Source organism: Microbacterium sp. K24 (assembly GCF_004794465.1).
In the GTDB taxonomy this organism is placed as follows: Bacteria; Actinomycetota; Actinomycetes; order Actinomycetales; family Microbacteriaceae; genus Microbacterium.
Genome location: NZ_SSDJ01000126.1, coordinates 1 through 109,272 on the forward strand (window position 1 = coordinate 1; position 109,272 = coordinate 109,272).

Below are 109,272 nucleotides of genomic sequence, written 5' to 3' on the forward strand. Positions count from 1 at the left end.
ACTCACGCCCGCATCGCGCGCCGACCTGCTGGCGCGGCAGGCCGAGCGGCCGAAGGGTGCCACGACGCACCCGCAGACCGGCGAATGACAGCGCGCCCCTCGCGTGCGCCGGCACGCACGAGCGTGTACGTGTCGGCGTTCGACCTGTTCTCGATCGGCATCGGACCCTCGTCGTCGCACACGGTGGGGCCGATGCGGGCAGGAAGCGACTTCGCGCGCCGCGTGCTCGCCGCGCATCCGGAGGGTCCGCGGCGTATCGAGGCGGTGCTGTTCGGGTCGCTCGCGGCGACCGGACTCGGTCACGGCACGCCCGACGCACTGGTCGCCGGTCTCGCCGGGATGGAGCCGGAGACCTGCGACCCGGCATCCGTCCGCGGAGCGTGGTCGGGGCACCCCACCGGTTCGACGTTGCTGTTCGGCGGCCTCGTGCCGGTGCCCTTCGACAGCGCGGATGTCGTGCTCGATCCGTTCACCCGGCCGGAGGGGCATCCGAACACCCTCGTGATCCGGGCTTTCGCCGATGCGGCGGAGCCGATCGCGGAGGAGACGTACCTGTCGGTCGGGGGCGGCTTCATCCAGCGGGTGGGGGCGGATGCCGCGGCGCCCGAGCTTGCGGTCGGTTCTCCGCTCTTCGGCACCGCTGCCGAGCTGCTCGCGCTGTGCGGCGACGGGCGATCGATCGCCGACGTCGCCCGAGACGGCGAGCTCGCCTGTCGCAGCGCCTCAGAGGTCGAGGCCGGGCTCGATGCGATCTGGCAGGCCATGCGCTCCTGTGTGGAGGCAGGGCTGGAGGCCGAGGGCACGCTCCCCGGCGGACTCGGCGTACCGCGGCGTGCGCGGGCGATGCGGGACAGCATCCTGCGGGCGGAGGCGGCCGGTCGCCCGGTCGGCACGGACTGGCTGCAGGCGTTCGCGCTCGCGGTGAACGAGGAGAACGCCGGCGGCGGTCGAGTGGTCACCGCTCCGACGAACGGCGCCGCCGGCATCCTGCCCGCCGTGCTCATGCACTACTCGCGGTTCGAGCCCGGCGCGAGCAGCGAGGGCGTGCGCACGTTCCTGCTGACGGCTGCCGCGATCGGCTCACTCATCAAGGCCAACGCCTCGATCTCGGGGGCGGAGGGCGGATGCCAGGCCGAGGTCGGGTCCGCCTGTGCGATGGCGGCCGCGGGCCTGTGCGCCGTGCTCGGCGGAACCCCGCTGCAGGTCGAGAACGCGGCCGAGATCGCGATGGAGCATCACCTCGGGCTGACGTGCGACCCGATCGCCGGGCTCGTGCAGATCCCGTGCATCGAACGCAACGCGATCGCCGCGACGACGGCCGTCACCGCGGCTCGCCTCGCGCTGCACGGCGACGGCACGCACTTCGTGTCGCTGGATGCCGTGATCGAGACGATGCGCCAGACCGGCGCCGACATGAGCGACAAGTACAAGGAGACCAGTCGCGGCGGGCTCGCCGTGAACGTCGTGGAGTGCTGACCTACCGCGTCACCGGATGCCGCCGTCGATCGCGAACCGCACCGGGCCGCCGGTGGTCTGCACCGGGAACTCGTCTTCGTACGCGGGGATGCGGACGAGGATGATGCCGACACCGGTGGTGCCGGCGGTCGGCAGGTCGATCTCGAGGAAGTGCGGGCGATCCCCGGCCGGGACCGGCAGTCCGGACGCGTCGGTCGCGTGCACCGGGCAGGCGCCGGGGACGAGGTCGTGGCGGCTGCCGTCGTCGACGATGACGGTGGTCCCGGTCGGGATCGTCACGGTGGCGGTCACTGTGCGATCCTCTCAGGGTTTCCGGGCTCCGTCGTCTATGCGTCGGGTCAGCGACGCGACGGAGAGCGCCGCCGCCGTCATCGCGGCGGCGATCCAGACCGGTCCGAGCAGGCCGACGTCGGTCGTCAGCGCGAGCCCGCCGAGCACCGGCCCGACGGCCGCGCCGATGTTGAGCGCGGCCGTCGCATATGCCCCGCCCATCGTCGGTGCAGCGGATGCCGCGTACAGGACTCGTGCGATGAGGCTGCTGCCGACGCCGAACGACAGCATCCCTTGGACGAACACGAGCGCCAGCAGCGGCACCGGATGAGACGCGACGAGCGCCACCGCGATCCACCCCATCAGCAGCAGCGGTCCGCCGATTCCGAGCACGAGGCCCGGGTGGTGGTCCGACAGTCGGCCGGCGATCGTGACGCCGAGGAACGACCCGACGCCGAACAGCACCAGCGCGACCGAGACCCAGCCGGCATCCAGTCCGGCGGTCTCGGTGACGATCGGCGCCAGGAAGGTGAACGCGGCGAAGGTTCCGCCGTTGACCAGGGCGCCGAGCAGCATGGCGAGGAGGAGACGCGGTGAGGTCAGCTCTCGCAGCTCCTGCCGGAGAGTCGGCGCCGCAGCATCCGGGCCTGCGTGAACGGACGCGCGAGGGATGCCGCGCACCACCCCGACCACCGCGGGCAGGCAGAGGACAGCGATCGCCCAGAAGGTCGACCGCCATCCGAGCGCCTCGCCGAACAATGCCCCCGCGGGAACGCCGGCGACGGTGGCGATCGTCGTGCCCGAGAGCAGCACCGCCAAGGCGCGTCCTTTCCGATCGGCGGGCGCGAGTGCCGTCGCCGTGGTCAGTGCGACGGCGAGGAATCCCGCGTTCGCGAGCGCGCTGAGCACGCGGGTGGCCAGCAGAACCGAGAACGCGGGAGTGAGGGCTCCGACGATGTGGCATCCGGCGAACAGGAGCAGGCAGGCGATCAGCGTGATCCGTGGCGGCCAGCGACGGGCGACGGACGCCATGAGGGGCGCGCCGACGACCATGCCGATGGCGAAGGCCGAGGTCAGCAGGCCGGCGGTGCCGACCGAGACGTCGAGGTCTCTCGCGATGGCGGGCAGCAGTCCCGCGAGCATGAATTCCGAGGTGCCCATGACGAAGACCGCCAGGGCGAGCAGATAGAGAGAGAAAGGCATCGAGTACTCCGAGGTGAGAGATCAAGAAAGGGAGCTTCTTGTCACCACGGCCATCGCCCGGAGACGACGGATCGGCGCCCGCGCAGGAGGCGGGCGCCGGGTTCAGCGGATCCGGGGGCTGGCGGTGTGACCGGCAGCCCCTGACCTGTCTGATTCAGGACTCGACATGCGGACGACTCTACCCCGAGGCCGTCCGGTGGTTGCCCGGAAGGAGGCTCCACCAGGATATCGGTGGTGTCCTCATATGTGTGCTTCTATGGCTCTCATGAAGACCGCAGAGGACGGCTTCCGCGCCACCGGGGAGTCAGAGAAGGAGACGCATCCGGCCGCGTGGTTCCGCGTGCTGACCCGGCCGGTAGGTCATCTGCTCGGCACGATCTCGGTCACGGTGTGGGTCATCGTCTGTGCGGCCTTCGCGCATCTCCATCCGGAATGGCAGCCTCCGCTCGTCGTGGTCGGCGCGACCCCGTTCATCATCTGGACCTCGGTGCTGTCCTGGAAGTTCGAACGAGAGCGGGCCGAGTCGCGGGACAGGCTCGAGTGAATGAGCGGATGCTGCGCGGCCGGCGGTTCGCCCAGCGCGCTGCGGACCGGCGCGTGGGAGCACGCAGCCTCTCGAAAAGGGGTGAACGGTGATGAACGTCAGACCCGGCCGGTCGTGGTTCCGTACGACGACGAGGCCGACCTCTCGGCTTGTCGCCACCGTGCTCGTGATCGGCGGGTTCGTCGGTTGCCTGGTTCTCAGCATCCTCTTTCCCGAGCTTCGCCTCTGGTTTCAGGTACCGGCCGTTGTCGGCATCATGAGCTGGTACCTAGTGATGATGCGGCTCTACCAGCGCCCGGAATGACAGAGAGTCCTCGGGTCGTGGAGCGACGAGCGCAGCGAGGAGACGCGCGGGGCCGTCTCTCGGGCCTTCCCTCCGCTGCGTCGAGTGAGCACAAACGTCGACAGCACGGTGGCGGCGACCAGCACACCGAGCGCGCGCCGCGACATAATCGGTGCGTGCGAGATCCCGAACCGAAGCGCGCCTTCCTGTCGATCGAGTTGCTCCTCGATCCGTCGACGGAGGCAGCCGTCCGAGGCGAGTGGGACGCGCTCGCCGCCGACGGGATGTCGAGCCTCGGCCATCACACGTCGGCGAGCAACCGCCCCCACGTGACTCTCGTGGCGCGTACTGATCTGGCTGCGATCGACGCGCATGCCCTCGTCGAGCGCCCGGCATTCGCGGTCACGCTGAGCGCCCCTCTGCTGTTCGGCGCGGGCGAGCGCCGCGTGCTGGCGCGCAGCATCGTGCCGACCGCAGAGCTGCTCGATCTCCACGCGGACGTGCACGCCGCTGCCGGACCCGGCGACGACGCCCCGCACACCACGCCGGGCGAGTGGACCCCGCACGTCACGCTCGCTCGCCGGATCCGCGTCGACGATCTCGAGCGAGCCCTCGGTCACGTGGGTGGTGAGATCCATGGGCGCGCCGTGGGCCTGCGACTCTGGGATCCGACGACCACGTCCGTCACCGACCTCGGGATGTTCAGATGACGCAGACCGGCCCTCACCTGGCAGTTCCGACCCGCCCGAAGTCGCTCGTCAACCAACCCTCGATCGAGTCGAACGGGAACTCCCGTTCGGCATGCACGCCGGGGAGTATCCGCGCCTCCCGCATCCGGTCGAGTCGGAACAGTCTCCAGTCCTCGCGGTCGATGTCGTAGGCGACGACGTACCACTGCCCTTGTCGCAGGACGTGCCGGTACGGCTCGACCGTGCGGTGCGTTTCGTGCCCGTGCTGGTCGGTGTAGTCGAAGGCGACGCGCGAGCCGTGGGCGACGGCATCCGACAGCGTTCCGACGAGCGTGAAGTCGACCGGGGCCGGGTCGGTCTGCAGGATCTGCGTCGAGAGCGCGGTCGCGGCGGCACGCCGGCGCAGGGCCGGGGGAAGGGTCTGCTCGAGTTTCGCGCGGGCGACGGATGCGGAGGGATCGCCGGGACTCCAGGTCTCGAGCACCAGCAGGCCGTTGATGATGGTCGCGACTTCGTCGGCGTCGAGCAGCAGCGGCGGGATCTTCGCGCTCGGATGCAGCCGGTACGCGGCTCCGGGACCAGGGCGGGATCGCAGGTCGTACCCGAGATCGCGGAGTCGTTGCGCGTCACGACGGATCGTGCGGCGACTGGCGTCGAGGCGTTCGGCGAGGTCGTCGACCGTCCATTCGCCGCCGGTCTGGAGCAGCGACAGCAGGTGCAGGGTGCGGTTCGATGGCGATTCCACAGCTCCATGATCGCGCAGGATGCGGCCAGAATCCGGCCGCATCTGCGCCTAGCGTGTTCGGACACGCGACGAAAGGATCATCATGCGCATCGCCCTCACCACCCCGAACGGCAACGTGGGCCATCACCTGACGCGGATGCTGGTGCGCGCCGGCATCCGTCCGCTGCTACTGACCAGGAACCACGACTCGATCGATGCCGAGCTGCGCGAGTACGTCGATGTCGCGCAGGCGGATTCGCAGGATGCCGCGCAGGTCGTCGCGGCGACGCGCGGAGTCGACGCGTTGTACTGGGTGGATCCGTCGGTGATGTCGGAAGATCCGCTGGCCGACTATGCGCGCGCGACCGACGGGCTCGTCGCGGCAGTCACGGAGAACGGCATCGAACGGGTGGTGTTCCAGAGCAGCATCGGTGCCGAGAAGCGCCACGGCGTCGGCGAGATCGACGGGCTCGCGGCGACCGAGGTTGCGCTGGATGCTCTCGGAATCGACGTCACGCATCTGCGGTGCGGGTACTTCTTCTCGAACCTGCTCCTCGGTGTGGACGCGCTACGGGCCGGGAGGCTGACGACGGTTCTGCCGCTGGACGCGCCGATGGCGTGGGTCGCTCCGCGCGACATCGCCGAGGTCGCTGCGCTGACGCTGTTGAATCGCGAGTGGAGTGGACGGCGGGTGCAGGCCGTGCACGGGCCTGAGGACCTGACGTGGTCCGAGGTCGGGGAGATCCTGACTTCGGAATTGGGGCGTGAGGTTGTCGTCGACCGGGTGTCGGATGCGTCGATGCTCGAGGGCCTGCGGGCGGCGGGGATGCCGGGGGCGATGGCGGATGCCGTGCTCGGGATGTCGACCGGGATGCGTGAGGGGTTCGTGCCGGAGCAGGAGCGGACGGTCGTGACGACCACGGAGACCCGGCTGCGCGGGTGGGTGTGGGAGGAAGTCGTGGGAGCGGTGCTCGGTCGTTGAGCGAGCGAAGCGAGACGAAAGGTCTCACAGGTCCCGATCTCGCCTAGGGAGTTGGCAAGGGTGCGTTCCGTTCAGCTCTCTGAAGATCCACGGCGTCGAAGAACGAGGAATGAGGGAAGGAGCGTGACGACGAGCGTCACGGGCGCCTGCTACGGCCCCAGGATCCGGCGACTATGACCGCGTTCGTGCCGCCCGCGTCGCGAGAGCCTTCGAACGTCGCCACGAACGCGAGTGCGATACGCCTCCGCGCAGAATCCGACATCTCTCTGACGTAGTCATATGTGTGCTTATATAGCTTGCATGAAGCGATCGCGTTGCATCTCTCGCACACTGGCGAGCGCCGTGCCGAGGGTCGACGTTGCGTTCGACAGCGGAGCACCTCGGAGCGCGGCATGTTCGTCTATGTTCTGACTGCAGCTCTCGGACTCAGCGCGGGCGTGATGTTCGGGGTGAAGATCAGCCCTCCATTCCGGCTCGCTGGCGTGATGGCGGGAGTGCTCGTCGTAGGGGCGGTCGTCGGGTTTGGATTGAGCCTCGGAGATGAGGCGCCATGGATCGGACCGCTGTTCGCGGCCATCGCCATAATCACGTCCGTGCTGGTCGCCGCTGAAGCCCGTCGAGACGAACCGTTGTTTCTGGTCGAGCCGTACTGGCGAAGAGTCATCCTGGTTCTTTCACCGCGGTCAGCCACCAAAGCTGAACGGTCGTAAGTCGAACGGGCTCTCCCGAGAAGCAAAATGCTCACCTCATCGTTCGCATTTCGTCGTTGCTCGGTGGCCCCCACTTGACCTGCACCGCACTTCAGGTCGCAAGCTGTACCCATGGACGGAATCACCCTTCCCCCGCTCGACGTCGATGTGCCGCCGCAGGGCCTCACGATCGGCGACGTAGCGCATGCCACAGGGCTGAAGATCTCGACGCTCCGCTTCTACGAGCGCGAGGGGCTGATGCTCGACCCGACGCCTCGCGACGTCTCCGGACACCGGCGCTACGACGAGCACGACCTGGCCTGGATCGGCGGGCTGCTGATGCTCCGCGCCACCGGCATGTCGGTCGCCGACATGCGAGCGCTCGCCGACCTGTCGCGCGAGCAGGGCACGGAGGGCGAAAGGCTCAGCATCCTGCAGTCGCATCGTGAGCGCGTGCTCGAGGAGATGGAGCGCACGCGCCGGCATCTCGAAGCACTGGACACCAAGATCGACGCGTACCGCGAGGTGATCGCGTCGCGCGGGCAGAAGGCTCGCACAGAAGGAGAGGACTCATGAAGCAATCGGCACTCGGCGACGGGCTCACCGTCTCATCGATCGGACTCGGAGCGATGGGCATGAGCGCCTTCTACGGTCCGACCGACGAGGCGGAGGCCATCGCCACCCTGCAGCACGCCGTCGACATCGGCGTGACGTTCATCGACACCGCAGAGGCGTACGGTCCGTTCGAGAACGAGAAGCTCATCGGACGAGCGCTCGGTTCTCGGCGCGACGAGATCACGATCGCGACGAAGGCGTCGTCGGAGACGGATGACGACGGCACGGTCCACGGACGCAACGGCACCCCGGAGTACATCCGGCGGGCGTGCGAGCGGTCGCTTCGACACCTCGGGATGGACGTGATCGACCTCTACTACCTGCACCGGGTCGATCCGAAGGTGCCGATCGAGGAGAGCGTCGGCGCGCTGGCCGACCTCGTGCGCGAAGGCAAGGTGCGGCATATCGGGCTATCTGAGGCTTCGGCTCCCACGCTGCGGCGGGCGCATGCGGTGCATCCAATCGCGGCCGTGCAGTCGGAGTTCTCGCTCTTCGCCCGGGACATGCTGCACAACGACGAGAAGGCGACCGCCGACGAGCTCGGCATCGGGGTAGTGGCGTTCTCTCCGCTCGGGCGCGGGACGCTGACCTCGGGAATCCGTTCGCTCGACGAGCTGGCGCCCGAAGATGCTAGGCGTGGACTGCCGCGCTTCCAACCCGAGGCCTTCGCGGCGAATCGCCGGCTGGTTGAAAGGGTGGAATCGGTGGCGCGCGAGAGGGGAGCGACGGTCGCGCAGGTGGCGCTCGCGTGGGTGCTGTCGGAAGGCGTGGTGCCGATTCCCGGGACGCGGAAGAGGGCGCGGTTGGACGAGAACGCGGGGGCGGCGGAGATCGCGCTCAGCTACGAGGAGAGGATGCGGTTAGCGGATGCTGTGCCGGTGGCGGAGGTTGTGGGATCGCGGGATGGGATCGATGCGGAGGTGGGGGTGGACCGGTGACGTGATGGTAGGGTCCGAAAATTGTGACCTCCGGACTCGCTCCAACAACTCTCTTAGTCGTCGAACAGTGTCGAAGCGACTCCATCGCTTGCTGGCAGCGGCATCACCGACAATTCAATTGCCGTACCGCGGTACTCTACGAACACATTGACGCCATTACTGACGGCATGGAATGAGTGTCGCTCGCCGAAAAGTGGGGGGACACACTGCAGTCGGATCTTGTCGCCGTCGTTCTTCACTTGCCAAGTAGACCGCCACGAGGGATCTTCATCGAAAAGAGTCGAAGTCTTCGCGCCTTTGGCATCGGCAGGTGCACCTGTTCGCAGAAGTACTGCACCCTCCCGGAAACCACCGCGTTGTTCACGTTTTTTGTTCTGAACGTCAAGAATCTCCTCTGGGCTCACTCCCAGGGACGACCGGAGGCCATCTAAAACCTCCAACAAGTCTGCCATCTCTTCGACAGTGTCTTTCGCGCTCTGAGCTTGGAGCAATTCAATTGCCTCCTCGACCGCCTTGCGACGCAAACGTTGTGCGAGGTCAGCGCCCGTTGCGGTATAGGCAGTTGCTGATTCGCCCCCTGCAAGAATCTTTTCGACGATCCCGTCGCGAACCAACTTATTGAATTGTATCGACTTCTCTTCCAATGTGTCGATGCAGCTCACAGTCACGCCCGCCCGCCGCAGCACATAATAGGGATGCGCCAGTGAACTCCCGACCAATTCGACAGTCGCGTTGATGTCGTTGGCTTTTTCAGCCAAAACATCTACAAATCGATTGTCCCGAACAAATTCAGGAAGGGGGCGTACTCGCAGCACGACGGGGCTGCCTGAAAGCTCGGACGCCACGATTCGCTGAAGATCCTCGATCGACCTGATGTCAATTCGAGTACTCTGAGGAGAGACGGTTGGGGGTACGTCATCGAGGTCCACTGGAGCGGGCATGTGGAACCATGGTAGGTAGTAAGACGCTCGCCCGCGAACACCGATAAACCACATCACAAGGACTGATTCGCCGAGTTCATCTGCTAGTTGCCTGGATCCTTGGGCGACTGTTCGAAGCTCATCCTTGCTCATACTGGCCCGCCAGATCCACTCCGTTGGTGAATCACGGTAAGTCCAACCCCGGTTCGCGTCCACATCGAGGAACGACGTCTTGGCGCTGACGCTGCGCCTAACGTCATCCGTATCTACGTTTACCCATCCTCGGTCATGAGGAAGCCAGGCAAGCCCATCAGCCAGGCCCCAGATACTGGCAACCGTAACCATCGGATCGTCGGGGCGGGCATGGACCCATGCCGCGGCGCGCGAGGCAAGGAATCGGTGTGCCAGGAATGAGATGTCTTGGGGTCGATGCCCGTCCCTCATCAGGCCCGCGGTTGTGGACCTCAACCAGTCGAATACCTCCGACGCGCTGATCGTCGTGCCAGTCTTCGGTAACATAACCAAATCTTGGCCGCCGCGGATATCCGTGCGCACCACGACGTGCCCTGAGCAAATTCTGCTGAGGTCCTCCTCCATGCCGGCAATGTCATCGCCGTCGGCGAGTGCCTGCATCACAGATCTGCCCTCTAGCCTCCACAAATCGGCCACTGGGAGTCCGGAACGGGCGAATTCATCGAGAGCACTAGCCTTCGGCCATGAACTTAGCGGCGGACCCCCTTCACTCGGAGGTGTGCAGAGAGACCACACCGTGAGGGCACCGGCGGGTACGTCGTCACCGATAGTAGGTGTCCAGGCGTCCCCTGGAGCCGGCCCCACTTGCGGCTCGACGGCGTCTGATTGGACGATCCACACCCGCGCGCCGTCCCAAATCCATTCCAAGTGATATCGCACCTGATGTTTGCTGAGACGCTTCGCTACCGAGCGCAGTATCGATTCGACCTGCTTTCCGTTGGAGCAGAGGAGCGGTCCGTTGGGTGCCGGGTCAGCGCCATCGACCCTCCAACGGCCGGCGGCGGTGGCCCCCGTCCAACCGTCGTACTCTGAAATCCAGAGATTCGCCTCGCGGCTGACTCGGTGCTCATTAGACAGGTGCCCTGAGGCACGGACCTCGATGAGTGGCTGTAAGAGAAAACCGAGGTCTATGTGGGCCTCGACGACTTCGCCCCAAAGACGTTCAATCGTCGTTTCGAGATCTGTTACATCGTTGTCAATCGATACTGATTCGAAGCGCCCTCGCTCATAGAGGTTTTCTGTTCGCGCGTTGCTTCGCACGTAGACGCGGCCGCTCGGCGAGGTGCTGGCGACCCGATTCAGAACTACCGCCGCGCCGGGGAGGTCAATCAGGAATCCCTTGGCGATCTTGCCGGCCTTCTGCGAGGCATGAGCGGCCGGTAGGACAATGATTGTCTCCGGGTACCACTGTGGGCTCAGTTGGAGAAGTCCGCTAGCCTTACCGCCTGCGCTCCGCGGCTCAGCTAATGGTACGCCAATAGGCTGCAGCGACGGTGTTGCGGCAAGAATGTCTGACGAATTAGCTTGATCCGTCACGATTAACCTCTGGGGCGCCCTGGCTGCTGCCGCCACTAGCGCCGCCGGTTTTGGCGGTATTGGGCGACGTTGCTCCAGTCGCGGGTTTCGTCTTCTTTTCCATTCCAAGGCCTGACATTACGTTTTCGAGTGTGCTAAATGCGCGATCTGAAAAATAGCCGAAAACAATAGACAGGCCGAGGGCGCCAGCGGGGCTGCGCACAAGTTCGGGGCCGAAGAAGGGAAGCACGCCCGACGCGCACAGCAGGATGATAGTCAACGCGGCCCCCGCAGCGAGCAACGGCGTCGAGACGCGCCAAAGCCTACGATCTCGATTCCAGATGTTGCGAGCGACGGTGTGGTAGAGCCATTTCATGCTGAAGAGCGTGCCACCGAGAAAGCCGCCGAGGAAGGCCAAGAAATAGGGTGCGAGTGCCGCAGTGGCATGCCGCGGAAGGGGGATAAAATGGAGGTGGGTTTGAGTCACTACAGCCACGATGAGCGCCAAGGCTAGAACTAGATACGTCCAGATCAAGAAACCTTCGAATTGAATCGACTTTCTCGCGGCCGGTTCATATTTCGTCTGCCAGTCGCCCTCCGAACGTCCGTCCGTCGGCGCGGCCGGCGCGAAGGACGTTGCTTCTTCGCCAACCCGGACGTCTTCGTTGTCTTCAGGGATAGGGACCATGTTACGCTGCCGATTTTAGGGCGCGCCGAGTGGCCTCGACGATTTCCTCGTTCCCAGATTCTTTCCAATCCCAAATTGTCAAGCCGAGATGTGAGGCGATTGCTTTGCGTGCCACCTGGCTTGGTAGCCAGCGGTCGTGGATTACCCATCGGCCGCTCTCGTCTTCGACGTAGATGTAGTCCATCTCAGCGATCGGCTCGACTCGATCGTTAACCGGGGACCAGGGCGCCTCCGGCGATGCCAATTGATCGGTGATTGCGGTCCTCAGTGACATACGGACGGGAACCACGTGCATATGTGCGTGATCAACACCGCAAGCGGCCGGGCGTCCAGTCCCAGCGGAACCATGCTCGAACAGCACGGCGCGTCCGTAGCGCGATTCGACACGAGCCCGAACAGAAGCCAGAAGGAGATCAAAGGCGAGCCAATCATCGGTCCGCAAGTCGGCTAGCGCCAGAACATGCTGCCGCGGAAAAACTATTGACCAACCCTCCACGAGCGCACCGAATGATGGAACCGCGAAACCCGCTTTCGACTCGACGATCGTGGTTTCGAACTTGTCGAGTTGGCAGTATCGGCACTGTGCGTCCGCCGAATGCATTGCTTGATGCTGCACTGTGATCCCCTCAGTCCTGTTTGCGCGCAGGCAGCGAGTGGTGGCATCGGCTTGCGCTTTTCCAGCATAGAGGCTAGGGAGAGCGTCGTCGCGCTTCCTCGCGTGCTCTAGCTCGTTCGATCAGGCGCCGCGCGCACCGGGTCGCCGCGAGACCCGACGGTCGCCTCATGCCCATAGTCCCTTCCTCGGAGTCCGCCCTTCAGCAAACCGAGCCTGCGCCCGGTCTTGCCGCTTCCCGACCTCGACCAACTCCGTCGCCTTCGGCAGTCCCATCGACTTGGTCGACACGTACACGCTCTCCGCGCGGTCGACGAGGAAGGTCTCGTGCCAGATGCCGACCGCTCCCGGAGCTTTGCGCGCCATCTTGTTGAAGCGGGTCCAGGCGGGGCGGTGCTCCTGCGAGGGGCTGGACGCGTACGCGTAGAGCTTGTCAACTGATGACCAGTACTGCACGACGTAAGGTCCGCCGGATCCGAACAGCAGCTGGTAGCCGAGCATGCCCGAGTCGGGGTCGGTGGAGAGTTCGCGCAGCATCGGCGGCATCGAGAAGAAAGTGGGCAGCCACAGGTCGGGTCGCCGCCAGCGGTTGATCTGCATCCCGATGTGGAACACGACGAGCTCGCCCTCGTGACGGTGGGTCATGCGGCCCGTGATGACCTTCGGCATGATGACTCCTCTTGATTGGATAGTCTCACTATCCATAATGGATAGCGCTACTATCTAAGTCAAGAGGTGGCCATGAGAATTTCCGAACTGTCAGCCCAGACGGGCGTGACCGTGCCAACGATCAAGTACTACCTGCGCGAGGGGCTGCTGCCCGAGGGTGAGCGCAGCGCGCCCACCCAGGCCGCGTACGGCGAGAAGCACGTAGAGCGGCTTCGAGTGATCCGGGCGCTGCTCGATGCGGGCGTGAGCATCGCCGAGACGCGGCGGGTGCTGGCGGCACTGGATGATCCGCCGGAGAGTCCGCACGACCTGCTGGGAACCGCGCATGCGGCGATCACTCCGCCGCTGGACGAAGCGCTGGATCTGACCGAGGCCGAGCGGCTAGCTGAAGGGCTCGGCTGGAAGCCCGGGATGTGTGACCCGGCGGTCCTGAGCGCGGTGGCCCGGGCGCTGGAGGGACTAGAGAACGCGGGGTTCGTCGTGCCGGATGCGGCGATGGCGGAGTACCTCGCGAGCACGCGACGGATCGCGAATGCCGAGATCGCCGGGGTGCCGAAGGAGTCCGCGGAGGCTGCGGTGCGGTACGTCGTGCTGGGGTCGGTGCTGGTGGAGCCGTTGTTGCTGGCGTTGCGGCGGGTGGCGCAGCAGGTGAGCTCGGGGGAGAGATTTGGCGGGGGCGGAACTAGCGCTTGAGCGCCGCGGCCAGACGCTCTCTCAGCCCTGGGGCATACACGTAGACGAACGTTCCACGCATCTCACGCGACAACAGCACGCCGTAGATGTCCTGATGAACGTCAACAGATCATCGTCCCCGAACGCATCCTTCAGGTGCCCGGTGTTCTCCTTGCCTTCTTGTCGCGATAGCTCTCGCGATCCGCGCCGGTCGCCGGTCGCCGGTTGCTAGGTGGAGGCGGAGGTCCGGTCCGATGATGACCCCGGTATAGTTCAGGTCGTAGCCCTGCACGGTGTGGCTGCATCTTGTCAGGTCGCCGCGAGCTGGAGCAGCGAGTCGTAGCTGTCGATGACGTCGTACCGCACAGCATCCATGGCGCTATTGCGATTGAGGGATTCGAAGAACTTCCTGGCGCACTCGATCTTGGCGTCTTCGACGCCCTTGAGCTGGAGGGTGGACATCGACCCTTTGGTTTCCGCGACGAAGTACACGTGCTTGACGCTGCCCTCGCGGAAAGCGATCGCCCAGTCCGGATTGTAGTCGCCGACCGGCGTGGGGATGAAGAACCCACGAGGCAGCTTCGAGTACACGACGACCTCGTCGCTGGTGTCGAGTTCGGTGACGAATGAGCGCTCCACCTTGGAGTCGGTGACCACATACTCGTAGACGCTCTTGCTCAGCTTGTCACCCGCCTTCGACAGGTCCTGGGCGGTCTGATTCTCAGTGAAGATCGACGAGTCGTAGCGGTCATCGAGGGCGTCGTATGTGAGGTGCTCAATGATGACGGCCGCCTTCTGCTCGTTGATGAGTCGCGCCGCCTCGGTGATGAACTGTTCGGGGTTCTGCTTAAACTTTGCGAACGTCCCCGGGTTGATGCCGGTGAGGATCGCCGCACAGGTTCGCCGAGTGAGCTGGGTCTTCTCTGCGATCTCACCGAGCAAGTCGTATTTCACTGTCGAACCGGCGGAGAGCGCGGACTCTTCGACTTTGGTGGTCGCGACCTTGAATCCCTCGCCGGCCTCGAGCTGTTCGGCTTCAAGTGAGGCGAGTTGAATGCCCTTTTGTACGACGTACTGCATGACGGTCACGTTGAGCGCCTTGTCGAGCGTCTGGATGCAGTTGCTGATCAGCTCGGTCGAGTCGAACTCCACCTGGTACACGGCTTTGTGGTTGATCCGCGCCCAGAGCTCCTGGAACTCACGCTTGTGGAAGTTCGATTCGTTGAGGGGCACCTTCTTCGGCTTCCTCCCATCAGTCGGTGCGGGGATGTTGAGGTGAAGGGAATCGATCAGCTCAGCGACCTGGTAATGGTACTGGTCGAGCCCTGCGGGCATCGGCGGCATATCGATGTCTCCTCGGCTGATCCACTTGTCGGTGAGATTCTGTTCGTAGTCGATGAAGCCGTTCGTCGTCAGCCAGAACTGCAGCTGCTTGGCTTGGTCATCCGTGATGGCGAGCTTCTCGCCCGTTGTCGCGTTTTCAACGATCTTGCCGGCGAAGAACTCTGGGCTCGCCTTGCGAGGCCTGGCGCTGAGAGAGTCGACGATCTCTCTCTGCAGCGCGGTCACGAACTCGGTGTAAGACTCATCCGTGACGACGGTCAGTTCATTGATGTCGTGCACTGTGATCGGATTGTCCATCCGCTCGCCGTGCTGGTCGACCGACAGGCGCAGGCCGCGTCCGATCTCTTGCCGCCGCGTGGTGGTGTTGTCGCTCTTCTTGAGCATGCCCATAACAAAGACGTTCGGGTTGTCCCAGCCCTCGCGGAGGGCGGAGTGCGACCAGATGAACCGCACGGGCTCCTCGAACGACAGAAGTCGCTCCTTGTCCTTCAAGATCAGGTCGTAGGCCGCGACGTCGTCGGACTGGCCGGCGGTCTCGCCCGTCTTCTTCACAGACCCGTCGACCTGGTGCCCGGACTTCTTGTCGATTGAGAAGTAGCCCTGGTGAGTCTTTCCCACAGGGATGGACTCCAAGTGGGCGCGGTACTGCACCGTTGCCTCATCGAGGTCCATCTGGCCGAGGAAGTCGGCGACGATCGCGTCGTATTCCTCCTCGAAGACGCGCGCGTAGTCGCCAAGGGTGTCCTCCCGGGTGTAGTCGCGATACTTGGCGACCTCGTCGATGAAGAACAGCGATAGCGCTTTGATGCCCTGTGCAAACAGCTCGCGCTCTTTGTCGAGGTGTGCCCGGATGACCTCGCGAATCTGGATGCGACGCGTCGCATCGTCGGTGAGATCGTTGGTGACTTGCCCGGCAAAGATGCGTTCACCATTCGACAGCTCGATGTAGTCCTGGTTCGCGTCGACATCAACGACGACGAGATCCTTGTAGGCTTCGATGCCGTTCGAGATGTCATGAAGTCGAGAACCCTTCGAAAGTCGTACCGACTTCGGCCTAGGGTTCGAGCTTCCCGCAGGCTGCACATAGAGCTCGACGCGAGCCTTCGGGAAGTCAGCCCCCTTGCCGACCTCGAGCCCGTCGACGTAGAGGTAGGCAGTGCTGCCAGGCAGACCCTTCACAGTGATACCGCGAACTGCGATTCTCTTCACGAGCTTCTTGTTGTAGGCATCCAGTGCATCGAGCCGGTGCACCTTCGTGCGTAAGATCTTGTGCGTCGCCGAGTACCGCAGCGCGAACAGGGCGTTGAACAGACCCAAGGCTGTCAGTGACTTGGATGCCCTCTTGCCATCACCTTCGATCTTCTGGGGCTCGTCGATGATGAGGATCGGCCGGTTCGCGGCGATCACGTCGATGGGCTTCCGTGACTGGAAGTCATCGAGCACCTCGTAGATGCGGCGGGCGTCCTTGCCCGTTGCGTTGAAAGCTTGAGTGTTGATGATCATCACCTGTACACCGGCGTCGGACGAGAACCGCTCGAGCTCGTGCAGCCGTGAGGAGCTGTAGACGAACGTGCGGGGCTTCGTTCCGTAGAGCTGCTGGAAGTGCTCAGCGGTGATGTCGAACGACTTCTTAACGCCTTCACGGATCGCGATGCTCGGAACGACCACGATGTACTTCGACCAGCCGTAGCGCTTGTGCAGCTCCATGATCGTCTTGATGTAGACATACGTCTTGCCGGTGCCGGTCTCCATCTCGATGTCAAGGTTGATCGGCGCGGCCGGCGACGTCACCAGGCTCTTCGACAGTGGCAGACCACGGACCTTCTGGATGCCGTGGACGTTCTCCAAGAGCTGCGGCATCGAGACGCTGATCGCGGAGTTGCGCAGACCCGCATCATCGAGAAGCGTCGGGGCGGTGTCCTTGCCTGGGTCGATACGGTACTTCACCCCGTCGGCGAAGGGCTGACCTGCGAACACGTCGACCACGGCGTCGACGGCCTCGGTCTGGTACTGCTGGACCTTGAACTGGAGTTTCATACTGTGCCTACCTGCTGATCTTGTCTACTTCGGCGCCTGCGTATGCAAGAAGTCGCCCGTGTTTCCGGGCGCCCACGGCCCATCCGATGCATACGGCTTGTGTAGTTCATCGCTCCTAGAGACATAGCTAAACAAGCTCCCATCGCGGCTTTTGCTGGCTGCCGGCGTTGCGGATCCTTCCGTCCCGACGCATCTTGCTGAGCAGGTTCGTCACCTTGGATCGCTGCTGGGCGGCGTCCAGTACGTCTGGCAGATACTTTCCCAGGAGTCCGTCGATCTCCTTTCGGGACGCTCCACCGTACTGGCTGAGGTAGTCGATGATGAGCTGGGAGAAGTGTGCGTCGTCTTGCGCACGCGTGCGGATGTAGTCGGCCTTGCGTCCGGTCACAGCAGCAACCGTCGCACTCACATGAAGATTGGGGCGTCGTCCTTCGATGAGCTTCGCTTTGCGTAGCCGCTTGATTGCCTCGTCGGTGATCGGTAAGCGCTTCTGCACACGGTCGAGTGCGAGCACATCGTCCAGCGGCAGGTCGGTACGAACCATGAGCAGCTGAGAGTACGACTCATCGATGACAGCACCGGGGATCGTCAACTTGACCTCGGCCGATTGTGTGAGGTCATAGTCCGGCAGCGGAAGGAACCGGCGCACCTGATCCTGCACCATGCGATGGATACCGTAGCCCATCTGGTCGATGAGATTGAGCTCTGTCATCGCCTCGACGAGGAACGGGTTCCGGTACTTCCGTGGGATGCGCTCGTCGAGCGCATAGTCGCCAGGCGTGCCGTCGTAGAACTCGCCGACACTCTCGAAGACGAGCTTGTCGACGTGCTCAGTCACGATGACCCGGGAAGCCGTGGTGTAGTCCTGATGAGCGATGCAGTTGTACAGCGCCTCGAGGATGCTTCGCTCGTCGTATTTGCTGATCTCGCGGTAGATGAGCTCGTTCGGCGGCAGCAGGCGCAGCTGCACATTGCGGATCTGGTTGGCCAGTTCGGTCGCGTTGAGGAGGAACGGGAGCCGGAAATGTCGATACGCGGACTCCTGGCCGACGAGCTTCCAAGTCAGTTGCGCGGGATGGGGACTCAGAAGATGCGTCGAGGTGTCGGCGCCGAGCAGAAGGAGGGCTGCCCGGGTGATGCCGCCGTCGCGCGTCAGCCGCGCCTTGGCGAGGAACTTCGCATCACCCCAAGAGGCGATGTCAGCAGCCGGGAGGCGGGGCCCGTTCCGCTCGGCGAATCCCTGGCGAGCACGGGCGATTGCGGCAGGGTCGAGGTGCTTCATCGTTGCGGAAGGGACGACCACTGCGGTCCAGTCAGTGGCCAGCGTCTGAGCACGGATCTCATCGAGCTTCGACAGATGCAGCGAGTCCAGGCTCTCACCGCTGCGCGCGTAGTAGTGCCCCTTCCACGCGATGGGGATGCCGCGAGGTGCAGGGGGGACCTTCAGCAGCAGGACCCGTCCGTCGGGGTGCGCGAGCTCGAGGATCTCGCTGAAGGTTGCGCTCGGCTCGGCGTTCTCAGCGATCTGCATCTTCAGACTCTGCAATCGCCCGGGCTCTGGGCGGTAGGGAGTGCCGACGACATTGCGAGTCGTGTTCTTCACCCCAAACACCAGCCACCCCGATTCCGCGCCCCGGAGGTTGGCTTCGTTCGACAGCGCCGAGAAGTACGCACCGATCTTGTCCGTTGAGTAGCCGTCGCCGGCTTCCTTGAACTCGACAATCTCGTTCTCCCAGCCGGCGAGAAGGCGGTCGAGGAGGAGGTCAGTCATTTCGGCGGGGGTCATTGATGCGGGCCTCAGATCGTTCGGACTTCAGTCTCGGGCGATACCTCGCGGAAGATCTGCTCGGCGTTGATTCGCGCAGCGTCGGTGGCGAAGCCCGCGTCCAAGAAAACAGCTCGCAACGGATGCCGCTCTGCGATCGTCCTCACGAGATCGTCGGAAACGTCGTTGGCGAAGCAAGCGATCAGAGCGTCATCGTCGACAGACAGCACTCGTCGGGAGCCCGCCTCGTTGACCGCGATCGGCGCGGCGAGGTCGAGCCCCCAGTCGAGTAGCACCTGGAAGAGCAGATCCTCGTCGGTCCGGCCCGACTTCACGCTGTCGACAGACTCCGCGAGGGCGATCTGCACCAGGTCGTCTGCCGTTGCAAGCGTGTCGGCCAGGTTTGAGGAGTCTATTTTCAACACGCGAAAACCTCTGTCCAGCATCGGGTCGTCCACCAGGTGCTCGTACACGAGTCGCATTCGCTGCTTCGTGATCTCAGCGACAGTCGCGGGCCGATCCAGGCGCGCGAGGAGACTGATTGCGTTGGTCGTGATCTGTTTCGCCGCGCCTCTCGCCGTCTTGAGCGTCTCGGTCAAATCCTCGGCGATCTGGATGCCAATGAAACGGCAGGAGGAGGTCGCCGCGCCGCGGTTCAGTTCGAGCACAGCCTGCATGGCCGAACCCGACCCCGCGAACATATCGAGGACGGTGTCGTCGCCCGTCACGCCCACGGCACGGTAGATGTCCCGAAGGAGGAACTCATCCTTCGGGTTTGTGAACACCTTCTCGCCGAACAGCGTCGCGAGTCGCTTCGAGGCCGCGCGTCCATCGACATAGCGGATGCTCGTAAGGCTCTGAAACTCGGTGTTCGCGAGGTAAGTCTTGTTGTTCGGGACAGTCGTTTCGTCAGGGCCGAAATGCACCCGTTCCTCGGAAATCCGTTCGCGCATCGCGGCCTCGGGGTAGCGCCACCCGGTCGATGGCATCTTCACGGTCTTCCCGGTGAGAGGATGTGTCACGTCGTAGACGTACTGCCCGTCATTCGGACCAGCGATGTTATCCGGGAAGTACACGCCTCGCGCATCCATCCAGGTGTAGTGCCTACTCGCTGAGACCGGATCACTCGCGGGGAACTGCCTGTACCAGGCCTTCGCCTCTGCGTTGATGGCTGTCCAATCATCGCCGTGCTTCTTCCGAAACCCGTTGAACGCGGCGTAGATCTTGTCGAGGCCCTCCTTCTTCTCGACCCAGTCGCCGGAGTTGGCCTGCCTGTTCTTGACGAAAAAGACGATGTACTCGTGCTGGATGGAGACGTATGCCTGGTCGTTCTTGCTGCTGTTCTTGAGGACAATCTCGCCGACGTAAGAAGCGCCCCCCAGCACTTCTTCGCCGAGTCGCACGAGGCTCGCATGCTCGTTCTCATCGATAGAGACGACGAGAACACCATCGTCAGTCAACAGATTCTTCGCGAGCTTGAGACGGGGGTACATCATGCTCAGCCAGTCGGAATGGAAGCGGCCGTTCGCTTCGGTATTCGCGACGAGACGGTCACCGGTGCCCGACTTTTGACCCGATCGGGCGAGGTACTCGGCGCTCGACTCCGCGAAGTCGTCATCGTAGACGAAGTCGTTGCCGGTGTTGTAGGGCGGGTCGATGTAGATCAGCTTGACTTTGCCGAGGTACGACTCCTGGAGGAGCTTGAGGGCCTCCAGGTTGTCACCCTCGATGAACAGGTTCTTCGTCGTATCGAAGTCGACAGATTCGTTGCGCGCGGGTCGCAGCGTCTTGGCGATTGGCGCGTTCGCTGCGAACGCGGCGGCTCGCTTACCGGGCCAGTCGAGCTGGTAGCGCTCCTGCGGTCCCTCAACGATGTGGTCGGCGAGTTCCTGGCGGAGCAGGTCGAAGTCAATGGAACGACGGGGGGCGCCGCTTTCATCAGCTGACTCTGTGACCACAGTCGGAAAGAGTTCCGCGAGCTTCTCGATGTTTGCCTGGGTGAGGTCGGGGGACATCATTCGGAGCTTCTCCATGGTCACTTCTGCTCTTCCAGTTCTGCTTGCTTCAACTTCAACATTCGACGCAGCTCGATCTTTCGATTGAGCTGGGGCTCCGAGCGGATCTTGCGCTCGAGCCTGGCAATCTCCCGCTGCAGTCGGCGCACCGCTTCCAGTCTCAAGCCAATATCAGACATCTCTTCGCCTGCTCGAGTTTCGATGGGGGTCAGTGGCGCGATGAGCGCGAAGTAGAGGGCGGACAACGAGATCGCGGTCGGCAAGGGTACGCGTTCGTCATCCGACGGCATCCAACGCGTCGAGTAGTACGCCGGCGTCTTCGACGTTCCCGTGCCCCACAGCTTGTGGGCGGCAACCATCCGAACCTCGCGGCGTCCCGCTGCTTCGCGGGTGATCTCGAAGACGATCGGATTTGGAATTACCTTGTCGATGACGGCTAGCACCCCGTCGGCAACATCGTCGCTCTTGCTGTCGATCTGGAAGACCTCGATTTCGGGCACGGCGGGTGTGCTCGGCAGATTGATGGTTTCCTCGGCGAGTTTGTGTGTCCATGTGATGCGCTGAACGTCGGTCACCATCTTCTCGCGCAGCGAAGCAGTCACCGGGCCGTTCTCATAGAGCTTCTCCTTCGGCACGCGGGCACCGAAGCGGCTGGCGGCCGGCCACAGGTAGAGGACATCGGTCATGGCGTTGCCACCGGATTGACCACAGCGATGAAGGCGATCAGCTCAAAGTCGTCGAGCCCTGCGATCTGTTGGGTGAGGGCGGTGGTGTGCCCGCCGCGGAAGAGGCTGTCGATATCGCGCTCTTCGGTGACATCGATCATCGAGCGGATCGCATCCGTCAGAAGTGCCGAGTACTTGCTCATATCCGAACCCTCGTGAGTGGCCTCATTGAAGATTCGGGTGACCTCAGCGACGGGCTCATCGTACGGGCGCGATCCCGTCCGGACGAGGTCGAGGAGTCGCTTCGCTTCGGTGTGGTCGGCGATGACCTCACCACTGTCGTCCACATAGACGAGGTAGTGCGGGTGCAGCCGGTTCCCGCGGTTCACAGCAGGGTCGGCGTTGACGTTCTTCAACGCGAAGATCACGCCGGGCAGCAGTCCCGTAGAAGCGTCCGCGGGGATGACGGCGTGCAAACCTCGTGGGGCTGTCGCGATGTCGCCGTACTCGTCCATGTAGGCGAGTAGGTCCATCCGGAAGTCATTAAGACCGAGATCTGTGATCGACACACCCGCACGCACGTCCTCGAGCTCGATGTTGTCGCTCTGCAGCTTGCGAAGCTGCTCCTTGCGGAACGTGGCATCCGAGTCGTCAGGGTTCAGCACGTTATCATCGGCCGAGCCAGCGAGATCGGCGATGACCATTCGGTTCTCTACGCGCTCCTTGAGGTTGATGTACTCGTCGAGTGAGATGTCAGGCCAGAAGTTGATGAGCTGGATGATCTCGTTCGTCGACCCGATGCGGTCGATACGGCCGAACCGCTGGATGATGCGCACCGGATTCCAGTGGATGTCGTAGTTTACGAGGTAATCGCAGTCCTGAAGATTCTGCCCCTCGCTGATCACGTCCGTGCCGATCAGCACATCGATATCGCGCGTCTCATTGGGCATCGTGAGGTGCCGCTGCTTGGATCGCGGGGAGAACATCGACATGATCTGCTGGAAGTCGAATCCCGTGCCGAGCGTTGACTTCGCGCCGTGGCTGCCGCCGGTGATGACGGCGCTCTCGAGCCCTGCCATCTGCAGCGTCGGCGCGAGTTCGCGGTACAGATAGTTCGCTGTGTCGGCGAAGGCGGAGAAGATCAGCACTTTCCGGTTGTCGGGATTGAGTGGATGTTCCGCCTTCTGCTGCACAATGTCGCGGAGCCTGCGCAGCTTGAGATCGTGCTCAGGAGTCACCTTCCGCATCTCGTCGAGTAGTTCGCGGAGAGTCTCACGATCGTTCCAGAGGTCTCGTTGCCACGATGCGACGTCGATATCGTCGATGTCGATCCTGATCTTCTCGCCGAACGACAGTGCCTCGACGTTGGCGTCCTCGTCATCATCGAGGTCGAAGTCGAGATCGTCCAGGTCGCGGATCTCAGGAAGTGACCCCGTATGGTTGCTGAGTCGCGTGAGGGTGTTGCGGACGGCATCCTCGATCTTCGTCAGCGTGAGGCGGAAGGCCTCGACCGAGCTCTCGAGCCGCTTCAGCAGATTCACCGTCATCAGCTTCTTCAGGCCCTCCTCGCGCCCCTTCTGGCCGAGGTTCGAGCGGGCGTTGCCGACCGTGACGTTGTAGAGATCTTCGTACTTGCTGATGCGACTCGGAAAGACGTACCGAAGCGGGGTGTAGACCGCGAGCTCGAGGGCTTGAAGTTGCTCGAAGATGTCGTTGAACGAGGGAACCTCCGCAAGATCCGTGAGTGGTTCGCGGATGGATGCCGGAGGCAGGCGTCTCGGGAAGGCGCCGATCTCGCTCATGTCGTAGAACGCCTGAATGTGTTTGCGGGAGCGTGCGATGGTCACTGCGTCGAGCAGTTCGAAAAAGTCGAAGTCGAGCATCTGCAGAATCCGACCGGCGGTGCGCTCTTCGGTGGGGAGCTTCGACCAGTCGTTGAAGACGATCTGCGCGTCACGGAAGACCCGCTCGACCGACGTCGAGAGCGTGAGCTTGGCAGCGAGTGTGTCACTCTCACCTTCGTAGGCGAGCTGCAGCTGATTCTTCAGGTCGTTGAATCGGTTGTTCACGGGCGTAGCCGAGAGCATCAGCACCTTTGTCTTCACGCCCTCGCGGATGACTTGCCTCATCAGTCGCTGGTAGCGCGACTCCTTCTCTTCGGCGTAGTCGGCGTTTCGGAAGTTGTGCGACTCGTCGATGACGACCAGGTCGTAGTTTCCCCAGTTGATGCGATCGAGCCGCAGTCCGAGGGACTCTCCTCGGGTGCGAGACAGATCGGTGTGCGCGAGAACGTCGTAGTTGAAGCGGTCGCTCGCGAAGATGTTCGTCGTGAGGTTGGCGTTGTAGTTCGTCCAGTTCTCCGCGAGCTTCTTCGGAGCGAGGACGAGCACCGACTTGTTCCGCAGCTCGTAGTACTTGATCACCGCCAGGGCAGTGAACGTCTTTCCCAGTCCGACGCTATCGGCGAGGATGCATCCGTTGTAGGTCTCGAGCTTGTTGATGATGCCGGTCGCGGCATCCTGCTGGAAGTTGTACAGGCTCTGCCAGACCTTGGTGTCCTGATATCCGGTGCGATCGTTCGGGAGCACATCTTCGCTGATGTCATCGAGGAACTCGGCGAAGATGTTGTAGAGGATCAGGAAGTAGATGCGCGCCGGCGAGTTCTCCGCGTACACGCTCGCGATGTGGTCGTAAACGGCCTGCGTGACGTCGTTGAGCTGGCCCGGGCTCGCCCAGATCTGGTCGAACAGGTTGAGGAAGCTACTTGCTTCTGGGGCAGCTTCGAACTTCGTGACCATGTTGGAGACGGCATTGCCGCGCTCGTAGCCGAGGTCGGCAGTAGTGAAGCCCTGCAGCGGCATGTACGCGGCACGGTCGTCGACCACGGCGAACTGCTGCATCTGGTGCCCACTGGCGTTCGACCGAAACGTCACCTTCTCGCGCACCCAGGCTGCGCACTCACGCGCGATCGCACGCTGCGTCAACTGATTGCGGAGCCGAACCTCGAACTCGGAGCCGTAGAGCGACGACTCTGCGTGAGGGATGAAGAACTCACGGCGGTCCTTGAGCAGCTTGTCAGTCGCCTGGCCGTTGGTGAACGACGGCGAGGTGAAGATGAACTCGAGCTCCTCTAAATGCTCGAGCTCTTTGCGCAATGCTTCGAAGGCGAAGATCGAGAACGTCGAGGCCGCGATGCGGACCTTCGAGCCGCGGCCGATCTCTGCTTTGAGATCGTCGCCTAACAGGTCGGAGACGTTGTCGATGATCCGCACGGTCAGGCGCCGACCTTTGCGCCGCCGCCACGTACCCAGTCGTCGACTTCACTTGCCTGAAATTTCCAGAGGCGACCGACCTTGTGAGCCGGCATTCCCTTGTTGGTGATCCAGGCGTAGATCGTGTCCTTGGTCACGCCCAGGTAATCCGCGATGTCGTCGGCAGAGAGCCATGGTTCAGACACGCGGACTCCTCGAGGCAAGTTCAGCCGGATCTTTCCGGATGTGTCTGAGACTAGCGGGTTAAGGCCCGACGTCGGCGGAGTCGCTCGACAGACTATCGGGATCCGCCGCCGTCGGCAGCGGCGATGCAGCGGAAGCGGTGCGACTTGCCGAGTAAGTCCAGTGTCTCTAGGCAAGCGGCTCAGACGAAGTTCTGCCCGGCATCGCTGCATAGCTCAAACGTGATTGGCGGGCGGACGGAGTTCGAGAGCGCCACCGACAGATCCTGCTCCACCCCGCTGTGCTGCATCAAGGCGTCGAGCAGCCGTTCGTACTTGTCGTAGTCGCGGCTGAGCGTGAACGAGGCCATGCGTCGGTGGAACCGGGCGCTGCCCTCGCAGACCCATCACGGCGCGAACTGACCCAGCCGCTTGGACTCGGGTGGCGCGAGCGCGGCAGTGAACGCGGCGTCCCACGCGCCCTCCGTCGAGGAGAGCACATCCTCCCAGTGTGCGGCGACGTTCTTCGGCACTGCGTGGTCATCAACGGCGGAATGGACGTAGTCGCAACCGGCGCCGCGCGCTTGTTCTTCTTTGTCTGCGTCGAGTTTCGGCAGCGGATCACAGGCAGGCGAGCGATCTTCCCCACTATGCTCTCGCACTTGCAGCCGTGCTGCGCCCTACTCGAACCCGCCCGTCAGCCTTCCCCGCATCCGCTGACTGCTCTCGTTCATCCCGACGATCTCCACCGTCTTCCCCAACCCCACATACTTCGTCTCAATCGCATCCAACGCGGCAACCGTCGACGCATCCCACACATGCGACCCCGACAGATCAATCACGACACGACCCGGATCGTCCGAGTAAGAGAACAACGTCGTCAGATCATTGCTCGAGGCGAAGAACAGCTCCCCCTCCACGACATACGTCGCAGCATCCCCCGACGCCGACAGAGAACGAGTAACCGTCACGAAGTGCGCCACTCGCCGCACGAACAGCACCGACGCGACCAGCACCCCTCCCACAACCCCGACCGCCAGATTGTGGGTCACCAAGACCAGAAGAACAGTAGAGATCATCACGAAGGTCTCGCTCTTCGGCATCCGCTTCAACGTCGATGGACGCACGCTGTGCCAGTCGAACGCTCCGATCGCGACCATGATCATCACGGCCACGAGGGCCGCCATCGGGATCGTCCCGACGAAGTCGCCGAACACCACGACCAACACGAACAGGAACACCCCGGCGCAGAACGTCGAGATGCGGGTCCGCGCCCCTGATGCCTTCACGTTGATCATCGTCTGACCGATCACGGCGCAGCCGCCCATGCCGCCGAGGATCCCCGACAGCACGTTCGACACTCCCTGCGCCCACGCCTCGCGTCCCTTGCGCGAGTGGGTGTCGGTGATCTCGTCGACGAGCTTCGCGGTGAGCAGCGACTCCAGCAGCCCGACCACCGCGACACCGAGCGCGAACGGAGCGATGATCGTGAACGTCTCCCACGTCAGCGGAACGTTCGGGATGAACAGCTCCGGCAGGCTGCGAGGCAGTTCGCCCTGATCGCCGACCGTCGGCACGGTGATCGCGAACGCCAGCACGACGCCCGTCACGATCACGACCGACACGAGCGGAGCCGGCACGATCTTGGTGATCTTCGGCATCACGATCATCACGATGATCCCGAGCGCCACCAGCGGATACACCAGCCACGGCACATCGATCAGCTGCGGGAACTGCGAGCTGAACACGAAGATCGCCAGCGCGTTCACGAACCCGACCATGACGCTGCGGGGGATGAACCGCATCAGTTTCGCGACGCCGAGCACCCCGAGGATCACCTGGAACACCCCGGCGAGGATCACCGTTGCGATGAAGTAGTCCAGCCCGTACGTCGGCGCGACCGGAGCGATCACCAGCGCCACGGCTCCGGTCGCCGCGGTCACCATCGCCGGACGTCCGCCGAGGAACGCGATCGACACCGCCATGATGAACGACGAGAACAGCCCCACCTTCGGGTCGACCCCGGCGATCACCGAGAACGCGATCGCCTCGGGGATCAGCGCGAGTCCGACGACGAGTCCGGCCAGCACCTCGCGGGTCAGCATCCGCGGATTCTTCAGCGCCTGAAGCACTGTGGGATTCGCCCGATAGCGGGCACGATCATCGACCGTCGTTGCAGACATGGGAGCTCCAGGGAAGGGCGCCCCGAGAGGTGGGGCAGACGATCCAGCCTAGGGCGGATGCCGCGTGCAGACTGGCTCAGCGCAGTCGACCCACCGGTTCGGTCAGCCCTGTTTCCGTCGGGCGATCTCGTCCGCGACCTTCTGCACGTCGGCGGGATCCGCATCACGGGCGAGCGCGACGTAGTGGTCCATGACCGCCGGACGATAGCGCACGGGCATCGTCTGTCCGGGGGCGAGGCGGGTGAGCTCGGTGATCGTGAGGTCTTCGTCGGCGATGCCGCGGAACGAGATGCCGTCGGTGGTGTCGACGTCGAGCATCAGGACGACGCGGGGGCTGCCGTCGCTGCTGACCTCCCGCCAGTCGACGAGGACGCCGATCGCGAGCGCTCCCGCGCGGAGTTCTGCGTTGCGCTTGCGAGCCTCACCGCTCAGGAGCGGGTTCGGGGCGACGCCCGGGAACTCAGGACCGACACCGAGCGATTCCCGGCTCAGGTCGGGTCGGAGCTGCTCCATCAGATCGTTGAGGCTGATCTTCTGTTTCTTCTTACCGAACATGCTGATCCCTCCCTCAGGCGGACGGCGAAAGCTCGAGCCGTCGTTCCTCCCGCACCGCGATTCTAGGGGGCCGCTGCACGAGCAATCTTGCGCGAACCCTGACTCCACTAGTGTCAAAAGCGACCGAGCATGAGGCTCGGCGGCGCGCAAACGGGGACCATTCATGTCGGATGACGACGTCCAATACGAGACCAGAGAAGTGCATGCTGTGCGAGGCATGGAGGCTCGATCGAGAGCAAAGGCAGAGGCCGAGGGGTGGGAGTTCGTTGCGGAGCGGCGACGTTCCGCGATCCAGACCACTCTGACGTTTCGTCGCCCGAAGACGAAGATTCCGCGCAAGGCGTGGATCATCGGCGGTGCCGCAGCGGCGCTTCTCATCGCGATCATCGTCACCGGCGCGACGCTGGAACGCATGAATCAGCCGACGGCGGATGAGGCGTCGAGTCCGAAGCCGACGACAGCGTCAGAGTCGACAGCGCCCGAGACGGCGCAGCCGCAGCCGACCTCGACACCTGACCCCGCGCCTGTGGTGTCTGACGTGACGGACGCCGAAGTGCTCGACGCTTTCAACGCCTACTTCACCGAGCGTGCGGCGACCGGCGTCATGGTCGGGAAGGCCGTCACCGGAGTGACCTTCTCGGGCGGGGTGGTGACGGTCACATTCGACCCAGCCGCAGCGGGAGTCACTCCCGCAGACTTCGACGCGTTCAACCCCTTCGACAATCTCGCCAACTTCGCCGCGACACCCGTCGCATTCAACGACGACATCGGGAATCGGCTTCGCCCCGTGATCGACTCGATCGTCACGGTGCGCGCGGACGGCATGCCGCTCGGGACCTTCTCCCGTACCGACATCCTGGCTCTGAACGAGTTGGAGAAGTAGGCGGGCACGTCGCTAGTCGCAGGCGATCCCGTCACCATCTCGGTCGAGTTCGTAGACGTCTTGTCCGATGACGCTGAGCGGACCGCGCACGTACGAAGGCCCATTGCCGCCACCGCCATCGCAATCCACGTCGGAATCGAAGGGAACGCAGACTCCCGAATAGCTCGGATGGCAGCCACCCCCGGTCTGCGCGAACGGCACCGGAGCGGGAGGTGGAGCCGGCTGACGCGTCCCGGTGGACGTGACCTCGTTCACCGGCGCGAGAGTCACGACCTCGCTGGCGACTTCCCGCGAGACCTCTCTCCCGTCCACGTACTTCACCCGATACGTCGTCACCTTCGTGCCGGCGACTCCCGCCGTCGTGATGAGTACCTGCCCGACGTCGATGTTGGGATCATCCACCGCGGCGCGCTCGAAGGGAATCACCGCGGTCTCCTCCACCACCTCGAAGGTCGTCGGTTTGGGCGAGGGCGATGGCTTCTCGGTCGGTGCGGACACGAGGGGCTTGGCCTCCGACGAGGTGCCCGGGTCAGCAGGATTCGACCCCGGACCTCCGAGGGCAGCGTTCGCTGCGGTCCCCCCGAACATCAACGCGAGCGCGATACCGAGCGCAGCCCAGGCCGCACCCCTTGAGCGCACGCGGAAGAGCTTGGCTGACCCGCGCACGATGCCGTAGATCGCGACGAAGAACAGCACGAATCCGGCGAGCATCAGAATCGCCCCGAGGCTCCGCGTGAGCAGTGTGATCGGCAGGATGACTCCGCCGACGATCAGCGCCACCGTCCGTGTAGGCGACTTGGCCGCACCCGGCGCCGCCACCGCGACGGGTGCCTGGCCGAGCGGAGCAGTGTGCTCCGTCCACTGAACCCCATCCCACCATCGTTGCTGCGCGGGCTGGTTCGGGTCGGTGTACCAACCCTGAGGTGTCTCTGGCATCGTTGCCGACTTTCTGCTCGGGTACGGATGAACAGTACCGATATATCGGGAGGAGCAATGTCTCGATTTGATCGTCCTGTGCTCCATGTATCAGGAGCTCCGATCGGGCGCTCCTGATACATAGAGCGTCGGAGATCCGGCGCGCGATGCAAAGGAGCACCAACATGCGAGTCCCCGCCTACCACTCAAGTAATGCCAGCGATCCCGACGTCCACCACGTGTACGACGACTGCATCAGCGGTCGGCAGATTCCGCGTCACAACCGACTGCCTGGAACTGGCGGATATCGGATGTGCGAACACTGTCGCCAGCGCTGACATGGGTCGGCGGATCGTCGACGGTAACTCGACGATCCGTCGGCGTTCGCGTACGCGCTCAGAGAATAAAGGTGGAGCCTTAGCTGCCGGGGCCCCCATTATTTGCGTCGGGGCGTTCCGGCGACGATCAACCGGCCGGAGCGAACTGTTTTGGGCCCCGAGGTATCCGTCATAACGAACCGGCAACAGCGCACAGCTGGCTCACAGGTTTCTGCCAGGATGAGCGCATGACAACACCGAATGACACCCCTGCTGGCTGGTACGACGACGGTTCTGGCCGTCAGCGCTGGTGGGACGGTCAACAGTGGGGAAACTTCGCCGATGAGGCGAATGCTTCGGCTCCCGCAACGACCGCAGCCCCGATCGCTCCCGCGGCTGATAGCCCGAAGAAGCTCAACGTCCTCGCTCTCGTCTCCGCCATTGTCGGTGTGATCGGCTTCATCTTCGCGTGTATCCCCGGCGCTCTAATCGTCGGCTGGATTCTCCTGCCGATTGCTTTCATCCTGAGCATCGTGTCGCTGTTCCTCAAGGGCGACAAGAAGTGGCTCGGCATCGTGGGTCTGGTGCTCTCGATCGTCGGCACGATCGTCGGAGTGGTCGTCTTCCTGGGGGTCATCGCCACCGCCGCTGACGAGGCATTCGGCGGCGGTGACACGATGGTCACCCAGCCTGAGACGTCGGACGAGGCGGAAGAGCCGGCAGAAGAAGAAGCGCCGGCGGATGCCGCGCAGGGCACTCGCGAGAACCCGTACCCGGTTGGCTCCGAGATCAGCAACAGCGACTGGACCGTCGTCGTCAACTCGATCAATCCGGATGGCAACGCCGTCGTCTCGGCGGAGCAGTTCAACGAGCCGGCTCCCGCAGGTTCTCACTACGAGATCGTCAACTACACGGTCACATACAAGGGAGCTGAGTCCAGCTACGGCGCCGAGGTCATGGTTGCCTATGTGACTTCTGCAGGAAACGTCATCAACAGCTACGACAACCTGGTCATCCTCTCGGACGGTTTCAGTCTCGACGAGCTCTACACCGGCGCCTCTGCCACAGGTTCCGTTGCCTTCCTGGTGCCGGACGGGGAGACTGCTCTCCTTCGGGTGACTCCCGGCATCCTGGCCGATGAGGTCTTCATCAAGCCTTGAGGTGCGCACGATAAGAAGCCCTGGTCTGCAGACGCAGACCAGGGCTTCTATGCATCAGCGACAGCTGCCGCGCGCAGGCCGATTGAGACTTCCCATGCGCAGCCCGGTCATATCTCGCTGAGACGCAGGGGTCGCACCCCGATCGCCAACGGCAGGACATGCCTATCGTGGTTCCATGCCTTCCATCCGTGCGGTGCTGTTCGACCTCGACGGCGTCATCCGCCATTTCGACTCCGAGCACACCACGGAGATCGAGCGCCGGTACGGCTTCGATCCGGGAACCATCACCGCTGTCGCCTTCGAGCCGGACGTGCTCGAACAGGTGACGACCGGGGTCATCTCGCGCCGCGCGTGGGTCGACCGTGTCGGCGAGACGCTGGGTTCCGCCGAGGCGGCCGAGGAGTGGGGGCGTCAGCCCTCCGACCTCGACGCGCAGGTGCTCGCCGTCGCGGATGATCTTCGTGCCGCCGGCATCCGCACCGCCATCCTCACCAACGGCACCGACACGATCGCGGCCGAAGCCGAGGAACTCGGACTCCACCATCGCTTCGAAGCGATCTTCAACTCGGCGGAGATCGGCTGGGCGAAGCCCGACGCTCGCGCGTTCCAGCACGTGCTCGACGCTCTCGGGCTCGCGGCATCCGAGGTGTTCTTCACCGATGACTCCGCCGGCAAGCTCGCGGGCGCGGAAGAACTGGGGATGCCGACACATCACTTCACGTCAGTGGACGGCCTCCGCGGTGCGCTGCGCGACGCCGGTATCGATTTCTGACACGCGTTTCGTCTCGCTTCGCTCGCTCGACGACCGGCGGGGGACGGGGCTCACACCCGCGGCCGGTACCTCTGCACCACGACCCCCGACGCGAACTCCTGCCGCCCGACCAACTCCAACTCGATCCGCTCCCGTAACCCGTCGAACAGCCGCGGTCCGCTCCCGGCGAGCACCGGGTGTACGGCGAAGACGTACTCGTCGATGAGCCCGAGATCAGCGAGCGCCAGGGGGAGAGTGACCCCACCGACCGACAGCTCCGTGCCCGGCTCTTCCTTCAACCGCCGAACCGCCTCGCCCACATCCCCCTGCACCAGCTCGGCGTTCCAGTCGACCTCGGCCAACGTGCTCGAGACCACATACTTCTTCGTCTTGTCGATGGCCTCTGCGAACCGCACCTCTGACTCATCCATCCAGTCGGGCCACACGCCATCCGCCGGACGCCGCCAGGCCGATTCCATCATCTGGTACGTCACGCGGCCGTAGATCTCAGCATCCGCTCGTTCCATCTCGGCGGTCCAGAAGTCCATGAACTCCTCGTCAGGAGTGAGCCCCGCCTCGTGATGCACGCTTCCGTCGAGCGTGACGTTGATCGCGTAGCGCAGTGGTCTCATGGGTCGCTCTCCTTCGATGCACACCGGACTCTTCCGGACGCTACCAGACGCCTGATCGCGAGCGTTTCGTCTCGCTTCGCTCGCTCAACGACCGGGTGGGGTGTCCCTCAATTGCCGAGGCCGTCGAGCATCCAGTTGTAGCGCAGGCGGAGCCCGCGCTCCATGCTGGCCAACGCCGCACCGGCGCCGAGGGTGATGTTGAGCCACAGGGGCAACTGGATGGGGGAGACGAACGTGCCGAAGCGCTCCGCGATGGGCGGGATCTCGGAGAGCACCTGCACCAGTTGCGGCACGTTGACTCCCACGCCGACGAGCAGGACGACGATCGCGACAGCGGCGATCCACCGGCTCGCGACCGGGTGCGTCTGCTCGAGTCGGAGACGGCGACCGATCGCCGACCTCGGATGCGGGGTGAGGCGGCGCTCGGATCGGTCGGGCGTGACGTAGTGCATCCGCCGGAGGCCGTACGTCCCTGCCCGCACTTCGATCACGCCACCCTCGACCGCGAACCTCGCCGGCAGCTTGGACACGACGGCCTGCGCCCCGTCGCGATAGAGGTGGGCACGAGGATCGCCGTCGTCGTGGGTCCGCACGTCCACCGCATAGATCACATCCGGCCCGCTCGGCCGCGGCACGGCCAGCGAGAACAGCTTCCGACCGGTCACCAGATGCCACCAGCGGAAAGGCCGGAGCGGACTCCCGTCTCCTCGCTTCTGACGGCGGGGCATCGTTCCGTCATCGGCATCGCCGAGCATGCCGAGCGCGTCGAAATCGTCTTCGTCGAACACGGACATCACCTCAGAGCAGCAGCTGAGAGAGCGGGTACACCAGGTAGCGCAGCGAGTACGCCTCCCAGACGGCTCCGATGACGAGCAGCACGAGCGCCGGCAGCGCGAGCAGACCCAGCTGACGGAGGCCCCGCAGATATCCCTGGCGCCGGTTCTCCGCCCCCGCCGTGCGCGGGAAGAGCCAGTACTTGCCGATCAGGAAAGCACCCAGCAGGAACAGCACGTAGGCCTGCAGCTCGATCAGGAAGGTCAGCGAGTGCGGGATGAGCGCGACCCAGCCCGTGTCCGAGCTCGGGACCAGAGTGATCCCGGTGGTCACCGCCCAGTACCCGAAGAACGCGAGTCCCGCGAACGGCACGATCAGCGACGGCAGCACGATGGTCAGAGCGCTGAGGCGGAAGAGATTCACACCGAGGATCGTCAGGGCGAACAGCGGAGGCGTGTTGACCAGCCAGCGCACGAGCTCGCCGGTTCCGTCCTCCTCCAACCCCGCGGCTTCGGCGGCCACGAGGTCGGGGAAGATCATCCCGATGACGAAGCCGAGGAGAGCGAGCCCGTAGGCCGCCGCGTTGAGGATGAGGTAGACGCGCATGTTCTCGCGCACGACACGGAAGGGCCGCCGCCAGAAGCGCACGGGCTCGGGCGGAGCGATGGAGATCTGCTGAATGGACATGCTTCCATCGCACTCCCTCGTCGGCAGCGTGCCCAGTGCCCCCGTGTCACCGGAACGAGTGACAAAAGTCCCGCTTCGGCATCCCGGCGCCGGGGGTGAGGGGTCATCGGCCGCGCGGATATGCCGCCGGGGCGCGGAAGAGAGCGCGTGCGCTTCGAAAGGAGATGTGCGCTTCGGAAGGACGTCATGCTGACATCCGTCCTCGCGAAGCGCACATCCCCTCACGAGAGGTCGGATGCTGCGACGACGGTGCACCCGGAGCCGCGACGCATCGACAAGCTCAGCGACTCAGGCGCGGCTCAGCGACCCGAAACCCCTACCGCCGCAGCATGGTGCTGTAGAACCGGTACACGTTCGCCCGGTACCGGGTCGACCCGATGAGGATCGGCCTCCCCACCGCATCGAACGCCGTCTCGGCCCCGAGCAGCAGCGGACTCCCCACCGGCACCTCGAGCAGCTCGGCCTCGCGCTCATCCGCGCCGATCGCCTCGACGACGAAGTTCGACCGCGCCGGCTCTGTGCCCAGAGCGCCCATCTCGGCATACAGGGACGTGTCGGAGAGGTCGACGTCTTCGATGCCGGGGGTGCGCTCGAGCAGGATCACGGTGTGATCGATGCAGATCGGCGTCTCGCCGAGCGACCGCAGCCGCTCGACCTCGACGACCGGACTCAGCGGACCCGTCTGCAGCTGCTGCGCCTCGTCGAGCGTCGCCTCGCGCACGACGTGCGACAGCACCCGCGTGCCCGGCACGACCCCGCGGCGCCGCGCCATCTCGGTGAAGCTGATGAGCGTGCGGGGCGGCTCGCCCAGCGGCGCCTCGTTCACGAACCATCCGGATTGCGGCGCGGGGCTGACCAAGCCCTCCTCGGCCAGCGCGGCGAGAGCGCGCCGCACCGTCGTGCGGCTCACCTGCAGCCGTTCGACGAGGTCCCGCTCGCTCGGCAGCCGTCCGGTGGAGGTGAAGGTCCCCGCCCGCACGAGACGCCGGAGCTGATCGGCCGCGGCATCCGCCACTCCTGCGCCCGCCCGACGGGCCTCGTTCGTCATGCTCCTACGCTACGACCAATCTAGTATTTTGGTCTAATCTGGTCCATTTTGGTCTCTCGATCGTGTCCGATCGCCCTACAGTGATCACGCCACCCCCCACGAGAAGAGAACCGCCGTGACCCTGCCCCACTCCATCAGCTCGACCGTCGATGAGCTGAGCGCGACGCTCGCGACGCAACTGATCGAGTCCCTCGCGAACGCCGCGGATGAGGGCCGCCTGCTGATCGTCGGCATCCCCGCCGGCCGTACCCTCACTCCGGTGATCGACGCGCTCGCCGCGCAGCTGCGCGAGACGCCCCGCGACCTCGGCCACGTGCGCCTCGTGCTCATGGACGACTACGCGATCCCCGCCGGCGACGGCTGGACGGCTCCTCCCGTGACCGCCCACTACAGCTGCCGCCAGTACGGCGAGCAGGTCATCGCAAAGCTCAGCGACGCCGTGAAGCCCCACACCGGCATCGGCGTCGCCCACCTCTGGTCGCCCGATCCCGCCGACCCCGAGGCTTACGACGGCCGGATCGCGGATGCCGGCGGCATCGACATCTTCTACGTCGCCGTCGGCTCCTCCGACGGGCATGTGGCCTTCAACCCTCCCGGCACGCCGCTCGACAGCCGCACCCGCATCATCCCGCTCGCCGACTCCACGCGCCGCGACAACCTCGGCACCTTCCCCGAGTTCGACTCGCTCGACGACGTGCCGACCCACGGCGTGAGCGTCGGCCTCGCGACCCTCTCCGACGCCCGCCGCGTCGAGATCGTCGTGCACGGCGCCGGCAAAGCTCCCTCGGCGGCGCGACTTCTCGCCGCCGAGGGGTTCCACCCCGAGTTCCCCGCGACGTTCGCGTACGAACACGGCGATGTGCACGTGAACCTCGACCGCGACGCCGCGAGCCTCCTTCCCGAGGCGGCCGCCGACGCCACGGCATCCGCCCCGCAGTAGCACCCCGCAGCACCCGAACCCGCCCCGCCTGCATCACCCCAACGGAGGAGTACACATGCGCACTCGACCAGCAGCCCTCGCCGCGATCGCCGTGGCAGCCCTCGCCCTGACCGCCTGCGGCACGGGCTCGGGTCCGGCCGACGGCGGGGAGGGCGGACCCGACGACAAGACGCCGATCACGCTCTCGCTGTGGAGCTTCTTCACCGACCGCGAGGAGGGCGTGATCGACGCCCGCCTCGACGCCTTCGAGGAGAAGTACCCCTGGATCACCGTCGACCACACCGGCGGCCAGAACGACGACACCCTCCTGCAGGCCGTGCGCGGCAACACCGCACCCGACGTCGCGCTCTCGGGCAACAGCGAGGCCGTCGCCAGCTACTGCTCCACCGGCGTTTTCCAGAACCTCGAAGACCGCATCGCCAAGTCGGATGCCGACATCGACAGCATCCTGTCATCGACCCAGGCGTACACGTCGTACGACGACGAGCGCTGCGCGCTCCCGGTGATGGCCGACGTCTACGGCCTCTACTTCAACCAGGACATGCTGGATGCCGCGGGCGTCGAAGTGCCCACCACGTGGGACGAGCTGACCGAGGCCGCCAAGAAGCTCACGGTGCGCAACGCCGACGGCAGCATCCAGGTCGCCGGGTTCGTGCCGCTGCTCGACTTCCAGGAGAACAACGTCGCCACCTTCACCCCGGGCTGGGATCTCACCTGGTACGACGACGAGGGCAAGGCGGCCATGGCATCCGACCCCCAGTGGGCCGAGATGCTCGAATGGCAGAAGGAGCTCATCGACTGGTACGGCTACGACGACCTGCAGGCGTACGTCGCCGGCCTCGGCGCCGAGTTCTCGGCCGAGAACCCGCTGCACACCGGCCGCCTCGCGATGGCCGTCGACGGCGAGTGGCGCGTCGCGTTCATCGACGACCAGGCGCCCGACCTCAACTACGGCACGGCTCCGATCCCGACCGTCGACGAGGCTTCCTACGGCGGCGGCACGATCAGCGGCACCACGGTCGGCATCCCGCGCGGATCGAAGCACTCCGACGCCGCCTGGCTGCTGGCCGAGTACCTCGCGACCGACACCGACAACCTCGTCGACCTGACCCTCGAACTCCGCAACGTGCCCACCACGACCGCGGCGCTCGAGGACGAGAGCATCCGCACGATCGACCAGTTCAACGTGATGCTCGACATCGCCGGCAACGAGAACACCCGGTCGATCCCCGGCACGCCGGCCGGTGCCGCACCGCGCGAGCTCATCGGGCAGTGGCTCCAGGGCTGGCAGGCCGGCGACGAGAAGGATCTCGAGGCCGGGCTCGCCGGCGTCGCGAAGCAGATCGACAGCCAGATCTCCCAGGCCTCCGGAGGGAACGCGCCGTGACCACGGCGCCCGTCACCCGGAGCGGTCAGGCGACCACGTCGCCCGACCGCTCCGGGGCGCTCCGCAGGCGGAAGCGGCGGCAGACCCTCACGGTCCTGGCTTTCCTGAGCCCCGGCCTCATCGGGCTCGTGCTGTTCTTCGGATACCCGCTGCTCGCGAACCTCGCCTACTCGTTCACCCGGTTCGACATGGTGAACCCGCCCGAGTTCATCGGGCTCGCGAACTACCAGTTCATGTTCGACGGCGATCAGCAGATCGGCACCGCGATCCGCAACACCCTCGTGTTCTGCCTGGTCTCCGTTCCGGTGCAGCTGATGTTCTCGCTCGGCATCGCCGCGACTCTGGCCCGCATCCGCTCGGGCGCCGGTATCTACCGCACCCTCTTCTACCTGCCCACTCTGCTGCCGCCGGTGGCCGCGGCGATGACCTTCTCGTTCGTGCTCAACCCGGGCACCGGGCCGGTCAATGCGATCCTCGGCGCTCTCGGCCTGCCGAAGCCGCTCTGGTTCAGCGACCCCTCGACATCGCAGGTGTCGCTGCTGCTGCTCACCACCTGGGGCGTCGGCAACACGATCGTCATCCTGCTCGCCGCGGTGCTCGAGGTGCCGCTCGAGATGCAGGAGGCCGCCCAGCTCGACGGCGCGAACGGCTGGCGTCGCTTCTGGCACATCACCCTGCCGACGATCTCGCCGGTCATCCTGTTCTCAACCATCATGGGCGTGATCGGCAGCCTCCAGCTGTTCTCGCAGCCCTACGTCGTCAGCACCGTGATCGGCGGCGGATCGGGCGTGACCGCCGACAACATCGGCTACCCGCAGAACACGCTCCTCTTCTTCACGGAGGTGCTGTACCAGCAGGGCTTCCGCTACTTCAACATGGGCTACGCGGCGGCGCTCTCGATGGTGCTGTTCGCCGTGACCCTCATCGTCACGGTGGTGCTCATCCGCGCCACCCGCGGCCGCGTGCACGGAGAGGAAGGCTGACCATGACCGCCATCATCGATCGACCCGCCGCCCCGGCATCCGGTCGTTCTGCCGCACCGTCGCCGCGCACGTCCCGCGCCCGCGCTCGCCGCCAGAGGCTGCTCGCGGCCGTGGGACGTCATGCGATCCTCATCGCACTGCTGCTGATGTTCCTCGCCCCGCTGCTGTTCATCGTCACCACGGCGCTGATGACCGACCAGCAGGCGCTCACGAGCCGCATCTGGCCCGACCCGGTGAACCTCGCCAACTTCGTCGAGGTCTTCGAGAAGGTGCCGCTGCTGCGGTACATGGCCAACACGCTGCTGATCGCCGGGTCGAGCACCCTGCTGGCTGTGGCGTCGAGCATCCCCGTCGCCTACGCGCTCGCGACGTTCCGGTTCCGCGGACGCCGCGTGCTGTTCGTCGCCGTGATCGCCGCGATGATGCTGCCGCCGCAGGTCACGATCGTGCCGCTCTACGCCGCCTACGCGCAGCTCGGGCTGGTCGGGTCCCCGCTGCCGCTCATCATCCCGAGCCTGTTCGGCGACGCCTTCACGATCTTCCTGCTGCGGCAGTTCTTCGTGTCGGTGCCCCGCACCTACCTCGACGCCGGCCGCATGGACGGCGCCTCCGAGCTGCGCCTGCTCTGGACCGTGTTCCTGCCCATGGTGAAGCCGGCCATCGCCGCGGCCGCGCTGTTCGCGTTCTTCTACAGCTGGAACGACTTCTTCAATCCGCTGCTGTACCTGGCCTCGAACCAGGAGTGGTACACCTTGTCGATCGGGCTCTCGCAGTTCCGTTCGGTGCACTCCGTGCAGTGGAACCTCACCATGGCGGCCACCCTGCTCTTCGTCATCCCGGTGATCGTGCTGTTCTTCTTCGCCCAGAAGCAGTTCGTGCAGGGCATCGCGCTGTCCGGAGTGAAGGAATGAGGGCGGCAGCATCCGCTCTCCCAGCCATCGACGAACGATTCGGAAGGATCCCCACATGAAGGTCGCGGTCATCGGCGCCGGTTCCACCTACACCCCCGAGCTCGTCTCGGGACTCGCCGCCCAGCACCACCGTCTCGCGGTCGACGAGCTCGTGCTCATGGACGTCCACGCGGAACGCCTGTCGGTCGTCGGCGAGTTCGCGAAGCGGATGCTGGCGCACCAGGGCCTCGAGACCCACGTGACGCTCACGACGGATCGCACCGAAGCCGTGACCGATGCGGATGCCGTGCTCATCCAGCTGCGCGTCGGCGGGCAGGCCGCGCGGCTCGGCGACGAGACCTTCCCGCTGGACTGCGGCTGCATCGGGCAGGAGACGACCGGTGCCGGCGGACTCGCCAAGGCCCTGCGCACGGTGCCGGTGGTGCTCGACATCGCCGACGAGGTGCGTCGCCTCGCCAAGCCCGACGCGTGGATCATCGACTTCACCAACCCGGTCGGCATCGTCACGCGGGCGCTGCTCGACGCGGGGCATCGGGCGATCGGGCTGTGCAACTACGCGATCGGCGTGGAGCGGTGGGCGGCAGACCTGCTCGACGTCGAGCCGTCGCGTGTCTCGGTCGACCCGGTCGGACTCAACCACTTCTCGTGGACGCGCCGCATCCTCGTCGACGGCGAAGACGTGCTGCCCCGTCTGTTCGACGAGCGGATGCCGGAGGTGCTCGAGAAGTACCCGTTCCCGGAGGAGCTGGTCCGGCTGATCGGCGCCATCCCGTCGTACTACCTGCAGTACTACTACTTCCACGATTCCGTGCTCGAGCGGCTGCGCGCCGAGACGCCGCGCGCCACGGTGGTCGCCGAGCTCGAGGCCGAACTGCTCAAGCAGTATCGGTCGCCGCTCCTTCTCGAGAAGCCCCCGCAGCTCGCGAAGCGCGGCGGCGCCTTCTACAGCGAGGCCGCGGTCGACCTGCTCGCCTCGCTGTACGCCGAGGAGCCGACTGCCCACGTGCTGAACGTGCGCAACGCTGGGCTCATCCCGGGGCTCGCCGACGACGATGTGATCGAGACCCGGTGCCTCGTGAGCGCCGCGGGTGTCGTGCCGCAGCCGCAGGCCGCCGTGCCGCCCGAGCTGCTCGGACCGATCCAGCACGTCAGCGCCTACGAGCGGATCGCCGTGAAGGCCGCGCTCTCGGGCGACGTCGACGATGTGCGCCGGGCGATGCTCGCGCATCCGCTCATCGGCCAGTGGGAGAAGGTCGAGGGCCTCGTGCCGCGACTGCTGGAGTCGAGCGCCGCGCACCTGCCGCAGTTCTCGGTCGAGGTGTCGTGACGGAGCCGTCTGCCGTTCGGAGGGGATCCGCCGTTCGGAGGGCCGATTCGCGGGATTCGTCCTCCGCAGCGCAGATCTCCTCCGAAGCGCTCGGCGCTCCCGGCATCCACGCCGCGGCCATCGACGGCGCCGGGCTCGTGCTCGGCGTCGACGTGGGCAACTCCAAGACGCATGTCGTCGTCGCCGATCGCGAGGGTCGGGTGGTCGGTGTCGCTTCGGGCCCGGGGTTGCAATCAGGGCTGGGTGGACTCGACACGATGCTGACCCCGCTGATCGACCTCGCGGAGAGGGCGAGCGGTGCACGGTCGGGCTTCGACGCGGCGTGCCTCGCGCTTGCCGGCATCGATCTGCCCGAGCAGGAGCAGGCGATGACGCGGTTGGCCGCCGAGGCGTCGCTCGCCGAGCGGATCACCGTGCTGAACGACACATTCGCGCTGCTCCGCACCGGACCCGATCGCGGAGACGGCGTCGCCGTGGTGGCGGGCGCCGGCATCAACTGCGTCGGCGTCCGCGGCGACGTGCACGTGCGCTATCACGCGATGGGGACGGTCAGCGGCGACTGGGGCGGCGGCATGGAGCTGGGGCGTGAGACGCTCTCCCTCGCCTGCCGTGCCGAGGACGGTCGCGGCGAGCCCACGGCGCTCTCCGACGCCGTCCCGCAGCATTTCGGTCTCGAGCGGCCGCTGCAGGTGACCGAGCAGATCATGCGCGGGGAGCTGTCGGAGCATCGCCTCGTCGAGCTCGCGCGCGTTGCGCTGGAGACCGCGACGCAGGGGGATGCCGTGGCGCAGACTCTCGTCTCCCGCGTGGCCGACGAGGTCGTGACGTTCGTCGAGACGACCCGACGCCGGCTCACGTGGCCGGACGATCAGGGGCCGTTGCCGGTCCTGCTCGGCGGAGGGCTGTTGCAGTCGGGCAACGAGTTCCTGCTCGGGCGGATCCGGGAGCCGTATGCCGACGGCGATCGCGCGACGATCTCGGTCGCGACCGTGCCGCCGATCGTCGGATCGCTGCTGCTGGCGTACGACCTGCTCGGCGGGGATGCGCCGGATGCGGGGGAGCTGGCGGGACAGGTGGAGACGGCGCTCGCCTAGCGGAAGTCAGACGTCCAGCAACGCGCGCAGGTCGGCGAGGGAACGCCCGTAGGCGAGCTGTGCGACGCGTGCGGCGAGTTCGGACCGCACCTGAACGACCGTCGCCCCGTGCGACATCCACCGGCCACCGGATGCCGTGAGCTCCAGGCCGGGAAGGGGCTCGGCGTCGGGCAGCTCGGCACGCCCTGCCGCGGTGCGCGCCGAGGCCCCGAGCATGCCGATCAGCCAGGCCTCACCGAGGGCATGCGGCCGGATCGAGGCGATCGGTCCGCCCCGTCCCCGGAAGACCTGGAACATGGTGTCTGCACGTCTCACCGTCCAGGTCTCGCCGCCATGAGTGAAGTCGCAGGCGACGTCGGCGTGCAGGGTGATGTCGGCGCCGTAGTGCCGGAGGGCGTCGACACACTCGGCGCTCAGGAATCGGCCGTCGAGTTCACGCTCGCGACGGCGGAGTTCCGCCCGGTACTTCTCGCGGGCGATCGGGGCGTACTCCTCTTCGAGTGCGCGCCGATCAGCGCCGACCCCCTGCGACAGCCGGTCGAAGAGCCAGGCCGGGTCGATCTGCACGAAGTAGCGGAAGAAGACATCGACCGGTCCGCGGGTGAGCTTTCGGTCGGCGACGAGCAACTGCACACCGTGGTCGACCGACCACACCGCAGTGGTCACGCCGTCGACGACCGCGACCCACGACCAACCGGACGAACGGATCTCGGGGGATGCCAGCTCGAGGGCAGCCCGGAGCAGCGTTCCCCGGGGAACCGACAGGACGCCGGCGTGAGAGACGACGTCATCGCCCATGGCGACACTGTCGCGATCGACGTGCAGCTCGATGGTGCGGTGGAACATAGGGGGAGCATAATCCGTGCGATGCCCGGGAGATCAATATGACGCTCAAAAGCGGACATGGTTCACACTTATGACAATCCACAGGCCACCTATGGCTGTTCAAATGCTCCCAGATTTGGAGCGAACGCCGCTTCGGGCGGATACTCATGGCATCCGCGTCACCTCGATCCGACCGGCATCCACCATGAATCCTGCCCCTGCTCTCGCGCCTGGAACGACCATCGCCGTCATCGGCGCCGGACGGCTCGGCGGCGTTCTCGCCCGGAGTCTTCGAACGGCCGGATTCGCCGTTCTCGGACCTCTTCGCCGCGACCAGTCGATGCCGTCCGCCGACATCGCGCTGCTCTGCGTTCCGGATGCCGCGATCCCGGCCGTCGCCTTCGTCGCGCGTCCGCACGTCCGGCTCGTCGGACACGTCTCCGGCGCGACGTCACTCGACGACGTCGACTTCAGCATGCATCCGCTGCAGACCTTCACCGGTACGGAGACGCCCGACGTGTTCCAGGGCATCGGCGCCGCGATCGCCGGGCGCACGCCCGAAGCGCTCGCCACCGCCGACCGGCTGGCCCGCGCGCTCGGCGCCGAGCCCTTCTCCGTCGACGACGAGCACCGCGCGAGCTATCACGCCGCGGCATCCTTCGCCTCGAACTTCGTGCTCACCGTGCTCGACGCGGCCGAGCAGCTCGCGACGACCGCCGGCATCGACCGCGCCCGCCTCGCGCCGCTCGTCCGCCGTACTGTCGAGAACTGGGCGACCACCGGTGCCCCGGATGCGCTCACCGGACCCGTCGCCCGCGGCGATGCGCGGACGATCGAGCGCCAGCGGGATGCCGTCGAAGACGCTGCGCCGCACCTCGCGCCGCTTTTCACCGAACTCGTCAGCGCGACCCGCGCCGTCGCCAGCCGCGCCACCAGGAAGCCGGCGATCGGCTCGGAGGCCCCGCCGACCGTGGTCCCCGAACCCGAGGCGGCATCCGAATGAAGATCCTCCGCACGATCGCGGATGTCCGCGCTGCCGTCCGCGAGGCGCGGAGCGACGGCAGGACCGTCGGACTCGTCCCCACCATGGGCGCCTTCCACGACGGCCACCTCTCGCTCATGCGTCGTGCCCGCGAGCAGAACGATCTCGTCGTCGTCTCGCTCTTCGTCAACCCGACCCAGTTCGGCGCGAATGAAGACCTCGGCGCCTACCCGCGCGACGAGGCTCGCGATGCCGCGCTCGCCGAGGCCGAGGGCGTCGACATCCTCTTCGCGCCCCCGGCGTCCGAGATCTACCCCGACGGCTTCGCGACGAACATCCACGTCGCGGGCCTCACCGACGTGCTCGATGGAGCCGCGCGCGGACCGCACCACTTCGACGGCGTCGCCACCGTCGTCACCAAGCTGTTCGGCATCGTCCGGCCCGACGTGGCCTACTTCGGGCAGAAGGATGCGCAGCAGGTCCTCGTCGTCCGTCGCGTCGTGCGCGACCTCGACCTCGACGTGCGCATCGAGGCGTGCCCGATCGTGCGCGAGGCCGATGGACTCGCCATGAGCTCGCGCAACGTCTACCTCGACGCGGACGCCCGGGCACAGGCGACCGCGCTCAACCGGGCGCTCGACGCCGCGGCATCCGTCTTCGAAGCGGGGGAGCGCGACGGCGACGGCATCCTCTCCGCTGCAGGCCGCGTGCTCGCCGACGCCGGGATCACGCCTGAATATCTCGAACTGCGCGATGCCATGACGCTGGAACCGGTCGCGCGCGTCGAGGGCGACGCCCTCCTCGCCGTCGCCGCCCACGTGGGCGCCGCGCGGCTGATCGACAACCACCTCCTCTCTGCACCGAAGGACGCCTGATGCGCCGCACCATGCTGAAGTCGAAGATCCACCGCGCGACCGTCACCGGCAGCGACCTCCACTACGTCGGCTCGATCACCGTCGACCCCATCCTGCTCGAGGCCGCCGACATCCTGCCGCACGAGCAGGTGCACGTCGTCGACGTCGACAACGGTGCGCGTTTCGAGACGTACACGCTCGTCGGAGAGCGCGGATCCGGAGTCATCCAGGTCAACGGCGCCGCCGCGCGCCTCGTGCACACCGGTGACACGGTCATCGTGATCTCCTACGCCGACTACTCGGCGGAAGACCTGGGGGACTACGCGCCGCGCGTCGTGCACGTCGATCGCTCGAACCGCATCATCCAGGTCGACGACGCCGTGGACCGCCTGCTGACCGAGGCTGCCCGATGAGCGCGCACGCGGCTCCCCGGAAGCGCGTCACCCTGGCGAGCCTCGCCGCCAAGAAGGATGCCGGTGAGCCCATCGTCATGGTCACCGCCTACGACCACCCGAGCGCGCAGATCGTCGAAGAGGCCGGTGTCGACATGGTGCTCGTCGGCGACTCGGCCGCGATGACCGTGCTCGGCTATGACAGTACGGTCCCGGTGACGGTCGACGAGATGCTCATGCTGACGAAGGCCGTGCGGCGGGGTCTCACTGTGCCGCTGCTGGTCGGCGACCTTCCGTTCGGGTCGTACGAGGCATCCGACGAGGTCGCGATCGCGACCGCGCAGCGCTTCGTCAAGGAGGCCGGCGTCGACCTCGTCAAGATCGAGCGCGGCGGGTCGACGGTCGATCGGGCGCGGGCGCTCGTGCGCGCCGGCATCCCCGTGGTCGGTCATGTCGGCCTCACCCCGCAGACCGCGACGGCCCTCGGCGGCTACCGGGCGCAGGGACGCACCGCGGATGCCGCGCTCGCCGTGATCGACGACGCCCTCGCGCTGCAGGATGCCGGCTGCTCGATGCTCGTGATCGAAGCGGTGCCGTCGGAGGTCACGGCCGCCCTGGTGGCGCTGCTCGACATCCCGGTCATCGGGATCGGAGCGGGAGCGGATGCCGACGGCCAGGTGCTCGTCTTCCACGACCTGCTCGGCCTGTACGACGGCGGTGCGGCGAAGTTCGTGAAGAGGTACGCGTCGTTGCGTGAGTCGGCGGTTGCCGGTGTTGCGGATTACGCGGCCGAGGTGCGTGGCGGCGTGTACCCGGGAGTCGAGCACGGGTACGGGATGCCGGTGGACGAGGCCGCGCGGATGCGGGAGCTGCTCGCCGATCGGTAGCCGCGGCATCCGCTGTACGCCTAGGGAGGAGATTCGCGCTTCGGGAGGACAGAATCCCGGATTCCGTCCTCCCGAAGCGCACATCCCCTCCCGGAGCGCACCCGCGCGGATCCCGAACACAGCGGATGCCGCGCCACCCCCGACCTCACACGTCAGCATCCGGAATCGCGATCACCTTGCCGCGGAGCGTCCCGGTCGCCGCCTGCGCGTGGACCTCGGCCAGCTCGCTCAGCGGGATCCGTCGAGCGACCTCGACCCGCAGCTCGCCGCCGTCGACCAGCTCGACGAGCTTCGCCAGCTGCGCGACCTCCGACCGGACGAACACCGTGTGCGCCGAGACGCCGCGCGCCTCGTCACCCGGGGTGGTCATCCACGCGGTGGTCGACACGACCGCGCCGCCGTCGCGCACCAGGGGCACGAGCACCTCGAACTCCGACGGCTCGATCGGCGCGAGGTTCAGCAGCACATCGACCGGCTCCGACACCGCGTCGGTGAGCGAAGTGCGGGAGTGGTCGATGACCTCGTCGGCGCCGGCATCCGTCACGCTCGCCCGGCTGCGGTCGCTCGCCGTCGCGATGACGTACGCACCCGCGCGCTTCGCGAGCTGGATCGCATACCCTCCGACGGATCCGCCGGCGCCGACGATCAGCACCCGCTGACCCTCGATGAGCCCGCCCTCGTCGAAGAGCGCCTGCCACGCGGTGAGACCGATCGAGGGGAGTGCGGCGGCATCCGCCAGAGGGATGCTGGTTGGCGCGGCTGTCAGGACATCCGCCGGCGTCACGACGTATTCGGCGGCTGAGCCGTCGGCCGTCATCGACAGGAAGCCGACGACCGCGTCGCCCGGCTGGAACGCCGTCGCGCCGTCGCCGATCGCGTCGATCGTGCCGGCCACGTCGTATCCCGGGGTATGCGGGAGGGCCACGGGGAACGGGAGCGTGCCCGAGCGGATGCCGGTGTCGGCGGGGTTGAACGCCGATCCGGCCACGCGGATGCGCACCTCGCCCGCACCGGGCTCGGGAGTGTCGGCATCCTCGTAGCGCAGCACCTCGGGGCCGCCGGTCTCGTGGAATCGCAGAACCTTCATGATCTTCTCCTGTTACTTTCGCGAGTTGTGCTTCGAATTCGAAGCATCTGCTGACGAAGATAGCACTGCTTCGGATTCGAAGCAACTGATACGCTCAGAACATGACGACGGCACCGCGGCATCCGACTCCGACGCAGCTCGACGCGTACTTCTCCCTCATCGAGGTGAGCAGCCTGCTGCGCCACACGGTCGAGCAGCAGCTGAAGGATGCCGGCGACCTCAGCTATGTGCAGTTCCAGCTGCTGGCGCGGCTCGGGGATTCACCGACGGGCAGCCATCGCATGACCGACCTCGCCGACGGCGTCGTCTACAGCCGGAGCGGGCTCACGTATCAGGCGCAGGTGCTCGAGCAGCGCGGGCTCGTCACGCGGGCGCCCTCGCAGGAGGATGAGCGCGGCATCACCGTGACCCTGACCGACGAGGGGCGCGCGGTGCTCGCGAAGGTCTTCCCCGGGCACATCGCCGTGCTCGACGAGTTGTTCCTCGAGCCGCTCTCCGACGACGACGTCGCCGTGCTCGGCAGGGTGCTCGGACGGGTCCGCGACCACATGCGGCAGAATCCGCCGCGCTCGGCGGCACCGCGGCGGCGCAAGTCGCTCTGACCCGGAGCGGCTGAGCGCGGGGTGATCGTCGCGGTCGCGTGGTTGTCGTTCGGCGGTACATCTGCAGGCAGATTTCACGGATGCAGGTCCAGAATGCGTTTCTGGACCTGCAACTGTGTATCCCGCCGACAAAATGACCAGCGGATGCTGCGCCCCGAGCTTCGCCTACGCGTCGGCGGAGTCTGCCTCCGCTTCCCAGCGCAGCAGGTCGCCGGGCTGGCACTCGAGCACCTCGCACAGGGCGTCGAGCGTGGTGAAGCGGACGGCCTTCGCGCGCCCGTTCTTCAGCACCGCGAGATTGGTCGGGGTGATGCCGATGCGCTCGGCCAGCTCGCCCACGCTCATCTTGCGGCGGGCCATCATCACGTCGATGTCGACGACGACGGGCATCAGATCACCTCGTTATCGAGCTCGGAGCGGAGGGTCTGCGCCTCGGCCTCGCGGTCGATCGCCTGACGCAGAAGCGCCTTCATCACGACGACGAGCAGCGCCATGCCGCCGAGCACGACGCCGGCGCCGCCGAGCAGCGCCACGACTCCGGGCGCCGTCGTGCCGGGGGCGAGGATCGCCGCGAGGATCCAGGTGAGGGCGGCGGCCACGAGGATCGCCCCGATGATCACGTTCACGGGACCGAACGAGGACTCCGAGAAGATCGATCCGCGCCGCACCTTGTTCAGCAGCAGCCAGACGCAGATGCCGAAGACCTGCAGCGTCGCGACGCCGATGACGACGATGCTGACGAACACGATGCGTCCCCAGAGCTCCTCCTCGCCGAGGTCGAGCCACAGCAGGGGAGCGATGAGCGCCTGCACCGCCACTGATCCGACCAGCGCGATCACGATCACGACCCGCAGCACGACGATCGTCACTTTGCCCATGGCCCCACCTTTCATCGAAGAACAGCAGGAATCTATCGTTTATCGACAGATTGCGCAACTCGCGCTTGTTGCCGCGAAAGAGTGAGTGTACAGTCACTCATATGGCTCCGACCCGCAGCTCCATCCTCTCCACGGCAGACGCCCGGCGTCCCCTCGTGGCGACGGCAGCGCTCGCCGAGTTCGCCCGCGGCGGCTACCATGGCACGACCGTGGCCGACGTCGCCCGTGAGGCGAAGATCTCGCCGGCCTACGTCTTCAAGCTCTACGCCGGCAAGGAGGCGCTGTTCATCGCCGCGCTCGAGGCGTGCTTCGAGGCGATCCTCGTCGCACTGGAGGAAGGGGCGGATGCCGCTGCCGACCAGACGCCCGAGGCGATCCTCGACGCCATGGGTGACGCGTACGCGCACCTGATCTCGGATCGGAAGCTGCTCATGCTGCAGGTGCATGCGCAGTCCGTCGCCGAGATCCCCGAGATCGGCGCGGCCCTGCGCGCGGGTCTGGGTCGCGTGACGACCTACGCGCAGAGTCGCTCGGGCGGCTCCGACGAAGACGTGCAGCGCTTCATCGCCTTCGGCCAGCTGTGCCATCTCATCGTCACCACCCAGCTCGACGGACGCCCGGAGGAGTGGGCGACCCTGTTGACCCGCGGCATCCGCCACCCCGACTGAATCCCACCCGGCCGAATCGGTCTTCTCGCCGCTTCGGCCATCTGTTTGTCCATAAGAGTGAGTGAGTAATCACTCATCCACCGAAAGGAACGATCATGACATCTCTCACCACCGCGTCGACGGCCGCGGCGACGCCGCCCCGCAGTTCGCGCCGCTGGCTCGCCCTCAGCATCCTCGCGCTCGCGCAGTTCCTCGTGGTGCTCGACGCCTCCATCGTCAACATCGCGCTGCCGGTGCTCGGACGCCAACTCGGCATGGACACCGCCGCCCTCGCCTGGGTGATCACCGCGTACGTGCTCGCGTTCGGCGGGCTGCTGCTCCTCGGCGGGCGGCTCGCCGATCGGTACGGGCACCGGCGCGTGTTCCTCATCGGTGCGGGCGGGTTCGTCGCGGCATCCGCTCTCGCCGGACTGTCGCTGTCGGCCGAGATGCTGCTGGCTGCCCGCGCGGTGCAGGGAGCATCTGCGGCTCTGCTCGCACCGGCCGCTCTCGCACTGCTGACGCAGCTCTTCCCCGATGCGAAGGAGCGCACGAAGGCGCTCGGTGTGTGGGGAGGCGTCGCCGGCATCGGATCCGCAGCCGGCGTGCTGCTCGGGGGCGTGCTCACGGCGGCGCTCGGCTGGCAGTCGGTGTTCTTCGTGAACGTTCCGGTCGGCGCGATCGTGCTCATCGCCATCCCCCTTCTCATCACGCGTGACGGCGCTCGAGCGCAGGGACGACTGGATGCCGCCGGAGCCGTCACCGTCACGGCCGCACTCGTCGCCCTGGTCGGTGCCTTCAGCGCGGTCGAACAGCTCGGGTTCCTGCATCCGCTGCCGCTCGTGCTCTTCGCCGCCGCCCTGGCGCTGGGAGCCGTGTTCGTCGTGATCGAACGCCGCACCGCCGAGCCGCTGGTGCCGCTGTCGGTGTTCCGCCACCGCAACCTCGCGCTCGGCAACGTCGTGATGCTGCTGGGCGGAGCCGCGATGGTCGCGCTGTTCTTCGCGCTGTCGGTCTACATGCAGGCCGTGCTCGGCTACGACGCGCTCGCCGCCGGACTCTCGCAGCTGCCTCTCGCCGGCGCCCTCGTGGTCGTCGCCGGCATGGTGCCCGCGCTGATCGCCCGGCTCCGCACGCGTCCGGTGCTCATCGGGTCGCTGCTCGTGCTCGCCGGCGGGCTCATCTGGCTCGCTGCGGCGCCGTCGGATGCCGCCTTCCTGACGCAGCTCCTCGGACCGACCCTGCTGATCGGCGTCGGCCTCGGTGGCGCGTTCGTCGCCACGACGCAGCTCGCGGTCGACGGCGTCGACGGTGGCGAGGCCGGGCTCGCCGGCGGACTGATCAACACCAGTCAGCAGATCGGCGGCGCGGTCGGCCTGGCCGTGCTCGGGACCATCGCCGGCCTGCGCACCGCGACGCTCGAGGCGGGCGGCGCCACGACGGCGGATGCTCTCACCGGCGGCTTCGCCTGGCTCTTCCTCGGTGCGGCCGCGCTGGCCGTGGTCGGCGCGGGTGTCGTGGCGGTGTGGCGGCGGGAGTGAGCAGCGGATGCCGCCGCGTCCGGGTCAGTCCGCCCGACGTGCGCGTGAGACCAGCGCGACGAGGGCGAGCACGATCACCACGACTCCGTAGCCGATGCACACGGCCTCGAGTCCCACGACGCCGACGAGCGAGCCGGCGATCACGGCGGGAACCCCGAAGGCCAGATAGGCCAGCAGGTAGATGACCGCGAACGTGTCGGCGCGCTGCGTCACCGGGATGCGCGGGGCGAGCGAGGCGACGACGCCCGAGAATCCGGTGCCGAAGCCCATGCCGGTCACCGCGGTCGCGGCGAGGTAGAAGGAGAGCGACCCGATGCCCAGGGCGATGAGCGACAGCGCGGTTCCGACCGCCAGTGCCGCCGTGCCGAAGACGACCAGCGTGCGCGGCGACCGTCGCCGCATCACGAAGGCCGTGATCGCTCCGACGCCCGCGAGCATCGCGACCGCGAGGCCCTGCCAGAGGTGCGCGTCGCCGCCGAGCTCGTTGTGCACGATGTTGGCCCCGAGCGAGAGGAAGAGTCCGCCGGTCGCCCAGCCCGCGACGACGGCGGGGGCGGCGCGCCAGAAGTCGGCGCGGATCGCCGTGGGGATCGAGAGGCGGAAGCTGAGCGACGCCCAGACGCCCGGCGTGCGCGGCGCGGTCTCGGGCGCCAGCAGGAACAGTACGGCGAGGGCGACGTAGGCGATCGTCAGCGGAGCGAACACATCGAACAGCGGAGCATCCGCCAGGTCGAGGATCACGCCCGACAACAGGGCGCCCGCCGCGAGTCCGATGCCGGGGCTGAGGGCGTTCCACAGGGCGGCGGTGCGCGCGCGTCCGCCGGGAGCGAGGTCGAGCACGGCGGCGGAGAGGGCCGAGATGAGCAGACCGCTCGCGACGCCCTGCAGGATCCGGGCGAGGAACAGCAGCGGCACGGCATCCGCGTGCCAGAAGAGGAACATGCTCGCCGCGAGCAGCAGGAATCCGGCGATCGCGACCGGGCGTCGTCCGATGTGGTCCGAGACGGAGCCGGCGGTGAGGAGCGTCAGCAGCAGAGCCACGGCGTAGACCGCGAAGACGGCGGTGATGACGATCGCGTCGAAGCCGATCGTCTCTGCGAGCACCGGGTAGAACGGCGACGGCGCGCTCGCTCCGGTCATCATGATGATCTGCGCGATGATCGCGAGGACGAATCCGAAGCGGGCGCGACGCGGTCCGTCTGCTGGCGCTCGCGCATCGAGCGATGGGCGGACGATCGGCTGGGTCGTGGTCATGCGCGCTCCTCTGAGGTTCGAGAATCATCGAACTATCGGAGCGTACTCGCCATCCCGCGATTGTTCAACTATTCTCGAACTATGCCAGGCGATCTTCCTCACCCGGAGCGCTCCGAGATCCAGCTCACGGACGTGCTCTTCGCGCTCAGCGACCCGGAGCGCCTGGCGATCGCGCGGCAGCTCGCCGATGGTCCGCTCGACATGGCCGCCTGCCACGCCACCGACCCGAACCTCCCGAAGTCGACGAAATCGCACTTCATGAAGGTGCTCCGCGAGGCCGGCGTCATCCGCAACGAGCCCAACGGACGTCGACGGATGCTGACGCTGAGGCGCGACGACCTCGACGAGCTGTTCCCGGGGCTGCTGGACTCGGTGCTGCGGGCGTAGGCGGGGCGGCGCGAGCCGGATCACCGGAAGTACGACGCGCCGTTCAGGTCGAGGATGCTGCCGGATGCCCACGTCGACTGCCCCGAGGTGAGGTAGGCGACGGCATCCGCCACCTCCTCGGGCGTCCCGACGCGGCCGAACGGGCTCTGGCTGCGGACGCGCTCGCCCGAGTCGCCTTCGAGGAGCGACGCCTGACGATCGGTCGAGATCACCCCGGGCGCGACCGATGTCACCGCGATCCCGTGCGGGGCCAGCGCGAGCGCCATCGACTGCCCGAACGCCTGCAGCCCGGCCTTGGTCGCGGCATACGCCGGGTGCTCCGCCTCCCCGCGGAACGCGCCGCGCGAACCGACGTTCACGATCGACCCGCCGGCGCCGCGCTCGATCAGGTGCTGGGCCACAAGCATCGTCACGTTCGACGCCCCGAGCAGATTCACCGCCACCATCCGCGCCCACGACTGCTGCCAGTGCGCGTACGACGTCGAGCCGACCGGATGCGCGTTGGCCTCGTTCGGCGCGACCGCGGCGTTGTTGACGAGGATGTCGAGCGTCCCGACCGCGGCAAGAGCCTCGGCGACCACCCGCGCCGCATCGACCGGGTCGCCGATGTCCCCGCCGACGACCGCGTGGCCGGTGCCGTCAAGCGAGGCGAGGGTCTCTTCCGCCGCAGCGCGGTCTGAGGCGTAGTGCACGACGACGCGGTCGCCGCGACGGGCGAACGCCTGCGCGACGGCACGGCCGATGCCGCGCGAGCTGCCGGTGACGAGGGCGTGGGCCATGGGGAACTCCTTGAGCGCGAGGTTGTCTTCGAGAGCCTTTCACGTCGGAGCGTCGGGCTGGCTACCGCTCCGGCACGTCGACCGTGCAGTGCTGTGCCGCCGCACGCGCGAGGCCTCGAGCATCGACGCGGACCACCGGAGTGCCTGCAGCGCCATCCGTGGACGGATCCGCGAGAAGGCCGACCGTGGAGGAGAGCTACGACGCGACACGCCGGCCGGTCGTGCGCGACGCGGCATCCGCCCCGATCTCGGCCCATACGGCGTCGAGCGAGATACCGAGCACGTCGGCGATCGCCGCGATCGTCGAGAACGCGGGAGTCGCGACGCGGCCGGACTCGATCTTGCGCAGCGTCTCCGGCGAGACCCCGGCATCCAGCGCCACGGCCAGCATCGACCGCTCGCCGCGCGCTCGCCGCAACAGGGCGCCGAGGCGCTCGCCGCGTTCGACCTCGGCGGGGGTGAGCGGCATCCGGACCATCATGACGCCCATACTAATCCCGGGATAGTATTACCGGTATAGTTATCGGCATCCGAGCGCCGAGACCTGGGAGAAGACGTGATCGAGATCCTGACCGACGCCGAGCTCGCCCGCGCGAGAGACGCCGGCGCGCTCGTCGGCGAGATTCTGCAGACGCTGAAGAAGCGCGCCGTGGTGGGCGTGAACCTGCTCGACCTCGACCGGTGGACGAAGCAGATGATCGAAGACGCCGGAGCGACGTCCTGCTACGTCGACTACGCGCCGTCCTTCGGCCGCGGACCCTTCGGCCACTACGTCTGCACGGCCGTGAACGACGCCGTGCTGCACGGCATGCCGCACGACTACGCCCTCGCCGACGGCGACCTCCTCACCCTCGACCTCGCCGTCACCCTGCGCGGGATCTCGGCCGACGCCGCGATCAGCTTCATCGTGGGCAGCGCCCGCGACCCGCGTGATGAGGCGATGATCGAGGTGACCGAGCGCGCGCTCGCCGCCGCCATCGCCGCCGCTCGACCCGGTGCTCGGATCGGCGACATCTCTCACGCGATCGGCACGGTGCTGAGCGCGGCGGGCTACCCGATCAACCTCGAGTTCGGCGGCCACGGCATCGGCTCGACCATGCACCAGGATCCGCACGTCGCGAACGACGGGCGTCCCGGCCGCGGCTACACGCTCCGCCCCGGCCTTCTCCTCGCCCTCGAACCCTGGGTCATGTCCGACACCGACGAGCTCGTGACGGATGCCGACGGCTGGACCCTCCGCAGCGCCACCGGATGCCGTACCGCCCACACCGAGCACACCATCGCGATCACCGAGGACGGCGCCGAGATCCTGACCCTGCCCCGGAACTGACGCCAGCCCTCGCGTTACCGGCGTGCCAGCTGCCGCACCCGCCGCACGGACTTCCCGGCGAGGTCGCGCAGCCGTCCCGAGCCCGACCGATGCAGCTCGACGGCGCCGCCCTCCGTCGCAGTGATCGTCACCGCACTTCCCGCGAGCAGCGGCGACCCCCCGGCGCGCGCGAGCACATCGGCCTCCGCCGTCACCGGAACCGCGAACGTCCACCCCGCCCGACGCACCTTCGCGGTCAGTCGCAGCGCCGCGGGCGCCGCCTCGCCTCCGAACACCTTCAGGGGATCGATCGCCACGCGGATCGTGCCGCCGTCGCGCAGCTTCGCGTTCACGATGCGGCGCTCCATCCCGGGTTTCTCGCCCTCCAGGAACACCTCGATCCGGTCGTTGCGCAGCTCGCGTCCGGCGACCAGTGCGCCAGCCGGCAGGTCGTCGAGCGACTCCAGCGGCAGCGACGTCAGCCGTCCCGTCTCCGCCTCGAACACGAGAGCCTCCCGGCCCCCACTCGTCACCGTGGTCGTGATCGCGAGATGCAGCCCGCCGCCCCGTGACCACTCCGCGGAGCTCACCGCTACCCGCGCCTTCAGTCCCGCTTCGAACTCGGCGAATCGCACCAGGTCGTCTCGCCGTCCGGCGCGGAGCAGCGCCACGCGGATGCGCTGCGGGAAGGCGAGCCCGGCATCCACGCCCGGGCCGAACCGCGCCGCCACGAGCGGCGTGACCACGTCGAGCAGCCGCGTCCGGTACTCGGCCGGATAGCGCAGCATCCGCTTGCCGCTCAGCCGCTTGAGGATCTTGCCGCGCAGCCAGTGCCGCAGCAGACGATCCCGCGTCCGGCCGGGCTCGGTGTTCGCCTCGACGATGTCGAGCACCGCCTCGAGGTGCGGGTAGTAGCTCTCCGGATCGATGCGCGACGAGCTCGCACTGCCCGGATGCTTGACCCAGGCGTAGCAGGGCACGCTCGCCAGGATCGAGATCGTGCGGGCCGCGAAGTACGCCTGCATGACGTAGAGGTGATCTTCCAGCCGCACCCGGCCGACGGGGAAGCGGATGCCGTTCTCGCGGAGGAACGAGGTGCGGAAGAGCTTGTGCGGCGTGAGCATCTCGAGCAGCGGGTCTTCGCCCAGCTTCGCGTCGGGGATGTCCTTCCGGAAGATGCGCGACGGCAGCGGGCGTCCGATCCCGACCTCCCGCCCGACGACGACATCGGAGGCGTGCGCGTCGGCATACTCCACGAGCTTCTCCAGCGCGGTGTCGAACAGGTAGTCGTCCTGGTCGACGAACTGCACATAGTCTCCCCGCGCGGCCGCGACGCCCTCGTTGCGCGGCGTGCCCGGCCACCCGGAGTGCGGAAGCGCGAGCACCCGCACGTTCGCGTGGGCGCGCTCGACCTGCTCGAGGCGGCGCTGCGTCGGCTCGTCGGAGCCGTCGTCGCAGAGCAGCACCTCGAACTGCGACGCGTCGAGGCTCTGCCGTTCGAGCGAAGCGATCAGGTCGTCGAAACTGGGGCCTGGGTTGAACACGGGAACGACGACGCTCACCCGGACGGACGGCGGGCGGACTTCGGCAGAGGCTTCAGCAGAGGGAGACATCCTCTCGAGTCCATCATCAGCGGCTGTGAGGTTCACGGGGATTGCCTTTCCGCCGGGCGTGTGCTGCGCGAATTCCCACCCAACCCTCAGACTGAACGATATATCGTTGACTATCGTTCACCGCAGACCCAGGAGGTCATCATGAACAACTCATTCCCCTTCGGCGCATCCGGCAGCAGCAACGCCGACAACCCGCTCGGCAACATCTTCGGCACCGGCGGCCTCGGTGGCGCGAACGGTCCGGCGGGCGCGCTCTTCGAGGCGATGGACCAGCTCCGCAAGTCGTTCGAGCAGCGTCCCTCCGGCGGCTCGCGCATGGCCCGTGGCGATGTCCGCGCCGCCGTGCTCTCGCTGCTCGCCGAGAAGCCGATGCACGGCTACCAGATCATCAACGAGATCGCCGAGCGCAGCGGCGGATCCTGGAAGCCGAGCGCCGGTTCGGTCTACCCGACCCTGCAGCTCCTCGCCGATGAGGGCCTCATCTCCGCTGAGGAGCAGAACGGTCGCAAGACCTACTCGCTCACCGAGGCGGGGCGCGCCGTCGCCGGCGAGACCACCGAGGCCAAGGCCCCGTGGGAGCCCGCCGCCGGCAAGAGCGATCACCGCAACGACCCGCGCTTCACCGCCCTTCCCAAGGCCGGCGTCGATCTCGCGAGCGCCGCGGCAGCGGTCGGCAGAAGCGGTTCGCCCGAGCAGGTGCAGAGCGCCATCGACATCCTCGACGACGCGCGCCGTAAGCTCTACTCGATCCTCGCCCAGGACTGACCCCGGGGTGAAGAAGGAGACCCACCGATGACGGATGCTGCGGCACAGGGCGTCCACCGAGCCCGCTACCGCCGCATCCTGTCGTTCGCCGCGCGCGAGTTCGTCAAGATCTGGTGGTTCGAGCTGGTTCTGCCGCGATTCGGCATGACCTCGATCGCCGAGCGCACCCGCGGCCCGCGGATGCAGAAGTTCGCTCGCCGGTTCCACGGGCTGGCGATCGAGCTCGGCGGCCTGATGATCAAGGTCGGCCAGTTCATGTCGTCGCGCCTCGACGTGCTGCCGCCCGAGATCACCGCCGAGCTCGAGGGTCTGCAGGACGAGGTCCCCGCGGTGCCCTTCGCCGACCTCCGCGTCGTCGCCGAAGCCGAGCTGGGGATGCCGCTGTCACAGGCCTATGCCTGGTTCGATGAGACGCCGGTGGCGGCGGCATCCCTCGGTCAGGCGCATCGCGCCCGGCTGTCGGAGGTCGACGCGTCGGACACGGGACTCGAGAACGTCGTCGTGAAGGTGCAGCGTCCGGGCATCGACGAGATCGTCGCGGTCGACCTCGCCGCGCTCCGTCGGGTCGGCCGGTGGCTGACCCGCGTGCGCCTCGTCGCCGACCGCGTCGACGCGCCCGCGCTCGTCGAGGAGTTCGCGCACACGAGCCTCGAGGAGATCGACTACCTGCACGAAGCCGCGAGCGCTGAGCGGTTCCGCGAGAACTTCGCCGACGACGCGCGCGTCGATGCCCCCGAGATCGTCTGGGAGCGGTCGACCCGCCGCGTGCTGACGCTGTCGGACGTCACCGCGATCAAGATCAACGACACCGACGCGCTCCGTGCGGCGGGCATCGATCCGACCGAGGTCGCCGCCGTGTTCGCCGAGGTCATGTTCGACCAGGTCTTCACGCACAGCTTCGTGCACGCCGATCCGCATCCGGGCAACATCTTCGTGACGCCCGTCCCGAACGCGACGTCGGATGCCGGCGGGCTGAACTTCCGCCTCACCTTCATCGACTTCGGGATGATGGCCGAGGTTCCCGACAATCTGCGCAACGGACTGCGCACACTCCTCATCGCGGTCGCCGGGCGCGACAGCCGGGGACTCGTGGCCGCCGCGAAGGAGATCGGCGTCCTGCTGCCCTCCGCCGACACCAATGAGCTCGAGCGCGCGCTCACCACGCTCTTCGGCCGCTTCGGCGGCATGGGGTTCGCCGAGCTGAGCAAGGTCGATCCGCGGGAGTTCAAGGACTTCGCCGACGAGTTCGGCGACATGGTGCGTTCGCTGCCGCTCCAGCTGCCCGAGAACATGCTGCTGCTGATCCGCGCGGTATCGCTGACCTCCGGCATGTGCAGCGGTCTCGATCCGTCGTTCAACGTGTGGGATGCCGCGGAGCCCTACGCCGGCCGTCTGCTGCGCGACGAGTCGGGCAACCTGATCCAGGACATGGCCCAGCAGGCCATGGCGACCGCGGCCATCACGATGCGCCTGCCTCGTCGCATCGACGACATCATCACGCGCATCGACGACGGCAACGTGTCGTTCGACACCTCGCGGCTGGAGCGCCGCCTCGACCGCCTCGAGGGCATCGCGCGCCGCATCGCCTCGGGGGTGCTCTTCGCCGCGATGCTCGTCGGCGGCGCGCTCCTCGTCACGCCGCTGCCTCCGCTCGGCATCACGCTGATCTGCGTCTCCGCGCTGCCGCTGCTGCACGCCGTGTTCGCGGGGATCGGCCGGCGCGGACCCCGCTAGATCCGGCACCGGAATACCGCCATGGGAGAATCGCTTCCCATGGACACTCGCGACGAGAAGCCACCCGCACGCTCCGAGGCAACGGGCACAGTCCGTCAGCCGGGTCGAGCGGCGGAGACCGCGAAGAAGATCGTCCGTGACATCGCGGCCGTCCCGCCGCGCAGTGTGCATCCCGCGCTCGTCCCCGGCGTCTCGGTCGAAGAGACGGGCCGCACCTACCGCACCGACACGCTCGTGTTCGGCGTCGCGCTCACCCTCGTGGTCGCGTTCATCGCCTGGGGAGTCCTCGCGGGCGACAACATGTCGGGCACGACGTCGACCGTCCTCGCCTGGGTCGTCGAGTACTTCGGCTTCTTCTTCACCACGATCGCCACGATCATCCTGGTCTTCATGCTGTTCATCGGCTTCAGTCGTTACGGCCGCATCCCGCTCGGCCGCGACGACGAAGAGCCCCAGTTCTCGATGTTCTCGTGGATCTCGATGCTGTTCGCAGCGGGTATGGGCATCGGGCTGGTGTTCTGGGGTGCGGCCGAACCGCTGACGTTCTTCGAGACGCCGCCGCCCGGCACCGTCGAGGCGAACACGCTCGAGGCCATGCACACCGCGCAGGCGCAGGTGCTCTACCACTGGGGTCCGCAGGCGTGGGCCTTCTACGCCCTCGTCGGCGGCGCCATCGCGTACGGCGCCTTCCGTCGGGGTCGCGCCCCGCTGATCTCGTCGATCTTCGCGCCCTTGCTCGGGGAGGGCCGCACGGCCGGACCGGTCGGCCGCACGATCGATATCTTCTCCATCATCGTGACGCTGTTCGGCACCGCCGCATCCCTCGGGTTGGGCGCCCTGCAGATCGGGCACGGCGTCGAGATCGTCAGCGGCATCGGCGAACTCGGCAACGGGGTGCTCATCGCCGTCATCGCCGTTCTCACCGCCTGCTTCATCGCCTCTGCCGTCTCCGGCGTCTCGAAGGGGATCCGCGCGCTGTCGAACATCAACGCGGTCGCCGCTCTCGTGCTGGCCTTCTTCGTCTTCTTCGTCGGGCCGACGCTGCTGATCCTGAACGTCATCCCCTCCGTCGCGGTGCAGTTCCTCGGAGACCTGCCCGGCATGGTCGCCCGCTCCGCGTCGCAGGGCGACGAGGCGCAGATGTTCCTGTCGAGCTGGACGATCTTCTACTGGGCGTGGTGGATCTCCTGGTCGCCCTTCGTCGGCATGTTCATCGCGAAGATCTCCCGCGGTCGCACGCTCCGCCAGTTCGTGTCGGTCGTCATCCTGGTGCCTTCCGCGATCTCGCTGGTGTGGTTCGCGATCTTCGGCACGACCGCGATCCAGCAGCAGATGGACGGCGCAGGCCTCATCGTCGACCCACCGGAGGAGGTGCTGTTCGGCGTGCTCGAGAACCTGCCGTTCCCGCTGATCTCCAGCATCCTGCTGATCCTTCTGATCTCGATCTTCTTCATCACGGGCGCGGATTCCTCCTCCCTGGTGATGGGCACCCTCTCGCAGCAGGGGCGGCCGGAGCCGTCGCGCTGGGTGACCATCGTGTGGGGATCGCTCGTGGGCGTGATTGCGGCGGTGCTACTCGTGTCGGGCGAGGAGGGGAGCGGGCTGCGCGCGCTCCAGAACGTCACGATCATCGCGGCGCTGCCGTTCGCGGTGATCATGGCGTTCATGATGGTCGCGTTCATGAAGGATCTGCGCCGCGACCCGATGATCCTGCGCGAACGGTACGCGCGCATGGCCGTGCGGCACAGCGTGATGGCGGGTCTCGAGGAGTACGGCGACGACTTCGCGCTGCGGCCGGTCGAGTACGACCACTCCGAGGACGATCTCGCCTGGATCGACGAGTCCACGGTCGACGACAGCCTCGCGGAGGTCTACGAGGCTGCGACCGAAACGATCGACGTCATCCCCCACGCGGATGCTGCCGCCGAGGGCACCTCGACTGCCGGGCTCGCGGAGCAGACGGCCGAGGCGGCAGACAGGCCGGACGCGTGAGCCCGCAGGCGTGACGAGCCACGCTCTCTGCCGCGGCCCCATTTCCTGTACAATAATCTGTACATATTTTGAGGAGTGGCGATGGATGTGACTTCGGTGTCCGATGCTCGCGCTGGCCTCTCGCGCATCATCGGGTCGTTCCGCGAAGGATCAGCAGTGCCGGTGATCATCGGATCCCACCGCCGGCCGGAGGCCGTTCTCCTTCCCTTTGCCCGCTATCGCGCGCTCACGGAGGAGAAGCCGACCGCGGTCGGACTCGATCGATTGCGGGAGCTCAGGTCGCTCATCCAGCGCTTGGCGTCGGCATCCCATCTCGACGATGTGCAGGTCTACGGCTCCATCGCTCGCGGCGACCAGACCGAACTGAGCGACGTCGACCTGCTGGTCACGCCGCGAACAGAGGCGACGATGTTCGACATCGCGCAGTTCGAGATCGACATGGAGACGCTGCTGGGTGTGCCGGTGTCGGTCGTCAGCGCGGCGGCGTTGCGTCCTGAACGCGATGCGGCGATCCTGCGAGAAGCGGTGAGGTTGTGAACTCCGCAGATCGCGTCGACCGATGGCTCGCGGATCTTCGCGACACGCTTGCTCGGGCGGCCCGACTCGCCGAGCGCGGCCGAGATGCGTTCGATGAGGATGACGCACTGTCGCTCGCCTTCGAAGCGCTGTCGAATCGCATCGGTGAGCTCGCGAAGCGACTCGTCCATGCCGATCCCGCGCGCTTCGCCGACCCGGTGTGGCGCCAGGCGGCCCGCAACCGCGACTTCGTCGTGCATCGTGACGACCGCCTGGACGGCGAGCTGCTGTGGCGCACGGTGACGACGGCCTTTCCCGTTCTCGAGGGGCTGGTGCGCGCCGAGATCGGTGCAGCTGCCGATCGGGAGACTCCCGCGATCACGAAGGGTCGTGACCCCGTCCCGTCTTCGTCCCCGTCTCGGCCGCAGCCGTGATCCGCGCCGCCATGCCCGCGAAGATGAACCCGTGGAACGGCAGCACGGCGAGCCAGTACAGTCGTCCGCTCAGCCCCCGCGGGAAGAACACGGCCCTCTGCTCGTAGCGCGCGCCGGCTCCGTCGGCGATCGCCCGCAGCTCGAGCCACGCCTCGCCGGGCACCTTCATCTCGGCGCGGAGCCGCAGCAGCCCGGCATCCTCTTCGCCCGAGTGCGGCTGCGACACGGCCTCGACGCGCCAGAAGTCGATCGCGTCGCCGATGCGCGCCGCGGTGCGGTTGCGTCGACCGCGTCGCAGCCCGACGCCGCCGACCAGGCGGTCCATCACCCCGCGCACGGCCCACAGGAACGGCGACGAGTACCACCCGTTCTCTCCGCCGATGCCGATGATCACGCGCCAGAGATCGTCGACGGATGCCTTCGTCTCGAGCGACCGCGCATCGGTGAACACCGTGCGCCCCGCCCAGTCGGGGTCGCTCGGCAGCGGGTCGCTCGGCGCCCCCGATACCTCGGAGTCCTGCCAGCTGGTCTCGATGTTGTCGGCGTTGACGCGACCGAGCGCGAGGGCGACCGCCCGGCGATACGGGGTGAGACCTCCGTCGGGCCGGGGGATGAGGTCGTCGACCGTGCGGTCCTTCACCACGCACTCGTTCTGCAGCGACGCGACGAGCGGACGCGCGATCGACCGCGGAACCGGCGTCACGAGGTTCACCCAGTGCGAGGCGAGCCACGGCGTGAGCACGGGCAGCGAGGCGATAGCCCGCTGCCGCAACCCGGCCTCGACCGCGTATCCGTTCATCATCTGCCCGTACCGCAGCACGTCGGGCCCGCCGATGTCGACCGCGCGGTTCACGCTCTCGTCGACCCGGGCGGCGCCGAGCAGGTAGTGCAGCACGTCGCGCACGGCGATCGGCTGGATGCGGTTGCGCACCCACTTCGGCGCGGGCATGTACGGCAGCACGTCGGTGAGGTGCCGGATCATCTCGAACGACGCCGACCCCGAGCCGATCACGACTCCGGCCTGCAGCACGAGCGTCGGCACTCCGGAGTGCAGGAACGTCTCGCCGACCTCCACGCGCGACCGCAGGTGCGGCGACAGCTTCACGTCGTCGGGATGCAGGCCGCCGAGGTAGACGAGCCGGTGTACTCCCGCGCGGGCCGCGGCATCGGCCACGGTCGTCGCGGCGCGCTCGTCGCTCTCTTCGAATCCCTTGCCGGCGGTCATCGAATGGATCAGGTAGTAGACGACGTCGACGTCGTCGACGGCCTCGGCGACGGCATCCGCATCGTCGGCCGACCCCTCGACGATCTCGCAGTCGGGACCCCAGGGGAAGGATGCCGCGCGCACGGCGTCTCTGGCCAGCACCCGCACCCGGTAGCCGGCGTTGAGCAGGCGCGGAGTCAGTCGTCCGCCGATGTAGCCGGTCGCGCCGAGCACGAGCGCGCGCGGTGCGGAGCCGTCTTCGCGGGGGACGGCGCGCAGCGCCTCTTCGCGTCCGGTGGGCTGGGTGAGCTCGGTCATGGGTCGAGGTTATGCCGGACCGGCGACAGGGAGAAGCGGGTGGCGCGCGGCCGGTCGGAGATGTAAGGCGGCAGTGGTGTGCAACTCGAGGGTTGCATTCAAGCCGAGGATGTGCAACTCTGGAATTGCAGATGAGTGGTGATCCCACCGCTCCGCGACGAAAGGACGCATCATGGTGAACATGACAGAGAACGCAGGCTCCGTCGTCGACGAGGAGACCTTCTCCGTTCGACGCACGATCCGCATCGCGGCATCCATCGATAAGGTCTGGCGAGCCGTCGCCGAACCCGAGCACATCTCCCGGTGGTTCGGGCGCACGCAGCTCGACGGCGCCGGCGTCGGCGCGACGGGCACGATGAGCTTCCCCGAGGACGACGTGATCCCCCTGCGCGTCGAGGCGTACGACGAGCCGCACGTCATCAGCTACCGGTGGAACAACGACGATGCCGCCGACGGACTGCCCGACGCGATCGACGAGAGCACCTCGACCGTCTTCACGTTCACCCTCGACGAGATCGACGGCGGCACGCAGCTCACCGTCGTCGAGAGCGGCTTCGAGCGCACGTCCGCTCCGCGGGAGAACCTCGAGAGCCACCGCACCGGCTGGGACGCCGAGCTCGACAAGATGGTCGCGCTCGTCGAGGGCGAAGCATGACCGCGGACACCCTGATCCCCATGTTCTCGGCGCTCGCAGACGAGACGCGGTGGAGCATCCTGACGGCTCTCGGCGAGGGCGATGCCTCGGCATCCGCCCTCGCCGGGCGCCTGCCCGTCAGCCGCCAGGCCATCGCGAAGCACCTCGCGGTGCTGCAGGAGGTCGGGCTGGTCGAGCCCGTGCCCGTCGGCCGCGAGGTGCGCTTCCGGGTGATCGGCACCGAGCTCGCCGCCACCGCCGCGAAGCTCGACGCCATCGGTCGTCAGTGGGATCGTCGTCTCGCCGCGATCAAGGAGATCGCCGAAGGCCTCTGACCGCGGCGACTCCGCGATCACGGAAGCCGAGCGCCCGTGGAAGGATGGGCGCGATGGACGATCCGAGCGACACGACGGCAACGGCCGCGCGACCCGGCCCGGATGCCGCGGCACGCCGCGCACGCATCGCCGTCTCGGCGCTGTTCCTGACGAACGGCGCGCTGTTCGCGAACATCCTGCCGCGCTACCCCGAGATCAAGGCCGCGCTCGGGCTCGACAACACCGCCTACGGCCTGTCGCTCGCCGCCCTTCCCGCCGGGGCGATCGTGGCGGGTCTCGCCGCCGCCGTGCTCATCCGCCGCTTCGGCTCGGGGCGCCTCGCGGTGTTCGGCACCGCGCTCACCAGCATCGGCTACCTGCTCGCCGGACTCTCGCCGTCGGTGCTGCTGTTCGCCGGCGCGCTGTTCCTCACCGGGGCGTGCGACGCGATCACCGACGTCGCGCAGAACGCGCACGGCCTGCGGGTGCAGCGCCGGTACGGACGCTCGATCATCAACTCGTTCCACGCGATCTGGTCCATCGGCGCGGTGCTCGGCGGCGCGATGGCCGCCGTCGCGATCGCGATCGGCCTGCCCGTCGGCATCCATCTCGCCATCTCCACCACGGTCTTCGCCGCCGTCGCCATCGGCGCGCTGCGCTTCTGCCTGCCCGGCCGCGACGAAGAGCCGGCGGATGCCGCGGGCGAGGAGGATGCCCTCGCCGAGAGCGCCGAGATCCGCGCGGCCGTCCGCCGAGGCCCGAGCCTGCGCACGATCCTCCTGCTCGCGGCGCTCACCCTCATCGCGATGGCCGGAGCCGTGGGAGAGGATGCCGGCAACTCGTGGTCGACGCTGTACCTCGCCGATTCGCTCGAGGCGGCCGCCGCGATCGCTCCGCTCGGCTTCATCGCCCTGATGCTCGCGCAGTTCGTGGGCCGCATCCTCGGCGACGGCCTGACCGACCGGTTCGGTCAGCGTCTCGTCGCCGGTGCCGGCGGGCTGATCGCGGCCGCCGGGATGGGGCTGGCGCTCGCCTTCCCCAGCATCCTCGGGACGATCCTCGGTTTCGCCGCGCTGGGTTTCGGCATCGCCACGCTCATTCCCGCGGCGATGCACGCGGCCGACGAGCTGCCCGGCCTCCGTCACGGCGTCGGACTCACGATCGTGTCGTGGCTTCTGCGCATCGGCTTCCTGCTGGCGCCGCCGTTCGTCGGATTCATCGCCGACAACGAGAGCCTGCGGGCCGGACTCCTCATCGCCCCGGTCGCCGGACTCGTGGCTGTGCTGCTCTGCGGAGCGTTGGACAAGCGCCGCCCTTAGGTCGCGGCCCCGCGCTGTGTCAAGGGTCGACCGCGAGATGGATGTATTGCTAGCTAGGCTAGTAATCTTTCTCTCGAGGAGGTTGTCATGTCGACGGCAGAGGATGTGCAGACGGAGATCGCGGGCGACCGCGAGTCGGCTCCGTATCCCGCGCACCGCGCCGTCGGACAGATCTCCGGAATGCGGCCCCTCCCGCTCCGCACCGGCCCGGTCATCGCCCTGCTCGTCCGCCTCGTCCTGCCGACGCGGAAGGGGCGGAGCGTCCGAGCGGCTACTGGTCGCTCGAACCCTCTTCGTGCGAGCGGATGACGTCGCGGAGCTCCTCGTCGAGATCGGATGCCTCCTCGATCGCGGACGTCATCCCGGCCAGGAAACGGGTCACCACGGCGCGCTCCTGATCGGAGAGCTCGTCGACGAGCGTCAGCATCCGCCGGTGCATGGCGCCGAGCGTCGACTTCACCTCGTCGTCGCTGTGCGTCGTCGGCACGACCACGCCCGCCCGTCGATCGGTCGGATGCGGTTCGCGCCGCGCGTGCCCGCCCTTCTCGAGCCTGTCGATCAGGGTGGTCGTCGACGCGGTGGAGATGTCCAGCGCGCGCGCGATGTCGATCGGGCGCACGATGCGCCCGGCGCGCTGCTCGCGGAGAAGGAAGCGCAGGGCCAGCAGGTCGGTCTCGTTCATGCCCATCGACGCGCGGGTGCGCGCGCGCATCGCCGTCTCGGCTCCCCGGTAGCGACGCAGCATGTTGAGCACATCGACCGTGGTCGCGCTCTCCGCCTCGGGGTACCAGTAGCCGGAGCGGCCGAACTCTTCGGGCTGCTGCATCACGCGACCTCGCCTTCGTGCCGGGCGTGCCCCTGCTCGCGCTCCAGCATCTCGGATGCGCCGGTCTCGACCGCCGCCGGCACGATGGGCGGGACACCGCCGGTGATCGCATCGATCTCGGCGGCGACGACCTGGGCGACGCGCCAGGTCGCGATGTCGGGGAACCGCTGCTGCAGCCGATCGAGCATGTCGGAATACAGGATGTAGCCGGCATCCTCGAAGGTTTCTCGCTCAGCCATGGCGTCCTTTCCCAACGGCAGACCTGAATCCATCATCGCATCCCCGCCCGGGGGTCACGCTCAGGAGATCGCCAGGTCCCGCTGGCTTTCCTAGACGATCTCGTTATCCGACGATCGAGTAGCATGGACGCGTGAACGACGCGAGGAGTGTGATGGCGACCAGTACTCAGGTGACGAACTCCTCCCTCGTCCGGACTGTCGAGGATCTGCGCCGCGCCGACGCGCAGTTCACGCGTCGCCTCCTCGCGATGCGGGCGCCGAACGACACCGACCGCGCAGCGATGCGCTTCATCATCGAGGCGCCGTCCGATTCCCCGGCCACCCCGGGCGACCTCGCCGCGCACCTCGGCGTCAGTACCGCGGCCATCACGAGTCTCATCAGGCGGTTGCAGGACCGCGGGCAGATCGTGGTCGCACCGCATCCGGACGACGCCCGATCGAAGATCCTGCGTCCTTCCCTCCGTGACATCAACTCGCCCGTCGACGAGCTCTCGCGTCGTATCGAGAGCGTGGCCGAGGAGTTCACCGACGATCAGGCGGCCCACGTCGCGCGTTTCCTCCGACGTCTCACGGAGGAGATCGACTCCCTTCCCGAGTAGGAGATGAGATTTAGCTAGTTAGACTAGTAATATATTTCTCGTACTACTTCTCGCATCGAAGGGACAGTCATGGGAACGATGAACTACGCCAGCTCGACCGAACCGATCGAACTGGACGACCGTCTGCTCGCGCACGTCCGCACCGTCGCCCTCACGAAGCTCCGACGTGGCGAGTCCTTCGCGCTGACGATCCCCGAGCACGAGAAGACGAGCGCGACGCTCTGGATCAACGCCTCGATCCCGCTGCGCTTCGACGTCTCCGACGAGATCGCTCTCGATCGGGAGCTCCTGACCGCCATGATGGCGGAGGCGTCGTCCTCCCGCGGGCTCGACCTGACGGGACCGGTCCTCTCCGGCGAGCTGCCCCGCGCTCCGCGACTGCGGGCGATGAGCGCCTGACGGGTCGCACCGCGGAGAAGACGCCACGCTGAATCGCACGGGCACTGGCTATTTCCGCGCCGGAGCGCTAGCAATGGGGTGACGCTGTTCGATCGTCGCCGGAGCCCGCGCGCGGAGCACCGGATCCCGCCCGGAAGGAGAAGTGATGGCTGTTTTCGGAGGTCGCCGCCGCGAGGAGAACGCTGCTCTCCCGCCCGGGCAGCATCTGACGGAGGGATTCCCGGTGCTCTCGGCCGGGCCGACACCGGCGGTCGATACGGCGGACTGGGACTTCCTCATCCGCACCGAGACCGGTACGACGCACCGCTGGGACTGGGACGAGCTGCGCGCTCTTCCCGCCGAGGACATCACCGTCGACATCCACTGCGTCACCAGCTGGTCCAAGCTCGGCACGTCGTGGCGCGGGGTCTCGCTCGACACCCTGTTCGCCGACGTCGAGACGAGCCTCGACTTCGTGATGGCGCATTCGTACGGCGGATACACGACCAACCTTCCCCTCGAGGAGATCCTCGACGGCAAGGCCTGGGTCGCGTACGAGTACGACGGCGAGGCGCTCGACCCCGAGCACGGCGGCCCGGCGCGGCTGCTCGTGCCGCACCTCTACTTCTGGAAGAGCGCGAAGTGGGTGCGCGGGCTCGTGCTGCAGGACGATGACGAACCGGGCTTCTGGGAGCAGAACGGCTACAACATGCACGGCGACCCCTGGCGAGAAGAGCGCTACGCGTGACGAGCCCCGGGTCGGGCTGGTACGTCGGCACGCTGGTGCGCGCCCATGCCCTCGCGGCGACGGCGCGGAGCCTCGTGTTCGCCGTCGACGAGTGGCCGGGCAATGAGGCGGGTCAGCACGTCGACGTGCGGCTGACCGCCCCCGACGGCTACCAGGCCGTGCGCTCCTACTCGATCGCGAGCGTCGGCGCATCCGCGGAGATCGAGCTGGCCGTCGATCTCCTGCCGGACGGCGAGGTGTCTCCCTTCCTCGTCGAGGAGCTCGAGCTCGGCGACACGGTCGAGCTCCGCGGCCCGCTCGGCGGATGGTTCGTGTGGAGATCTCAGGAGACTCAGCCGGTGCAGCTGATCGGCGGGGGATCCGGCGTCGTCCCTCTCATCGCGATGGCGCGAGCGCACGCGCGGTCCGCAAGCACGGCGCCGATGCGGCTCCTGTACTCGCTGCGCTCTCCGGAGGACGCGTTCTTCGGCGACGAGCTCTCCGCCGCTGCGGCCACGGTCGACACGACCTGGCACTACACGCGCACGACGCCGGCGGACTGGGCGCGCCGGCCGGGTCGTCTCACCACCGACGACCTGGCGGAGGCGACGGTGCCGCCCGCGGACCGACCGCTGATCTACATCTGCGGTCCCAACGGCTTCGTGGAGGTCGTCGCCCGCGCGATGATCGCCCTCGGCCACGCGGAGGACCGCATCCGCACCGAACGATTCGGAGGGATCTGATGGGTCATCTCGACGGCAACGTCCTCGCCGGCCCGATCGGCGATCTGCTCTCCTTCGAGCCCACCACCGCCCGCGGCGAGTGCGCGGGCTGCGGCGACGTGGCCGCGCTGGCGCAGGCTGCGGTCTACGGCCATCCGATGGGATACGTCGTGCGCTGCCGCAGCTGCGACGACGTGCTCATGGTCGTGGTGGAGCGCGGTGGCCGGACCATGTTGAGGATGCCCGGCCTGAGACGGCTGGAAGGCGCCGATCCGGTCTGAGGCCGCCGGAGGCCTGCGTTCCCCGCGTCGCCCGCAAGAGCCCGCGGAGAATCGTTACGTATACGTATTCAGAGGGAATACTTTCCTGAAAAATAGGCTTCCCTAAGTTGACTGCATACGTATACCATCACCCGTATGGGACACACACAGCATCGAGCACTGCCGGTACTCGCCATCGCAGCCGTGGGCATCGTCGCCCTCGCAGGCTGCGGAGCGGGCTCCCGCACTGACAACGCGAACTCGACGAAGGTGACGTGCGACTACACGGCACCCGAAGGCAAGACGACGGTCAACGTCCTCGCCTACAACTCCTCCGCGATCGACCCCTTCACCGACACGATGGTCTCGAGCTGCTCGACCGACGACGTGACGCTGAAGCACGACCCGATCGACTTCGGCGGCCAGGTCACCAAGACGACGGCGACCCTCGCCGGCGACACCGGCACGTACGACATCATCGAGACGTACGGCTTCGTCATCCCGGGCTTCGGCGAAGAGGAGAAGCTCATCCCGCTGAACGACCTCTGGGACAAGTACGCCGCCGACTACGGCCTCGACGAGATCAGCAAGTCGATGGTCGAGGGCATGTCGTACGACGGCGAGATCTACGCGATCCCGATGCAGGCGCAGATGTTCGTGATGGCGTACCGCACCGACATCTTCGACGACCTCGGCCTCGAGGTCCCCACCACGTTCGACGAGATGATCGACGCCGCCGAGGCCATCAAGGGCGCGGGGCTCATGGACTACCCGATCGCGCTGCCCTGGCTCGCCACGGCTGACGTCACCACCGGCTTCGAGGGTGCGATGAACTCGCTCGGCGCCGACTTCGTCAGCCCGGAGGGCGACGTCACGCTCGACACCCCCGAGGCCAAGCAGGCCGTCGAGGCGATGCTCGCGCTCAAGCCGTACATGGACCCGCAGGTCACCACCTTCGACCAGCCCAAGGTGCAGCAGCAGATGTTCAACGGCACCGCGGCCATGTCGATCATGTTCTCGGGCCGCATGTTCGACCTGACGCTCGACGCGAACTCGAAGCTCGCCGACTCGTTCGGCTTCGCCGGCGCGCCCAAGCTCACCGACGACGCGCAGTACTCGTACAACCGTCTCTCGATCGACGGCTGGTCGATCCCGTTCAACACGAAGCTCGACCATGACATGCTGTTCCAGATGATGGCCTCGGCCGTCAGCGAAGACGCCTCGAAGGCATCCGTCCCCGCGGCCTACCCGGCCCGCGAGGGAATGGTGACGGAGAAGAACTCTCCCTACGGCGCTGCAGCGAACGACTCCATCGCCAGCGCGATGCCGCCGATCGTGTCGCCGGTCATCGCCGACATCACGAACGAGATCCGTCCGATCCTGGTCTCGATCCTCAACGGCCAGGTGTCCGTCGACGACGGACTCGCCCAGATGCAGGCCGCCGGCGAGAAGGTCGCCGGCTGACCACTGACCGACGTCCATGACTGTGGCCTGAGCGCGAGTTCAGGCCACAGTCCGTCCAAGGGAGGACGCACATGAAGGCACGCGAATTCTGGCTGCTCTTCGCTCCGAGCCTGCTGGTGATGGGCGCACTCCTCGTGCTCCCCCTGGTGCGCACGGTGCAGTGGAGCTTCGAGCAGGTCCGCTACGGCACACCCGGCACGTTCGTCGGGTTGGAGAACTTCACCGACGCTCTGACGGATCCTCGATTCCACAAGGCGGTCCTCTTCACGGTCGCCGTCACCGTCGTCACCACCGCCATCCTGCTGGTGTTCGGCTACATCATCGCCACCGGCATCAACCGCATCACCACATCCCGTCCGCTGGTCCTCGGCATCATGCTCGTCTCGTACGTGCTGCCGAACCTCGTCGGCGCCGTCGCGTTCTCGTGGCTCTTCGACGACAACTTCGGCGGCGTCGTGAACCGGCTGATCGGATTCTTCGGCGGCTCGCAGGTGCTCTGGTTCACCGACCAGGTGCCGAACGCGATCCTCGTCATCGCGAACACCGTCTGGCACATGCTGCCGTTCGCGATGCTCATCATCCTCGCCGGGCTCCAAGGAGTCCCGAACGAGCTGAAGGAGGCCGCCAAGATCGACGGCGCCAACGGCTTCCAGACGCACATCAACGTGATCATCCCGACCATCCGCGGCGTGCTCGGCTTCGTGACGCTGATCACGATCATGGACGTGCTGCGCATGTTCGACAACCTCATCCCGCTGTCGCCGCAGGCGCAGAACATCGGGAACGAGTCGATCATGCTCTACGTCTACTCGGTGGCCTTCGCCGACGGTGCCGAGAACCTCGGTCTCGGCAGCGCGATCAACGTGCTCACCATCCTCCTGATCCTCATCATGCTGATCCCGTTCATCCGGGGCATCTTCAAGGAAGCGAAGGCCGAACGATGAGTCTCACCTCCGCAGAACTCTCGACGAGGGCGATCGTCACCAAGGGCGCACCGAAGCGCAAGCGCCGCGGAGTCAACCGTCCGCCGGTCATCACAGGGCTGCTCCTCGGCATCCTCTGCATCGTCGTGCTCAGCCCCTTCATCTGGATGACCCTCTCGGTGACCAAGCCCACCGATGTCGCGTTCTCCAACCCGCCGGTGCTCTGGGACTACCAGCCGACGCTCCAGGCGTTCGTCGACCTGTGGCAGACCACGTACTTCGCGGACTACCTGATCAACACCCTGGTCGTCGCCGTCGTGTCGACCGTGATCGCCCTCGTGATCGGCATCCCCGCGGCGTACGCGCTCTCGCGGTTCCCGAGTTACGTCTCGGCGATCCTGCTGGTGCTCGCGCTGATCTTCCGCGCGCTGCCCCGCTTCGCGGTCGTGCTGCCGATGTACGACATCAGTCGCGCGCTCGGCATCTACGACACGACGTTCGCCCTCGCGATCGCCCTGGTCGCGATCAACCAGCCGTTCACGATCTGGCTGCTGCGCAACTTCTTCGCCGAGATCCCCAAAGAGCTCGACGAGGCCGCGATGATCGACGGCTGCACGAGGATCGGCATGTTGCGCCGCGTCATGATCCCGCTGATGGGCCCCGGCATCCTCACCGCCGGCATCTTCGTGTTCCTGTTCGCGTTCCAGGAGTACCTGACCGCTCTCGTGCTCACCGACACGTCGTCGAAGACGGTTCCCGTGTTCATCGCCACCCAGCTCGGGCAGACTCTGCCGATGCTCCAACAGGCGGGGGCCGCGTCGATGCTGCTCACGATCCCGGTGTTCGTGATCGCGTTCATCGCCCAGAAGTATCTCGTCGCGGGACTCAGCGACGGCGCCGTCAAGGGCTGACGTGTCGCTGGTCCTGCTCGCCGGCATGAACTGCACCGCCGATCTGTGGGCGGATGCCGGACTCGACGGGGCGGTCCAGCCGGTGCTGGACCGCCCGACCATCGCTCAGCAGGTCGAGGCGCTGCTCGCCGAGCTGCCCGAGCGGTTCGTGCTCGTCGGGCACTCGCTCGGGGCCATCGTCGCGATGTCTCTCGCGCTCGCGGCTCCCGACCGGGTGGCCGGGCTCTGCCTGGTGTCGACGAATGCGAAGGCGCCGACGACAGGGCAGCGCACGGCGTGGCAGGAGTGGCTCGACCTCCTCGACGGGGGGACCGATGCGCGGGAGTTGCAGCGCAGCATCCTTCCGGCCCTGCTCGGAGAGGATGCCGTGCGCGAGCGCCCCGATCTCGTCGAGCGGACGCTCGCGATGGGCGATGCCACGGGCGAGGTGCGGCTGCGTGCGCAGTTGCAGCTTCAGCTCAGTCGCGGCGACCTGCTCGCGCGGCTGCCGGGCCTGTCTGTGCCGACGCTGGTCGTCTCGGGACTCGACGACGCGATCACGCCGCCGCACTTCCACACCGAGATCGTGACCCGGATGCCCGACGCCCGACTCGTCACCCTCGACGCCGGGCACCTGCTGCCACTCGAGCGCCCGCAGGCCTTCGGCTCGCTGCTGCGCTCGTGGCAGACGCAGCTGGCGGATGCCGCGGCCGGCGCCGGGCGGCGCTGAGGCGCTCCGTCTCGGGCGGAGAACTCGGTGATGGGCGGAGACCTGCGGCGTCAGCATCCGCCCAACAGCGAGAACTCCTCCCTTCGGCGCGCGGATGCCGGGCGCCGTGCGGCTCACCCGCGTCGGGCTGAGAACTCGCAGATGGGCGGAGGTTCACGGCGTCGGCATCCGCCCATCAGGGAGAAGTCCTCCCGAGCGCGCGTGCGCGAGTCGGTACACTCGCGCTCGAGGGTGACGCAGGCGATCACCCGTGACGAGGGGGCGGAATCATGACGCAGGATGCCACAGGGTCCACGACCGAGGCGGCTCAGCGGCTGCTCGAACGGCGAGTCCGCGCGCTGGAGGCGGCGGTGCTCGTGTTCCCGGTCATCGTCACCGAGATCGTGCTCGTGCTGGGCCTGCTGGTGCCGTTCGTCACCGATAAGATCGACGGCGAGGAGCAGACCGTGAACCTCTTCGGGCTCGTCGGCGGACTGTTCGCCCCGGACGAGTCCGGCGAGGTCTCTTCCGGGGATGCCCCGTTCGGCGTCGCCTTCATCGTCCTGATCGTGGTCATCATCGGGTCGCTGCTGTTCCTGCCGTCGCTCGCGCGCAGCGACATCTCGACTCTCACGGAGCGGATCATGCTCACGTTCGTCGTGCTGCTGATCGCCGGCACGCTCGGAGCCTGGATGGTGATGGGCATGGGACTGAGCTCGAACTCGCCCTGGACCATGGAGCCGGCACTGCCGATCCTGTCGGTGGGGACGGTGCTCGCCGCGCTGCTCGCGTTCCTCCCCGTCTACCGGGGTGTGTGGAAGCGCTGAGAGATGACTCGCAACCGTCTCCGGCGGAGCGTTGCGGAAAGGCACCTTGGCGCGCAGTAAGCAGCAGTTCGCGTTATGTCCCCGTGGAGCGTTCTTGAGTCTCTTCTTTCGAGGGTGGGGTCCGGACGGGCAGTTGCTTCGGTGAGCCGATAGGTTGACGCCATGAAGGAATCGAACAAGGACGCCATCGAGTTCACCGCGGCGCAGACGGCGGCTGCGGTCCTCGAACTGCTGCCCCTTGGGTCGTTGTTGAGTCGTGCTCTGATCGCGCCGATTGAGTTCGCGGAGCGGCAGCGAACCACGAAAATCCTAGATGCATTTGCCGCGGACATCGCTGAGCTGCAGAGCCAGAGTCGACTCCCCGACATCGACAGCCTCGCGTCTTCCGACCGCTTCATGGCGGTGCTGAGTAGCGCTTTTCTGGCCTCAAAGTCGACCGCCGATCCGGATAAACTCCGTCGTCTGCGGAACGCGGTGTTCAATACCCAGATCGATGACGTCGAGGCGATTCGCGCTGAACTATTCGTGCGCCTCTTGGATCGGTATAGCGAGCTCCATGTGCGCATCCTTGAGGTCGCCGAGCCACTCCCGCCATTCGTTTCGAAGGAAGAGTCTTTTCCCGTTGTCGACGGGAAGCAAGACGGGGTCATGCGGGATCTATTCGGGATAGTCCAGAGGGCGGTGGGGGATCCCCTCGGATTGTTGATGCCGGCGTTTAACGACCTGCGGAACGACGGATTGCTCGTGCGCACTCAACCGGTGACGTACGGGCTCAACGACACGGGCGATCCGACGCGCCCGGACTCGATGTCGAAGCTGGGGCGAGCGTTCTTGTTCTTCGTCCGCGATCCGAGCTAGACCCCACCACGAGGCGGGCGACACCAGCACAACCATCAACCTAGGTAAGGCAAACTGGCCGGTGTCAATATCTGAGATTCGGATCGGCGTGTCGACCCGTTGGATATCGTGATCGGCAACAGGGAGCGAGAGGGGCGTCATGGAAGATGAGCAGTGGGAGAAGATCCGGGCCGCCCGGGCGCCGTGGGCCAGCCTGATGGGCAACACAACGAAAGAGTGGGTGCACTGGGTGCAGCTGCTCGACGTTGAGCTGAAGACCTGGCTGCATGGCGAGGACATCGTCTACGCCGAATTCGGCACCACAAGGAAAGGTGAGGCCTCTCACCAAGGCGGCGCGTACGAGGCGAATGAGCTCTGGGCGGTCGTGCTGACATCCCGCTTCGTCGCATCGGTCCGAGTTCGGAAGGATTTCAGCACGGAGCTCGCGGACGACGTCGACGTGTCCGTGGTGCCCCGTTCTGCGATCCAGGCTTTGTCGTTGCAGGTGATCGATGTGCCGACGTCACAGGGTGTGCCGATCGTGACGCGTGCGCACTTCGAGGGTCTCGACGACGTGGTGCAGTTCCCCGCGAAGGCGGATAAGTGGTTCCTTGTGGATCCGGAGGTTCGGCTTGCGATCTTTGCCGGGCTTCGGGACGACTTGCACCCTCAGCGCTGCTGATCGCGAATCTTCGCACGGATGCGGTTCTGCCAGACGGGATCGTTGTCCATTCGATCGCGCCACCATGGGAGGAAGATGTCTTTGTCGACGACGCGCACCATCTGTCCGTCGCGGAGTTCACACCCCCGGGGCATGCCCTGGAGCTTCCAGTAGCGGATGGTGCGGCGTGCCCGGCGAAGGCGGTGAGCGGCCTCCCGGTAGCTGAGGCGTGGCATCGCTAGCTTCTCCAGCTCATGAAGATTATGTGGTTGGGTTCATTCATGGGGATCTCGTCACTTGCCGGTGTTGTGGGGACCGAGCCGAAAACTTGGCTCGAGAGCTGGTGGGATTTTTCGTCTTTCGGACCGGATCTGGTTATAGGCATCGGCACTGGGCTGATCGTCGCGCTCATTGTGCTGGGAGCGGAGCGGCGCTTGTCGACGAGGGCGCGCAACCTGGAGGTTACGAACGCTCAAGGAGCCGCGGTCGAGAAGGGCCGCAGCGTTCTTCAGCATCGAATCAAATGGCCACCCGAGGATTCGTACGATCTCACCCCAGATCGAACTCAGCTCGATCGCCTCGTGCCTTCGATCACCGCAGTGCCGTCTGGAGACCCTTTCGAGCATCTTCCGGGGTTCCATTTCGCGCAACGAGTCGTTGAGGTTCTCGATGAGGTCGAAGGGGCCGCTGACGCGCTCGACTCTCAGATAGATCGCCATGAGTGGAACGGGAACGTACTGGCTGTACCTGATGCGATCATGCACAATGTCCATCGTCTGCTCGCTGGCCCATCTCCGTCGCCGCACGATTGGAGCTGGGACTGGAGTGCCCCGCCGAGCTCGACGACGATTCCGCATGCGATCGTCACGCAGATCGAGAATGACCTCGAGCTCCGTCAACTCGTGCTCGACTACCTTCGCAATCGCCGCCTTCTGGAAGCTCACCGAGCGGCGTTCTTGCTTGCCGACGGGCTTTGGCGCGCAGACGAATGGGCTGCCCTGACCGCGCGTCATCAGGGTGTTCCGCATAACTTCGTGAAGACGCGCTTTCGGCGATGGAAGTACTATCGAGCCGTCGCAGCCGCCAAGAACAACGCCGAGACGCGAGCGAACGACCTGATTGTGGCCGTGGACCCGATGGCTCACTGAGCAGAGATAGTTTGTCGCGCCATGATGTGAAAGTCGGCATGGAATCCTCATCTGCTTGGCGATGAGATTCGCCTCACCCTGAAGTGACATTCTTGGTCGCCCCGTGTGTGGTTGGTGCGGCAGATGACGCAGACCTTGGAGAGTACCGCCTGGCCGTTGGGTCTGGCGATCCAGTCGATGATCACGCCGTTCTCGCCGCAGCGGGTGCAGAGCTCGGGCGGACGCGTCGGAGGGTGTGGGTGTCGAGGCGGTGGCGGGCATGGCGGAAGAGCTGCTCCTCGAGTTCGCCGAGGTCGGGCCAAGACTGGATCTCGTGCACGACGTCGGAGAGCCACGCGTTGGCGGCGAAGGCCCATTCGCGGGCGAGCTCGACGCCGTCGGGCAGCCTTGCCGGCATGGTGGACGCTTCGAGGCCGAGGCGGGATGATGCGACGACGAGGTATCCGCGGAGCGCGTCCCATGCGGCGCGCGCGTTGCGGGACTCGAGGCTGTCCACGAGCGGGATGTTGTCCTAGAACCCGCCTCCTGTGACGCGCTTCTTGAGCTGTGATGCCTGAGCGCCGCGGACGGCCAGCGCGATCGTGCCGGTCGTCTCGACGACGACGGCGGGCACCTGGTCGACGCGCCAGAGGAAGCGGTCGACCCATTCGCGGTATGCGGCGTCGGGCTCGATGGCGTCGAGCGGGATCGTCACGCGCGACCCCTCACCTCGCTGGAAGGTAACGTTCGACTGCCCATCGGGGTGGGGTGCGTTCAGTCAACGCAAAAAGGAGAACAACAATCTCACTCCGGGTGCCAGCGACACGCCAACGACACGCCGAAAGGTGAATTCCACAGGCGATCCGATGTCGAACGCGCGGCGAAAGGTGATGCCTGTGGGCAGCGGAAGTCGCGCAGCCTAGAAGGCCCGGGATCATGCGGCTCTACCTGCGACCAGCCTCTTGCTCACCTGTGGAAGAACCGGTGGAGAACCAGGTGATCAGAGGGGAAAAGCGGTGGAAAACTACACGGATGTAACTACTACCGCTTGTGGTCGCCCCCAATGTCGGTACCCATATGTAGTATTGACGTGTAGGAAGCACGAAAGCCTGAGATCGCCTCAGGTTGAGCTGAGGATCTCAGGCTTGCGAGCGTCAAACTTTGGACGGGATGACCTAACCAAGCTTAGACCCTAACTCGGGCTAGGTCGCCATTGACCTAGGCGAGAGCTCTAGTTTTTCCTCGGAACTAGAGAGCAGGTGACGACATGGCTAACCCCTTGTCCCCTGGAGATAGGGCCCCGAAGTCGGGGCAGTACGAACAGGTCGGCCCGCGTGGCGGACGTACCGGAGCTGAGCGCACGGTGACTCGGGGCGAACCGCTCCCGCCGACGCCCCGCAGGGGGATGGGCTACATCCTCACGGACGCGACCAAGCACGGGAAGCGCTGATGGGTACGCGGCGGCTCAGCGGCCCGTTCACCATTACGTGCCGCCACTGTGGAGCAAAGTACGGCCCGTTCACTCAGGCGTCGGGCGAATTCAAGTGCAGCAAGTGCGGCTGGATCGTTCGCATTGCTTAATCCCTGAGTCGGCGATGGGCCGAATCAAAGAGGTCGACAACTACGGTTGTCGGCCTTTTTGGTTGGCCTGATTCTCGGCGGCCGTGGCACTTCGTGCGGGCAGACCTGTTTCGTCCTTTGAGATTGCGACACCGGTGCATCTCACGGATGGAGCATGACCCAGGATCCGCTCTTCGGGCAGAGCTCTGCGGGCGTGGGAGAGAGGCCGTGAGTTCACCCGAAACGAAGGAGATCTCCCGGAATGAAGGACGGATACTGCGACAGCAGCCTTCACTCCAGAGATCTCCTTCACGTCGTGCGCCAGACGCGCGGCGGCTCAGCGCTCCGGAGACGCCAGGTCGCGCAGGTGCCGCATGAGCGACGACGCCAGGTTGTAGACCACGAGGTCGGCACCGGCGGCGAAGGATGCCTCGGCCGCGGCGCGCGTGCCGACGATGTCCATCCGCAGCGAGCCCGCCGCAGCGAGCGAGGCATGCACGGCCGCGATCGCCTCGGGCACCGGCTGATCCTCGGGGCCGGAGCTCGCGGCGAGATCTGCCGGACCCACCATGATGCCGTCGAGCCGCGGCGTCCCGACGATCGCGTCGACCGCGGCGACACCGCCCGGCGACTCGATCATGCCGAGCACCAGCGTGTTCTCGAGATACCAGGCGAGGTGCTCCGCCGGGTCGACCTCGCCGAAGCGGCCGGCGCGGCTGTAGGTCGCGAAGCCGCGGTTGCCGGCCGGCGGATACAGCGACGCGTCGACGAGGGCAGCGGCATCCGCGGCACTGTCGAGGTGCGGAGCGAGAATGCCCTCGGCACCCTGGTCGAGCACGCGCAGGATCTGGCCGCGGTCGTTCTCGCCGACCCGCACGACCACCGGCACGCCGTGCGCGGACGCGAGGGCGATGTGATTCCGGAGAGCGGTGATGTCGGCCGGGCCGTGTTCGCAGTCGATGAGCACGAAGTCGAACTCGGCGACCGCGAGCATCTCGACGAGCTCTTCCGACGGCATCCGCAGCAGGGCGCCGAGCAGCTTCTCCCCGGCCAGAGCACGCGCACGCAACGACGTCATCAGGCGACCATACCGGCGGAGAGGTCGACGTCGGCTCCGCACATCCCGGGCATCGCCAGCATCGCGAGGACCGCGGAGCCGACCTCCTCCTCGGTCACCATGCGTCCGAGTGCGGCGCGCGAGACGAACACGTGCTCGGCGTCGTCGACCGTCGTGCCGGAGCGTTCGGCCTCGAGCCGGAAGTTGCGCTCCATCCGGGGCCCCTGCACCGGTCCGGGCGAGAGCGAGTTCACCCGCACTCCCGCGGGACCGACCTCGAACGCGAGGGTCGAGGTCAATCCGATCACGGCCATCTTCGATGCGCAGTAGGGGGTGCGATGCGCGAGCGGGCGCTTGCCCGACACCGACGCGATGTTGATGACGTCGCCGTCGCCGCGCGCGATCATGCCCGGCAGGAGCGCCTTGCACAGCAGGAAGGTGCCGCGCACGTTCACGGCGAACACCTCGTCCCAGTCGTCGACGGCGATGTCGGTGAGAGCCGCGACCGGGCCGGGGATGCCGGCGTTGTTCACGAGGATCGACACCTCGGTGCCTGCCAGCGCATCGCGCAGAGCATCGACGGAAGAGGCATCCGCCACATCGCAGACGAGCCCGCGGGCCCGCGAACCCAGAGCGGATGCCACGGCGCCGAGCTTCTGCTCGTCGCGGCCGACCAGCACGACGTCGGCGCCGGCGGCGTGCAGCGACCGGGCGATGGCCGCCCCGAGTCCGCTGCCGCCGCCGGTCACCACGGCGGTGCGGCCCGTCAGGTCGGTCATCGCGATTCCGCGAAGGCCGCCTGGCTGTCTTCGATCCAGGCGAACTCGGTGCCGGCGTGACGCCACGCACGCGCGTCGCCGGAGCGGGCGTGGCCCTCGAAGAGCTCCACGCGAGCCGCTCGACCGCAGACGGCGCCGAGCTCGGCCGACGACTCCGTGTTCTGAACCTCCTGGTAGGTGACGGTGCGCAGGTACTTGCCGACCCAGAGTCCGCCGGTGTAGCGGGCGGCGCCGAGCGTGGGCAGCACGTGGTTGGTGCCGATGACCTTGTCGCCGTACGAGACGCAGGTGTTCTCGCCGAGGAAGAGCGCGCCGTAGTCGTGCATCTTCGTCAGGGCCTCACGCGGGTTCTCGGTGAAGATCTGCACGTGCTCGAAGGCGAAGTCGTCGGCGATGCGGTACGCCTCGTCGAGGTCGTCGGCCACGATCACCTGGCCCCAGTCGCGCCAGGCCGGGCCGGCGTAGTCGCGGGTCGGCATGCCGGGGAGGATCTTCTCGATCCAGTCCATGACCTCTTCGGCGAGCGACTGCGAGGTCGTCACCAGCACCGCCGGGGAGTCCGGGCCGTGCTCGGCCTGGGAGAGCAGGTCGACCGCGGTGAAGAACGGGTCGGCGTGCTCGTCGGCGACGATGAGGATCTCGGTGGGGCCGGCGAACAGATCGATGCCGACCTCGCCGAACAGCTGGCGCTTCGCCTCGGCGACGTAGGCGTTCCCCGGTCCGGCGATCATGTTGACCCGCTCGATCGTCTCGGTGCCGACGGCCATCGCGGCGACGGCCTGCACGCCGCCGAGGAGGTAGATCTCGTCGGCGCCGGCCATCTTCATGGCGGCGATCGTCGCAGCGGGGATCTCGCCGCGGATCGGCGGGGTGCACGCGACGACCCGGGGGACGCCGGCGACCTTCGCGGTGATGATCGTCATGTGGGCGGACGCCGTCAGCGGGTACTTCCCACCGGGGATGTACGCACCGGCGGCCTGCACCGGGACGTGCTTCTGGCCGAGGAAGACGCCGGGGAGGGTCTCGACCTCGATGTCGACGAGGGAGTCGCGCTGCGCCTGGGCGAAGCGGCGCACCTGCGACTGGACGAACTCGATGTCCTCGATCACCTGCGGGGGGAGGGTGCCGATGATCTGCTCGATCTCGGCATCCGAGAGGCGGTAGGAGTCGCGGCTCCAGTTGTCGAACTGCTCCGCGTACTGGCGGACGGCGGCGTCGCCGTTCTCGCGGATGTCGCCGATGATCCCGCGGACCCGTTCGGCGACGTCCTGCTGCGCGGTGTCCGCGAACGTCTTCGTCGGCGCGGACTTCAGATGCAGGGGCATGGCCCTTCCTTTCGTTGCATACGTATGCTCTGATTATGACCGCGTATGCACGCGGGCGTCAAGGCGCTAGAATTCCCAGCGTTGAGGGGGAGGCGTCAGATGGTCGTCACGAGTCGCGATGTCGCGAGGCTGGCGGGGGTGTCGCAACCCACGGTCTCCCGGGCGCTCCGCGACGATTCCCGGGTGTCGGAGGCGACCAAGGCGCGCGTGCGCGAGGCGGCCCAGCTGCTCGGCTACGTGCCCAGCGAGGCGGGACGCGCCCTGTCGTCCGGGCGCACCCGCCGCATCGGCCTGCTGCTGACCGACCTCGACAACCAGTTCTACTCGCACATCATCGCGCCGGTGCATCGCGAGCTCGAGGCCCTCGGCTATCAGCTCATGCTCCACACCGAGACCGCCGACGACGCGACGATCGTCGAGCGCCTGCTCGCCAACGGGCTCGACGGGCTGATCCTCGCCACCACGACGGTCGAGTCCGCGGCGCCCTTGCGCCTGAAGGACCGGGGCCTGCCGTTCGTCTACTTCAACCGCATCGGATCCCTCGTTGAGGCGGACGCCACCGTCGTCGATCCGGTGGCCGGCTACCGGCAGGCGGTCGACCGCGCCGTCGACCTCGGACACCGCCGGATCGGCGCCGTCCTCGGGCCCGTCAACACCAGCACGGCCCAGGCGCGCGAGTCCGCTCTGCGCGACGCGCTCGTCGCGCACGGGCTGCCGCTCACCGAGGCGTACACCCGCAAGGCGCCGCAGTACAGCGCCGAAGAGGGCGAGAAGGCCGCGGCATCCCTCCTCCGCGAAGACGACCGCCCGACGCTGCTGTTCTGCGGAAACGACGTCGTCGCCTACGGCGTGCTGAACGCCGCGCACCGGGCCGGTCTCCGCGTCCCCGAGGACCTCTCGGTGGTGGGCTTCGACGATCTCCCCGAAGCGGCCTGGCCGATCGTCGATCTCGCTACGGTCGGCTACGACATCGCCGGGATGGCGTCGGCCGCCGCCGACCTCATCGTGCGTCGCATCGAGGACCGCGAGGCGCCGATCGAGAACATGCGCTTCGCGTCGTCGTTCGTGCCCCGCCGCACCCTCGCGGCCGCGCAGGCCGGCTGACCCGGCATCCGCCTCTGACACCCGTGTGTCAGGAAACTCTCTCTTGCACTCGTTTGTGCATACGCATACACTGACGAAGGAAGCCCGCGTTCATCGATGAAACGCGGACTCATCTTCTAAGGAGTGAAACAGCGTGCCTCTCGATCCGGTCGCCTATCTGCCGTACAAGGACCCCGATGACTTCATCCGTGAGGTCACCGACCTGATCTGGGTCGATCGGTCGATCCACTACATCCGCGAGAACTACGAGCCCGACTCGATCGTGCACGGCGCCTACGGCACCTCCACGACCCGCGACGAAGTGATCGAGGGAACCCTCATGCGCATCTCGTCGACGCCCGACCGCACCGGTCAGGCCGCCGACGTCATCTGGGAGGCGCGCGGCGACGACGCGTTCCTCAGCTCGCACCTCGTGCTCTCCGGGCACCTGCAGTCGTCGGCGCACAGCTACACGATCGCCAACTGCCTCTACCGCAAGGGCCGCATGGTCGAGGAGTGGGTCGTCCGCGACTCGCTCGCTGGCGCGCTCGAGGTCGGCGCCGACGTCGACGAGCTCGCCCGGGCCCAGGCCTTCCGCGGCTACACCGGTTCGTGGACCGAGCCGGCGCCCGCCGACGTCATCGCGAAGGGCGACTCGGGCGTCCGTCCCGACGACTACCGCTCCGAGGTCGAGACGGTGATCGACATGATCCAGACGGTGTGGAACGACCGCGACCTGCAGAAGGTCGAGAAGTACTTCCACCGCGACCTCGTGCTGCAGACCGTCGGCAACAAGGTCGTCATCCGTCCGGAGGGCTACCGCCGCGCGCTGCTGCACTTCCTCGAGGCGTTCCCGGGCGGACAGTTCGAGATCCGCGACATCCAGACGAACTACGACGTGCGGTACGCGGGCCTCCGCGTCGCCGTGACCTGGAAGTTCACCGGCGTGTACAACGGCAAGCCGAACTACGGCCCGCTCACCGGCAAGCCGGTCGACGTGCTCGGCATCTCGCAATTCACCTTCCACAACGGCGCCCTCGTCAAAGAGGTGCGTCTGTGGGACGACATCGCCCTCCGGGCCCAGATCGCCGGCATGCGCGGCGACGAGCCGGTCGGCCCCACCAACATCTACTGATCGATCCCCCGATCACCAAGGAGAAGAAGAAATGAGCAACGCCATCATCGACGCGACCGACGTGATCGTCGATGCGTCCGAGATCGAGCGACGGACCATCCGCCGCACCGACTGGGTTCCCTGCAACTCGGCATTCATCGACTGCCGTACGCCCGGATCCGACCGCAAGGAGAACTACTCCTTCATCGGCGCCGGTGTCTCGCAGAACGCGAGCCAGTACGTGAACCTCGAGGTGAACCACGGGTTCAACACCGGCGCCGCCGGCATGCCCAACGGCATCTCGAACAACCTGCACCTGCACTTCACGGCCGAGGTGTTCATCAACCTCGGCGGCGAGTTCCGCCTCCGCTGGGGCGTCGACGGCAAGCAGGGCGAGTACATCAGCCACGACGGCGACATCGTCACGATCCCCACCTGGATCTTCCGCGGTTTCACCAACGAGGGTCCCGATGACGGCATCCTCTACACGGTGCTCGGCCGCGACGACAACGGCGGCATCATCTGGGGCCCATCGGTGCTGCGCGAGGCGGAGTCCTACGGGCTGCACCTCACGGCCGACAACAAGCTCATCGACACGGTCGCCGGCGACGTGCTCCCCGACGATGTGCCGCTCATCAAGCCGATGAAGCAGCACTACATCGACGAGCTCACCACCTACACCGTCGAAGACATGCGCTCGCGGGTCATCCAGCCGGGCGACCGCAAGTACTCGTCGGCGGCGCTGCTGAGCGCGGCCGTCGAGGGTGGCCGCGTCGAGCTCGCCACGGTGATCGGTTACGGCATGAGCGAGAACCGTCGCCAGGTGCCGAACGTGACCGAGCCGCACTCCTTCAACCTCGCCTGGGTCAAGGCCGAGCCGGGTCAGGGCGTGCTGCGTCACCGTCACGACAAGACGCAGGCGCTGCTGTTCAAGACCGGTCGCTGGGAGGTCACCCTCAACGGCGACCCGTCGACGACGGTGAACCTGGGCGCCGGAGACACCTTCTCCGTTCCCGAGGGCGCGTGGCGCGAGTACCGCTGCGTCGAGGGCGACGAGACCGGCTCCGGCACGGTGCTCGTGATCAACGGCGGCGACGACCGCGTCTACCTCGAGTGGGCACCCGAGGTCGTCGAGGCGGCTGCCGCGGCCGACTGGACGATCGACCCGAACGGCTACCTCGCTCCACTCGGAGTGATGGTCACCGCGACCGAAGACGACTGAACACCGACGAAGCGCGAGGAGCCGGGGGGCGCCTCGCGCTTCGGCGTATCCGGAGGAAGATGAGAGCCATGCCTGCAGACATCGTTGACCTGCGTGTCGCTGCGCTGTCGCCCGAGATCGTGATCGGCGACGTCGACGCGAACCTGGCGCACATCCGGGAGGCGATCGTCGCCGCCGGGCGTCGCGACGCGCGCCTGATCGTGCTGCCCGAGCTCGCCACGAGCGGCTACGTCTTCGACGATCGCGCGGAGGCCGAGAAGTCGGCGCTGACGGCGGACGACGCGCGGTGGGATGCCGTGCGCGAGGTGATCCCCGAGGACGCGGTCGTGGTCGTCGGCTACGCCGAGAAGGCCGGGGATCGACTCTTCAACACCGCCGCCGTGCTGACGCGGGACGCGAGGCTGGCCGACTACCGCAAGTCGCATCTCTGGGGCACCGAGAAGCTCGTGTTCGACCACGGCACCGAAGCGGGCATCGTCGTCGACACCTCTTTCGGGCGCCTCGGTGTCGCGATCTGCTACGACAACGAGTTCCCCGAGGTGCCGCGTCGCCTGGCGCTCGCGGGAGCCGACGTGCTCGCACTGCCCGTCAACTGGCCGCTGGTGTCGCGACCCGAGGGCGAGCACGCGCCGGAGCTGATCCAGGCCATGGCATCCGCCCGCTCCTCGCGGCTGCCGGTCGTCATCGCCGACCGCTGGGGCTCAGAGCGGGGCGTGGACTGGACCGACGGCACCGCCCTCATCGACGAGCAGGGCTGGATCGTCGCCTTCCGCGCCGTGATGGGCGCGACCGCCGTCTTGTCGCTCGCCGCCGTGCGCGAGAAGTCGCTGCCCCCGCACAACCACCTCTTCGACGACCGTCGGGGCGACCTGTACTGAGTCAGCCGAGCGGGGTGCGGCCTTCGTGTTCCGGCAGCCTTTCGCGCAGCATCCGCTCGGCGAGCTCGGCGAGGCGCTGGGTCGCGGGTGACAGGATCATCCCCTCCCTCTGCACGAGCGCGATCGTGTCGTGCATCGGCTCGGCGAACGGGAAGGTGCGGATGCCGGTGGCGAAGCCCTCTGCCTCGGTGATCGACCGCGACACGATGGTGTCGGCGGCCCCCGCGGCGACGAGGCTCAGCGCCGTCTCGACGTTCTCAACCTCGACCGCGGGCTCGATCGACAGGCCGCGCAGGCGGGCGCGCTCGAGCAGCTGGCGCCGTGTGGGGTCGTCCCAGCCGGCGAAGGCGTCGTAGAGCACGAGCTTCGCCGCGGCCACCTCGTCGATCGTGACGGGTCCCGCGTCGAGCGAGCGCGTGGCGGAGGCGTAGAGCACCTCGTCGCGGAAGAGAGGACGCACCTCGAGGCCGTCTTCGTCGACGGGCAGCACGAGCAGCCCGGCCTCGAGCTCGCCGCTCGCGATCGACCGGGCGACGTGAGCGGAGTTGATGCCGACCAGGCGCAGCCGCACATTCGGATGCCGGTGGTGGAAGGTCTCGGCGAGATCGGCGAGCGCGTAGTACGCGGCGTTGCGGAGCACGCCGAAGGTGCAGGTGCCGCGGTCGAGGGAGGTGAGCGCCTGGATCGTATCGATGCCGTTCTGCACCGCGCTCACCGCCTGAGTGGCGTGCGGGCGCAGTTCGAGCGCGGCCTCCGTGGGCACGAGGCGACGGCTCCCGCGGGTGAACAGCGTCACGCCGAGTTCGCGTTCGAGGCGCGCGACGAGTTCCGACACCGACGCCTGGGTCATGGCGAGATGCGCGGCCGCCGCGGTGAAGGATCCGTGCTCGAGGGCCGCCAGGAAGGCGGTCAACTGGGTGATGGTCACAACCAATGGTAAACCCGATGATTGCTCTCGGACCATCAGGCTTGTCGAATGGTTACGATCGATCTAGCCTTCCAGCATGCGTTACTCCTCACCAGTCCTGTCCCGCCTCGACGGGTCGTTCCATCACCTCAAGACCCCGCTCATCGACGCACCGGCGGCGCAGCGCGATCCGGCCGTGATCGAGACCGTGACGAACATGCTCGCCGACATCCGCGAGCGCGGTCTCGACGCCGTGCTCGACTACGCGCGCACGCTCGACAACTACCAGGGCACCGACATCGAGCTCACCGCCGAGCAGATCGCGACCAGCGGCGACCGCCTCGCGCCCGACCTCCGCGCCGCGATCGAGCTCGGCGCCGCGCGCACGCAGGCCTTCGCGAAGGAGTCCCGCGCGCACCTGAGCGACTTCGAGACCGAGCTGGTTCCCGGCATCGTCACCGGCGCCAAGTACATCCCCGTCTCGCGCGTCGGTGCATACCTGCCCGCCGGGCGCTTCCCGCTCACGGCGAGCGCCTTCATGACGGTCGGCGTCGCGAAGGCCGCCGGGGTTCCCACCGTGATCGCGTGCACGCCCCCGCAGCCCGACGGCAACGCGAACGACGCCGTCGTCTACGCCGCGCACCTCTCCGGCGTCGACCGCGTCTTCGTGATCGGCGGTGTGCAGGCGCTCGCCGCCATGGCGTACGGTCTGCTCGGTGAGCTGCCCGTCGACATGCTCGTCGGCGCCGGCAACGCGTTCGTCGCCGAGGCCAAGCGCCAGCTGTTCGGCACCGTCGCGATCGACCTGCTCGCCGGTCCCAGCGAGGTCGCGGTGATCTCCGACGAGACCGCCGACCCCGAGATCGTCGCCGCCGACCTGCTCGGACAGGCTGAGCACGGCCCGAACTCTCCCGCCGCGCTCGTCACGACATCCGAGGAGCACGGCACGGCCGTGATCGCCGCCGTCGAGCGTCAGCTCGAGACGCTGGCGACGGCCGAGATCTGCGGCCCGGCATGGCGCGACTACGGCGTCGTCACCGTCGCGAAGGACCGCGAGACCGCGGCCGCGCTGATGGACGACCTTGCTCCCGAGCACCTCGAGCTCATCACGGCGGACGACGACTGGTACCACGACAACCTGCGCAACTACGGCTCGCTCTTCATCGGCCCGTGGAGCACCGTCGCGTACTCCGACAAGGGCATGGCCGGCACCAACCACGTGCTGCCGACCGCCGGCGGAGCCAAGCACAGCGCCGGCCTCTCGGTCTCGCGCTTCCTCAAGCCGCTCACCTATCAGCGCATCGCGCGCGAGGCGACGCCCGAGCTCGCGAACGCCGTGCAGGTCATCTCCGACTCCGAGGGCATGGCCGCGCACAGCGCGACGGCGACGATGAGGCTCGCGACGTACGAGTGAGTCGCGCGCTCTGAACGCCGGAAGTGCCCGTCACCGTGAGGCGGCGGGCACTTCTGCGTGCGGATGCCGGTGGCCGCGGCATCCGTCGTTCAGGAAGCGTGGCCGGTACAGATGTCGGGAGGTGGAACGGATGTCGGGCGGAATCCGCATTCCGGCCCGACATCCGTACTGACTCCCGACAAGTGTGCGAATGCACCCGCGATGGCCCGTGGCCGCGGCCTGCAGACGGCCCCCGAACGGGTGGCTCCAGGTCAGGGAGCGGTGTAGCCGCCGTCGACGAGGTGGTAGCTGCCGGTGATGAAGCTGGCCGCGTCGCTGGCGAGGAAGGCGATGAGGTTCGCGACCTCGTCGGCCTGGCCGAGGCGTCCGATGGGGTGCTTGCTCACCAGGAACTCGCGGGCATCGGCATCCATCGTGGCGAGGAGCGGGGTGTCGATGAAGCCGGGGCCGACGGAGTTCACGCGCACGCCCTGCGCGGAGTACTCGAGGGCGGCGGACTTCGTCATGCCGACCACGCCGTGCTTGGCCGTGACGTAGGCGGGGGAGTTCGCGAACCCGACGCTGCCGAGGATCGACGCGATGTTGACGACGGAGCCGCCGCCATTCGCGAGGATCGAGGGGATCTGCGCCTTCATGTTGCGGAACACGGCGTTGAGGTTGATCGCGATGACCTTGTCCCACGCCTCATCCTCGTATTCGGCGGTGGGGGCGGATGCTCCGCCGATGCCGGCGTTGTTCACACCGATGCGGAGCGGGGCCAGGGTGTTGGCGAGCTCGACGGATGACGCGATCCACGCCACGTCGGTCGCGTCGCCCACAGAGGCCTCGGCGGTGCCGCCGGCGGTGCGGATCTCGTCGACGACCGCATGCGCGTTGTCGGCGTTCAGGTCGTTGACGACCACGGCTGCGCCGTTCTGTGCGAGCAGGAGGGCGGTCGAGCGACCGATTCCGCTGCCTGCTCCCGTCACGATCGCCGAGCGGTTCGAGACGTCGTACTGAGCCACGAGTGGCTCCTTTCCCGGACGGGCACGGTATCGGGAGATCTTCTCGGACGGCTCGTCCTTCTCTCCAGCCTACGTCCGATCGGCAGGGATGGATTCACGTGCATGGACTTCGGATGCCGCGTGGGAGGCGATCAGGCAGCTTCGCGCACCATCGAGCATTCGTGTCGGAAACGGAGTGAGATGACACCAGATGTCACTCGCCTGAGACTGTTTGGCGCCCTGGAGGTGTCCTTTGCCGTGACACTTTCTGGTTGCTGTTGCCGTCGTTCGCGTCGATGCGAACGCGCCGTCTGCCGCCATACGCGCTAGGGCGACCCGCACCGCTCCCCTGCAACTATCTGGCGGCACCACTGATAGTCGAGTCTGCAAGGCGAGCGCGCCAGATACACTCACGCCATGAGTAGCCCACGCCCGACGAGACGGTTGCCTGGACCGAGGTGGCCGTGGATCGTCGGCCTCATCATCGCGGTCCTCCTCGTGGTCGTCTACTGGAAATGGATTGTGGCGGCCATCACTGTTGCGCTGGGCTGGATCTTCCAGGATTTTTTCCCTTGGCTCGGTAGTTGGTTCATACCCTGGGCGCAGACTCCCGGGTTCGGGGGCGCGGCAGCAGTAGTTGCGGCAGCGATCGCGTTCACGGCTGCCCGAAACCAAGCTGGTGTACAGCGCGACGCGCAGCGGAAGGAGCAGTGGTGGAAGCGCGCAGAGTGGGCCCTCACGCTTGTGCTCAGCGACAAGACCGAGACGCGGGAAATTGGCTTTGAAGTGCTCGAAGCCCTGGGTAGAAGCGACTATGCGGCAGAGCACGAGACTGATTTCGTCGACGCGGCCACGCGTGGCCTCAAGGACGCGGAAGATGTCGACTCGGAACCTGGCGCCCGCATCACTTGGGCAAATGGCGATCCCACGGTCGAAGCTGCGAGTGATGCCCTTGAGTCGAGCGCTGAAGTCGCAGACAATGAGAACGAAGGAGGAGATGACGATGTCCCAGTCTGAGAGTTCCAGCGGAGCGTCAAGCCGCCGCAGCAGTCGCGCGCGGAGCAACTCCTTCCATATCGTAGCGAACGGCTCACGGGGGGGATGGGAAGTCGTGAAGCAGGACGCTGCCCGTAGCTCGGGTCATTTCACGACCCAGGCAGACGCCATCAACGCCGCGCGCGCGATCGCACGAAGAAGCGGCGGCGCCGAAATTGTGATCCACGGCAACGACGGAAAGATTCGAGACGTCGTCTCACAGGCCGAGGCATCCGCGGCTGCTCGGGCGCGCTTGGTCGCGGACGAGAAGCTGGGAATCAAGCCGGATGGCAAGCTCGTGGAGATGGCCCGCGGGTCACAACAAAGTGGGAGGAGATCCGCCGATACGGGTGCACGCACCCGCATGTGGCGCATGTCCTCGTAGGAAGCCGAAACGACAGGGAGCCGTAACGTCCTCCTCTTATAGACCCAGCCTCGTCCGGACCTTGACCTCCGGGCGCTGTAGCCGTCTAACGTCCGCTACCGTGAGCATTGGAATCCTGGAACGGCGCACTCGCAGCCCAGCCGATTCGTAGCAGCATCAACGGGGGTATCGATGAATAGCTCGGAGTTGACCGACGCGATCAATACGGCTCTCCTCACCCGGGGGGCACAGTTCGTGTTCGGCGCTGAGACTCTTCGCATCCCTGGCGTTACAACCTCAATCAACGGATCCATCGATGGGCATCCTGTGCGGTTTGACTTCCAGGGGCCAGACAACGTCGTCGAAAGGGTCCACGTGGTGTGGGCCTTCGACCCGCGCACAAAGGATCAGATCGGGGATTCGTCAGCTCCGAGTGGCTTCCCTGCGGCACTAGGGCGTGTCTCCCATATGGATCGTAAGCCTCGCGGCACGCTGGTCGGGTGAGATCGATGGGTTCGCGGTATCGGGTGTTCACGGACGAGCAGTGGGAGCGGATCGAGTCGCTTCTCCCCTCAAATGAAGGGCGACGCGGTCACCCGTTCGGTGACAACCGTCGGGCGGTCGAGGGGATCGTGTACCGGTTCCGCACTGGGATCCCATGGCGCGACTTGCCTCGTGAGCAGTTCGGGCCGTGGCAGACGGTGTGGAAGAGGCACCGCCGCTATGCCGGGGACGGCACCTGGGATCGTGTATTGGCATGGATTCTCGCGGAGGCCGACGTGGCGGGGAAGATCGACTGGGCAGTGTCCGTGGACGCGACGATCGCGCGTGCGCATCAGCACGCGACGAACACCACCCGCCCGGAGCAGGACACAGGGGGCGGGATCGAATCACAAGAATTTGCCCTGGCATGAGGTTGAACCGCCGGGGCATGGAATCGGCCGCTCCCGCGGCGGGCTGACCACGAAGATCCACCAGGCCGTCGACGGGCACGGCCGACCGCTGGCGATGATCGTCACCGGTGGGCAGCGCAATGACGGCGCGATGCTCGCCGAGGTGCTCGCCCAGATCCACGTCTCCCGGCCCGGGCGAGGCAGGCCGCGCACCCGGCCGGATGCGGTAATCGCGGACCGCGCCTACGCGACCGGCGTGATCCGAACCGAGCTGCGCCGCCGCGGCATCAAAGCCGTGATCCCCGACAAGCGCGATCAAGCCAACGCCCGGAAGCGGCGCGGCAGCAAGGGTGGCAGACCACCCGGGCTCGACGTCGACGCCTATAGGGGCCGCAACGTCGTCGAGCGGTTCTTCGCCCTCGCCAAACAGTGGCGCGGCATCGCGACACGCTACGACAAGCTCGCGATCACCTACCGCGCCGGCGTCACACTCTGCGCCATCCTCACCTGGACGCGCTTGATCGCGGACACCTGATACCCGTCAGACGTCGACAGAGAAGCTGATCTGCAGCTCCGAACCAGGAACGCCACCAACAGCCCAGTTCTCCAGCGTCGGTTCGTTGAGGACGACGAAGATGTCGTCAGGCGCTATCCCGAGGTCTCCGAAGTTGGCGGTGATCGCGCGATGCAGCCGCGTTTTTGCTTCTACGGAGCGGCCGGGGAACAGAGTGATCTCAACGAGCACGAACTTGTCGCTCGCCGTCGACGGGACCGCAAAGTGCTCGGGGCGATGCTCGACATATCGGATGTTTCGGTCGTCCTCGGGCACGAGGAGGGCGCTGCGTTGTGCGCGATAGATCGCGTCCATGAGGTCGGCTACCTCTTGAGGACTCCACGAGCGTCTGGTGTTGATGCGCGCAACAGGCATAGGCAAGACCTAACCACATCCACATCCCTCATTTGTGATCGTCGTAGCCGTTCGTAACCGCGGGCCAACGAACGATTAGGAGACACGCCCTAGTCAGCTGGCTCGCCGCTATCGGTGGAGTGACCTGTTGGCTGCTCAAGCGCCGCGACGTTTAGCACGTATCAGGAGGGGAACCATTGCGTTGGGCATCGAGAGCGTCCGTCATTGATCGCGGGCAGACCCTTCGACTCGTCGGGTCAGGCCATCCACGATCAATCTCAGACCTTCCTCGAAAGCGAGGGTATGGTCCATCGAGGGCAGTCCGATGGGTTCGCCCGTCGGGGAGGCGTCCTGCGTCTCGGACTGCTCTTCGAGCACGCTGCCCACTGTGAACCGGCTGGCTGCGAGCATCGCGAACTGCGCATCGCGTTCGGGCAGGCCGGCCGCGGTCAGGAACGCCATCTTCTTGGCAATGCGGTCGAGATCGGCGCCCGGGACGAGCCCCGCATGTAAGCGCGCCCCATCGCGGCGCATGAGCAATGTGCGCCGGAAGCTGTGGGTGTTCTCCAGGAACCACTCCCGCCATTCGTCCGTTGGCGTGGGGAGGGAAGCGGTGGCGTGTGGCGCCATCGCGGCCTCAGCCATCGCGGCGAGTAGCTCGCCCTTATTCCGAAAGTGCCAGTACAGGGACGGTTGCTCGACGCCGAGCCGTGCCGCTAGCCGCCGCGTGCTCACCCCGTCGAGCCCGACGTCGTCCAACAGATTGAGCGCCTCAGAAATGACCGTGTCCCGCGCAAGCTTCGCCACCTTGACAATCTATCACTGATAGGTGACACTGATGCAAAACTATCACTGATAGATGAGGCGGCGCGTAATGACATTGCGAGCGGAACGGTTCGGCCTGAAGGTTCTGATCTGTGGCGCGGGGGTCGCGGGTCAAGCCTTAGCGTTCTGGCTTGCCCGCGCCGGCCACGAGGTGACGGTTGTTGAGCGATTCCCCGCGTTGCGCGCGACAGGGGCGCAGGTCGACCTCCGCGGTCAGGGCATCGATGCGGCAGAGCGCATGGGAGTACTCGATCTGATCCGAGCGGCGCGCGTAGATGAGGTGGGCGTCGCGTTCGTCAACGCGCAGGGAAAGGCCCGGGCGAAGATCATGGCTAACACCTCCGGCACAGGCAAGCAGTCCCTGACCTCGGAGTACGAGATCATGCGTGGCGACCTGGTGCGCATCCTCTACGACGCCACGAAAGACCACGTCCGCTACATCTTCGGCACGAGCATTGACCGCTTCGAGCAAGACGAGGCGAAGGTCACTGCGCACTTCTCAGACGGCACATCCGAGGACTTCGACCTCCTCGTGGGCGCGGACGGGCAAGGCTCCCGCATCCGCCGCGCGATCCTCCCCGACGAGATCGACCCCTATTGGCGGGTCGGCATTCACATGGCCTACTGGTTCATTCCCCGGATCGAAACAGACGGAAACATCAGGGACACCTACATGGTGCCCGGTGGCAGACAGATCATGCGCCGCAGCCACAATGCCGATGAGACCCAGGTGTACTTCGTGCTCCGCGAGCAGTCCGCCCAGGCATCGGCGATCCACCGCGAACCGGTCGAGATGCAGAAGCAGTTCTGGGCGGATAGGTTCCGTGATGCCGGCTGGCAGACCGAACGCTTCATCCACGGCATGCATGGCGCCCCGTTCTTCTACTCCCAAGAGGTGCTCCAAGTACGTACTGACACTTGGTCGAAGGGTCGCGTCGTCCTCGTCGGTGACGCGGCGCACTGCGCCTCGCCCTACAGCGGTATGGGTGTATCTGGCAGCCTCGTCGGCGCCTACGTGCTCGCCGGTGAACTCAACCACGACCCCGGTAACCTGCCCCGTGCGTTGGCGAGCTACGATCGCACTCTGAGGCCCTTCGTCGACGAGATCCAGGCAACTGTCAAGCCCGGCCTTCTGCGCCTGGGTATGCCGAAAAGCCGGCTCGCGATCAACGCCTTCCAATCCGTCACCGCTCTAGCCACTGCCCTACGCATCCCCGCCCTCGTCGCTCGCCTCTCGACGGAAGACCGCGGCGGAGACTGGCCACTCCCTGTTTACGGGACACCACCCGATGGTGGAAGTGCACCTCGTGGTGACGGGCCTAACCTGAGATGACTGGTTCCGCTGACCGCGAGATCGGCCCGGCGTTGCCCGAGGAGTAACGGTGGCGGTTCGGGCAGACCGTCACCGAAACGATCGGTTCGCTGACTTGCCCGTGCTGCCCGCAGGAGCGCAGCGAGCAGGTCAGACGGCGGCGCGGAGTCGAACGCAGCCTCGCTAGCGGCCCGGGAATCCTCACGCGATCTGCCTCTCCTCCCGACACCACGCGGGGAATGAAGTTGTTCTCCCCACGAACAGCCGACTCAGGTTTGAGTGAGGCGGGAGAGGCGCCTCGGGGAGTTCTGGGCACCGGTGGGTTGCAAGCGCCCTTTCGCTTCGCTACTGTGGGCCCAACGCGGTATTGATAAGCCCTTATCAATAGTTGGACCGCCTCATTGAGCAATGGAGCACTAATGAGCAATCGCAAACTCACACCCCTCGTAGCAGCGGCCACCCTTGCGGCCGTGAGCCTCACCGGTTGTGCGGCCTCTGCGCCGCAGGGCACGGCTGAGACCGGTGGCGATGTTGAGATCTTCACCTGGTGGACCTCGGGGAGCGAGAAGGCTGGACTCGATGGGCTGGTGGATGTTTTTGACCGCGACTGTGAAGGCGAGTCCTTCATCAACGCCGCGATCGCGGGCGGTACCGGTTCAAACGCGAAGCAGGTGCTTGCTTCACGGATGCAACAGAACGATCCTCCGGAATCATTCCTCATGCATGCTGGGGCAGAGGCGTACGACTACATCCTTTCGGGGCAGGTTCAGCCCCTCACGGAGCAGTACGAAGAGTGGGGTCTCAACGACGTAATGCCGGAGGGGCTCATCGATGCACTTACCGTCGATGGTGAGGTGTACTCGGTGCCGGTGAACATCCACCGAATCATGCTTTGGGGAAACGGAACAGTCCTGGCAGACGCAGGCATCACCGACGCCCCCGCATCAGTGGATGACTTCATTGCAAATCTCGAGGCCTTGCGGGCGGCGGGCATCGAGTCACCGCTGGCCGTGGGCGTTGACTGGACGCAGCTCGAACTCATGGAGAGCGTGTTGCTCTCCGAACTGGGGGTCGAGGACTTCTCCGCGTTGTGGACGAAGGGCGGCGACTGGAGCGACCCGCGAGTCATGGCGGCTCTTGAGGACTATAAGACCATCCTCAGCTACTCGAATCCGGACCGAGACAGCCTGGACTGGACCGACGCCGAGAAGCGCCTTACTGGCGGCCAGGCGGGGTACCAGCTGATGGGCGACTGGCAGGTGGGTGAGTTCGCGGCCGAGGGCTACACAGATTTCACTTACCAGGCGTTCCCGGGCACCGAGGACGCTTATCAGTGGGTGTCCGACTCCTTTGTTCTGCCGACGGGCGCCAAGAACGAGGCCGGTGCTCTGTGCTGGCTGGAAGTGCTTGGCAGCGCCGACGGACAGAAGGCGTTCAACATTGAGAAGGGGTCGATTCCTGCTCGCACCGATGCCGACCCGGCCGATTATCCCGAGTATCAGCAGTCGTCGATCAAGGACTTCGCCACGCTTGAGCCGGTGGGCTCCTGCGCCAACGGTTCCGGCTGCACGCTTGGCCAGACAAGCGCCGTCAACTCCGCTGTCGGCAAGTTCTCGGTGGATGGTGATCTCGAAAGCCTCGTCGCTGGGGTCTCCGCTGCTGCTAAGGAGTGCGGAACCGAGTGACTAGTGCGACGGGTGCCCGGCCCTGCGTGAGGAGCGGGGCACCCGTCGTCGCACCCTCAACCAACAACTACCGCGTCGCGTTCGAGTGTCGCGGGCCCGAAAGGAATGTGTCATGACTGGTCTTCGATGGGGAATTCTCGCGACGGGATGGATCGCTCGACGGTTCGTGCAGGACCTCAACGTCGCGGGACTCAATGTCACCGCCGTTGGCTCACGGCGGTCGGACGTCGCCGTAAGATTCGCCCAAGAGTTCGATATCCCCACGGCGCATGGCTCTTACGAGGACCTTGTCAGCGATCCCAACGTCGACATCGTCTACGTCGCGACGCCACACCCTTCCCATGCCGAATACGCTCTCCTGGCGCTTGAACACGGGAAGCATGTTCTCGTAGAGAAGCCATTCACCCTCATCGAGTCCGAGGCGCGTCGCGTCAAGGAGCGTGCGCAGGAACTTGGGCTCTTGGCGATGGAAGCGATGTGGACTAGGTATCTCCCGCATATGGTCCGCATCCACGAGATTCTCAACGCGGGCACCCTCGGCGATATCCGGGCCGTAGTCGCGGATCATATGATGCGTTTGCCGTCTGATCCCGAGCACCGACTCAACTCGCTCGAGCTTGGAGGTGGTGCCTTGCTTGACCTGGGCATTTACCCCATCTCGTTCGCGTGGGACATCCTCGGCGTGCCGACCTCGGTTGCTGCGGTGGGCCGGCTCTCCGAGACGGGCGCCGACACCGAAGCTTCGATCACCATGGTGCATGGGTCGGGAGCAATCTCCACGAGCATCACATCCTCCCGCGCGAACGGCTCAAACACCGCCCAGATTGTCGGCACCGACGCACGCATCGAGATCGACCGAATTTGGTACAACTCAACGTCCTTCTCTGTGCTCAGCCATGACGGTCGTCTCCTCGAACGATTCGAGGAGCCAGTCGAGGGTCGCGGAATGCAGTACCAAGCAATCGCAGCTGAGGCGATCATCCAGTCGGGGACTCTTGACAATACTGTGCTCCCGATCGAGGAAAGTGTCGCGATCGTTGGCACTCTCGACGAAATCCGTCGGCAACTCGGCGTGGTGTATCCGGTCGAGTCCCGAGCCACTGTCGCCTGACGGACCCCCAAGCTATACGAGCGGAAAGAACGCACGATGAGCACCGAATACTCTCATATGGCACCGTCCGACGCATGCGCGGCAATCACGGCAGAAGAAGAGGAACTCGACTTCGTCAGCTTCACACTCGAGGACGCCTGGGCCGTGGGCGTCGCCATCCGAAACTGGGGCCTCGACAATGATGCGCCGCTTGTTATCGCGGTCGATCTCGGGGGACAGCGGGCTTTCCACAGTGCGCTGCAAGGTTCCGCTGCCCTCAATGCTGCCTGGCTCGACCGTAAATTCCGAACGGTCGCCCACTACGGCCACGCCTCCCTGGCTGTACGTTATGACTTCGCCGCCAACAGGAGCTCGTTCCGAGACGATTCCCTGCTGGATCCGCGTCGGTACACAGACGCCGGAGGGGCGTTCCCCATCCGCGTTGAGGGGACCCTTGTGGGTGCCGTTGGCGTAAGTGGGCTAGAGATGCACGAGGATCATGCACTCGCGGTTACCGCGCTACGCGCGCACAAGCGGGGCACCGGATCAATGGATGTCGGCCTTGGCTCAACGGTCAAGAGCACGCCCTAGTGCAGTCATCTGTGGTGCTCGCGGGCGGATGAACTCAAGCGCTGAGACGACCGCCACCAATGGTGAGCCATTAGCCCCCGCGATCTCACCCCGATGCGGCGGCCGCGGGCGTCACCGTGATCACGGTGACGCCCGCCTCTCGCGCGTCGTGAATGGCCCCAACTGGTGCATCCGCCGAGGTGACGACGGTGTCCAGGTCGGCGAATGAACCGAAGCGATGTGCGGATGTGCGAGTGAATTTCTCCGCGGTGGCCACAAGAATGACCCGCGCGGACGAGGCCAACGCTGCGCGCTTGATCCTCGCGTCGGCCAGCTTTGAGACGGTGAGACCATGGGTGGGATCCGCAGAACATGCACCCAGGAACGCAACATCGAAGCGCATCGAGCGGACGGCATCCACCGCATCCACACCCGTGAACGACAGGTCGTCTGGATCAACCGCCCCGCCTGGAACGATCACTTCATTACCCGGCCGCTCAGCCAATGCGGCGGCGGCATGAAGAGATAGGGCAAGAGCGGTGACTCCGAACCCCGCTAGCCGCCGCGCGATCGCCAACGCCGTCGTACCGTTGTCGATAAGAATCGATTGCCCTGGTAACACAAGCTGTGCCGCTGCATCGGCAAGAGCGGACTTGGCGTTGGGCTCCTCCGAAAGGCGAAGACCAAAAGGAAACTCCGCTCCGCGCTTGGATGCGGCCTCCGCGCCTCCGTGGTTTCTCCGCAGGGCCCCTTGCTCGGCGAGCTCGGTCAGGTCTCGACGGATGGTGATCGTCGATGCTCCCGTCAGTTCGGCCAAGTCCTGAATCCGCCGCGGGCCACTCTCGACCGCACGGATGATCACTTTTAGGCGTTCTGATCGTTGCACCAGATCATTATGATCCATAGCGTCCTCGCATGACGAGAACAGGAATCTCTCCCCGCCGCGGCGCGCTGGGCGTTGGCCTGATGTTCGCCAGCAATGGTGCAGTATTTGCGGCTCTCCTGCCCTGGTATCCGTTATTGTCAGATCGACTTGACCTTGGCCCGGCAGAGTTCGGGTTCATCGTTGCGAGCTTCGCGGTCGGTGGTATCGTCTCGTCCGCGGCACCCGCCCCGCTCATCACCCGCTTCGGGCCGGTTCGAATTGCGTTCTGCGCAACGGTCCTCCTCGCTGCCTCGGTAGCCTCCGCGCCATGGGGTGGGGCCGGATGGCTGTTGGCCGCGAGCTTGTTCCTGGTGGGGCTCTTCGACGCAATCGTCGATGTTGCGCAGAATGTGGCAGGTATCCGAGTCGAAGACTCATCGGGTCGCCCCATCTTGTCGTCGATGCATGCCCTGTGGAGTCTGGGGGGCGTGGCGGGGGGCACAGCTTCTACCGCTGCCGCAGCGTCGGGCGCCGACGTCCGCCTGTACTTGGCGTGCGCCGCAGCGGTAGCGGTGTTCCTCGTCGGATCTGGAGCTCTTCTCCTGCGCGATCTCCCCGGCGCCCCGGCTCTCGCAGGGGCGGCCGGCCACCGGAGCTCAACCGGCTGGAAGGTCGTGGCGCTTGCGGCGCTTCCGCTCGTGGTCATCGCCATCAGCGGCACCATGGTTGAAGACGTAGCGAACAACTGGGCCGCTCTGAGTGCCGTGCAACTGGCCGGTATGGCCCCGAACGCGGCCGGCGTCGCGTTCATCGTCATCGTCGGCAGCCAGTGCGTCGGACGCTTCACCGGGGATGCGCTCATTCACCGATTCGGCCGCGCGGTCATCGGCCGAATCGGAGGCGCGCTCATCGCCATCGGCGGTCTACTCGTCGTATCCACAAACGACGCGATCTGGCAGTTGCTGGTCGGCCTCGCGCTGGCAGGATTCGGCTCGGCAACGATCATTCCGAGTGCTCTCGCGGCTGCCGGAAAACTCCCTGGGGTCAGCGAAGGGGCTGGGGTCACGCTCGTCAGCTGGCTCATGCGCATCGGTTTCCTTTTCACGAGCCCACTCATCGGGTCGATCGCCGCGGCAACCGAGCTTCGTGTGGGACTTGCCATCCTCATGCCTATCGGCGTGGCAGCCATCGTGCTCTCGTCGGCACTCGCACCTCGTGGAAGGAGGCCACGCTAGCAACGGACCTTGACACACCGGGGGCCTGTTCCCACCCGGTGACGTGGACGTGTGGAGAATCTCGCTGCTCGGCGCTCACGGCCGAGGAGTTGAACCGTGATTCTCACATTTGGATCACGACGTCATGGCGACAGGCGGCTCTCCACCTCCTGGTTTTCGTTCGATACCAGCTCGTAACAAGGGATGACTTGCGCAGCGCGGTTCACGGATCTACTATCAGAACGTCAATGGTGATACGACGTTCTCAATAGTTGGACCCTGGGGACTGAGGAATCTGCCAACTCCTGAACTGACATGAGAGGCAACACAATGCGTAAGCAACGATTGGGGCAGGTCGCAGTAGCCGGCCTGGCAGGCGCAGCGCTTCTGCTCACTGGCTGCGCCGGAAGCGGCGGCAGCGAGGGTGGCGAAGGCGGTGGTGACGTCGAGGTCTTCACGTGGTGGACTTCTGGGGGAGAAGCTGCCGGACTCGAAGGTCTGGCTGACACCTTCAGCCAGCAGTGCGAAGGGCAAACATTCGTCAACGCCGCCATCGCCGGCGGCACGGGGTCGAACGCGAAGCAGGTTCTCGCGTCGCGCATGCAGCAGAACGACCCTCCCTCGACTTTCCAGATGCACGCCGGTGCCGAAGCAGCGGACTACATCAAGGCGGGACAGGTCCAGGATCTCAGTGAGTACTACTCCGACTGGGGTCTGGACGACGCCTTCCCGCAGGGTCTCCTCGATGCGCTGACCGTCGACGGCAAGATCTACTCAGTCCCCGTCAATATCCACCGCATCGTCCTGTGGGGAAACGCCTCCGTGCTGGCCGACGCGGGCATCACCAGCGCTCCGGCAACGGTCGATGAGTTCATCTCCAACCTCGAGACGCTGCGCGCGAACGGCATCGAGTCGCCCATCGCTGTCGGCGTCGACTGGACGCAGACTGAGCTCCTCGAGAGCGTTCTCCTGTCCGAGCTCGGTGTCGAAGACTTCACCGCGTTGTGGCAGAAGGACGGCGACTGGAAGGACAGCCGCGTGACGGACGCGCTGGAGGACTACAAGAAGATCCTCAGCTACTCGAACCCGGACCGCGACAGCCTCGACTGGACCGACGCCGAGAAGCGTCTCGTGGCCGGCCAGTCCGCCTACCAGCTCATGGGTGACTGGGAGGTCGCGGAGTTCGAGACCGACGGTTTCACCGACTTCACGCACCAGGCTTTCCCGGGGACCGAAGACGCGTACCAGTGGATCTCCGACTCGTTCGTGCTTCCGGTGGGAGCGAAGAACGAAGAGGGAGCCCTCTGCTGGCTGGAGACGGTCGGTAGCGCTGAGGGACAGAAGGCCTTCAACACGAAGAAGGGCTCGATTCCCGCTCGCACCGATGCGGACCCCGCGGATTACCCGGAGTACCAGCAGGAGGCGATTGCGGACTTCGCATCGCTGACTCCCGCGCCCTCTTGCGCGAATGGCTCGGGCTGCACGCTCGGACAGGTCTCGGCCATCAATTCCGCCGTTGGCAAGTTCTCTACCGACGGCGACGTCGACAGCCTGCAGAAGGCCATCGGCGACGCGACCGCTCAGTACGGAACCGACTGATTCTGCCCAATTTGTGCCGGGGGCCCGGCTACGGCCCCCGGCACTACACGAACGGAACGTCATGACTACTTTAAAGAAGCGCCTCAGCTCGCGCTCCTTCCACGGATTCCTTCTCCTTCTCCCCTCTCTGGTCATCCTCGGCGTCTTCGTGTACTTCCTGCTCGCACGCACGTTCGTCGTAGCAATGTCAGACCAGCACACCTTCTTGCCCACCAACGGGTTCGTAGGGTTCGACAACTTCGTCGCCCTGTTCACCAGTGACAATGGGCGCTTCCTCCACAGTGTCCGCAACCTCGGCCTCTTCTTCGTGGTCTTCGTGGGAGGAACCATCATCCTTGGCTTCCTCTGGGCGCTCATGCTGGACCGCGGAGTGAAGGGCGAAGGCTTCTTCCGCTCGATCTACATCTTCCCGATGGCGGTGTCCTTCATCGCCTCCGGAGTCGTGTGGCGCTGGCTGCTCAACTCCTCCACCGGAGATGAAGCAGGCGGCATCAACCAGCTCCTCGGCTGGATGAACCTCGACTTCCTCCAAGGCGATTGGTTCATCAACCCCGACTGGGGCATGGCGGCCATCGCCATCCCCGCGATCTGGCAGATGGCCGGCTACGTCATGGCACTCTTCCTCGCCGGATTTCGCGGCGTTCCGCCTGAGCTCCGCGAAGCAGCCCGCATGGACGGTGCCACGACGTCCCAGATGTACCGTCACGTGATCTTCCCGCAACTCACGCCCGCAGCCCTGTCCGCACTCATCATCGTCGGCGCCCTCGGCGCGAAGATCTTCGACCTCATCATGGCGATGACCGGACCCGGTTACATCACGGAGGTACCCGCAGTGTACGTGTGGAACGCGCTGCTGACCTCCGACTACGCCAAGGCCGCAGCCATCGCAACGCTCATGCTCGTTGCCATTGCGGTGCTCATCGTCCCGTACCTCATCATCACCATTCGTCGCGAACGGGAGGTCATCGAATGACCGTCCAAGAATTGCCCACCGCCGCCGTTGTAACCAACGGTCGCGTAGCCTCACCGCCGGCCGGAGGTGGCCCGCGGACGAACGTAGGTGCGACCGTTCTCACCGTCCTGAAGTACGCGCTCGCGATCTTGTCGGTCCTCGTCGTACTCGCGCCGATGTACCTGCTGGTCGTAACAAGCTTCAAGCCGCCGGCGGAAGTCGCAATCGCGAACATGTGGTTCCTTCCGCAGGAGTGGACCGGCGCCCCTTGGGAACGAGCGTGGACCGCGCTCTACCCGTCGCTGGGCCGCACGCTGATCCTCGCCGCGGCCTCGTCAATCCTCGTCAGCCTCCTCGGAGCGCTCAACGGCTACGTTCTGTCGCTCATACGCTTCCGCGGAGCGAACATCATTTTCGGAGCAATCCTCTTCGGAATGTACATCCCCTACCAGGCGGTGATGGTGCCTTTGCGTGATGTCGTGTCAACGATGGGCCTGCCGCCCGGAATCGCGACCCTGATCTTCGTTCACACGGTCTACGGGATTCCCATCGGTACGCTCATCTTCCGCAACTACTACATCAACTCGGTGCCCAAATCGTTGGTCGAGGCGGCGTCTGTTGATGGTGCAGGTGTGTTCCGAACATTCACCCGCGTCATCCTCCCGGTCTCAGCCCCCGGTTTCGTGGTCGTCATCATCTGGCAGTTCACGATGGTTTGGAACGACTTCCTCTTCGCGATCTTCTTGTCGAACACTCGGGATGGACCGGTGATGCTCGCGTTGAGCGCGCTCGCTGGCGCCCAGTCGCCCGACTACGCACAGAGTATGGCTGCGGCAATCATCGCCTCTGCGGCGCCATTGCTCGTGTACATCCTGCTTGGCAAGTTCTTCATCGGCGGTCTCATGGCCGGTTCCGTCAAGGGCTGACCACCAATTCGGGTGGGTGCGTTCACACGCCGCGGCCCGTCCTGGAAGGGTGCCAGTTCAACCGTGCGACAGAGACCTTTGCGCCTTCACTTCATCATCAAAGGGAGAAATGACCATGACAGACGTTCCCGCCCGCGGCCTCACCTGGGGTCTCATTGGTGCGAGTTGGATCGCGACCGAGTCGGTCGCGCCGGCCATCCTTGCGCAGCCGAACTCGCGCATCGCTCGAGTGTTCAGCGGATCGCAACAGCGCGCAACCGAGTTCGCCGAGAACATCGGAGCGCAGGGCACGGATGACCTAGACGAACTTCTGAGCGATCCCGAGATCGACGCTGTCTACATCTCGTCCGTGAACCACCAGCATCTCGACCAGGCCCTCGCCGCAATCTCGGCCGGCAAGCACGTTTTATGCGAGAAGCCGCTGGCACTTAGCCTCGCCGACGCACGAACGATGAGGGACGCGGCCCGACGAGCCGGCGTGATGTTGGCAACCAATCACCACATGCGGAACTCGGTCCCGCACGACATCATTCGTCGAGCAATCCTGAGCGGGGACTTGGGCGAAGTGGTCGCAGTCTCCGTCAGGCACGCGGTCGAGCTCCCCGAGAGTGCGCAGGGGTGGCGAACGAGGGATGTAGGGGCAGGCGCGGGGGTGATTCTCGACATCACAGTTCACGACGCGGATGCACTCCGCTTTGTGCTGGGGAGCGACCCGGTCAGCGTTCACGCTGCAACCCTCAGCGGTCGAATGACGGCGGACGGTATCGACGAATCCGTCGTCGGTACGGCACACTTCGCCAACGGCGTTGACGTAGCCTTCTTCGAGTCCTTCGTCACCGGCAATACGCCCACTGAACTCGCAGTGCTCGGAACAAAAGCGAGCTATATCGGAAATGGCATCCAGGCGATGCAACCAGTCGGGTCTCTCACTCGGTGGGAGAACGGGCAAGCGAGAGAGGTCGAGCTCGGCGAGCGTGAAGACCTGTACGTAGTCGGCATCCGCCGGTTCGAAGCCGCGGTACTCGATCCCACGCAGTCGCCCGCCGCCACTGCCGAGGACGGATTGTGGTCGGTGGCGTTCGCAGAAGCAGCACTCCGATCCTCAAAATCGGGCCTTGCAGAAAAGGTCGAGGAGCCTGGAGACACTGATGCGTGAAGATCTGATAGAAATTCCCGACCGGGCCCTCGTTTCACCGGGCGACAGCGTTATCAGCACTGACATCCTGGTGGTGGGCTCCGGCATGGGTGGCGGTACTCTCGCTTGGGCATTGCGCAACAGCGGCCGCGAAGTTCTCATCGTTGAGCGTGGGGCGTTCTTACCCAGGGAGCCGGAGAACTCTCAACCGGACCAGGTGTTCGTCTCCGGAAGGTACAAGACAGCTTCCCCCTGGCTCGATGGCGCCACGAAACGGCAATTCCAGCCTGGCGCCTACTACTGGGTCGGCGGCAACACGAAGATGTATGGCGCGTGCTTGCCGCGCTTCCGAGAAGACGATTTTGAGGAGACTACCCACGAGGACGGTATTTCTCCGCGATGGCCATTCTCTTACGCGGATCTCGAGCCGTTCTATGTGCAAGCGGAGAAGCTCTATCAGGTTCATGGTCGTGCAGGGGAGGATCCCTCTGATCCTCCCCGCTCCGAGGATTACCCTGCCGTTGCCCTAGAACACGAGCCGGAGATCCAGCGGCTGGCGGAACGCCTGCAGAAACAAGGGCTGTCGCCATTTCACATGCCGAACGGCATGAACCTTGACACGCTTGAAGAGCGTCGTCGGAACACCACCGCGGACGGGTCCCCCTCAGAAGACGGCACGAAGAGCGATGCGGAAAATCGCGCGATTCGCCCCGCCTTGCAATCAGATACCGTACGTCTCCTGACAGGCGCATTCGTGGAGAAACTTCTCACCAACGAGGATGGGACCCGCGTCGTCGCAGCCGAAGCCATCGTGGATGGGCGGCGGCGTCGTATTGAGGCGAATCAGTTCGTGGTGTCGGCCGGTGCCGTCAATTCGGCCGCGCTGCTGTTGCGTTCGGCATCTGATGAGCACCCGGATGGTCTCGCCAACTCGTCTGGTCTGCTCGGACGCAACTACATGCAGCACAACAGCACGTTCTTCATTGCCATCAACCCGTTCCGGCGGAATAGGACTGCATGGCAGAAGACTCTCGGTATCAATGACTGGTATTGGCGCGGGCCCGATGGCGACGTCCCGCTGGGTAGCGTTCAGATGCTCGGGAAGCTTCAGGGTGCCATGATCAAGAGTGCTCGGCGATGGATCCCCACATGGATGCTGAACATGGCCACCCGACGCAGCATCGACATGTTCCTTCTGACTGAGGACCTGCCCCGGTACGACAACCGAGTCACGTTGACCGGGGGGCGCCCGACGGTGACGTGGACCCCGAACAACGTCGGTGCTCACCGGAGGCTTACGGAACTCCTGAGCTCTGCGGTCCGCAAAGCGGGATACCCGATCGTGCTCACCGAGCGGATGGGGATATCGAGCGACTCGCATATGTGTGGGACGGCCGTTGCTGGAAATGACCCGAAGCGCAGCGTTCTCGATAAGAACTGCCGCACTCACGACATCCCCAACCTGTGGGTGGTGGACGGCTCGTTCTTCCCGTCTTCGGCAGGGTTGAACCCCGCGCTGACCATCGCCGCCAATGCGCTGCGGGTAGCGCCGGAGATTGCGAAAGGCTGAATCTCCCTAGGCTAGAGAGGCGGTTGAGTTCCCGGGAGGAGGGTTCAACCGCTTCTCTAGCCGGTTCGATCAGTATTCGACGGTGCTTTCAAGCGCAGTTGTCACCTGTAGGTGCGTCGTAATGCTGATGGCTTCCGAGAAGGGTTCTGGTAGCGCATATCGATCACGGCGGTACCAGGCTCAATGAGCGTCGTCTTAGCTGCTAGCCGCAAGCAGCGCTCAAGGGCTCGCGAACTGACGCTGAAAGTGGTGTACGCGGAGCCAGGCGCCGTCGTGCCCGAGGGACTCGGCGCCGACTGTGATGTCTCTCTGTTGAGCTAGCGCGTCCGCTGCCGTTCTTGTGGCAGATCCTGGAACATCTTGACGATGGCCGAATGACAGGAAGCCTCAGGGTCTTCGACATGTTCAGACTTCGCCCGCCGTCGACTCCGGTGTCCTCGCCCCAGCCTGCACGTGGTCTGAAATCACCGCTCCGCGTCGGCTGAGCATCACCACCGCGAGGCCAATGCCAGCTGTGATGATGGCGCAAGCAAGCATCATCATTCGGAATGCGTCCGCGTAGGCGTCGGCATGACCCTCTCCGCCCGCGGATACCTCGGCCGCAACCGTGGGGTCGCCCAGTGTCACGCTCAGAATCGCTGCGATTGCGGCACCAAAAGCTGCAACCGCGACCGCTTCGCTGCCGAGCCGCAGGAAGTTGAGTATGCCTGCCGCCGCTGCGGCACTCCGATGCCGCACGGACGCGAGCGCTTCTCCATCGACGAGCCCAAGGGGGAGCCCCCAGCCGAAACCGAGCAGCACCATTGGGATGATGAGCAACAGCGGCGACAGCACGGGGGCAAACAGCAAGAACATCAGATCGCCGAGGACGAGCAGCAGGAGAGCGGTAAAAAGCACCGACTGGGCTGTCACACGCGTCTTCGTGATCAGCAATCCGGCGAGTGCTGGACCGACCAGAACAGGCAAAGTGAGCGGCAGCATGAACATGCCGGCCGCCGCGGCATCTTGCCCGTAGACGGCGCTGAACGCGACCGGAGCGTACGTCAGGACGGATACATATGCGACCGATGCTGCGACCGGAACGAGGGCAATGCTGAGGAATCGCGAACTCTGAAGTGGTGCGAGGTCAAAGAGCTTCCGTCGCGGTGCGCTGTCCTCGTGCTGCTGGGCGAGAGCAGGTAGTACCCGAAATGCAGTAGCGACAAGGGTCAGCGCCGAAAGCGCGACGATGACGCCGAATATCCCTCGCCATCCCAGAAATGAGACAAGGAGTCCGCTGATCAGTGGGCCGGCGGCAAGTCCAATACCCACCACGGTGCCGAGCAACGAAAATGCTGCGGCCCGACGTGCGCCGCTGTAGGCATGGGAGATGATCGACGTGGCACCTGTCGCGATCGCGGCGGCGCCAACCCCGGAAATTATCCTGGCGATGTCAAGAGTAATCAGATCAGTCGCAAGGGCACTAGCCGCGGCCCCCGCGGCAACTGTCGCAAGCCCAACCACGAAGGTTCGCCTCAGACCGATCCGGTTGCCAAGCTGACCCCACATCAGCGTCGAGATCGTGAGAGCGATGTTGAATCCATTGACCACGCCCTGGAGCGTGAACGGGTCGTTACCGAGATCTTGAGAGATTTCGGGCAACGCGATGGCGGCGCCCGTAATGCTGATCGGCATGACGAAGACCCCGAGCAACAGAACTGGTAGAAGCAGTTTCGAGCGGATGGAGCTGGCTGTGCTTGGTGTGGCGAGCGTTGGCATGCGATCTCCTCGTAGGTACGATAATTTTCGTACCTGAGTGAACCACATGACTGAGGTACGATACAAATCGGATATGAAGGAGGTGAGGAGATGGAAACGCTCCTGCCTATGCCAGGCAGCACCGAGATCGAACTCGGGGCAATCTTCCGAGCACTAGCCGACGAGCATCGGAGACGAGTCATGGCGGAGCTAGCCGCCGATAAGGACGACGGTGAGCGCACCTGCAACTCGTTTAACTTGCCAATTTCCAAGCAGACGCAGACTCACCACTTCCGCAAGCTCCGCGATGCGGGACTGATATGCGAGATTGACTATGGGAACCGAAAGGGCATTCGGTTGCGCCGGTCCGAGATCAACGAGCGATTCCCGGGACTTCTTGACGCGCTCGCTGCGGATGCGGACTCGCGTTAGGCCGTACGCGGGGGGATTGATGTACTCTCGCACGTCTGGCGAGGTCGATGCGCTTGCTCAAGAGCTTTCGACCGCAGGGTCGCAACTATCGCGTTAGCACAGCGAGGGGCGCGGGTCGTGCCGGTGCTGTGCTCGGATGCTCCTGATGAAGCCCCGAGTTAGACCGTGATCTCTACCAGATTGCCGTCCGGGTCAAGTACACAGCTCTCGTAGTAGCCATCCCCGGTCGTGCGCGGACCACTGACAATCGAGAAGCCAGCATCCTGAAGACGCGTCGTTAGCTGATCAACCGCCCCGATCGATTTGACCGAAAACGCGACGTGGCTCCATCCGACGGTAGACGCCTTCAACAGGTTTTCGGTGAGTTCGGGGCGAACCATGACCTCAAGCCTGGCGCCGCCGCTAAACGTTAGAAAGTACGTCTGCAGTCCCGTACGTGGGTTGTGATACCTATCACCCGCCACGCCGTCGAAGAACGTCTCGTAAAAGAGACGCGTTCGCTCAAGATCCGTGCAGTAGAGGGCGGCGTGGTCGATGGTGGTCATGCTTCATCTCCGGTCTCGCTCGTCCTCGAGCGCCATTCTTGGCGCTCGAGGCGCGTCGTCGGCGATGCCGCGTGACGCATGCATGGAACCTATCTACTGGAATGATCACTGGCGTGGTCATTCCAAGACGAAATGATCAAAGAGCGATCCGGCGACCTCACGCTACTCTCTCGCGTGTTGATCATGATCGCCACGCAATCACTCGAGAGCACTTGCGGCTCCAGGATGAGCCTCAACAACACGAGCACGCCCTCGTCGAGACCTTGCCGGTAGAGGGGCGGTTGAGTTCCTGGGAGGAGGGCTCAACCGCTTCTCTACCCGGTGCGATCAAAATTCGATGATGCTCTCAAGCGCAGTTGTCACTTGTAGGTGCGTCGCAATGCTGATGGCTTCCGAGAAGGGTTCCTTCATCGCCGCCAGGCGACCGATCGTGGTGCGTCCACAGCCTGTCCGTCGTGCGATCTCACGGATGGATGTTCCCTCCGAGATGAAGCTTTGGACGAGCTGCGCCGCGGTCTTGCATGGCACGTTCCCGACTGGATCCTGTCCATCGCGGCGCGCCCGTGTTCGCCGATATTCTGCTCGCGCAGCTGTGCATGTGCGGCCATTCTGGTCGCCAGGGCAGGAGGTGTCCACGCGGCACCCGAGGTAGTAGCCTCCTGCGGTGCCGTGCTTGAGCGGGACGCCCTCACCGGCGAGACGAGCGGCGCGGTACGAGGAGAAGTAGTTGCGTCGTGCGTCAGTGCACGTCGTTGCCCCGCGGAAATTCTCGGGGCATACCGCTTTGCTCCGACACCCGCGGCGGTAGCCCCAAAGGGTGCCGTGGACAAGCTCTGGTTCGGTGTGCACCGGTGTGCGCGTGTCCCGGCGAATCGGGATGTACGAGGGGTGCCCAGCGAGGCTGAAGTCCCCATTCCGTGCCGCCCACGCCTCAACGCACGTGAGAAGGTCCGGCGATCCGTGATTGGCGCACCCACCGCGTGCTCTGCACCCGCGCTCGTAGCCCAGGGGTGAACCGTGAGGCAGGACGGGGACCGATGCGAGACCTGTCACGTGAGCGCTCCTGGTCGCGGGGACTCTGAGAAGTCAGCGATCTTTCCCTCCCAGAGGATCTGGGAGTTGTGGAAGCGTGCGGCATCCTGCGCGTCTTCACGTGAGCGGAACACGCCCAGGACAGCCAAGTCCCCTTTCGCGATCGCTCCGACAACGTAGACAACTTCGTCGGAGCGGTTGGAGCGCAGCGCCCTGGCGTGGAGATTTGGCTGGAAACGCAGCTCGTCGATGGCAGCCTGCACTTTCGCGGCCACAGCGTCGCCCACTCCTTTGTTTCCTGTCAGATGCAAGGAAACGGTGGATGTCGCGACGCCAGCGAGTTCTGCCACGTCACGAATGGTTGCGCGTCGTTCTGTCACCTGTATTCGCTCCGTGTGCTCAGTGCGTGTCTTCTGCTTCGATCTCGGTGCGGTCGCCCGACCACTGCGTGTGGAACGTTCCCGGCTTGTCGATGCG

General features: G+C 66.0%; 114 protein-coding genes and 2 pseudogenes. 67 read left to right on the plus strand and 49 right to left on the minus strand.

The features are described from left to right. Positions 1–84 precede the first annotated feature (84 nt). Positions 85–1,476, plus strand: coding sequence for an L-serine ammonia-lyase (locus DW306_RS12515; RefSeq protein ID WP_136055925.1), 1,392 nt, complete (start codon positions 85–87; stop codon positions 1,474–1,476). Positions 1,477–1,485: 9 nt separating this feature from the next. On the opposite strand, the gene DW306_RS12520 is transcribed toward DW306_RS12515, so the two are convergent. Together DW306_RS12520 and DW306_RS12525 are read right to left on the minus strand one after the other, a co-directional pair. Then, positions 1,486–1,767, minus strand: a complete 282-nt coding sequence (locus tag DW306_RS12520; RefSeq protein WP_136055926.1) for a hypothetical protein — start codon at positions 1,765–1,767, stop codon at positions 1,486–1,488. Between the two features lie 12 nt (positions 1,768–1,779). Continuing rightward, the gene (locus DW306_RS12525; RefSeq protein WP_136055927.1) at positions 1,780–2,949 is read right to left on the minus strand and encodes a Cmx/CmrA family chloramphenicol efflux MFS transporter; all 1,170 of its coding nucleotides are present in this window, start codon (positions 2,947–2,949) and stop codon (positions 1,780–1,782) included. 265 nt (positions 2,950–3,214) lie between these two features. Here DW306_RS12525 and DW306_RS12530 point away from each other — a divergent pair, with 265 nt between their 5' ends. The 3 genes from DW306_RS12530 (at position 3,215) to DW306_RS12540 (ending at position 4,486) form a co-directional block, all read left to right on the plus strand. After that, a complete protein-coding gene (locus DW306_RS12530) occupies positions 3,215–3,493 on the plus strand; it encodes a hypothetical protein (protein WP_136055928.1) in 279 nt (92 codons plus the stop codon). Positions 3,494–3,581: 88 nt separating this feature from the next. Then, on the plus strand, positions 3,582–3,797 hold the full coding sequence (locus DW306_RS12535; protein WP_136055929.1) for a hypothetical protein: 216 nt from the start codon (positions 3,582–3,584) through the stop codon (positions 3,795–3,797). 155 nt (positions 3,798–3,952) lie between these two features. Further along, positions 3,953–4,486 carry a 2'-5' RNA ligase family protein gene (locus tag DW306_RS12540; protein ID WP_240747184.1) on the plus strand — a complete coding sequence of 178 codons (534 nt, stop codon included), beginning with the start codon at positions 3,953–3,955 and terminating at the stop codon, positions 4,484–4,486. A gap of 13 nt (positions 4,487–4,499) precedes the next feature. On the opposite strand, the gene DW306_RS12545 is transcribed toward DW306_RS12540, so the two are convergent. Then, a complete protein-coding gene (locus tag DW306_RS12545; RefSeq protein WP_240747185.1) occupies positions 4,500–5,210 on the minus strand; it encodes a WYL domain-containing protein in 711 nt (236 codons plus the stop codon). Between the two features lie 82 nt (positions 5,211–5,292). Between DW306_RS12545 and DW306_RS12550 the strand changes: the two genes are divergently transcribed. The 4 genes from DW306_RS12550 (at position 5,293) to DW306_RS12565 (ending at position 8,413) form a co-directional block, all read left to right on the plus strand. Further along, positions 5,293–6,171: an NAD(P)H-binding protein gene (locus tag DW306_RS12550; RefSeq protein ID WP_136055932.1), complete on the plus strand. Its 879-nt coding sequence runs from the start codon at positions 5,293–5,295 to the stop codon at positions 6,169–6,171. A gap of 392 nt (positions 6,172–6,563) precedes the next feature. Further along, positions 6,564–6,881, plus strand: coding sequence for a hypothetical protein (locus DW306_RS12555; RefSeq protein ID WP_136055933.1), 318 nt, complete (start codon positions 6,564–6,566; stop codon positions 6,879–6,881). 111 nt (positions 6,882–6,992) lie between these two features. Beyond that, on the plus strand, positions 6,993–7,436 hold the full coding sequence (locus tag DW306_RS12560; RefSeq protein WP_136055934.1) for a MerR family transcriptional regulator: 444 nt from the start codon (positions 6,993–6,995) through the stop codon (positions 7,434–7,436). Then, positions 7,433–8,413 (plus strand): aldo/keto reductase, encoded by a 981-nt coding sequence (locus DW306_RS12565; RefSeq protein ID WP_136055935.1) that lies wholly within the window; start codon positions 7,433–7,435, stop codon positions 8,411–8,413. Before DW306_RS12560 ends, DW306_RS12565 begins: the two co-directional genes overlap by 4 nt. Positions 8,414–8,466: 53 nt before the next feature. On the opposite strand, the gene DW306_RS12570 is transcribed toward DW306_RS12565, so the two are convergent. The 4 genes from DW306_RS12570 to DW306_RS12585 all read right to left on the minus strand — a co-directional run bounded on the left by DW306_RS12570 (position 8,467) and on the right by DW306_RS12585 (position 12,851). Continuing rightward, a complete protein-coding gene (locus DW306_RS12570) occupies positions 8,467–10,902 on the minus strand; it encodes a nucleoside triphosphate pyrophosphohydrolase (RefSeq protein WP_136055936.1) in 2,436 nt (811 codons plus the stop codon). Continuing rightward, a complete protein-coding gene (locus DW306_RS12575) occupies positions 10,886–11,569 on the minus strand; it encodes a hypothetical protein (protein WP_136055937.1) in 684 nt (227 codons plus the stop codon). The genes DW306_RS12570 and DW306_RS12575 overlap by 17 nt, the downstream gene beginning before the upstream one ends. Position 11,570: 1 nt before the next feature. Continuing rightward, positions 11,571–12,170, minus strand: coding sequence for a hypothetical protein (locus tag DW306_RS12580; protein WP_136055938.1), 600 nt, complete (start codon positions 12,168–12,170; stop codon positions 11,571–11,573). Between the two features lie 180 nt (positions 12,171–12,350). Further along, positions 12,351–12,851, minus strand: a complete 501-nt coding sequence (locus tag DW306_RS12585; protein ID WP_136055939.1) for a DUF4188 domain-containing protein — start codon at positions 12,849–12,851, stop codon at positions 12,351–12,353. Positions 12,852–12,923: 72 nt separating this feature from the next. Here DW306_RS12585 and DW306_RS12590 point away from each other — a divergent pair, with 72 nt between their 5' ends. Further along, positions 12,924–13,544, plus strand: a complete 621-nt coding sequence (locus DW306_RS12590) for a MerR family transcriptional regulator (protein WP_136055940.1) — start codon at positions 12,924–12,926, stop codon at positions 13,542–13,544. A gap of 109 nt (positions 13,545–13,653) precedes the next feature. On the opposite strand, the gene DW306_RS21625 is transcribed toward DW306_RS12590, so the two are convergent. The 11 genes from DW306_RS21625 to DW306_RS12635 form a co-directional block, all read right to left on the minus strand. Then, positions 13,654–13,815, minus strand: a complete 162-nt coding sequence (locus DW306_RS21625) for a DNA/RNA helicase domain-containing protein (protein WP_240747186.1) — start codon at positions 13,813–13,815, stop codon at positions 13,654–13,656. Positions 13,816–13,832: 17 nt separating this feature from the next. Continuing rightward, positions 13,833–16,904, minus strand: a complete 3,072-nt coding sequence (locus DW306_RS12600) for a DEAD/DEAH box helicase family protein (RefSeq protein WP_136055941.1) — start codon at positions 16,902–16,904, stop codon at positions 13,833–13,835. 127 nt (positions 16,905–17,031) lie between these two features. Continuing rightward, a complete protein-coding gene (locus DW306_RS12605; protein ID WP_205814170.1) occupies positions 17,032–18,675 on the minus strand; it encodes an RNA-binding domain-containing protein in 1,644 nt (547 codons plus the stop codon). Between the two features lie 26 nt (positions 18,676–18,701). After that, positions 18,702–20,702 (minus strand): site-specific DNA-methyltransferase, encoded by a 2,001-nt coding sequence (locus DW306_RS12610; protein WP_136055943.1) that lies wholly within the window; start codon positions 20,700–20,702, stop codon positions 18,702–18,704. Between the two features lie 2 nt (positions 20,703–20,704). Beyond that, positions 20,705–21,370 (minus strand): DUF4391 domain-containing protein, encoded by a 666-nt coding sequence (locus DW306_RS12615; RefSeq protein ID WP_136055944.1) that lies wholly within the window; start codon positions 21,368–21,370, stop codon positions 20,705–20,707. After that, entirely contained in the window at positions 21,367–24,621 is a 3,255-nt protein-coding gene (locus DW306_RS12620; protein ID WP_136055945.1) for a helicase-related protein, read from the minus strand. The genes DW306_RS12615 and DW306_RS12620 overlap by 4 nt, the downstream gene beginning before the upstream one ends. Positions 24,622–24,623: 2 nt before the next feature. Then, positions 24,624–24,806, minus strand: coding sequence for a helix-turn-helix domain-containing protein (locus DW306_RS12625; protein WP_136055946.1), 183 nt, complete (start codon positions 24,804–24,806; stop codon positions 24,624–24,626). A 179-nt stretch (positions 24,807–24,985) separates the two neighbouring features. Continuing rightward, positions 24,986–25,153, minus strand: a complete 168-nt coding sequence (locus tag DW306_RS21325) for a hypothetical protein (RefSeq protein ID WP_168429317.1) — start codon at positions 25,151–25,153, stop codon at positions 24,986–24,988. Between the two features lie 36 nt (positions 25,154–25,189). Further along, on the minus strand, positions 25,190–25,315 hold the full coding sequence (locus DW306_RS21720) for a hypothetical protein (protein WP_275092152.1): 126 nt from the start codon (positions 25,313–25,315) through the stop codon (positions 25,190–25,192). Between the two features lie 147 nt (positions 25,316–25,462). After that, on the minus strand, positions 25,463–26,965 hold the full coding sequence (locus tag DW306_RS12630) for a SulP family inorganic anion transporter (RefSeq protein ID WP_136055947.1): 1,503 nt from the start codon (positions 26,963–26,965) through the stop codon (positions 25,463–25,465). 102 nt (positions 26,966–27,067) lie between these two features. Next, positions 27,068–27,520 (minus strand): hypothetical protein, encoded by a 453-nt coding sequence (locus DW306_RS12635; RefSeq protein WP_136055948.1) that lies wholly within the window; start codon positions 27,518–27,520, stop codon positions 27,068–27,070. Positions 27,521–27,719: 199 nt separating this feature from the next. Here DW306_RS12635 and DW306_RS12640 point away from each other — a divergent pair, with 199 nt between their 5' ends. Beyond that, positions 27,720–28,403, plus strand: a complete 684-nt coding sequence (locus DW306_RS12640; RefSeq protein WP_136055949.1) for a hypothetical protein — start codon at positions 27,720–27,722, stop codon at positions 28,401–28,403. Positions 28,404–28,415: 12 nt separating this feature from the next. Here the strand turns inward: DW306_RS12640 and DW306_RS12645 are convergent, their stop codons facing one another. Beyond that, on the minus strand, positions 28,416–29,426 hold the full coding sequence (locus tag DW306_RS12645) for a G5 domain-containing protein (protein ID WP_136055950.1): 1,011 nt from the start codon (positions 29,424–29,426) through the stop codon (positions 28,416–28,418). A gap of 457 nt (positions 29,427–29,883) precedes the next feature. On the opposite strand from DW306_RS12645, the gene DW306_RS12650 reads away from it, so the two are divergent. Beyond that, a complete protein-coding gene (locus DW306_RS12650; RefSeq protein WP_136055951.1) occupies positions 29,884–30,795 on the plus strand; it encodes a DUF2510 domain-containing protein in 912 nt (303 codons plus the stop codon). Between the two features lie 175 nt (positions 30,796–30,970). Then, entirely contained in the window at positions 30,971–31,567 is a 597-nt protein-coding gene (locus DW306_RS12655) for an HAD family phosphatase (protein WP_136055952.1), read from the plus strand. A gap of 50 nt (positions 31,568–31,617) precedes the next feature. Here the strand turns inward: DW306_RS12655 and DW306_RS12660 are convergent, their stop codons facing one another. The 4 genes from DW306_RS12660 to DW306_RS12675 all read right to left on the minus strand — a co-directional run bounded on the left by DW306_RS12660 (position 31,618) and on the right by DW306_RS12675 (position 34,687). Further along, positions 31,618–32,178, minus strand: coding sequence for a dihydrofolate reductase family protein (locus tag DW306_RS12660; protein ID WP_136055953.1), 561 nt, complete (start codon positions 32,176–32,178; stop codon positions 31,618–31,620). Positions 32,179–32,285: 107 nt separating this feature from the next. After that, on the minus strand, positions 32,286–32,966 hold the full coding sequence (locus DW306_RS12665) for a hypothetical protein (protein ID WP_240747187.1): 681 nt from the start codon (positions 32,964–32,966) through the stop codon (positions 32,286–32,288). Between the two features lie 10 nt (positions 32,967–32,976). After that, positions 32,977–33,639, minus strand: a complete 663-nt coding sequence (locus DW306_RS12670) for a stage II sporulation protein M (RefSeq protein WP_136055954.1) — start codon at positions 33,637–33,639, stop codon at positions 32,977–32,979. A 316-nt stretch (positions 33,640–33,955) separates the two neighbouring features. Then, complete coding sequence (locus DW306_RS12675) at positions 33,956–34,687, minus strand: GntR family transcriptional regulator (RefSeq protein ID WP_136055955.1); 732 nt, start codon at positions 34,685–34,687, stop codon at positions 33,956–33,958. A gap of 115 nt (positions 34,688–34,802) precedes the next feature. Between DW306_RS12675 and DW306_RS12680 the strand changes: the two genes are divergently transcribed. From DW306_RS12680 to DW306_RS12705, 6 genes are read left to right on the plus strand one after another with little or no spacing between them, the layout of a single operon-like run. Next, positions 34,803–35,627 carry a 6-phosphogluconolactonase gene (locus DW306_RS12680; RefSeq protein ID WP_136055956.1) on the plus strand — a complete coding sequence of 275 codons (825 nt, stop codon included), beginning with the start codon at positions 34,803–34,805 and terminating at the stop codon, positions 35,625–35,627. Between the two features lie 55 nt (positions 35,628–35,682). Further along, positions 35,683–37,014, plus strand: coding sequence for an extracellular solute-binding protein (locus DW306_RS12685; protein WP_136055957.1), 1,332 nt, complete (start codon positions 35,683–35,685; stop codon positions 37,012–37,014). Then, on the plus strand, positions 37,011–37,997 hold the full coding sequence (locus DW306_RS12690) for a sugar ABC transporter permease (RefSeq protein ID WP_136055958.1): 987 nt from the start codon (positions 37,011–37,013) through the stop codon (positions 37,995–37,997). The genes DW306_RS12685 and DW306_RS12690 overlap by 4 nt, the downstream gene beginning before the upstream one ends. A 2-nt stretch (positions 37,998–37,999) precedes the next feature. Further along, positions 38,000–38,908 (plus strand): carbohydrate ABC transporter permease, encoded by a 909-nt coding sequence (locus DW306_RS12695; RefSeq protein WP_136055959.1) that lies wholly within the window; start codon positions 38,000–38,002, stop codon positions 38,906–38,908. Positions 38,909–38,963: 55 nt separating this feature from the next. Further along, on the plus strand, positions 38,964–40,235 hold the full coding sequence (locus tag DW306_RS12700) for a 6-phospho-beta-glucosidase (RefSeq protein ID WP_136055960.1): 1,272 nt from the start codon (positions 38,964–38,966) through the stop codon (positions 40,233–40,235). Further along, positions 40,232–41,329, plus strand: a complete 1,098-nt coding sequence (locus DW306_RS12705) for a BadF/BadG/BcrA/BcrD ATPase family protein (protein ID WP_168429318.1) — start codon at positions 40,232–40,234, stop codon at positions 41,327–41,329. Before DW306_RS12700 ends, DW306_RS12705 begins: the two co-directional genes overlap by 4 nt. Positions 41,330–41,335: 6 nt before the next feature. On the opposite strand, the gene DW306_RS12710 is transcribed toward DW306_RS12705, so the two are convergent. Next, positions 41,336–42,175: a hypothetical protein gene (locus tag DW306_RS12710; RefSeq protein ID WP_136055962.1), complete on the minus strand. Its 840-nt coding sequence runs from the start codon at positions 42,173–42,175 to the stop codon at positions 41,336–41,338. A gap of 184 nt (positions 42,176–42,359) precedes the next feature. Here DW306_RS12710 and DW306_RS12715 point away from each other — a divergent pair, with 184 nt between their 5' ends. From DW306_RS12715 to panB, 4 genes are read left to right on the plus strand one after another with little or no spacing between them, the layout of a single operon-like run. Then, complete coding sequence (locus DW306_RS12715; RefSeq protein ID WP_136055963.1) at positions 42,360–43,157, plus strand: Rossmann-like and DUF2520 domain-containing protein; 798 nt, start codon at positions 42,360–42,362, stop codon at positions 43,155–43,157. Beyond that, positions 43,154–44,011, plus strand: a complete 858-nt coding sequence (panC, locus tag DW306_RS12720) for a pantoate--beta-alanine ligase (RefSeq protein ID WP_136055964.1) — start codon at positions 43,154–43,156, stop codon at positions 44,009–44,011. The genes DW306_RS12715 and panC overlap by 4 nt, the downstream gene beginning before the upstream one ends. Beyond that, positions 44,011–44,403 carry an aspartate 1-decarboxylase gene (gene panD, locus DW306_RS12725; protein WP_136055965.1) on the plus strand — a complete coding sequence of 131 codons (393 nt, stop codon included), beginning with the start codon at positions 44,011–44,013 and terminating at the stop codon, positions 44,401–44,403. Before panC ends, panD begins: the two co-directional genes overlap by 1 nt. After that, on the plus strand, positions 44,400–45,269 hold the full coding sequence (gene panB / locus DW306_RS12730; protein WP_136055966.1) for a 3-methyl-2-oxobutanoate hydroxymethyltransferase: 870 nt from the start codon (positions 44,400–44,402) through the stop codon (positions 45,267–45,269). Before panD ends, panB begins: the two co-directional genes overlap by 4 nt. Before the next feature lie 145 nt (positions 45,270–45,414). Here panB and DW306_RS12735 read toward each other — a convergent pair whose 3' ends face one another. Further along, the gene (locus DW306_RS12735) at positions 45,415–46,356 is read right to left on the minus strand and encodes an NADP-dependent oxidoreductase (protein WP_136055967.1); all 942 of its coding nucleotides are present in this window, start codon (positions 46,354–46,356) and stop codon (positions 45,415–45,417) included. A 101-nt stretch (positions 46,357–46,457) separates the two neighbouring features. On the opposite strand from DW306_RS12735, the gene DW306_RS12740 reads away from it, so the two are divergent. Further along, positions 46,458–46,958, plus strand: a complete 501-nt coding sequence (locus DW306_RS12740) for a MarR family winged helix-turn-helix transcriptional regulator (RefSeq protein WP_136055968.1) — start codon at positions 46,458–46,460, stop codon at positions 46,956–46,958. A gap of 165 nt (positions 46,959–47,123) precedes the next feature. Here the strand turns inward: DW306_RS12740 and DW306_RS12745 are convergent, their stop codons facing one another. Both DW306_RS12745 and DW306_RS12750 read right to left on the minus strand, forming a co-directional pair. Next, positions 47,124–47,348 carry a helix-turn-helix transcriptional regulator gene (locus tag DW306_RS12745; RefSeq protein ID WP_136055969.1) on the minus strand — a complete coding sequence of 75 codons (225 nt, stop codon included), beginning with the start codon at positions 47,346–47,348 and terminating at the stop codon, positions 47,124–47,126. Continuing rightward, a complete protein-coding gene (locus tag DW306_RS12750; protein ID WP_136055970.1) occupies positions 47,348–47,836 on the minus strand; it encodes a DUF2975 domain-containing protein in 489 nt (162 codons plus the stop codon). The genes DW306_RS12745 and DW306_RS12750 overlap by 1 nt, the downstream gene beginning before the upstream one ends. A gap of 101 nt (positions 47,837–47,937) precedes the next feature. Here DW306_RS12750 and DW306_RS12755 point away from each other — a divergent pair, with 101 nt between their 5' ends. Continuing rightward, entirely contained in the window at positions 47,938–48,504 is a 567-nt protein-coding gene (locus DW306_RS12755; RefSeq protein ID WP_136055971.1) for a TetR/AcrR family transcriptional regulator, read from the plus strand. Between the two features lie 95 nt (positions 48,505–48,599). Beyond that, a complete protein-coding gene (locus DW306_RS12760; protein WP_205814171.1) occupies positions 48,600–50,024 on the plus strand; it encodes an MFS transporter in 1,425 nt (474 codons plus the stop codon). Between the two features lie 24 nt (positions 50,025–50,048). On the opposite strand, the gene DW306_RS12765 is transcribed toward DW306_RS12760, so the two are convergent. After that, positions 50,049–51,278, minus strand: a complete 1,230-nt coding sequence (locus DW306_RS12765) for an MFS transporter (RefSeq protein ID WP_136055973.1) — start codon at positions 51,276–51,278, stop codon at positions 50,049–50,051. A gap of 81 nt (positions 51,279–51,359) precedes the next feature. Here DW306_RS12765 and DW306_RS12770 point away from each other — a divergent pair, with 81 nt between their 5' ends. Next, a complete protein-coding gene (locus DW306_RS12770; protein ID WP_136055974.1) occupies positions 51,360–51,665 on the plus strand; it encodes a helix-turn-helix transcriptional regulator in 306 nt (101 codons plus the stop codon). 20 nt (positions 51,666–51,685) lie between these two features. On the opposite strand, the gene DW306_RS12775 is transcribed toward DW306_RS12770, so the two are convergent. Both DW306_RS12775 and DW306_RS12780 read right to left on the minus strand, forming a co-directional pair. Then, entirely contained in the window at positions 51,686–52,444 is a 759-nt protein-coding gene (locus DW306_RS12775) for an SDR family oxidoreductase (RefSeq protein ID WP_136055975.1), read from the minus strand. 196 nt (positions 52,445–52,640) lie between these two features. Beyond that, a complete protein-coding gene (locus DW306_RS12780; RefSeq protein ID WP_136056027.1) occupies positions 52,641–52,922 on the minus strand; it encodes a helix-turn-helix transcriptional regulator in 282 nt (93 codons plus the stop codon). Between the two features lie 78 nt (positions 52,923–53,000). Here DW306_RS12780 and map point away from each other — a divergent pair, with 78 nt between their 5' ends. Then, on the plus strand, positions 53,001–53,774 hold the full coding sequence (gene map, locus DW306_RS12785) for a type I methionyl aminopeptidase (RefSeq protein ID WP_136055976.1): 774 nt from the start codon (positions 53,001–53,003) through the stop codon (positions 53,772–53,774). A 14-nt stretch (positions 53,775–53,788) separates the two neighbouring features. On the opposite strand, the gene DW306_RS12790 is transcribed toward map, so the two are convergent. Continuing rightward, entirely contained in the window at positions 53,789–55,366 is a 1,578-nt protein-coding gene (locus DW306_RS12790) for a glycosyltransferase family A protein (RefSeq protein WP_136055977.1), read from the minus strand. A gap of 141 nt (positions 55,367–55,507) precedes the next feature. On the opposite strand from DW306_RS12790, the gene DW306_RS12795 reads away from it, so the two are divergent. The 5 genes from DW306_RS12795 to DW306_RS12815 all read left to right on the plus strand — a co-directional run bounded on the left by DW306_RS12795 (position 55,508) and on the right by DW306_RS12815 (position 60,807). Then, entirely contained in the window at positions 55,508–56,131 is a 624-nt protein-coding gene (locus DW306_RS12795) for a PadR family transcriptional regulator (RefSeq protein ID WP_136055978.1), read from the plus strand. 27 nt (positions 56,132–56,158) lie between these two features. Beyond that, on the plus strand, positions 56,159–57,865 hold the full coding sequence (locus tag DW306_RS12800; protein ID WP_136055979.1) for an AarF/UbiB family protein: 1,707 nt from the start codon (positions 56,159–56,161) through the stop codon (positions 57,863–57,865). Positions 57,866–57,904: 39 nt separating this feature from the next. Next, complete coding sequence (locus DW306_RS12805; RefSeq protein ID WP_240747188.1) at positions 57,905–59,857, plus strand: BCCT family transporter; 1,953 nt, start codon at positions 57,905–57,907, stop codon at positions 59,855–59,857. Between the two features lie 81 nt (positions 59,858–59,938). Then, on the plus strand, positions 59,939–60,394 hold the full coding sequence (locus DW306_RS12810; RefSeq protein WP_136055980.1) for a nucleotidyltransferase domain-containing protein: 456 nt from the start codon (positions 59,939–59,941) through the stop codon (positions 60,392–60,394). After that, positions 60,391–60,807, plus strand: a complete 417-nt coding sequence (locus tag DW306_RS12815) for a HepT-like ribonuclease domain-containing protein (protein ID WP_136055981.1) — start codon at positions 60,391–60,393, stop codon at positions 60,805–60,807. The genes DW306_RS12810 and DW306_RS12815 overlap by 4 nt, the downstream gene beginning before the upstream one ends. Here the strand turns inward: DW306_RS12815 and DW306_RS12820 are convergent. After that, positions 60,752–62,329 carry an SDR family oxidoreductase gene (locus DW306_RS12820; protein ID WP_136055982.1) on the minus strand — a complete coding sequence of 526 codons (1,578 nt, stop codon included), beginning with the start codon at positions 62,327–62,329 and terminating at the stop codon, positions 60,752–60,754. The two genes, DW306_RS12815 and DW306_RS12820, sit on opposite strands and share 56 nt — an antisense overlap. Positions 62,330–62,510: 181 nt before the next feature. Between DW306_RS12820 and DW306_RS12825 the strand changes: the two genes are divergently transcribed. From DW306_RS12825 to DW306_RS12835, 3 genes are read left to right on the plus strand one after another with little or no spacing between them, the layout of a single operon-like run. Then, positions 62,511–62,984, plus strand: a complete 474-nt coding sequence (locus DW306_RS12825; protein WP_240747189.1) for an SRPBCC domain-containing protein — start codon at positions 62,511–62,513, stop codon at positions 62,982–62,984. Then, the gene (locus tag DW306_RS12830) at positions 62,981–63,298 is read left to right on the plus strand and encodes a metalloregulator ArsR/SmtB family transcription factor (protein WP_240747190.1); all 318 of its coding nucleotides are present in this window, start codon (positions 62,981–62,983) and stop codon (positions 63,296–63,298) included. The genes DW306_RS12825 and DW306_RS12830 overlap by 4 nt, the downstream gene beginning before the upstream one ends. Before the next feature lie 53 nt (positions 63,299–63,351). Beyond that, positions 63,352–64,596, plus strand: coding sequence for an MFS transporter (locus DW306_RS12835; protein ID WP_136055984.1), 1,245 nt, complete (start codon positions 63,352–63,354; stop codon positions 64,594–64,596). Positions 64,597–64,867: 271 nt separating this feature from the next. On the opposite strand, the gene DW306_RS12840 is transcribed toward DW306_RS12835, so the two are convergent. Together DW306_RS12840 and DW306_RS12845 are read right to left on the minus strand one after the other, a co-directional pair. Further along, on the minus strand, positions 64,868–65,422 hold the full coding sequence (locus DW306_RS12840; RefSeq protein WP_136056029.1) for a MarR family transcriptional regulator: 555 nt from the start codon (positions 65,420–65,422) through the stop codon (positions 64,868–64,870). Further along, positions 65,422–65,661 carry a hypothetical protein gene (locus tag DW306_RS12845; protein WP_136055985.1) on the minus strand — a complete coding sequence of 80 codons (240 nt, stop codon included), beginning with the start codon at positions 65,659–65,661 and terminating at the stop codon, positions 65,422–65,424. Before DW306_RS12845 ends, DW306_RS12840 begins: the two co-directional genes overlap by 1 nt. Before the next feature lie 152 nt (positions 65,662–65,813). Between DW306_RS12845 and DW306_RS12850 the strand changes: the two genes are divergently transcribed. The 12 genes from DW306_RS12850 (at position 65,814) to DW306_RS12905 (ending at position 74,679) form a co-directional block, all read left to right on the plus strand. Further along, positions 65,814–66,260, plus strand: coding sequence for a MarR family transcriptional regulator (locus DW306_RS12850; protein ID WP_136055986.1), 447 nt, complete (start codon positions 65,814–65,816; stop codon positions 66,258–66,260). 69 nt (positions 66,261–66,329) lie between these two features. Then, a complete protein-coding gene (locus DW306_RS12855; RefSeq protein ID WP_136055987.1) occupies positions 66,330–66,659 on the plus strand; it encodes a hypothetical protein in 330 nt (109 codons plus the stop codon). Between the two features lie 145 nt (positions 66,660–66,804). Further along, complete coding sequence (locus tag DW306_RS12860; protein ID WP_136055988.1) at positions 66,805–67,386, plus strand: sulfite oxidase-like oxidoreductase; 582 nt, start codon at positions 66,805–66,807, stop codon at positions 67,384–67,386. Next, positions 67,383–68,108: an FAD-binding oxidoreductase gene (locus tag DW306_RS12865; RefSeq protein WP_240747191.1), complete on the plus strand. Its 726-nt coding sequence runs from the start codon at positions 67,383–67,385 to the stop codon at positions 68,106–68,108. Before DW306_RS12860 ends, DW306_RS12865 begins: the two co-directional genes overlap by 4 nt. Next, positions 68,108–68,368 carry a DUF6510 family protein gene (locus tag DW306_RS12870; RefSeq protein WP_136055989.1) on the plus strand — a complete coding sequence of 87 codons (261 nt, stop codon included), beginning with the start codon at positions 68,108–68,110 and terminating at the stop codon, positions 68,366–68,368. Before DW306_RS12865 ends, DW306_RS12870 begins: the two co-directional genes overlap by 1 nt. A 135-nt stretch (positions 68,369–68,503) precedes the next feature. Further along, the gene (locus DW306_RS12875; RefSeq protein WP_136055990.1) at positions 68,504–69,811 is read left to right on the plus strand and encodes an extracellular solute-binding protein; all 1,308 of its coding nucleotides are present in this window, start codon (positions 68,504–68,506) and stop codon (positions 69,809–69,811) included. Between the two features lie 71 nt (positions 69,812–69,882). After that, positions 69,883–70,755, plus strand: coding sequence for a sugar ABC transporter permease (locus DW306_RS12880; protein WP_116636121.1), 873 nt, complete (start codon positions 69,883–69,885; stop codon positions 70,753–70,755). Continuing rightward, positions 70,752–71,645, plus strand: a complete 894-nt coding sequence (locus tag DW306_RS12885) for a carbohydrate ABC transporter permease (RefSeq protein WP_136055991.1) — start codon at positions 70,752–70,754, stop codon at positions 71,643–71,645. Before DW306_RS12880 ends, DW306_RS12885 begins: the two co-directional genes overlap by 4 nt. A gap of 1 nt (position 71,646) precedes the next feature. After that, positions 71,647–72,354, plus strand: a complete 708-nt coding sequence (locus DW306_RS12890; RefSeq protein WP_136055992.1) for an alpha/beta hydrolase — start codon at positions 71,647–71,649, stop codon at positions 72,352–72,354. 269 nt (positions 72,355–72,623) lie between these two features. Further along, entirely contained in the window at positions 72,624–73,160 is a 537-nt protein-coding gene (locus DW306_RS12895; RefSeq protein WP_136055993.1) for a hypothetical protein, read from the plus strand. Positions 73,161–73,322: 162 nt separating this feature from the next. Then, the gene (locus DW306_RS12900) at positions 73,323–74,018 is read left to right on the plus strand and encodes a hypothetical protein (protein WP_136055994.1); all 696 of its coding nucleotides are present in this window, start codon (positions 73,323–73,325) and stop codon (positions 74,016–74,018) included. A 139-nt stretch (positions 74,019–74,157) separates the two neighbouring features. Continuing rightward, on the plus strand, positions 74,158–74,679 hold the full coding sequence (locus DW306_RS12905; protein WP_136055995.1) for a hypothetical protein: 522 nt from the start codon (positions 74,158–74,160) through the stop codon (positions 74,677–74,679). Here the strand turns inward: DW306_RS12905 and DW306_RS12910 are convergent. Next, positions 74,667–74,894: a hypothetical protein gene (locus DW306_RS12910; RefSeq protein WP_136055996.1), complete on the minus strand. Its 228-nt coding sequence runs from the start codon at positions 74,892–74,894 to the stop codon at positions 74,667–74,669. The genes DW306_RS12905 and DW306_RS12910 overlap by 13 nt on opposite strands. An 18-nt stretch (positions 74,895–74,912) precedes the next feature. On the opposite strand from DW306_RS12910, the gene DW306_RS12915 reads away from it, so the two are divergent. After that, positions 74,913–75,806, plus strand: coding sequence for a hypothetical protein (locus DW306_RS12915; RefSeq protein ID WP_136055997.1), 894 nt, complete (start codon positions 74,913–74,915; stop codon positions 75,804–75,806). A gap of 181 nt (positions 75,807–75,987) precedes the next feature. On the opposite strand, the gene DW306_RS12920 is transcribed toward DW306_RS12915, so the two are convergent. The 5 genes from DW306_RS12920 to hisD (DW306_RS12945) form a co-directional block, all read right to left on the minus strand. After that, the gene (locus tag DW306_RS12920; protein ID WP_136055998.1) at positions 75,988–76,302 is read right to left on the minus strand and encodes a hypothetical protein; all 315 of its coding nucleotides are present in this window, start codon (positions 76,300–76,302) and stop codon (positions 75,988–75,990) included. A gap of 15 nt (positions 76,303–76,317) precedes the next feature. After that, complete coding sequence (locus tag DW306_RS12925; RefSeq protein ID WP_136055999.1) at positions 76,318–76,500, minus strand: hypothetical protein; 183 nt, start codon at positions 76,498–76,500, stop codon at positions 76,318–76,320. Between the two features lie 1,182 nt (positions 76,501–77,682). Beyond that, positions 77,683–78,423, minus strand: a complete 741-nt coding sequence (locus DW306_RS12935; protein WP_136056001.1) for an aldolase/citrate lyase family protein — start codon at positions 78,421–78,423, stop codon at positions 77,683–77,685. Further along, complete coding sequence (locus DW306_RS12940) at positions 78,423–79,181, minus strand: SDR family NAD(P)-dependent oxidoreductase (protein ID WP_136056002.1); 759 nt, start codon at positions 79,179–79,181, stop codon at positions 78,423–78,425. Before DW306_RS12940 ends, DW306_RS12935 begins: the two co-directional genes overlap by 1 nt. Next, entirely contained in the window at positions 79,178–80,506 is a 1,329-nt protein-coding gene (hisD, locus tag DW306_RS12945; RefSeq protein WP_136056003.1) for a histidinol dehydrogenase, read from the minus strand. The genes DW306_RS12940 and hisD (DW306_RS12945) overlap by 4 nt, the downstream gene beginning before the upstream one ends. 99 nt (positions 80,507–80,605) lie before the next feature. On the opposite strand from hisD (DW306_RS12945), the gene DW306_RS12950 reads away from it, so the two are divergent. From DW306_RS12950 to DW306_RS12965, 4 genes are all read left to right on the plus strand, one after another. Further along, the gene (locus DW306_RS12950; protein ID WP_275092153.1) at positions 80,606–81,610 is read left to right on the plus strand and encodes a LacI family DNA-binding transcriptional regulator; all 1,005 of its coding nucleotides are present in this window, start codon (positions 80,606–80,608) and stop codon (positions 81,608–81,610) included. 133 nt (positions 81,611–81,743) lie between these two features. Continuing rightward, positions 81,744–82,724, plus strand: coding sequence for an ester cyclase (locus DW306_RS12955; RefSeq protein ID WP_136056005.1), 981 nt, complete (start codon positions 81,744–81,746; stop codon positions 82,722–82,724). A gap of 31 nt (positions 82,725–82,755) precedes the next feature. Continuing rightward, positions 82,756–83,925 (plus strand): cupin domain-containing protein, encoded by a 1,170-nt coding sequence (locus DW306_RS12960; RefSeq protein WP_136056006.1) that lies wholly within the window; start codon positions 82,756–82,758, stop codon positions 83,923–83,925. Positions 83,926–83,993: 68 nt separating this feature from the next. Next, the gene (locus tag DW306_RS12965; protein WP_136056007.1) at positions 83,994–84,803 is read left to right on the plus strand and encodes a nitrilase-related carbon-nitrogen hydrolase; all 810 of its coding nucleotides are present in this window, start codon (positions 83,994–83,996) and stop codon (positions 84,801–84,803) included. Between the two features lies 1 nt (position 84,804). Here the strand turns inward: DW306_RS12965 and DW306_RS12970 are convergent, their stop codons facing one another. Continuing rightward, complete coding sequence (locus DW306_RS12970) at positions 84,805–85,731, minus strand: LysR family transcriptional regulator (protein ID WP_240747192.1); 927 nt, start codon at positions 85,729–85,731, stop codon at positions 84,805–84,807. Between the two features lie 76 nt (positions 85,732–85,807). Between DW306_RS12970 and hisD (DW306_RS12975) the strand changes: the two genes are divergently transcribed. After that, positions 85,808–87,124: a histidinol dehydrogenase gene (gene hisD, locus DW306_RS12975; protein WP_136056009.1), complete on the plus strand. Its 1,317-nt coding sequence runs from the start codon at positions 85,808–85,810 to the stop codon at positions 87,122–87,124. A gap of 251 nt (positions 87,125–87,375) precedes the next feature. On the opposite strand, the gene DW306_RS12980 is transcribed toward hisD (DW306_RS12975), so the two are convergent. Continuing rightward, positions 87,376–88,128, minus strand: a complete 753-nt coding sequence (locus tag DW306_RS12980; RefSeq protein WP_136056010.1) for an SDR family oxidoreductase — start codon at positions 88,126–88,128, stop codon at positions 87,376–87,378. A 396-nt stretch (positions 88,129–88,524) separates the two neighbouring features. Here DW306_RS12980 and DW306_RS12985 point away from each other — a divergent pair, with 396 nt between their 5' ends. The 3 genes and pseudogenes from DW306_RS12985 to DW306_RS12995 all read left to right on the plus strand — a co-directional run bounded on the left by DW306_RS12985 (position 88,525) and on the right by DW306_RS12995 (position 90,934). Then, a complete protein-coding gene (locus DW306_RS12985; RefSeq protein ID WP_136056011.1) occupies positions 88,525–89,124 on the plus strand; it encodes a DUF4153 domain-containing protein in 600 nt (199 codons plus the stop codon). Continuing rightward, positions 89,111–89,527 carry a DUF2188 domain-containing protein gene (locus DW306_RS12990; protein WP_136056012.1) on the plus strand — a complete coding sequence of 139 codons (417 nt, stop codon included), beginning with the start codon at positions 89,111–89,113 and terminating at the stop codon, positions 89,525–89,527. The genes DW306_RS12985 and DW306_RS12990 overlap by 14 nt, the downstream gene beginning before the upstream one ends. A gap of 488 nt (positions 89,528–90,015) precedes the next feature. Next, positions 90,016–90,934 (plus strand): annotated as a pseudogene (locus DW306_RS12995) (IS5 family transposase). A 6-nt stretch (positions 90,935–90,940) separates the two neighbouring features. Here DW306_RS12995 and DW306_RS13000 read toward each other — a convergent pair. Beyond that, entirely contained in the window at positions 90,941–91,267 is a 327-nt protein-coding gene (locus DW306_RS13000) for a tautomerase family protein (protein WP_168429319.1), read from the minus strand. Between the two features lie 261 nt (positions 91,268–91,528). Then, positions 91,529–92,113: a TetR/AcrR family transcriptional regulator C-terminal domain-containing protein gene (locus DW306_RS13005; protein ID WP_136056014.1), complete on the minus strand. Its 585-nt coding sequence runs from the start codon at positions 92,111–92,113 to the stop codon at positions 91,529–91,531. 67 nt (positions 92,114–92,180) lie between these two features. Here DW306_RS13005 and DW306_RS13010 point away from each other — a divergent pair, with 67 nt between their 5' ends. The 4 genes from DW306_RS13010 (at position 92,181) to DW306_RS13025 (ending at position 96,809) form a co-directional block, all read left to right on the plus strand. Further along, positions 92,181–93,464 (plus strand): FAD-dependent oxidoreductase, encoded by a 1,284-nt coding sequence (locus DW306_RS13010; protein WP_136056015.1) that lies wholly within the window; start codon positions 92,181–92,183, stop codon positions 93,462–93,464. 449 nt (positions 93,465–93,913) lie between these two features. Next, positions 93,914–95,128 (plus strand): ABC transporter substrate-binding protein, encoded by a 1,215-nt coding sequence (locus DW306_RS13015; protein WP_205814172.1) that lies wholly within the window; start codon positions 93,914–93,916, stop codon positions 95,126–95,128. Between the two features lie 112 nt (positions 95,129–95,240). Continuing rightward, positions 95,241–96,239: a Gfo/Idh/MocA family oxidoreductase gene (locus tag DW306_RS13020; protein ID WP_136056017.1), complete on the plus strand. Its 999-nt coding sequence runs from the start codon at positions 95,241–95,243 to the stop codon at positions 96,237–96,239. 36 nt (positions 96,240–96,275) lie between these two features. Beyond that, positions 96,276–96,809: a heme-binding protein gene (locus tag DW306_RS13025; RefSeq protein WP_205814173.1), complete on the plus strand. Its 534-nt coding sequence runs from the start codon at positions 96,276–96,278 to the stop codon at positions 96,807–96,809. A gap of 85 nt (positions 96,810–96,894) precedes the next feature. Here the strand turns inward: DW306_RS13025 and DW306_RS13030 are convergent, their stop codons facing one another. Further along, complete coding sequence (locus DW306_RS13030; protein WP_136056018.1) at positions 96,895–97,692, minus strand: DeoR/GlpR family DNA-binding transcription regulator; 798 nt, start codon at positions 97,690–97,692, stop codon at positions 96,895–96,897. An 11-nt stretch (positions 97,693–97,703) separates the two neighbouring features. Between DW306_RS13030 and DW306_RS13035 the strand changes: the two genes are divergently transcribed. The 6 genes from DW306_RS13035 (at position 97,704) to DW306_RS13060 (ending at position 105,049) form a co-directional block, all read left to right on the plus strand. Beyond that, a complete protein-coding gene (locus DW306_RS13035; RefSeq protein ID WP_205814174.1) occupies positions 97,704–98,888 on the plus strand; it encodes an MFS transporter in 1,185 nt (394 codons plus the stop codon). A gap of 309 nt (positions 98,889–99,197) precedes the next feature. Beyond that, positions 99,198–100,466, plus strand: coding sequence for an ABC transporter substrate-binding protein (locus DW306_RS13040; RefSeq protein ID WP_205814175.1), 1,269 nt, complete (start codon positions 99,198–99,200; stop codon positions 100,464–100,466). A 61-nt stretch (positions 100,467–100,527) separates the two neighbouring features. Then, the gene (locus DW306_RS13045) at positions 100,528–101,439 is read left to right on the plus strand and encodes a sugar ABC transporter permease (RefSeq protein ID WP_205814176.1); all 912 of its coding nucleotides are present in this window, start codon (positions 100,528–100,530) and stop codon (positions 101,437–101,439) included. Beyond that, entirely contained in the window at positions 101,436–102,344 is a 909-nt protein-coding gene (locus DW306_RS13050) for a carbohydrate ABC transporter permease (RefSeq protein ID WP_136056019.1), read from the plus strand. Before DW306_RS13045 ends, DW306_RS13050 begins: the two co-directional genes overlap by 4 nt. 115 nt (positions 102,345–102,459) lie before the next feature. After that, on the plus strand, positions 102,460–103,500 hold the full coding sequence (locus DW306_RS13055) for a Gfo/Idh/MocA family oxidoreductase (RefSeq protein ID WP_136056020.1): 1,041 nt from the start codon (positions 102,460–102,462) through the stop codon (positions 103,498–103,500). After that, positions 103,493–105,049, plus strand: coding sequence for a GMC family oxidoreductase (locus DW306_RS13060; RefSeq protein WP_136056021.1), 1,557 nt, complete (start codon positions 103,493–103,495; stop codon positions 105,047–105,049). The genes DW306_RS13055 and DW306_RS13060 overlap by 8 nt, the downstream gene beginning before the upstream one ends. Before the next feature lie 140 nt (positions 105,050–105,189). Here DW306_RS13060 and DW306_RS21635 read toward each other — a convergent pair. Together DW306_RS21635 and DW306_RS13065 are read right to left on the minus strand one after the other, a co-directional pair. After that, positions 105,190–105,430: pseudogene (locus DW306_RS21635) on the minus strand (LLM class flavin-dependent oxidoreductase); the annotation flags it as partial. Between the two features lie 24 nt (positions 105,431–105,454). Next, positions 105,455–106,807, minus strand: a complete 1,353-nt coding sequence (locus tag DW306_RS13065; RefSeq protein ID WP_168429320.1) for an MFS transporter — start codon at positions 106,805–106,807, stop codon at positions 105,455–105,457. A gap of 108 nt (positions 106,808–106,915) precedes the next feature. On the opposite strand from DW306_RS13065, the gene DW306_RS13070 reads away from it, so the two are divergent. Then, a complete protein-coding gene (locus DW306_RS13070; RefSeq protein WP_205814178.1) occupies positions 106,916–107,218 on the plus strand; it encodes a helix-turn-helix domain-containing protein in 303 nt (100 codons plus the stop codon). A 158-nt stretch (positions 107,219–107,376) separates the two neighbouring features. Here DW306_RS13070 and DW306_RS13075 read toward each other — a convergent pair whose 3' ends face one another. Together DW306_RS13075 and DW306_RS13080 are read right to left on the minus strand one after the other, a co-directional pair. Next, positions 107,377–107,763 (minus strand): VOC family protein, encoded by a 387-nt coding sequence (locus tag DW306_RS13075; RefSeq protein WP_136056024.1) that lies wholly within the window; start codon positions 107,761–107,763, stop codon positions 107,377–107,379. Between the two features lie 1,049 nt (positions 107,764–108,812). Then, the gene (locus DW306_RS13080) at positions 108,813–109,145 is read right to left on the minus strand and encodes a LacI family DNA-binding transcriptional regulator (protein ID WP_168429321.1); all 333 of its coding nucleotides are present in this window, start codon (positions 109,143–109,145) and stop codon (positions 108,813–108,815) included. Positions 109,146–109,272 lie beyond the last annotated feature (127 nt).

Excerpts from the sequence above, each read along its gene's own strand:
- DW306_RS12615 (WP_136055944.1), bottom strand. The coding sequence starts at position 21,370 with ATGACCGATGTCCTCTACCTGTGGCCGGCCGCCAGCCGCTTCGGTGCC.
- DW306_RS12660 (WP_136055953.1), bottom strand. The coding sequence starts at position 32,178 with ATGAGACCACTGCGCTACGCGATCAACGTCACGCTCGACGGAAGCGTG.
- DW306_RS12835 (WP_136055984.1), top strand. The coding sequence starts at position 63,352 with ATGGACGATCCGAGCGACACGACGGCAACGGCCGCGCGACCCGGCCCG.
- DW306_RS12755 (WP_136055971.1), top strand. The coding sequence starts at position 47,938 with ATGGCTCCGACCCGCAGCTCCATCCTCTCCACGGCAGACGCCCGGCGT.
- DW306_RS12650 (WP_136055951.1), top strand. The coding sequence starts at position 29,884 with ATGACAACACCGAATGACACCCCTGCTGGCTGGTACGACGACGGTTCT.
- DW306_RS21325 (WP_168429317.1), bottom strand. The coding sequence starts at position 25,153 with ATGGCCTCGTTCACGCTCAGCCGCGACTACGACAAGTACGAACGGCTG.
- DW306_RS12855 (WP_136055987.1), top strand. The coding sequence starts at position 66,330 with ATGGGAACGATGAACTACGCCAGCTCGACCGAACCGATCGAACTGGAC.
- DW306_RS12775 (WP_136055975.1), bottom strand. The coding sequence starts at position 52,444 with ATGGCCCACGCCCTCGTCACCGGCAGCTCGCGCGGCATCGGCCGTGCC.
- DW306_RS12590 (WP_136055940.1), top strand. The coding sequence starts at position 12,924 with ATGAGAATTTCCGAACTGTCAGCCCAGACGGGCGTGACCGTGCCAACG.
- DW306_RS12805 (WP_240747188.1), top strand. The coding sequence starts at position 57,905 with ATGGACACTCGCGACGAGAAGCCACCCGCACGCTCCGAGGCAACGGGC.
- DW306_RS12885 (WP_136055991.1), top strand. The coding sequence starts at position 70,752 with ATGAGTCTCACCTCCGCAGAACTCTCGACGAGGGCGATCGTCACCAAG.
- DW306_RS12870 (WP_136055989.1), top strand. The coding sequence starts at position 68,108 with ATGGGTCATCTCGACGGCAACGTCCTCGCCGGCCCGATCGGCGATCTG.
- DW306_RS12965 (WP_136056007.1), top strand. The coding sequence starts at position 83,994 with ATGCCTGCAGACATCGTTGACCTGCGTGTCGCTGCGCTGTCGCCCGAG.
- DW306_RS12585 (WP_136055939.1), bottom strand. The coding sequence starts at position 12,851 with ATGCCGAAGGTCATCACGGGCCGCATGACCCACCGTCACGAGGGCGAG.
- DW306_RS13010 (WP_136056015.1), top strand. The coding sequence starts at position 92,181 with ATGACATTGCGAGCGGAACGGTTCGGCCTGAAGGTTCTGATCTGTGGC.
- DW306_RS12960 (WP_136056006.1), top strand. The coding sequence starts at position 82,756 with ATGAGCAACGCCATCATCGACGCGACCGACGTGATCGTCGATGCGTCC.
- DW306_RS12670 (WP_136055954.1), bottom strand. The coding sequence starts at position 33,639 with ATGTCCATTCAGCAGATCTCCATCGCTCCGCCCGAGCCCGTGCGCTTC.
- DW306_RS12530 (WP_136055928.1), top strand. The coding sequence starts at position 3,215 with ATGAAGACCGCAGAGGACGGCTTCCGCGCCACCGGGGAGTCAGAGAAG.
- hisD (WP_136056009.1), top strand. The coding sequence starts at position 85,808 with ATGCGTTACTCCTCACCAGTCCTGTCCCGCCTCGACGGGTCGTTCCAT.
- DW306_RS12550 (WP_136055932.1), top strand. The coding sequence starts at position 5,293 with ATGCGCATCGCCCTCACCACCCCGAACGGCAACGTGGGCCATCACCTG.
- DW306_RS12565 (WP_136055935.1), top strand. The coding sequence starts at position 7,433 with ATGAAGCAATCGGCACTCGGCGACGGGCTCACCGTCTCATCGATCGGA.
- DW306_RS12635 (WP_136055948.1), bottom strand. The coding sequence starts at position 27,520 with ATGTTCGGTAAGAAGAAACAGAAGATCAGCCTCAACGATCTGATGGAG.
- panC (WP_136055964.1), top strand. The coding sequence starts at position 43,154 with ATGAAGATCCTCCGCACGATCGCGGATGTCCGCGCTGCCGTCCGCGAG.
- DW306_RS12760 (WP_205814171.1), top strand. The coding sequence starts at position 48,600 with ATGACATCTCTCACCACCGCGTCGACGGCCGCGGCGACGCCGCCCCGC.
- DW306_RS12555 (WP_136055933.1), top strand. The coding sequence starts at position 6,564 with ATGTTCGTCTATGTTCTGACTGCAGCTCTCGGACTCAGCGCGGGCGTG.
- DW306_RS12525 (WP_136055927.1), bottom strand. The coding sequence starts at position 2,949 with ATGCCTTTCTCTCTCTATCTGCTCGCCCTGGCGGTCTTCGTCATGGGC.
- DW306_RS12845 (WP_136055985.1), bottom strand. The coding sequence starts at position 65,661 with ATGGCTGAGCGAGAAACCTTCGAGGATGCCGGCTACATCCTGTATTCC.
- DW306_RS12770 (WP_136055974.1), top strand. The coding sequence starts at position 51,360 with ATGCCAGGCGATCTTCCTCACCCGGAGCGCTCCGAGATCCAGCTCACG.
- DW306_RS12800 (WP_136055979.1), top strand. The coding sequence starts at position 56,159 with ATGACGGATGCTGCGGCACAGGGCGTCCACCGAGCCCGCTACCGCCGC.
- DW306_RS12740 (WP_136055968.1), top strand. The coding sequence starts at position 46,458 with ATGACGACGGCACCGCGGCATCCGACTCCGACGCAGCTCGACGCGTAC.
- DW306_RS12560 (WP_136055934.1), top strand. The coding sequence starts at position 6,993 with ATGGACGGAATCACCCTTCCCCCGCTCGACGTCGATGTGCCGCCGCAG.
- DW306_RS12575 (WP_136055937.1), bottom strand. The coding sequence starts at position 11,569 with ATGGTCCCTATCCCTGAAGACAACGAAGACGTCCGGGTTGGCGAAGAA.
- DW306_RS13025 (WP_205814173.1), top strand. The coding sequence starts at position 96,276 with ATGAGCACCGAATACTCTCATATGGCACCGTCCGACGCATGCGCGGCA.
- DW306_RS12695 (WP_136055959.1), top strand. The coding sequence starts at position 38,000 with ATGACCGCCATCATCGATCGACCCGCCGCCCCGGCATCCGGTCGTTCT.
- DW306_RS12985 (WP_136056011.1), top strand. The coding sequence starts at position 88,525 with ATGAGTAGCCCACGCCCGACGAGACGGTTGCCTGGACCGAGGTGGCCG.
- DW306_RS12610 (WP_136055943.1), bottom strand. The coding sequence starts at position 20,702 with ATGGAGAAGCTCCGAATGATGTCCCCCGACCTCACCCAGGCAAACATC.
- DW306_RS12905 (WP_136055995.1), top strand. The coding sequence starts at position 74,158 with ATGGAAGATGAGCAGTGGGAGAAGATCCGGGCCGCCCGGGCGCCGTGG.
- DW306_RS12950 (WP_275092153.1), top strand. The coding sequence starts at position 80,606 with ATGGTCGTCACGAGTCGCGATGTCGCGAGGCTGGCGGGGGTGTCGCAA.
- DW306_RS12820 (WP_136055982.1), bottom strand. The coding sequence starts at position 62,329 with ATGACCGAGCTCACCCAGCCCACCGGACGCGAAGAGGCGCTGCGCGCC.
- DW306_RS12765 (WP_136055973.1), bottom strand. The coding sequence starts at position 51,278 with ATGACCACGACCCAGCCGATCGTCCGCCCATCGCTCGATGCGCGAGCG.
- DW306_RS12940 (WP_136056002.1), bottom strand. The coding sequence starts at position 79,181 with ATGACCGACCTGACGGGCCGCACCGCCGTGGTGACCGGCGGCGGCAGC.
- DW306_RS12600 (WP_136055941.1), bottom strand. The coding sequence starts at position 16,904 with ATGAAACTCCAGTTCAAGGTCCAGCAGTACCAGACCGAGGCCGTCGAC.
- DW306_RS13030 (WP_136056018.1), bottom strand. The coding sequence starts at position 97,692 with ATGGATCATAATGATCTGGTGCAACGATCAGAACGCCTAAAAGTGATC.
- DW306_RS12710 (WP_136055962.1), bottom strand. The coding sequence starts at position 42,175 with ATGTTCCACCGCACCATCGAGCTGCACGTCGATCGCGACAGTGTCGCC.
- DW306_RS13075 (WP_136056024.1), bottom strand. The coding sequence starts at position 107,763 with ATGACCACCATCGACCACGCCGCCCTCTACTGCACGGATCTTGAGCGA.
- DW306_RS12685 (WP_136055957.1), top strand. The coding sequence starts at position 35,683 with ATGCGCACTCGACCAGCAGCCCTCGCCGCGATCGCCGTGGCAGCCCTC.
- DW306_RS12580 (WP_136055938.1), bottom strand. The coding sequence starts at position 12,170 with ATGCATTCGGCGGACGCACAGTGCCGATACTGCCAACTCGACAAGTTC.
- DW306_RS12910 (WP_136055996.1), bottom strand. The coding sequence starts at position 74,894 with ATGCCACGCCTCAGCTACCGGGAGGCCGCTCACCGCCTTCGCCGGGCA.
- DW306_RS13000 (WP_168429319.1), bottom strand. The coding sequence starts at position 91,267 with ATGGACGCGATCTATCGCGCACAACGCAGCGCCCTCCTCGTGCCCGAG.
- DW306_RS12935 (WP_136056001.1), bottom strand. The coding sequence starts at position 78,423 with ATGACGTCGTTGCGTGCGCGTGCTCTGGCCGGGGAGAAGCTGCTCGGC.
- DW306_RS12630 (WP_136055947.1), bottom strand. The coding sequence starts at position 26,965 with ATGTCTGCAACGACGGTCGATGATCGTGCCCGCTATCGGGCGAATCCC.
- panB (WP_136055966.1), top strand. The coding sequence starts at position 44,400 with ATGAGCGCGCACGCGGCTCCCCGGAAGCGCGTCACCCTGGCGAGCCTC.
- DW306_RS13050 (WP_136056019.1), top strand. The coding sequence starts at position 101,436 with ATGACCGTCCAAGAATTGCCCACCGCCGCCGTTGTAACCAACGGTCGC.
- DW306_RS12715 (WP_136055963.1), top strand. The coding sequence starts at position 42,360 with ATGAATCCTGCCCCTGCTCTCGCGCCTGGAACGACCATCGCCGTCATC.
- DW306_RS13065 (WP_168429320.1), bottom strand. The coding sequence starts at position 106,807 with ATGCCAACGCTCGCCACACCAAGCACAGCCAGCTCCATCCGCTCGAAA.
- DW306_RS12915 (WP_136055997.1), top strand. The coding sequence starts at position 74,913 with ATGAAGATTATGTGGTTGGGTTCATTCATGGGGATCTCGTCACTTGCC.
- DW306_RS12735 (WP_136055967.1), bottom strand. The coding sequence starts at position 46,356 with ATGAAGGTTCTGCGATTCCACGAGACCGGCGGCCCCGAGGTGCTGCGC.
- hisD (WP_136056003.1), bottom strand. The coding sequence starts at position 80,506 with ATGCCCCTGCATCTGAAGTCCGCGCCGACGAAGACGTTCGCGGACACC.
- DW306_RS12850 (WP_136055986.1), top strand. The coding sequence starts at position 65,814 with ATGGCGACCAGTACTCAGGTGACGAACTCCTCCCTCGTCCGGACTGTC.
- DW306_RS12675 (WP_136055955.1), bottom strand. The coding sequence starts at position 34,687 with ATGACGAACGAGGCCCGTCGGGCGGGCGCAGGAGTGGCGGATGCCGCG.
- DW306_RS13045 (WP_205814176.1), top strand. The coding sequence starts at position 100,528 with ATGACTACTTTAAAGAAGCGCCTCAGCTCGCGCTCCTTCCACGGATTC.
- panD (WP_136055965.1), top strand. The coding sequence starts at position 44,011 with ATGCGCCGCACCATGCTGAAGTCGAAGATCCACCGCGCGACCGTCACC.
- DW306_RS12750 (WP_136055970.1), bottom strand. The coding sequence starts at position 47,836 with ATGGGCAAAGTGACGATCGTCGTGCTGCGGGTCGTGATCGTGATCGCG.
- DW306_RS12780 (WP_136056027.1), bottom strand. The coding sequence starts at position 52,922 with ATGGTCCGGATGCCGCTCACCCCCGCCGAGGTCGAACGCGGCGAGCGC.
- DW306_RS12745 (WP_136055969.1), bottom strand. The coding sequence starts at position 47,348 with ATGCCCGTCGTCGTCGACATCGACGTGATGATGGCCCGCCGCAAGATG.
- DW306_RS12795 (WP_136055978.1), top strand. The coding sequence starts at position 55,508 with ATGAACAACTCATTCCCCTTCGGCGCATCCGGCAGCAGCAACGCCGAC.
- DW306_RS12700 (WP_136055960.1), top strand. The coding sequence starts at position 38,964 with ATGAAGGTCGCGGTCATCGGCGCCGGTTCCACCTACACCCCCGAGCTC.
- DW306_RS13055 (WP_136056020.1), top strand. The coding sequence starts at position 102,460 with ATGACAGACGTTCCCGCCCGCGGCCTCACCTGGGGTCTCATTGGTGCG.
- DW306_RS12880 (WP_116636121.1), top strand. The coding sequence starts at position 69,883 with ATGAAGGCACGCGAATTCTGGCTGCTCTTCGCTCCGAGCCTGCTGGTG.
- DW306_RS13040 (WP_205814175.1), top strand. The coding sequence starts at position 99,198 with ATGCGTAAGCAACGATTGGGGCAGGTCGCAGTAGCCGGCCTGGCAGGC.
- DW306_RS12645 (WP_136055950.1), bottom strand. The coding sequence starts at position 29,426 with ATGGAGCACAGGACGATCAAATCGAGACATTGCTCCTCCCGATATATC.
- DW306_RS12515 (WP_136055925.1), top strand. The coding sequence starts at position 85 with ATGACAGCGCGCCCCTCGCGTGCGCCGGCACGCACGAGCGTGTACGTG.
- DW306_RS13060 (WP_136056021.1), top strand. The coding sequence starts at position 103,493 with ATGCGTGAAGATCTGATAGAAATTCCCGACCGGGCCCTCGTTTCACCG.
- DW306_RS12655 (WP_136055952.1), top strand. The coding sequence starts at position 30,971 with ATGCCTTCCATCCGTGCGGTGCTGTTCGACCTCGACGGCGTCATCCGC.
- DW306_RS12900 (WP_136055994.1), top strand. The coding sequence starts at position 73,323 with ATGAAGGAATCGAACAAGGACGCCATCGAGTTCACCGCGGCGCAGACG.
- DW306_RS12860 (WP_136055988.1), top strand. The coding sequence starts at position 66,805 with ATGGCTGTTTTCGGAGGTCGCCGCCGCGAGGAGAACGCTGCTCTCCCG.
- DW306_RS12790 (WP_136055977.1), bottom strand. The coding sequence starts at position 55,366 with ATGTCTCCCTCTGCTGAAGCCTCTGCCGAAGTCCGCCCGCCGTCCGTC.
- DW306_RS13020 (WP_136056017.1), top strand. The coding sequence starts at position 95,241 with ATGACTGGTCTTCGATGGGGAATTCTCGCGACGGGATGGATCGCTCGA.
- DW306_RS12810 (WP_136055980.1), top strand. The coding sequence starts at position 59,939 with ATGGATGTGACTTCGGTGTCCGATGCTCGCGCTGGCCTCTCGCGCATC.
- DW306_RS12895 (WP_136055993.1), top strand. The coding sequence starts at position 72,624 with ATGACGCAGGATGCCACAGGGTCCACGACCGAGGCGGCTCAGCGGCTG.
- DW306_RS12825 (WP_240747189.1), top strand. The coding sequence starts at position 62,511 with ATGACAGAGAACGCAGGCTCCGTCGTCGACGAGGAGACCTTCTCCGTT.
- DW306_RS12605 (WP_205814170.1), bottom strand. The coding sequence starts at position 18,675 with ATGACTGACCTCCTCCTCGACCGCCTTCTCGCCGGCTGGGAGAACGAG.
- DW306_RS12990 (WP_136056012.1), top strand. The coding sequence starts at position 89,111 with ATGTCCCAGTCTGAGAGTTCCAGCGGAGCGTCAAGCCGCCGCAGCAGT.
- DW306_RS13035 (WP_205814174.1), top strand. The coding sequence starts at position 97,704 with ATGACGAGAACAGGAATCTCTCCCCGCCGCGGCGCGCTGGGCGTTGGC.
- DW306_RS12830 (WP_240747190.1), top strand. The coding sequence starts at position 62,981 with ATGACCGCGGACACCCTGATCCCCATGTTCTCGGCGCTCGCAGACGAG.
- DW306_RS12840 (WP_136056029.1), bottom strand. The coding sequence starts at position 65,422 with ATGCAGCAGCCCGAAGAGTTCGGCCGCTCCGGCTACTGGTACCCCGAG.
- DW306_RS13070 (WP_205814178.1), top strand. The coding sequence starts at position 106,916 with ATGCCAGGCAGCACCGAGATCGAACTCGGGGCAATCTTCCGAGCACTA.
- DW306_RS12875 (WP_136055990.1), top strand. The coding sequence starts at position 68,504 with ATGGGACACACACAGCATCGAGCACTGCCGGTACTCGCCATCGCAGCC.